This is a genomic window from Salinibacillus aidingensis (genome assembly GCF_055393355.1).
On the sequence record NZ_AP043759.1, the window covers coordinates 1831040 to 1946382 of the forward strand.

A 115343-nucleotide genomic window follows, 5' to 3' on the forward strand; every position below is an offset into this window, starting at 1 on the left:
GAATGCATTTTTCTGTTATTAGGCAGAAACATTAGACTTCCTTAAAATAATCCTTAAAGAATCCACCTATTTTCCCTGTATTATCGATAATAAAGTAGAATTCATCCGTTTCATTTTTTACATCGTATACCTTACCAGGTGTCAGTACACGATTAACGATATACTTTTTCGCATTTGCATGTACACACTCAATTTTTTTAATGGTATTGCCTTCTTCCCATGTTTTATGAATCATTTTTTCTGCTCCTTTATGTCTGGTTTTGTATATGAAATGTAAATAAACAGGAGGGTGTCTCGCCTGTGAGATCACCCTGTGGTATGTGCCTTTTACTCAAAGAGATACAATAGCTTCCCGTACCCTTTTTCCTCCATTTCATCTTTCGGAATGAATTTCATAGCTGCTGAATTCATGCAGTATCGGAGACCGCCTTGATCCATTGGCCCATCTTCAAAGACGTGTCCAAGATGGGAGTCGGCATAATTACTTCTGACTTCCACTCTTCTCATTCCGTGTGATGTATCAAGCTGTTCTTTGACCTGCTTATCATAAATGGGCTTTGTAAAGCTTGGCCATCCACAGCCTGCATCATATTTATCCTTCGAGGAAAATAATGGTTCACCAGATACAATATCTACATAAATTCCCTCTTCTTCATAATCCCAGTATTCATTTTGAAAGGGACGCTCTGTGCCATTTTCCTGTGTTACCTGATATTGAATGGGATTGAGTATCTTCTTGAGCTCTTCTTTATTCTTATGATTGCCCCATGTTTTTTCAATAAAATCCTGGCGTCCGGATCCTTTTTTATACATTTTATAATGAAGAGGATTCTTCTGGTAGTAATCCTGATGATAATCCTCAGCTGGATAAAACGTTGATGCAGGCAAAATATCCGTCACGATTGGCTTTGAAAACTTCCCGCTTTTATCCAGCTCAAGTTTGGAATGTTCTGCAATTTTCCTCTGTTCTTCATTATGGTAAAAAATAGCTGTTCGATAGGAATCCCCGCGATCATTAAATTGACCGCCTGGATCGGTTGGGTCAATTAATGTCCAGTAAATTTCAACAAGATCTTTATACGGAAAAATAGCTGGATCAAACGTGATTTGCACGGCCTCATAGTGCCCCGTGGTCTCACTGCATACTTCTTCGTACGTTGGATTTTCCTTATGCCCTCCCGTGTAACCGGAAATGACGGATTCAATTCCAGGACGGGCATCAAACGGCTCCACCATACACCAGAAGCAGCCACCAGCAAAGGTCGCTTTTTCCAGGTTATTTTGAGACATGTATACTTACCCCCTCTATTGCAATTGGTTACTTCTATTTTATACTGGAAAACGCTTCTTCACAACTCAGGGGATTTTTCAGATCACACAAAAACTTTTGGTTTTGAACGCCCATCCTCTGTTGATCTTCTTCTTTTTCGGCTTGGGGCAAAATGTGTTTTCTTAGTGTCTGATTGGTTTTCTTTTGAGTCTTCATTGGAACTGAGCAACTTCTCTAATTCATCCTCATCTTCTTCCCTTTGCTCAAAAGATGTTTCGGTATCCTTACCCTCCTGATCCGATTTATACTCATCTTCCTCACTGGTATGGTCTTCTTCAGCATCGGATTCATTCAGTGCTTTAAGCATTTTTAGCATGGCCGGCAAATTCTTAACCATGGGGCCATATTGCTGAACCATAGGCGCTGCCTGCTGAGCAACATTAATGGCCTGCTGAACATTCCCTAAAGCTTTTGATGCCTTTTCAATCCCTGAAGCAGCTCCGGTAAATTGACCAGGATTCTGCGTGCCCATTCCTGGACCAAAGCCTCCCATACCCGGGCCAGGTCCCATTCCTGGACCGAAGCCTTGATTTCCTTTAGGCGTACGACTAAACAGACGCTGAAAAAGTCCACCAATTCCCCTTTGCTGTCCGCCCGTTTGGCCAGGATTCACGGGCTGCTGAAAAAAACCTTGTGGTGGCTGCTGAGGTGGTCTCTGTGGTCCTGGAAAATCAAATGGATTCGGTCTTCCTGTATTTGGTGCCATCGCTCTTCCTCCTCTTCTAAGCAAACGTACTACTTTACTGTACGAAGAGAAGGCACAATCAGTGTAGGCTCTATATGGAAAACAACTGAGAAAATTAACCTAAATCAGGAATTTGCCAGTCTATGGGTGTTTCCCCTATAGATTTTAAGTACTGATTAGCTTTGGAAAAAGGCTTACTGCCAAAAAAACCGCGATAAGCCGATAAGGGACTGGGGTGCGGGGATTTAATAATACAGTGTTTATCCTGATCCAAATACTTGCTTTTTTCCTGGGCATTTCTTCCCCATAAAATAAATACGATAGGTCGCTCCCGCTTATTCAGTACATCAATTACTTTGTCCGTAAAATACTCCCAGCCTTTCCCCCGATGAGAATTAGCCTGATGGGCACGAACGGTCAGGACCGCATTTAATAAAAGAACTCCCTGCCTGGCCCAGTGAATTAAATTGCCATGATTCGGGATTGTACATCCTAAATCCTGATGCAATTCCTTGTAGATGTTTTTTAAAGAAGGAGGAATCTGTACGGATGGTTGTACCGAAAAACTGAAGCCATGTGCCTGATCAGGTCCATGATAAGGATCCTGTCCCAAAATTACTACCTTCGTATTTTGATAAGGGGTATAATGAAAGGCATTGAAAATATCGTGCATATCAGGATATACCGTTTCAGAGCTGTATTCCCTTTTCAAAAACTCCCGTAACTGCTGATAGTAATTTTTTTCAAATTCCTCGCTTAAATAGTCATTCCAGTCATTTTGTAATATCTGCTTCATTTCTCTCTCACCCTCATACCATTCTCGATTTCTATTTTACTCGTTTTCTCTTTTTAAGAAAACAACAGCCAGACACATAGCCGTGCCTGGCTGCCTATAAGTTTATAACCGTTATGAAGTTACTTCTGAATAAATAATAAACCCTACAAAACTTGTTAAAATTAATCCGAATAAAATGGCAGGTAGCACGTGAACTCCCCCTATACAGTTTCGTTTTACACTTTAAGTATAATTGAAGAAAGAGTAGAATTAAGGTATATCCTATGGCAAATTTATGAAAATTTTATCGAGGGGGGATCTATATGACCAGCACAACCATTGGATTTGTTGGAACCGGAGTCATGGGAAAAAGCATGGCTCGTAACCTTATGAAGGCAGGTTATTCACTCCAGCTCTATACACGTACGAAGGAAAAAGCACAGGAGCTTCTCAATGAAGGTGCGGCCTGGAAGAACTCAGTAGCTGAACTGGCAGAAACATCGGATGTGATCATCACCATCGTCGGTTATCCAAAAGATGTTGAGGAGATTTACTTTGGGGAAAACGGCATCCTGGAAAACGCCCGCGAAGGTACATACTTAATCGACATGACCACCTCAAAACCACAGCTCGCTCAAAAGATTGATGAACAGGCCAAAAAGAAAAGGCTTTATGCGTTAGACGCCCCTGTATCCGGTGGTGACATCGGAGCCCGTGATGGGAAGCTAGCTATTATGATTGGAGGAAATGAGTCAGCTTATGAGGAAATGCTTCCTGTTTTTAATGTTATGGGGGAAAACATCATCCTTCAGGGACCAGCAGGAGCAGGACAGCACACAAAGATGAGTAATCAAATAACCATTGCTTCCAACATGATTGGGGTTTGTGAAGCGATTATGTATGCTAAAAAAGCAGGTCTTAATCCTGAGAGAGTATTAGATTCTATTACCACTGGTGCAGCTGGGAGCTTTTCTTTAAGTAAATTAGGACCACGGATGATTCAGGGTGATTTTGAACCTGGCTTTTATGTGAAACATTTTATTAAAGATATGAAAATTGCCCTGGAATCCGCTAAAGATATGAACCTGATGACACCAGGTCTGGAGCTGTCTCTTTCTCTGTATACAGAGTTAGCGGAAAAAGGTGATGAGGATTCTGGTACTCAGGCATTGATTAAGCTTTTTTCATAATAATTTTTTCGGATTAAAAATTATAAGAAAGTTGAACATCAAATGAATGGTTCGTTTGGTGTTTATCAATCCATTCACTCGTGAATTTTAATTTGATAAAGTTCAGAAACCGTGATAAAATTTCCTTTTGCAAGAGATAACATGCATACAGCACCTTAAAAGTTTATATCTTGCAAATATAAATGGATAGGTGGTAATAAGAATGGAAAACAAGGAAAAATATCAGGTCTTACTGTACTACAAATTTGTACACATTGAGGACCCTGAAACCTATGCGGCTGAACATTTGGAGTTTTGTAAAGAGCTGGGACTGAAGGGTCGTATTTTAGTTGCGGAAGAAGGTCTGAATGGTACGGTTTCAGGTACGGTGGAACAAACAAACAAGTACATGGAAACGATGCACAACGACCCCCGTTTCGCAGATATGATGTTCAAAGTGGATGAAGTGGAGGGACACGCATTCAAGAAAATGCATGTACGTCATCGTCCAGAACTCGTGACTCTGCGTTTGGATGATGAATGGGATCCAAGTGAAGAAACAGCAGAGTTCCTGGATCCAAAGGAATTTTATGAAGAATTACAAAGAGACGATACCGTTGTCTTAGATACACGTAATGACTATGAATATGACCTCGGTCATTTCAGAGGAGCTATTAACCCGGACATTGAAACCTTCCGTGAGCTTCCTGAATGGATTAAGGAAAATAAAGATGAATTAAAAGATAAGCGTGTCCTCATGTACTGTACTGGTGGCATTCGCTGTGAAAAGGTCTCCGGCTGGCTGCAAAAAGAAGGAATTGAAGATGTTGCCCAGCTGCACGGAGGTATTGTCACTTACGGAAAGGATCCTGAAGTACAGGGAGAACTATGGGATGGGAAATGCTACGTCTTTGATGAACGTATTTCCGTTCCTGTAAATCAGAAAGAGCATGTAGTAGTAGGCAGAGATTATTTTGATGGGAAACCATGTGAGCGCTATGTAAACTGCGCTGACCCTGATTGTAACCGTCAGTTCCTCTGCTCTGAAGAAAACGAGTATAAATATATGCGCAGCTGTTCCCATGAATGCCGCGTTTCTCCAAGAAACCGTTATGTGGTTGAGCATCAAATGACAGAGGAAGACATTCAGGAACGTTTAAAGCGTATTGAAGAAGAAGATAAAGTGGCACAAGGTTAAACTTAAAAAATAACCCTTAATGATCTGACTTAATGATTTAAGTTCAGTATTTGAGGCTGGGACAAAGTTGTTTTCGTTAAAGGTAAACCCGAATTATAATAGGTGTAGGAACTACCGCTCCGGAAATTCATCCTATCATTCGGTTTATTACCAAGCGAATTCGTTATGTCCCAGCCTCTTTTTTATGTAAAGACGACGTTTTGACGGGTACAATATTTTTGCCGTTTTGTTCTTTATTAATGTCATGAACCTTTTTTCAGCGCAAAAAAAGATCGCCTCAGATGACGATCTTCCTAGAAAAATTGACTTTTAAATGTCCCGGTTAGTTCACACTATACAACGAAACCAGCTGATATTGGCAGACGGTCTGATTTTTCTCGAATGTAATTTTCTTCACGATGGCACTTCCAATTTGGTCTGAATCCTCGTGCCTCATAATGTCAATGGGGACATCGATAGGAAACAGTTTGTAGCCCGAAAAGGTAATTTCAAAGATGTTCTCTTTTACATTCATTCGTCTCTCCTTCTCATTTGTAACAAGCTTCCATTCAATTGTTAACGGTACAGACATGGGACCATCCCCTTCCAAAATATTATAAAACTTTTATCCTGGACTCATTCCTTATTAGTATTGAAGACTAAAACACGGTAAGTGATACCTTAGAGCCGCTGTGTGAAGGTTCTATGTGAAGCTTGGCCCTTATTTCTTCTTTTAATTTCTGTACGTGAGAAATGATACCTAACATCCGGTTGCCTTTTTGCAGATCACTTAAGCAATTTAACGCCTGCTCCAGTGAAAGTTCATCAAGGGTTCCAAATCCTTCATCAATAAAGAGGGTGTCAAGCTCCACACCACCGGAATGGGCCTGTACAACATCGGCCATTCCAAGAGCAAGGCTTAATGCTGCTTTAAATCCTTCTCCTCCGGATAAGGTTTTAACCGAACGATTTTGACCTGTGTAATGGTCAATCACCTCAATATCGAGACCGCTTTGGGCACCACGTTTAGCTACACGGTCACTTCTTCTTAACTGGTATCGGTGATCTGTCATCTGATCCAGGCGAATATTGGCCTGGAATAAGATTTCATCCAAAAAGGAGGATAATACATAACGTTCAAATGACAGGCGCAATTGGTTGTCTCCTCTTGAGAGTTTGGCCAATTCCCCAATATCAAAATACGTTTCCTCTAATTCCTGTTTTTCCTCAGCCAGCTGATGCAGTCGATCCGAGGTTGAAAGGTGCCGGTCCAGCTGCAGCTGCTGTTCCTGAATACGTTTCGTTTTGGCATCAATTTCTTCATTCATCTGCTTTAACGTGTTTTCCAGGGTTTCCAGGTCAGGACGTTCTTTTTCTTTCAGCTGAATGGAAAGCTGGTCGTAACGACTTTTTGTGATTGAAACTTTTTCTTCAAATGCTTTGATCTGTTCCTCTGCTTTTTCCATGTCTGCGTCAGCCATTTTCGCCTGTTCATAATGTTCAACCGTCACGAAATCTTTTTCTTTTAATTCATTCAGAAAGCTTTGTTCTGCTTCCTGATAAGTAGCTTGAGCCGTCTGTAATTGATTTTGTAAGGACTCGACTTTTACATCCAGTGTCTGTTTTTGCTCCTTCACTTTTTCAAAATCCTTTTGAAGCTCATTCCACTTATTCATCTGTTTCTCATATTCATTTTCTGTCTTAGAAAGTCGTTCCTGCACCACCTGGTAATCGTCATCAGGGTTTTCCAGTCCTGCTCTTACGCTTTCAAGCTGGGACTGAATTTTGACTCCCTGTTCTTTCAAATTTTGCAGGGTTTCATGCTTATGCTGCTGATCTTTTTTTGCTTTATTTAATTCTTCTTTTAACAGCCTTCGTTTTTCCTGCTTTTGCTTCAATTCTTTTAATTGCTTGTCCAATTCGTTGCGTTTTGTACTTATACCTGCTTTTTCATGCTTCCATTCCTTAATATGCTGATCGATTTCTTTCAAATCCACATTCACTCCGGATAAACCCTCAAGTTCCTGCTGTAAATGTTCTACTGTCTGGTTTTGTGAGGTTCCCTGAGATTTAATGTCTACATATTCTTTCTGGATTTGCTTATACTTTTGCTCTCTTTGTTGCAGCTGTTTTCGCTTGGAATTGATCATTTCATCAGTAACAGAGGTATGATTAAATTCTGCCTTTTGTGGGTGATGGACAGATCCACAAACCGGACAGGCCTCTCCATCTGTCAGATCTGAAGCAAGGAGAGCTGCCTTTTCGTTCCGCTGAGCATCTTCCAGCTGTTGTAACTCGTCTCGTAATTGTTCAACATAATGCTCGTCATTCTCGTATTCTTTCAAAACATTACGGTACTGAATGCGATATTTGTTTAACTGCTCATTTTCCTGATGCAGTTTATCCGCCTTCTTAAGAATCTGCTCAAATTCCTTAAGCTTGGCATTAAATTCATAGAACTGCTCTGTAAGCTGCTGAGATTGGGTAATGTCTTCATCGAATTTCTCAATCTCTTTTTCCAGTTGTTCAATTCTCTGATCGGTCTGGTCCAGCTTAGGCTTTTCTGTGTGATACGCATTAGCCAGTTCTTTCTTCTGTTTTTCCAGATCTGTAGCCTGTTTTACCTTCTCCAGCTGTTCCTTCATAGAACGAATGGATTCTTTTAACTTTTCCCGATGCGGTTCTTCTTCTTTCGTATTTTTATAATCCTTCTCTATCCGATCATAAGATTTATGAATTTGATGTTGTTCTTCTCTCTTTAAACTTAGATCCTTCTCAATTTTTTTCAGCTCATCCTGACGCACTTTTGCCTGCTGTTCGTAGGGCTTGATACTGGCTGCAGCTTTGGCCTGCTTTAATTTTTGCTTTTGATTGTCGATTTCTTCCTGCTTTGCTTTTAATTCATTAAGTTCCTCTTTACGCTGATCATGTTCCTCAAAAAGCGTTTGCAGCTCTTTTGCCTGATAATATTTATCCTGACTGTTTTGCTGTTGTTGTCGTTTTTCCTTCAGCTCTTTTTCCTGTTGATGAATCACTTTCTCTGTTTTTTCAATAAGGATAAGGAGATTCTGCTTTGCCTGTTTCGAATCAGGATTATCTATATTATATTCTTCAGGCCAGTTGATATATGAAATTTCCTGCTGCTCCTGATTTTCAATTTGCTCTAGCTGCTGCTGAATACTTTTACTTTCTTCTGCTAAGCGCTTCGTCATTTGTTCATAAAAATAGGTATGAAAGATTTTCTGCAAAATTTCTTCCCGTTCTTTACTATTCTCAGAAATCAGCCGACGGAATTCGCCCTGGGGAATCATCACCATTTTCCGGAACTGTTCATAATCCAGTTGAAGCATATCCTCTACAGCTTCATTGACCTCTTTTACCTTTCCGTAAAGCAAATGCTTTTCTCCATCAATGATCTGATAGATTTCCGCCTGTGGTGGCTGCTCCGTGAATCCTTCTCCACGAGCTTTACGTTTCAACTGTTTGGGAGTACGGACAATTTCAAACTCCTTTTGATGCAATTGAAAACGGAAGGAAACCTCCGTCTGCTGGTCCACACCGGCAAAGTGACTTCTCAATGTATCATGGTCACGATCATCTCCGCTTGCCCTTCCGTATAGAGCAAAACACATGGCATCAAAAACAGTGGTTTTCCCGGCCCCTGTAGGACCTGTGATTAGAAAGAGCTTTTCCTCCCCCATCTGAGAGAAGTCAATCACCTGTTCATCTTTGTATGGTCCAAATGCAGACATTTTCAGTGTTATTGCCCGCATATTACCGTCCCCTTTCTTCTTCTACAACTTTTTGTACAATATTTTCCATAATTTTTTTGCGATTTTCAGGCAGAGGCTCCCCTTTCATATTTTCATAGAAGGAGGAAAATAGCTCAATATGGGACATCTGCTGGCGTTCTTTTACCCGTTTCAATTCGTGTAAATTCTGCGTTCCTGTCATTTTACGCTCTAACTTAAGAATGTTAGGGTACCACTTTCGCAGCTTTCCAATGGGATCCATAATTTCTCCGTCATCCAGTAAGGTTATGTGGCAGTAATCCTCGCATACTTCTTCTGTATCAAGCAGTTCATTTAAATATCCTTCTATTCGAATTAAATCGCGCTGCATCCGGTAAGGCTTCTGTTCCAGTGTATCGATTCCCTTTTCGTCTAAATCCAGGACCGTAAAGGATTTTTTATGATTCACCTCCGAAAAGGAATACTTAAAAATAGAGCCGGAATAACGAATATGATCATACTTTACCTTTTGGGGCTGATGAAGGTGTCCCAGTGCTGTATAAGTAAACGGCTTAAACAATTCAGCTTCCACATACGGTGTACCCCCAATCATAGTTAACCGTTCTTCCGATTCTGAATCCATTCCTCCAGCCAGGAAAGCATGTCCGACGAAAATATGTCTTTCATTTTCCAAATCGTATTTGGATTGAATCTGTCCGACAATTTCCGCCATCGCTTCCTGATGGGAAGTAATATCATCTTTTTGAAGAATTTTTCTTACTTCCGCAGGCTCCATATAAGGGACTAAATGAAAATATACCGGTCCATGTTCATCCTCGACGATTACGGGCTCCAGATCCGGATTAAGTTTTGTCTGAATAAATAGCCTGTTTCTTCTGAGCAGCTGAGTTCCGAAGTCCATACGCTCTGCACTATCATGATTTCCGGTAATCGCTAAAATCGGGATGTTCATATCATAAACAATGGTTGTCAGCATACGACTGAGCAATTCCACCGCTTCTTTCGGAGGAATTGCCCGATCGTATAAATCGCCGGCAAGAATCATCACATCCGGTTTTATTTCTTTTAGCTCCTCTAAAAATTGCTGTAATACATGTTCCTGATCTTCTGTCATATATGTGTTATGCACAATTTTGCCTAAGTGCCAGTCAGCTGTGTGTACAATTCTCATTTTTACATACACTCCATCGCGTTTTTCTTGTCTCTTCATTTATTTTATCACGAATTGATTCCTGTGGTAATTTGAAAAAATGTGGTTACTTGAAGGTTTTCTATGAGGTATTAAAGGCGTTTTTTGGGAATCATGGCTAAAATTTGTTCTTTGTAAAAGCTGCGATAGTCTTTTCGCATGAAGCAATAGCCGAATATTTTTTCTTTGTTGGAACCATAAATTTTAATTGTACGTTTCGTTATTTCTCCTGATTGACTTTGATAAATGATCTCCACCCATTGATCTGCTTTTACCTTCTGATTGGCAAGCATGCTGTTCACCTCCTGTTCTTATTATACACGAACATTTGTTCTTTATCCACTTTTAATCGAATATTTGTTCGTGTATAATAAAAATGATCATTTCACATTGGTTATTGTTACCGCAGTTGAGATACACTTCGCTTTCCGCGGGCGATCCGCAAGCCTCCTCGCTCGTACCTCGCTGTGGGGTCTTGCATTGTCCGGTTTTCCCGCAGGAGTCTACGTGTATCTCAACTGCTAATAAAGATAGATTACTTTTAGTATCGAAAGAAAAAACATGAGGTGATGAGATTGTTAAAGGATCGGGGTAATAAGAAATGGACTTCTTTAATGCTGCCGGAGCATGTGGAGGAATTAAAGAAGCTATGGGAGGATTATGAGAAGGAGCCTATGCCTGTCCTGGATGAACAGGAATTAGAAGAAATGAATCAGATATGCGTAACAGCCTGTAAGCAGAAACAAAAGGTACAAGTGACCGTTTATCAGGATGGAAACAGGAAAACCAGGGAAGGAAGAATCACAAAACTAAATGAACAGCACCAGACTATTCAATTTGAGACGGTACAGGGGACAGAAAAGCTAGCCGTTCAAACGCTGTTACACATTGAACCTGCTGATGATCATCCGTAAACCCTCCCAAACAAAAATGGTATTGGTCACCCAATACCATTCCCTGAAACTTCCTATTCCATTTCCTCCACTATATAAGCCTCCCACATTTGGTCGAACACCTGAAGGGCTCCTGTAAAAGGCATATTCCATTCTAAATAGCGGCTGATTTCATCATAGGATTTCGATTGTTTCGGAAAATCATGGTCACGAAACATCCAATCAGCCAGCTGTCTTTCTTCTGCATGTTTGTCCATGCCTCTGAATTTCATCATAAAATGATAAAAAGAACGCACACCATTCTCTCCCTTAATTACGTAAATGTTTATGAAATTATTCTACAGCATGTTCCTGTTCTTTTGCAATTTTCCTTCGATACACAACACCTGACATCACAATCGCAATTTCATACAGAATAATTAACGGTGCTGCAACGAATAGCTGCAGAATAAAATCAGGCGGAGAGAGCATCGTACCCAGAATCACCAGAACTAAATAGGCATATTTCCTTACCTTTTTCAGCTTAGCGGGATCAATAATGCCAAGACTGGTTAAAAACATAGCTATTAACGGAACTTCAAAAAAGAAAGCAAAAGGTAACGTTGTTGTGAGAATGAACCGGAAATATTTCTCAGCGGTAAACATATTGTCAAACATACCTTCTCCCAAGCCCATTAAAAAGTTAAAGATCAGCTCCTGCACAACAAAATACCCAAATAGCAAACCGGCGATAAACAGGAGAAAGACCGCTGGTACATAAATTAACGTGACCTTTCTTTCCCTAGGCATTAAACCCGGCCGGACAAATAACCAGGCCTGGAAACAAAAGAAAGGAAGTGCAGCACCAATGGCAATAACACTGGCAATCATAATATGGATCCACATAATTTCCCACGGACTAAGGACCACTAATTCATATTTAAGATTACGGGTGAAAAAATCATAAATATCCTGGACAAAAACAAGTCCTGCAACAAAGAACAGAATGAAAAAGACAATCGTCCATATGATTCGCTTTCGCAATTCCTGTATATGTTCAGTGACTTCCATTTCCTCACTGGTATAGGTATCTTCTGTTTGTTCCTTTTCGTTTTCTGACATTGGACACACCTCCTGCCTCTCACGTATACGTGACAAAGCCATTCCTATATTAACAAGCAAAAAGTGTAAGGAAGATCCTTACACCTTCAGCCGAACCTATTAGTTTTTATCTTTCGTTTCAATGTTTTTCTTCTGCTGATCCGTATCATCCGACATCACGCCACTTGCTGCACGTTTAAATTCCTTTAAAGATGAGCCAACTGCTTTTCCGATTTCAGGGAGCTTAGATGGTCCAAAAATCACGAGCGCAACAACGAGAATTAAGATTAAACCAGGAATTCCAATTTGTCCCATTCACATTCACCTCAAAGTGATTCATGATTTTTTTGAGTCATTTGATGTTATGTCCTGTACTTCCTTCACTTCATCTGTTACATCTTCAGTCAGCTCACGGGTCGACTTCTTAAATTCCTTTAACGTCTGCCCTGTTGCCTTGCCAAGCTCCGGAAGCTTTTTCGGTCCGAAAATCACAAGTGCGATGATTAAAATTAAAATTAATCCGGGAATTCCAATTTGCATCATAACAATCACCTGCCTGTTTAATTTGTGGGTAATATATGTACAATTCTTTACTATTCTCTCCAGCAGAACATCCATTAAACAAAGATATCTGCAACTCTAGTTCTCATTTTCTCTCAAACCATCCGAATTTGCAAATACTTATTGGATTTTGTGACAAAAAATTCATGATTTTTTCCGGACATATGTACAGAAATAATAATCATAAGGATTCTTATCATCTCTTATCCCTTTTTCTTTATGTACGAGCTCCCATTCAGAGCGGCCAAAAGCAGGAAAAAAGGTATCTCCATCAAAGGATTCCTCAATTTCCGTAATATACATTTTATCAGCAAAAGAAAGAGCAACGTTAAACAGCTCATTCCCGCCAATAACGAAAATCTCTTCTTCAGGGAAACGCTCATTCCGTTCCATGACGGCATCCCATGAGTGAATGATTTTACACCCATCAGCCTTAAACGTACGATCTCTTGTCAGGATCACGTTTTCACGGCGTGGCAAGGGTCTTCCAATCGATTGATAGGTCTTCCTCCCCATAATAATGGTATGATCCAGGGTTGTTTCTTTAAAGAATTTGAGATCATTGGGCAACCGCCATGGCAAATCCCCATCTTTGCCAATGACCTGTTTCTGATCCATAGCTACTAATAAAGATATCATTCCGTTCACTTCCTTTAATCATCACGTCAGCTTTTGTGATCTGGCAGCGTTCATCAGGCTGAAGCAATTAAACAGCAACTGGTGCTTTAATCGCCGGATGAGGGTTATAATCATGTAATTCAATATCTTCTACACTAAGATTAAAAATGGACGTTATCTCCTCGTTTATTTTGATTGATGGCAAGGAACGAGGCTCACGACTAAGCTGGGTCTTTACCTGATCCAGATGATTTTGATAAATATGAGCATCCCCAATGGTATGGATAAACTCCCCTACTTCAAGATTACACTCATTAGCAATTAAATGTGTAAGCAGAGCATAGCTGGCGATATTAAAAGGTATACCTAAGAACATATCCCCGCTGCGCTGATAAAGCTGACAGGACAGCTTGCCATCTGCTACATAAAATTGAAACATCGTATGACATGGCGGCAAGGCCATTGTTGGGATATCTTCAGGATTCCAGGCTGAAACAATAAGTCTTCTGGAAGCCGGATTTGTTTTGATCTGATCAATCACATTTTTGATCTGATCAATCGTATCACCCTGAGAGGTTTTCCACTCTCTCCACTGTTTGCCGTAAACATTGCCTAAATCACCATATTTGCGTGCAAATTCGTCGCTATTTAAAATATTTTCTTTAAACCTTCTCATTTGTTCTTTGTATTGTTCATTAAAGGCTTCATCCGTCAGCGCACGGCGTCCAAAATCCGTCATATCAGGTCCATCATATTCTGTGCTTTCCACCCAGTTTTTAAACGCCCATTCATTCCAAATATTGTTATTATGCTGTAACAAAAATTTAATATTTGTATCACCTTTAAGAAACCATAGCAGTTCACTGACTATTAGTCTGAAAGGCACTTTTTTGGTTGTTAATAATGGAAATCCTTCCGCTAAATTAAAACGCATCTGTGTCCCGAAGATGCTGATCGTGCCTGTTCCGGTTCGGTCGCTCCGGGTTGTCCCATTTTCTAAGATGTTTCTGGTTAATTGAAGATACTGTTGCAAGAGTCGTCACCACTTTCCCTATTTTCATTACATTATTGTAACATGTTTTATGTGTGTACATAACCACTTTTCCGCCATCATATATTGGTTCTAGCTAAACGGAAAAGGTGGTGACAGCAATGCCAGGGATGAGTCAACATCCTGTTCTGTTTGGAACACTGGCAACCAGTTTTGCCATTTCACAACCCCTGTCATTTGTTCTGGATGTCAATATTCAGGAACAAAACAAAGTACTTTCTGAGAGTAAAACGCTGACATATGGAACTCACAATGAAGCTGTAAGTGTATTACAAAAGAAGCTCAAAAATATCAATATGTTTAAAGGAGAAGAAGATGGAAAGTTTGGAGTGATGACAGAACATTATGTGAAAAAGTTCCAGGCAAAGTACCAATTAAATGTTAATGGCCGTGCAAATAAAGAAACCATATATAAACTGATTCAGAAAGAGAGAGAGCATTATTTGGAGCCGCTCAAAAACTTAGAAGAAGAAACGATTGATGTGGGAATGTATAGTGAGGATGTAAAAAAGATCCAGTCAGCACTGCATTATTTCGGCTATTATCAAGGAAAAATAGATGGCATTTACGGTCCATTAACAAAAGAAGCGGCAAAGGCCTTTCAGGAGGATCACAAAATCCCTGTAAAAACCAAGCTTGATAAACAATTTGTTCAACAGCTTGAGCAAACGAAAACTCCTGATCAGGATGCCATCGTACACACCGTTCAGAAAACACCGGATACGAAAACGGTTAAAGTAAGTGTTTCTGGTGATGTCATTCAGATTGCTAAGTCCTATCTGGGCGCACCTTATCGATGGGGCGGCGAATCTCCAAGTGGATTTGACTGCAGCGGATACTTACAATTTGTTTTTTCCCAGGTTGGTGTTCAATTACCAAGAACCGTATCTGACATATGGAATGCAACAACACCTGTTCAAAAGCCAAGTGTAGGAGACCTGGTCTTTTATGAAACCTATAAACCAGGACCCTCCCACGCAGGTATCTATTTAGGTAATGGATCATTTATTCATGCGGGGAATAATGGAGTGGAAATCAGTAATATGAGCGGCTCCTACTGGCAGCAGCGTTATCTTGGGGCAAAAAGAGTTTCGCAATAAGCATTGAAATGGGGATGATGTTAGTCGTCCCCATTCCATTCTGCATAAAACCTGTTTAAAAATTGTTCCATATATTGATGACGGTCCGCAGCCATCTTTTTGGCGCTTTCGGTATTCATCAAATCCTTTAATTTTAACAATTTTTCATAAAAGTGATTAATCGTTGTTTTGTCATGACTTCGATAATCCTGCTTCTGGACAGTATCGACTGATTTAGGGTTGAACATTTTTGCTCCAGTAGCACCTCCGTAGGCAAAGGTACGTGCAATACCTATCGCCCCCAAAGCATCCAGACGATCGGCATCCTGTACAATCTTCCCTTCCAGCGTTTCCGGAACCATATGATTGCCTTTAAAGGATACATCTTTAAAGGCCAGCCAAATTTGATGTCTCACTTGTTCCGGTACACCCTCGTCCTTTAAAAATGTAAAGATTTCCTTGACTGCTGCTTCAATATCATTGACAAGCTTTTCATCAGGAATATCATGTACGTAGGCTGCCAGTTGACAAATGAAAGAGTCAGCTTTTTCCTTTTCGGCCAATTGTTTCGCTAACTTTACCACCCGCTTCATATGCCATTGATCATGTCCTGTGGTATCCCCGGCAAATTTATCGGTTATCCATCTTTCTGTATGCTCAAAAATCTTTTGCTTATCCATTATAGTCCTCCATCGAACAAATCCATTTGCCGGGGATTTAAACCCTCGTAATGGATATCCAGTAATTCTATGAATTGCTTAGCATTGTCTGCTGCATCCCCACCTGAATTATTGTTAAACAGAATCGTGATGTTCTTTGATTGCTTTTCGAGTTCTTTAATCCGTGCAGCCCATTCCTTCAATTCTGGTTCACTGTAACGATACAAAAACCGGACCGCTCGCCAGTTTTCCCTTCCATTTTTATTCCAGCCATGAACATTTCGCCCGTGGAAGCGAATTAAGGTTGTTTCGTTCGTTGATTCTAATATGGCTGGTACAGAGCCCTCCCCAGCCTGTGGCTCATCACATATCGTATGAATCCAATTTTCCTTCTTCATAAAATCAATCGTCTGTTGCTTAAATTGTGGTTTAAACCATGAACGGTTCCGAAACTCGATGGCTAACGGGTAATCCCGTAAATATTCCCGGATCACTCGTAAATACCGGATATTTTCTTTCCGCAAATCAAACCAGGGCGGAAATTGGAATAAAATCGCGTTCAATTTGTTTGCTTTCAATACAGGTTCGATCGAATCTATGTAAGCATCCATTAAATCCTTTAAATCTTTTAAAGTCAGCTGAGCCCTGTCATGGCGAGTTAACGTGTGAAAGGCTTTAATGACAAACGAAAAATCATCCGGTGTTTCCTCCACCCATTTCTTAAAGTTTTTTTGAGGCTGTATCGCATAAAAAGCTGTATCTACTTCAACTACTGGAAAATGTGAGGCATAGGCAAATAATTTTCCTGAAGAAATGCTTTGATTTTCATAAAGTGAGGGATGATCTCCCCATCCTGTCAAACCTATATGTATAGCCAAATCTTCTTCCTCCAAGCTAAGAATTCCCTATCAGCATTTTAACAAAAATGATCATCATTTACCGACCAGAACATTTTCTTTATCGACAATTTATCTGAAAAAATTTGCTTCTTTATGTTTGACTCTAAATTTAAAAGAGGATATAATACTTAATAACAGATAAGATGTGAGGTTCATGAAAGACGGGTAACTTCAGATGAGAAGTCGATGGATTTTGTGTCCTTCACTTCTGCTGGGTTGCCCTTTTTTAATTGCCTTCGCTTCTTATTTGTGAAATAAGCACATTTTTTGTGAAAGATTTTAGGAGGATTTTATTTATGCAAAACGGTACAGTAAAATGGTTCAACGCAGAAAAAGGTTATGGTTTTATTCAAGTTGAGGGAGCAGACGACGTATTCGTACATTACTCTGCAATCCAGGAAGAAGGCTTCAAAACATTAGACGAAGGTCAATCTGTTGAATTTGATGTTGTTGAAGGCGATCGTGGACCTCAAGCAGCTAATGTTGTTAAAAAATAAAACGCCATTCATAGATGCGGTAATCGCTTAATGCGGTTACCGCTTTTCAATTCTTCCTATTTGTTCCAGATACACAAAAATACTTGTCGAATCCACGATGTTCCGATATAGTAATCTTATAAGCGTGTTTACATAAAGGGGTAGCGAACATGGAAGGAAAATTATTACAAAGTCTCATTCAACTACAAAGTATATCTTCATTTTCACCATATGGTTCATCTAATCAACAAATGAACTTATTAAATCAGGCTTTTCAGTCGATATTAAATCAGCAGATATCGACAGTATCTAATTCTCCCCAGCCTCAGACATCAACGATTAGTTCCAATCAGTTGTTCTCCATTAAGAATAGTTATACCCCAACCATTCAATACCAATCCAGTACCGAGTCTCCTGGCGAAGTTGAACCTTATATCCAAAAGGCCTCAGAGATATTTGGTATAGACCCGGACTTAATCCGTTCAGTTATTGACACGGAATCAAACTTTAATATGAATGCTGTCAGTCACGCAGGTGCTGAAGGGCTAATGCAGCTTATGCCGGAGACTGCCCGTGGTCTTGGTGTACGTAATGCCTTCGATCCTGAACAAAATGTATTAGGCGGGACAAAATACCTGAAACAAATGCTGGACAGGTATAATGGGGATACTTCGTTAGCTTTAGCGGCCTACAATGCCGGCCCGGGGAACGTGGATAAATATAATGGAATTCCACCTTTTAAAGAAACTCAAAATTATGTGCAAAAAGTGATGGGAAAGTATATGGCTTAAAAGCCTTTTTAAAGATTATATGTGTTTTTCAGACGTTCAGAAAGAAAAAGTTCTGAGCGTTTTTTTATGTCTCTTGTATCTCCTTATCTATTTCACATTTCAAGTGTTGTCCAAAAATGAAAAATCATATATAATAAAGTATTCGCAGTTCGAAAAATCCTGCGTTATCAAAACTAAGGAGGACTTTATTATGTTTAATGAATGGCTTTGGCTGGGATTTGCTATTGTTAATTTCACGATGATCCTGCTAATTTACAAAATTTTTGGCAAGGCCGGCCTGTTTGTGTGGATTGGAATGTCCACGGTTGTGGCAAATATTCAAGTACTGAAAACGATTGAGATGTTTGGAATCACAGCCACTTTAGGAAACATCATTTACGGTACAGCGTTTCTAGCCACAGATATTTTAAATGAGAAATATGGCAAAAAGGATGCAAAAAAAGCAGTATGGCTTGGGTTTTTTACCTTAATTGCCATGACGATTATGATGCAAGTTGCCCTGCAGTTTCAACCGGCTGAAAGTGACACTGTTCACGGGGCACTGAAAACATTATTTGACTTAGTTCCACAAGTAGCGCTGGGCAGTTTAGCCGCGTACATTATCAGTCAGTATTTCGATGTATGGATTTTTTCAAGGCTTAAGAATAAATTCCCTGATGATAAATTTTTATGGCTAAGAAATAATGGCAGTACGATGATTAGTCAGCTTCTGGACAGTCTTGTTTTCTGTTCTATTGCATTTTTCGGAATGCCATGGGGAGTCTGGGCTGAAATCTTTATTTCCACGTACTTTATTAAATTCATTGTATCCTTCCTGGACACTCCGTTCTTTTATATAGCTAAAAAAATCAAACCACAGTAAAACAACAAAGAGGGGCTCCTTTCCTATATGGAACGAGTCCCTCTTTGTTTGTTTTTTGGGAATTATATCTTCCGTCTTAATCGTTCTCTTTCGTTAAAGCCTGTAATGTCCGCTCTTCCATGGGGATACGGATCGACATTAATGCGAGATGCAAAACAGGAAATATACATGCACTAATGTAGGCTTTGAAAAGCAGCGGGATGATCATAAATTCTAGACCTACCACAAGATAGTTGGGATGACGAACCCATTTATAAGGTCCCCTTTTTACTAATTGAATTCCAGGTAGTACAATGATTTTCGTATTCCAGTATTGCCCCAGGGATCGTATGCACCACATCCGTATGGCCTGCAGGAAAATAAATAAAACCAGCCACACCTGCTGAATGGTGGCTGAAAAATGATGGCTTATATAAGCTTCCAGGAGAATAGCCAGTAAAAAAGCGATGTGTGTTCTGACAATCCACACATACAAGTCCTCCTGAATGACTTTGGCTCCTTGTTCCTTCATCCGGCTCTCATTTCTCTTTGCGTAGATTAGCTCAATTACTCTCTGCAAAACAATGACTAACCATAACAGTACATACATCATAGGTCCTTCCACTCCAATAATGTAAGCTCCGAGCTGAATCCCGGGCCTAAAGCTGACAACAGGCTTTTTGTTCCTGCATCAGGGAAAGACTCCATGGCTTTTTTCAGGACAAAAATGACGGTTGGTGAACTCATATTTCCGTGAGATTTTAGGACTTGATAAGAGAATTTAAAGAAATCCCAGGAAACATTCAGCACATGTTCCATGGCTTCTAACACTCGTTGACCGCCTGGATGGGCAACAAAGAATGGAAATTCATCTTTTTCCAGATTGTATTTATGTAAGAATTCATTTATATGTTCAGACCAGAAGGATTCGACCAGTTTTGGGATGCTTTTTGAAAAAATAACATGGAAACCGCTATTTTGAATATTCCAACCCATTATAGTTAGACCATCTCTTTTAAATTTAGAACTGGAATGCATGATTCTTGGAGCAACATGTTTTATATTTTCCCTTAACTTGCTTTCGTCTCCCGTCATCAGCACACAGGAGACCCCATCCCCAAAAAGCGCAGATCCTACAAAATTACTCTTCCGATGGTCATCCTTCTGGAAAGACAGGCTGCAAAATTCAGCATTAATAAGAAGAACATTAGCATCGGGATGAGCCCGGAGATAATCCGCTGCTCTTGCCAATCCAGAAGCACCACCCGCGCAGCCTAATCCCCATATAGGAATCCTTGTTATATTCCGGGAGAAAGGCATATCATTAATCAGCTCTGCATCAATGGATGGTGTGGCAATCCCTGTGCTTGAAACAAAAATCATACAATCAATATCACTTTCATGGACAGGCTGTTTCAAAAAATGACGATGATGAAGACAATCCTCTATTGCCAGCTTTGCATAATCAATGGCTGCCTGGATATAGCAACGATTACGATCCTCAAATGAGTGTTCTTCCTTAAGCCATTCTACAGGTACAGCAAGCTGTCTTTCTTCAATCAATGCATGTTCAAATACGGGAAGCAATCGTTCAATCTGATGGGAGGAACGGGGAAAAATCGTTCGAATAAATTCCCGGGCATCTGATTGTTTAATTTGATATTTTGGAATCCCAACTCCAATAGAGGCTATTGTTGGCACGGGTACCATCCCTTTTTTTCTTAGCCATCCCCTGCCTTCATGTGAATTATGCACTTTAGCGCTTTAAAGCACGTGGGGACAGTCCCTAGAATCCGTAAATAGTCATCCCTCCATCGACAAACAAGGTCTGTCCGGTCATGTAGTCACTCGCTTCGGAGGCTAAAAAGACAGCTGTACCTGCAATTTCCTTTAGCTTCCCGATTCGTTTTAATGGTGTACGGTCCAGTATATCCTGGACATACTCTTCATCTTCCAATAGTTTTTCTGTCAATGCGGTTGGAAAATACCATGGGCCGATGGCATTGACACGGATGCCATATTTCCCCCATTCAATCGCTAAAGTTTTGCTCATTTGAATTAATGCCGCTTTCGTCATAGCATAGACAACCCCGGTTCTAAGCGCTACATGCCCCCCAACCGATGACATGTTTATAATCTTTCCATATCCTTGTCCCTTCATTTTTTTAGCAGCATATTGGGATAAGAAGAATGCACTCTTCATGTTTGTCTGGACAATCTGCTCCCATTCCTCTTCTGACACCTCCTCTGCTTCTGACCGAATATTCATTCCCGCATTGTTCACCCAGATATCAATCGGCTGATCCTTCATTATGGTTTCAACCTTGTCTATGATTTGCTTGTAGTCTTGAACATCACCTGCGATAGTATGTACTTTAAGGTTTTGCGCTTTTAACTCGTTATCCAAGCGGTCTAAATCCTCCTGTGTGCGGGAAACCAGAATCACTTGAGCTCCTGCTTCCGCATAGGCCGTTGATATTGCTTTACCAATCCCTTTTGTTGCCCCTGTAACAACCGCCGTCTTTCCATTTAGATCAAATGACGGTAAATACCTTTCCATAATCTGACCTCCTCTTCGTACTATTCTTCTATTATATCATTTTAAAACAAAGGGTTTTCTCCACTGCAGAATATGCAGACCCAACTGAACGTACGCCAATGGTATTGGAAAACTGGAGACTCTGGATTGGTATTGCTGCGGCACTTATTTTAATCGCCTACACCATACCATTTATCGACATTATTCAAAATGCACCTCCAGGATCACCAGGCTTTAAGTGGCCGATTGGAAATACGTAAACAATAATTCAGGCGCTGTCCATTTAGACAGCGCCTTTGTTTACCACTTATAAATCTCTTTATATTTGTCCTCTAAATATTCAACAAGATAATCTGCGTTCAGACCTTCTCCAGTGACATCCTGAAGAATTTCCAGAGGTTCTTTAAGCTTGCCGTATTGGTGAATCTTTTCGGTTAACCAGGACTTCACTTTATTTAATTCACCATTTTGAAGGGCTTCCTGTACATTAAAGTCTTTATTCATGGCGTGATAGAATTGAGCGCCATACATATAGCCTAATGCATATGATGGGAAGTATCCAAATGATCCTCCTGCCCAATGAACATCCTGAAGGACGCCTTCACGATCATTTTCCGGCCGGATTCCTAAATATTCTTCCATTTTATCATTCCATAATCTCGGCAGGTCCTTCACTTCTATCTCCTGATTAATTAAGCCTTTTTCCAGCTCATAGCGTACCATAATGTGAAGTGGATACGTCATTTCATCTGCTTCAATACGAATGAAGGATGGTTTCACCTCATTAACAGCACGGTAAAACTCTTCAGCTGGTAATTTTGCAATCGATTCAGGAGCATAATCTTTCAGTGTATCAAAATATCGATCCCAAAATGCCTTACTTCTGGCGACATAGGTTTCCCAGAACAGGGATTGGGACTCATGGATACCATTAGATGTACCTGTAGCCAGCGGAGTTCCTGTCAGACTCTCATCCAGGTTTTGTTCATAAAGAGCATGTCCCCCTTCATGAATCGTTCCAAATACAGCCATTCGGAAATCTTTTTCATCATAACGAGTCGTGACACGGGTATCATTGCGGTTTAATGGAATCATGAAAGGATGTACGGTTTCATCCAGACGACCTGCATCAAAGTCATAGCCCATTTCTTTTAAAATTTCCAAACTAAAAGCTTCCTGTTTTTCCTTAGTAAATGGAACTAATATTTTTGATGTGTCCGGTTTATGACCAGATTGCTGCACCTTCTCAATTAAAGGCGTTAAGGAATCCCGTAATGCCGGGAATACCTCATCAAGTACGTTCACAGTCATGCCCGGTTCAAACAGGTCCAGTAATGCGTCATACCTGTTGTCTTCGTAACCCCAGTATTCAGCAAACTTTATATTATACTCCACCAGCTGTTCCAGGTATGGGCGAAACATTTCAAAGTCATCCTTCTCTCTGGCCTCTTCCCATACAGATTCTGCTTCTGATTGAAGAATGACATATTTTTTAAATTCCTCATCCGGGATTTTGGCATTTCGTTCATATTCCTTTTCACACTCAAGAACAGACTTATGTACTATCTCATTTTGTGTATTTCCTTTGAGTTCGTCAATAAAATGCTTCATGGTATCCGAAGTAGACATTTGATGAACTTTATGTGAAAGCAGCCCTATGGTTTCGGAACGCTGCTTCACTCCTTTTTTGGGTGCTTTCGTCCGTAAATCCCAATACATGACATCAATGGCTTCATTATAAGCCTGAATTTGCTTTAAATAATCTAAAAATTGCTGTTCAGTTTCCGTATAATTGGTTGACAATTCATTCAGCTCCTTATGTAAAAATAATGATATAGTTCCATTATAATCCTTTTAGGAAAGATGCGCCGCTATTTCGATCAAAAATGCTGATTTTTTTGAGTCGTTCCTTATAACATCATGCTTGCTGTAAGCCTTAGAACTTAAAAACGAGCGAGGATAGCCTCACTCGTTTTCTTCCGCATTCACTTCCATAGATCCGTTATAGAATTCCTTAAATACATTTGCGAAAGCTTCAACGGTGTTTTGTAATTCTTCTTTGTTATTATCAATGCCGCCTACTTCAATTAAAATGGCCTTTTCTGAGACATCCTGGTTATATACACCATTACCATCGTATTTGTCCTTAAGGAAAATCCCTCTGCTTATACCAGGATATTTCTTTTTTAAACTTGAATTTAATTGTCTTGCAAACTTTAGATTTTGTTTATATTGTGCATGTTCTTTTCCAACAACGAAGTATAATTTGGCATAATCTTTTCCATTTATCGTTTCCGTAGTTACATCTTTTCCTGCGGCATCACGATGAACATCGATATAAAATTGAAGTTGATCCTGTGTAGAAGAGGCTGTCTCAATAATTTCCCGACTTAATTTATAGGAGTCATTCCATTGCCACCCTTTATTATTTAATGCTTTAGGAATATTGGTTTTATCATGCAAAGTCGGAATCCCCTGCTTTTCAAATTCCCTGGTTAACATGGAACCTACAAGTAATATATTTTCCTTAGAATCAACACTGGAAGAATCACTCGGCTTTATATTTTCTTCATCCATTAGTGGACGGAAAGCTTCCCAACTGTGACTATGATAAACAAATACCGATGCATTTTCAGGCTGGTCCTTTTGTTCCTCTTCAGGTTCTTCATCTACTGAATCATCATCCTTTAATAACTCATCAAAATCTGGTGGTGGTGATTCAACTGGTAATGTAGATTCATCTGTACCTTCTCCATCTACATAAACTTCAGATGTATAGGTTTCAAATCCAGGAAGACTTTTCTCAAGAATGGAAGATAGTTGATTAGGCTTAACTCCTGTTGTGATTTGGAACGCTAATGTAGAAAAGGATGGTACTTCAACACTGGTTTCCGCAGACACTTCCAGTTCCGGAATTTCTGTACTCATCCCTGTAAGTAAAATATTCGTTATCTCTTCAGAATTTGTTATTTGTTCAATCGAATCCAGATGAAAAACTTTATTTTGAAAAAAAGGTAACGAAAAAATACTAATCGTAAATAAAAATATAATCAGGATGAAATAAAACCTGCTAATAACGACTTTTGTTTGACCGTTATTTGGATTTTTTATGGGGCGATTTTTCTTTTTCCATTTCATAGCTTTACCACCTCTAGTAGTAAACCTATGAAACAGAATATCGTAATAGAATTGATTTTTTAAATAAAATGAAACTTCCATCAGTGGGGGTTTCTCCATCCCCCACTGATGGTTAGTTGAACTTATCAGGAATTTACTGGCCGTTTATCCCCCACTTAGTCTTGTTGGGCTTCCTCAAGACTTGTAGTGGGGGTGTTACGGCCAGTTAATGCTTGATAAACTTATTTTTGACGCTTGCCAAAATACTGATAGTAATCAGTTCGTATATAACCGTTATAAAGTTTACGTTTTTTTGTTGCCTTCCTCCCATAGACTTTTTCAAAATCCTGATAGGAAGTAATTATATAAACACTCCAGCTTGGGTGCTCATTCATAATATTACCCAAATCACGATAGATGTTCTCGACTTCTTTTCGTTCTCCAAGTCTCTCCCCATATGGAGGGTTTCCGATCATATAACCATTGGGAACAGTGGGATTTAAATCGCGCACCTGCATTTGCTTCCAGTTTATGAGATCCGCAAGACCTGCTTCCATTGCATTCGTTTTGGAAATCTCTATCATTCGATGATCAATGTCGTAGCCTGAAATGTCCAAAGGCTGATCATATTTTGCAACGTCTTCCGCTTCCGTTAAAGCTTCATCCCACAGCTTCCGGGGCACGATATCCCAATCCTCTGAAGCAAATTCACGATTAAATCCTGGTGCAATATTCTGTCCGATTAAAGCTGCTTCAATGGGGATGGTTCCAGAGCCCGTAAATGGATCAATGAACGGATCATTGGGACGCCAATTCGTCAGCTCAATTAAGGCTGCAGCTAACGTTTCTTTGAGAGGAGCTTCATTTTGCTCAACACGGTAACCTCTACGGTGAAGGCCCTCTCCGGATGTATCAATCGTAAGCGTTGCCTTGTCCTTCAGTAGAGCCACCTCCACTCTATACATGACCCCATTCTCAGGTAATCTTCCTGTCAGACCATGCTTTTTCGTCATGCGATCCACAATCGCTTTCTTTACGATTGATTGACAATCAGGAACCGAGTACAGTTGGGATTTGACGGATTTTCCTACAACAGGTAAAGCACCATTCTCAGGAACGTAGGCTTCCCATGGCAAGGCTTTTGTCTGTTCAAATAACTCGTCAAACGTCTTTGCTTCAAACTCGCCAACCAGCAATTTCACCCGATCAGCTGTACGTAACCACAAATTACTACGGGCAATACCTAATGCATCAGCCTTATAAATAACCCTTCCATTTTCAACCGTTACCTCATCAAAGCCAAGCTGTTTCACTTCCTTAGCTACCAGTGATTCTAAACCAGCCGCTGCAGTAGCTATTAATGTATATCTTCCGGACATTGTTATGCATTCCTTCCTTTATTACTGTGTGTATATGTATAATAAAAAGCCTTTTCTAAACGGTTCATGCTTAGAAAAGGCTCGCTCATAAAATACGTGGATTTGACAAAATGAATGTTCTGTAAGCCATGTTTTGTTCCTTCGTACTCCAACGGCTGTCAAGGCCTCGTACTCCGGTGGTAATCATCTATCTACAAGCATCCTGTGCTTGTCCCTCCCTTGGTTGAATTCCCTCTGGGAGAGTGCCCCTACCATTATTTGGGTTGCTCGCTTGTGGGGTTTACCCCCGTTCCACTTCAACTGTTTCCAGTTGAAATCGTCACTGTGGCACTTTAAAGGTAGTCATACCCTATTCAAGGAGAACGTAGGTATTTTCCCTGCCGTTAGCCTTTTCAGACTACCCTGACTTATGATTTCGTCAAGCACAAACACTACAAGCATCTCAGCTTGTGCGAGCATGGACTTTCCTCTGCAGACTAAAGTCGTACAGCGATTACCCGAACATTCATTTTTCATACCACTTATGTCATGGACTTAGAATTATAACATGATTCATATCGTTTGCAAATCGCAATTTTTACCAATTAATCAGCATACTTTTTTCCAAATACAGCTTTTTCTAAGTTAGACAGGCGTTTTAAAACATCGTAATTTACATTAGCGGTTGCAGGCTGTTGAGATTGTCGTACTCTAGTATTTCCATTTTGTCCACTCTTTAACCGCTGATTTTCCTCAGTAAGTCGTTCAATTTCACCTTGCAAAGCTTCATAATCCTGAATAACAATATCTAAAAATTGATCAACTTCCTCCTGATTGTAACCTCGAATTGCTGTTTTAAAGTCCTTTTCCAGGATTTCTTTCGTTGTTAATTGTACACGTTCTGCCATTTTATTCACCCCGCAACATACATTCATACATATTCTTTCAAATTCCTATCAAAATGTCAATTTTCAATTTAAGAATCGTATGTAAAATCACTTGAGTTTTCCTGAATTTCCCGTACGATTTCTTCTAAATCAAAGGATTGGATAAAGAAAATTGGAAAATGGCTGTCCTGCTTCTCTGCCTCGCGCAGAAAAAACTTTGGTGATCCTTCCTGCTCCTCATCATACAGCAACAAACAAGCATCACTTTTTTCCAGAAACCAGCGATCCTTCCTTTTAAATTGGTACGGTCCTTCGTATTCCTTTTTAACCAGTGACTGATAAAAATCTGCCTGTCCAACTACCGTTTGATAAAGGGATTGCTGTTCTTCCTTCCACACCTGCTCCTGATTCAAAAATGGAGTGATCACGGCAAGTTTAATTTCATAGTGTTCTTTTAATTCAAGAACAACCTCACCCGCCCAGAGCTCCGTTCCTGATTGTCCGGAAATCAGCACCCACTCGATGCCCTCATCTTCTACTAAAGGAATGAGTCGTTTCCTAATGGCTTCCTTTATAAAAAATATACGCTTGTCATTCATATTAAATATGTTTAATTCATTTGATTTATAACCAGTAATCATTAAATTCTTCATAATATCTCTCCATTTTTTTGGAGGGGGAAGCTCCCCCTCCCTATGCTATTTAGCAGCCATTGTAGGGTTTGTGATTCATGGATGCAGGTGATCCTGCATTGGGTCCTCCTAGTCCTCCTGGTCCCATATTGGCCGGTGAAACCATGTTTGGCGCCCCTGGCCCATGTTAGCCGGTGATACCATATTTGGTGAGCCCGGTCCCATGTTGACATTCTGTGACTGCACATTATTCATGACAGACTGTGTGTGTGGATAATAATGTTTATTTTTGACTAAATGATGATTCATAATCGTTGTATTAGTGGGATGAATGTGATTCACTTCATGGGGTATATAATTATCTTTCACACAATGCTTTGTAGGATAAACGACATTTTGTGCCGGGCTTACCCCCATGGGATGGCAGCCTTTATGATGATGACGATGATGCACACTATCCTCCCCTTTCCTGAACTCTACACTAACACTATATTACCTAAGGAAGAGACATGTACTAAGCCATGTACCTAAATCTGTACATTACACCAATTTTGTATGACTGCCTACGCCTCCTCATCTGATTTTTTATCCACAAATTATCTATAGATTATAATTCCTGTATCATAAAAAAAACCTCCTGTTTAAAACAAGAGGTAACACTTTATGAATTGGATTGTCCTTCTGCTAAATCTTCAGATGTAAAAGAAAATGGAAGGAGCTCCTCCACTGTCATAGATTTAACATCGCCTTTCATATTTGTAACAATAACCTCCATATCCGGCTCGAAAAATTCGCTCATCACTTGTCTGCATGAACCACATGGGGGTACTGGGCGATCTGAATCCGCAATAACAGCTAATTGAGAAAATTCGGTTTCTCCCTCTGAGATTGCTTTAAAAATGGCAACTCTTTCAGCACAGCATGAAACAGGGTAGGCGGCATTTTCAATATTACACCCTTTAAAAACCTTTCCATCCTTTGTTAATAGAGCTGCACCTACATTAAAATGGGAGTAAGGTACATAAGCCTGGTTCCATATTTCTTTTGCATAATTAATCAGCGTTTGTTTATCCATAATGTCCTTCCTCTCAGAATAGTCTGGAGATTCATTATAAATAAAGTTCATTCCATTGTAAAGCGCTTTCTGTATGGTGTGGGGTTAATCATTCAAAATCCGATTCATCACGTAATCAATGGAATTATATAATTCCATAAATCTTTTTCTGCGGACATCGATATAATAGCTGTGTAAGAGTAAAAGCTCCATATTGTCTTTCGTATTTTCCACCTGATTAGGCATTACATTTAAGCTGGCAATATGATTGGTGACCTCTTTTTCCCAATTATTAATCAGTTCAAAAATTGGGGCTGTTTCCTTCTTAATTCGCTCAAATTCTTCCCGATCTTTACGGTCAACTTTATTTCCCTCATTATATCGTTGTAAGCTTTTCTCCAAAAGCTCAGAATAAATTCCGTCTATAATCCTGTGTAAGTTATCCAGCATGTCTATACATCCTTTTTACTTACACTTTATCACTTTTCAATGTTTATTTCATCCATTGTGCAAATCTTGTAAGAAAAGGAAGTGAGTTGAAATCCTTGTTCATTTTGCTGTTTAGAACCCCTCCCTTTATTTCTTTGAATTTATCGTAAATCACCACAAGCTCCAATGGCAGAGACTTGATGTTTTTCTTTTGTTCAGCAAGGTATGTCGCTGCTTCAGCATTGATTTTATTACTTAATTGCTTCTCCATAGTCCGAAGCTTCTGTTCAGCTTGTTCCAACGCCCTATCCAGTTCTGCTCCACTGATTTTATTTTCCCTGCTTTCCTCATCCTTATAGGCTAAATTCATTTACAATCAGCCTCCTTTTTTATATTCAGTTATGTCTTACTTTCTGCCTTATCCTTTTATCTCCTTTACGTCCGACAAAGAAAGAAGAAATGTTACAAGGGATTCGTTTTGTTTCATGGCAAGTATAGAATTATCGACATGCTTCACACTATGACTAAGGAGGGTTTGTGATGGGTAAAAAAGATAATCAGAAAAATCGAAAGCCAGTAGAAGAAGAACCTGTGCGCAGAGGCTGGAAAGGTGATGGAAATAAAAAACTTGATGGACCCAATCGTCCGTCAACCTGATATGTAGTCGTAAATGGCTGATCATGGGTTTTTACCAATGGATCAGCCATTTCTAAATTTTCCAGCTATAATGGAGAGCTTTTCCAGTGCTTTTCTTTTTTTATAGAAAATATCACCAATTGGTACTGGTTCTGAATGAGCTTCGTGCCACCACTCTTCCTGAAATAATGCAGGATCATACCAGTCTATCCGTTTCCTGTTATCATGCTTTATATCTGGATATATGTCTTCCAGAGCTTCTGCGGGGATGTACCTTTCACCCAGAAATTGCTCATATTCTCCCCTGGTCCCATCAGGTTCAACCTCCTCAGCAAACTGAAGGAAATGTTCATATAAATCATTGTGAAATAGTATGGAGGCTAATTTTTTTCCCGTCTTAATTCTTTCATTGGTGCTGGTAAATTTTTTTATGGACAAGCCATATAATATACCAGAAGGAGCAGGAAACAAAACAGCGTTTAAGTGAACCTTATCCTGCAGTATATAAGGAACATTATAGAAAATTTTCCACTTGAAAAAGGGTTCCTCTATCACAGGTTTTTGAATCAGATTCTGTTCGTTAATTATTTGAGCATATAACAAACGTTTTTCATTTTTATGTAACCAAAAATGCATCCATTCGTCTATCATAAACGTAGATACATAAAAGTACCTTAATAAATGAAAGAGAGGTTGTTTATAACGGGTTGAATAATGGTAAATGAGTAATTGAGGGTATGCGTCCGAAAAAATGAACCAGTTCGCCCTTTCATAAGTCATAAATAAATGGCGTGACATCCTCGCTGACAGCAAATTTTTATACGTGTCCGTTTTGAGGTCTGTCATATTCCAGCCTGCATTTCGGGACACCATACTGGCCAGAAAGGACCACTGAATTTCACGGGAATTCAGGTAAAACTGAAGATAGGCCTTGGTCCGTTCCACATTATTGATGTTCTTTTTGTCTGTTTGCTCTTTAATGTCAGTGATGATTTCATGATAATTCACACAAATCTTCCCTTCTGATTTTATGTTTTTAATACCTTTTTTTCGTAAAATTTGATATGATACTGCAGTATAGGGGAGGATTTTATGCACTATCCGAATGGAAAAAAAAGAATGACGACAAATCAGTACAAAAACACGATGAATCAGCCAACAAACTTTGGAAAACGTGGAATGACCCTCGAAAATGATATCAATGAGACGAATAAATATTATTTGGAACGGAATCTAGCCGTTGTCCATAAAAAACCAACTCCTGTGCAAATCGTACAGGTGGATTATCCAAAAAGAAGTGCTGCAGTTATTCGTGAAGCCTATTTTAAGCAGGCATCAACAACTGACTACAATGGGCTTTATAAAGGAAAATATATTGATTTTGAAGCTAAAGAAACACGCAGTCGGACTTCTTTCCCTTTAGCTAATATTCACCAGCATCAGGTTGATCATATGAAGTCCGTAGCAGCGCACGATGGAATCTGTTTTCTAATTATTCGCTTGCAAAACCAGGAGGAATCCTTCCTTCTGCCCGCAGAACAATTTTTCCCCTATTGGGACCAGCAGTTTCAGGGTGGCAGAAAGTCGATTCCTATTAACGCTATAAAAGAACATGGTTTTAAGATTCCCTTTAGTTTACAAGCAAAAGTAGACTATCTAAAAGTCATTGATCAGGTCTATTTTTAGACGGGAGGAGATTTAAATATGGCAGATCAAAGCCAATCTCGAATGCAACGAAGACAGCAAAAGAAACAGAATAAACAAGGCAAGACCAAATGGAATTGGAAAAGAATCCTGATTATTTTTGCCATAATTGGTGGTGTCCTATTCGCGGGAGTGGCAGGAACTTTTGCCGTATGGGCAGCAGGTGCTCCTTCACTGGATGCAGCAAACTTATCGGATCCCCTTTCATCAAAAATTTATGATCGTGAAGGAAATCTGATTGCCGACTTAGGCTCCCAAAAACGGACAAAAATTGAATATGACGATATACCACAGGTACTGGAGGATGCCGTTATAGCAACGGAAGACGCCAGGTTCCGCAGTCATTTTGGTATTGATTTCCAACGAATTTTAGCCGCTGTCTGGGCTAATGTTACCGAGGGCTTCGGAGCTGAAGGGGCCAGTACCATTACCCAGCAGGTTGTGAAAAATGCTGTTCTTTCGCAGGATAAAAGGCTTAAAAGAAAGGTTCAGGAACAATGGCTTGCCATGAAGTTAGAAAGAAAGTATTCCAAGAATGATATTTTAACCATGTATTTAAATAAAATTCATTACGGAAACTCTACGTATGGTGTGGCCAAGGCAGCTGAAGTCTATTTTGGCAAGAAAGACTTAAGCAAATTAACCTTACCTGAAGCCGCTCTGTTAGCAGGTATTCCACAGCTGCCAAATGTATACGATCCGACAAAGAATCCTGAAAAAGCTCAGGAACGAAAAAATGTTGTCCTGGACTTAATGGTTCAGCACGGAAAAATATCCGAAAAGAAAGCTGAAAAAGCCAAGAAGGTTCATGTGAATGAACTTGTAGTAGAGGATTATGAATCAGACATCCCTTATGGAGACTTTTTAGAGAAGGTAGTAAAAGAAGTTAAGAATAAAATGGGGGATGAGGTTGATATTTATCAGGATGGTTTAAAAATTTATACAACATTAGATCCTAAAGCCCAAAAACAGGTGGAACTTCTGTTAAGTGATTCAGAGAATAATCCGCTGAGAGGATATTTTAACAATGAAGAGTTGCAGTCAGCTTTATCCGTGGTTGACACAAAAACTGGAGAAATCCTGGCTTTAGGTGGTCAATACAATGGAAAAGAAGGAATTGGAGCTGACTATAACTATGCCTTTCAAGATGGTTTCCAGCCTGGTTCTACTATGAAGCCTATTATGAGCTATGGACCACTTATCGAAAACAAGAAGCGATCCACATACTATCAATTTAATGATGCTGACCATGAATATTCGGATGGGACTGATATTTCGAACTGGGATAATAGCTATAGAGGATGGAATACCATGCGATACCATTTAGCTTATTCTCGGAATATACCTGCCTTGAAGGCATTACAGGAAGTTGGGACAGATAAAGCAGCAGAATTTGCTGAAAAATTAGGTTTGCCCGTGTCTAAATATAATGGTGTCTATGAATCAGATGCCATCGGCGGGCATATTGAACCGAATACGGTGCAAATGGCCGGTGCCTATGCTGCGTTTGGAAATCAAGGAATTTTTAATAAACCACACGCTGTAAAGAAAGTTGTCATGGGTGATAAAGAAGTTGATTTTTCAGAAGAACCAACAGTCGCCATGTCTAAATATACAGCCTATATGATAAGTGATATGTTAAAAGACGTTGTACAATATGGAACAGGTACAGATGCAAACGTCTCCGGATTGCCTCTGGCTGGTAAGACAGGTACCACCAACGGCAATCAGGATGCCTGGTTCAGTGGTTATACGACGAATTATTCCATTTCAGTTTGGACCGGATATCCTAAATCCAGTGATAGTCTGGAAGGAAATCAGGATGATATTCCTAAATTAATGTTTAAGAATATTATGCAGCACATTTCGCAAGGGGTAGAAACGAAGGATTTTGTAAAACCAGACTCTGTTGTTGAAGTTGGCGTTGAAAAAGGCACACGTCCTGCAAAATTACCTAGTGAATTTACTCCTGAAGACCAGATCATCAACGAGTTATTTGTAAAAGGCCAAGAACCTGAAAAAGTATCAGAGAAATATGACCAAATTGATCCAGTCAGCGAGTTAAAAGCGGAATACAATGAACAGGAAAAAGCTGTAGACCTTAGCTGGAATTATGATGGTGAAGCAGAAAATATTAAATTTGAAGTAAAAGCGGGCATCGAAAATTCAGATTTACAAGTCATCACAAACACGCAAAACAAGCAAGTTAAAGTGACAGACATTCGACCTGGATCTAAGGTTATTTTCGAAGTTACGGCTGTTCATACGGATGATTCCGAAAACCGCAGTGAGCCGCAACGAGTTGAACTGGAGATTCCTGAAGAGGAAGAAGATCCATTTGACGACATGTTGCCTGGTGAAGGAAATGGAAATGGTAATGGAAATGGAAATGGAAACGGAAATGGTAATGGCAACGGGAACGGCAATGGGAATGATGAAGGTAATGGCAATGAAGGTGATGATCAACAAGATGATGGTGATGGCGAAAACGGTAGCGACAATGGCAGCGAAGACGGAAATGAAGAAGGACCAACCGACCCGCCCCAAGATGGTGAAAGTCCGCCAGATGACGGTCAGACAGCCCAAATTGACGGATTAATGAGAAGAGCAGGTTAAGAACAACGCATGTTGCCTTCCCTGAAAAAAATTAATCATTCATCAAATGATGATTTCCATACCCAACAAGAAGAGCTGAATCCTCCAGGAAAACTGGAGAATTCAGCTCTTTCTTTTTTTCAGACCTTTATTTCGTGCAAATGAAAATCATCTGCTTATATCACGACTGATTACTATTGGTTATTTCCTTTTCCCTCTTCCTCATTCGCTTTTGTCCTTCCCTGCATACCTCTAATAAAGGGCAAATTTCACATTGAGGACTTTGTGCTTTACAGTGATATCTCCCAAAGAAAATCATACGATGATGTGTATCTCCCCATTCATCTTCAGGAATCTTACGCATAAGTGTTTTTTCAACTTCCAGAACAGAATCCTTCCAGCGACAGAATCCTAATCGTTTAGAAACCCGTTCAACATGTGTATCCACTGCAATGGCAGGCTTATTAAACGCAACTGATACAACAACGTTGGCTGTTTTTCTTCCTACACCGGGGAGGTTCACTAATTTTTCGTGTTCATCAGGAACCTGTCCATCGTACTGTTCAACTAATATCTCACACAACTTACGAATATTTTTTGATTTATTCCGGTATAAGCCAATTCTTTTTATATCATTTTGCAGTTCCTCTAGTGAAACAGCTAAATAATCTTCGGGTGTTTTATATTTTTGAAACAAATCCTTAGTCACTTTATTCACCAGTGCATCCGTACATTGCGCTGAAAGTACGACTGCGATGAGCAACTCAAATGGGTTGGAATGGGTAAGTTCACATTTGGCTTCAGGAAACATTTCCCCCATCTTATCCAGACAAAAACGAATCTGTTTTTTTGTCAGCATTAATTGACCACCTCTTCCTATTCACCATCTTCATCTAACCAATTATAATAAACGGAAGTATCCCGTTTTTTCTTCTTTTGAGTACCGCTTGTCTGATTGGAATTCTGACGGAAGGACTGACTCACCTTCCGTGCATCTTCAACCGTTTTAACCCCTTTTTTTCTCCACTCTATGAGGATTCGATCTACATAGCGGAAATTTAATTTTCCCATTAAAACCGCTTCACGAAGAGCCGCTTTAATGAGAGATGGGGCTAACTGATCATCATCCAGCCAATGATTGATCGTCTCAATTTCAATAGGGGATAGAGCCCGGCCAAATTCCTGTTCAAATAAATAAAATAGTTTTCCTTCATGTTCGGCCTGTTCTTCCTTTTCAACCTGATCATAAATCTTCTTCCAAATGGGCTCCAGCGAATACCATTCATAGATGACATGATCCTCCTGGTGCTGTTCAATCTTTATCAGACTCTTATTCATAAGTTTTTTAAGTACTCGGGCAAGCTCCTGTTCATTTATGGTCATATGTTCACTGATCGCCTGAATGGAAGGGAGACGATTTCCTTCTGACTGAAGTCGATAAATCTGTAAAATAACGACAAGCTCCCCTTCCGTCATTCCCAAAGATGTATAGTTCAGTAAAAGGGTCTTAGGGAATGTCATTTGATCAAAAATGACCTGATAATAAGCTGAATCGTTTTGCATGATTATCCCACCTTACAGTTATTATAGCATGTACTCTTGCTGAATCATGTATGAAAAGTTCTGTGGGAGAAAATATTAGACCCATTAGCTGTATAAAAGGCTCCCTGTTTTAAGGGAGCCTTTTTACTATAAATCATTTTTTACAGACATCATGGATACAAACGATTTAACAGACGTGGGAACGGAATCGTTTCACGTACATGCTCGATTCCTGCAATCCAGGCTACCGTACGCTCTAATCCCAAACCAAAGCCCGAGTGAGGAACACTTCCATATTTTCTTAACTCCAGATACCATTCATAAGCGGGACCTGTAAGTCCATGCTCCTTGTAACGCTGCTCCATTAAATCCAAATCATCTATACGCTCGGATCCACCGATAATTTCCCCATATCCTTCAGGAGCAATTAAATCTGCACATAATACGACATCAGGATTGTCTGGATCCGGCTGCATATAAAAGGCTTTCAGCTTGGTAGGATAATGAGTGATAAAGACTGGTTTATCAAAACTTTCGGCAATGGCTGTTTCGTGAGGTGCTCCGAAATCATCGCCCCATTCAACGTCATCAAATCCCTGTTCCTTCAAAAATTTCAACGCATCATCATATGTAATTCGCGGAAATGGGGCTTGAATATTTTCAAGCTTTGAAACATCTCGTTCAAGTGCCTGTAATTCAAGCTTACAGTTTTCCAATACGGATTGAACAATATGAGTGACATACTGTTCCTGCAGCTCCAGGCTTTCCTCATGCTTCATAAATGCCATTTCCGGCTCAATCATCCAGAATTCAATCAGATGTCTGCGTGTTTTTGATTTTTCGGCACGGAAGGTAGGACCAAAGGAAAATACCTTTCCAAGTGCCATGGCCGCAGCCTCCATATAAAGCTGTCCACTTTGGGATAAATAAGCATCCTCATCAAAGTATTTTGTATGGAACAATTCTGTTGTGCCTTCTGCAGACGCCCCTGTTAAGATAGGTGGATCCACTTTCACAAAGCCCTGCTGATTATAAAACTCATAAGTGGCCCGAATAATTTCATTCCTGACTTTCATAATCGCATGCTGTTTCTTGGACCGTAACCATAAATGGCGGTGATCCATCAGGAATTCTGTGCCATGATTTTTCGGTGTAATCGGATAATCTACGGCTTCATGGATAAGTTCAATACCACTCACTTGAATTTCATAGCCAAGTGGAGATCGGGAATCCTCAACAATTGTACCTGTTACATACAACGAAGACTCCTGTGTCAGCTGCTTCTTAGCTAAATCAAAAACCTCTTCTTCTACATCAGATTTAACTACAACTCCCTGAATAAAACCTGTCCCATCACGAAGCTGTAAAAAGGCAATTTTTCCACTGGAGCGCTTATTGGCAAGCCAGGCTCCAATCGTTACTTCTTCTCCTACATGTTTATATACTTGATTGATTGTCGTCTTCATGACGCTTCCTCCTATTTAAACGGTTTGATGTTTTTCGATAAAACGTTTGATACGTTTAGCTGCTTCTTCAAGCTGATCTAAAGAGGTTGCATAGGATAAACGAACATTTTCAGGTGCACCGAAACCGGATCCCGGAACTAATGCAACCTTCTCCTCTTCAAGAAGGGCTTCCACCCAGTCAAAAACTTCATCATAACCACAGGCTGCTGCGGCCTCTTTGACATTTGGAAACAGATAAAAGGCGCCTTTAGGTTTTACACAGCTGACACCTGGTAAATCGGTTACCCACTGATACAGTTTTTCCAATCTCTCTCCGAATGCTTCTTTCATCTTATTTACTTCCTCTTCAGAAGCGGAATAAGCTGCAAGTGCTCCATACTGCGAAATAGACGTAGGGTTGGAGGTGGAATGGGAAGCCAGGTTTGTCATCGCTTTGATGATCGTTTCATTCCCGGCTGCATATCCAATTCTCCAGCCTGTCATGGAATGGGACTTGGAAACCCCATTAATAATAACGGTTGATTCTTTAAGTTTATCCGACAGCTGCGCAATGGAAATGTGGTGATGCTCGCCATATATTAACTTTTCGTATATTTCATCTGAAACAATGGTTATATTATGTTTTAGGCACACATCTCCTATTGCCTGTAACTCTTCTCTGGAATATATGACACCTGTTGGATTACTTGGAGAATTAATAATAATTGCTTTGGTTCTATCGGTAATCGCTTGTTCCACCTGCTCCGGAGTTAATTTAAACTCATTGTCTTCCTGAGCTTCAACAAACACAGGTTTTCCCTGTGCGAGCTTTATCTGTTCAGGATAACTTACCCAATACGGTGTTGGAACGATCACCTCATCACCAGGATTAAGTAATACCTGAAACAAAGTGAATAACGCGTGTTTGGCCCCAATCGTTACAATCAATTCATTTTCACGATATTCAAGATTCTGATCACGTTTGAATTTTTTCTGAATCTGCTGCTTTAATTCCGGGAGACCTCCGGAAGGCGTATATTTTGTTTTTCCTTCATCCATGGCTTTTTTCGCCGCTTGTATAATATGTTCCGGCGTATTAAAATCCGGTTCACCAGCTGCTAAACCGATCACATCATGGCCTTCTTTTTTCAGTGCCTTTGCTTTTGCTGTGATCGCCAAAGTACTTGAAGGCGTTAAGCTTTGTACACGTTCTGCCAATTCCATTAAGTGGATTCCTCCTCTTATTTTTTACTTAGCTTCACTTGTTCGTACAAATCTCCATTTTCAAACAAGTACGTTTCAAATACGTATTGATTGTCATTGTTTTTATATGTGATTTCCCAGATTACATTTCCATTCTCAATACCTGGAGTGATACTTTGCATTGTACAGTCCTGGCACTGTTCCTTCCAGATTGAGGTTATTTTTTCTTTACTTATTCCGTCGTTTTCTTGCACATATGTAATTTCCTCATCTTTCTCAACAGGAACAAACGCCATTCCTTTTGTTTCGTCTTCTGAAAGTCCCACGGCAACATCATAGGCCTTTTCCCCATTATATCGCACTATACTCTCGATTTCTTCTAAAGGCGTTTCCTGTAGCGCCTGTTGTCTGGATTGTTCAAATGTCGCTTCTTTACCCTCCATTGCCGTACTATACACGTAGATAAAGGATCCGGCAACGATTAAGAAAAGGATGAAAAAAATAAGGGCAACGAGGCGAAACCACCTATGTCTCATAAATGGTGAAGATTGCTGTCTTTTCATCTTCCTGGTCCAACGCTAATCCAAACATTAAATCCTTTTCTTTTAGTGTACGATTTAAACAATCCACAATCTTGTAAAGGTTATCTGTTTTTGAAACACGTAATGTAGTGAGTGTCTCAGGGCCTGACTGGGTCATAGAGTACCTCCTTAACCATTCAGAAGCCATACATAGAAATTTTTGCACCGTATATCATCAAGCAATGAATCCCAAACTAATGGATGTCTGAAAGGTTACTTCGTTATATATTATAACAATAAATTTCAGTCGCTAAATAGTTAAATCAATAATTCCGATTAAAATTTTCCTAACCCATACCAAAATGCTGCTTGCACCTGCTCAAGTTTTCATCGAAAAGAAACAATGAGATCGTGTTAACGAAATCGTTAACACGATTTTTTTGGCTTAAGGCGCTTCCGCCTTTGTTTTAACGGACAAATTCGTAATCTGATGGGGTGAAGATAATTTGAACCGTACCTACCCTTTTCAAATGATAAACATCAATCCACAGCTCTGTCAGCCGTTCGACAAGTCCTGCATGCAGTTTTTTATCCTTCAGGTCATAAATAATCGCTATATGAGGATCAAGCTGGTCTAACAGCTCACCTGTCGGAAAGTTTTTTTCAGCATAATCGGGAATCTTGATAATCTCCGTCTGAATAGGCAAATCCTTTAAGATATCTTCAATCGCCTGATTTGCTTCTGACATAAAAACCATGGAGTTTTTGCCAAATGTGATATACAATGACATGTTTTGAGAATTGGGATTAACCTTTAAAACTTTAAACCTCAGACCTGTACTTGGCTCATAAGTCTCCCCATGCTCCCATTTAACAGTACTGATATCTTCCGTCTGAATATTAACACAGGGCTGATAATTCGAACTTGCAATCTTTTTTACATGGTACTTGTCAATAATAACATCTGCATTGCCGCACGCTGTTTCATTTTTATTGGTTAGTACTAAGTAATCAATTTGCCGTACTTCCAGCTCCTCCAACTGCCCGACAAGGTCCTCTTCGCTATCCTTAGATCCTGTATTAATAAGAATTCGTTTATCCCTGCCAGTTGTAATGAGAAGTGATTCCCCATCAGTAAGATGAAAAAAGGTAAACTTTACTTCATCTTCAGACAGGGTACGCTCAAGAGCCTCTGCAGGATAGGCTGATAATCCTGCTATTACAATTGCCAGACAAAAAATAACGACCCTTTTCCATATGTTCATTACATCTCACATCCCATCATCAGTATCCAAGAATAGAATGTGTAACTATTCCATAACTTATGAAAACCATTTTCGTGCCTGGTCTAATAAAGAGTGTGCATCATCATATAAAAGAGACGCCTGTGGAATGGACTCAATAAAGTATTTGCCATATTTTGCTTTCATTAAACGGCCATCACAGACAAACACAATACCTCTATCCTTACTTGAGCGAATTAAGCGGCCAAATCCCTGCTTAAAACGGATAACGGCATTTGGCAGGGCCAGCTGCATAAAAGGGTTTTTTCCTTCCTCTCTCAGGGCTTCTGCCTTTGCATGATAAACCGGATGACCAGGGGGTTCAAACGGCAGCCTGACAATCACTACAGAGGATAGGTCTTCACCGGGTATATCGATACCCTCCCAGAAGGAGCTTGTTCCAAGTAAGATGGCTCGATTAAAGGACTGAAAATTTTTCTGAAGCCTTGACCGACTTCCACTGGAAATTCCCTGACTGATAATCATAAAATCATCCTGATCAAAGAAGCCTTTAAGCATTTCATGAGTTTTTCGCAGCATTTGGTAGGACGTGAATAAAACAAGCATTCGTCCTTCTGTTATTTGGGCCAATTCGTAAATATTGTAGCTAATGGCAGATAAAAAGTCTTCTTCTTTATCTTTATTGATTTGTGGCAGATCATTAGGAACCAGTAATTGAACCTGATCCTCATAGGAAAAGGGAGAAGGAATTTTTTTTGTAAATACCTCGTCCTCTTCCAGACCATTTCTAGTCAAAATATAGCTAAAGGAATTACGGATTGTAAGTGTCGCACTAGTCAGCACAACACTCTTTTTTTGCTGATAAAATTGCTGTTTTAATAATGAACCCGTTTCAATCGGCTCACAATATAAGTAGACTGCATTTCGTGCTCCCTTTGCTTCAATTTCTATCCATTTAATCATCGACGTTTCTTCTTCATATAAAAACAGATGTAAATTCTGAATGAGGGCATCGACTTGTTCAATCTTTCTATTGATTTCTTCTTCATCTTCTTCCTGATTCATGGATTCATCCGTTTGAATGGATTCTTTGTTGTGATCAAGTCTTACGGACAGATCCTTCAGACTGAAGATAAATCTGGACGCTAAATCCCCCAGGAATACGACGGTATCCTCTTCCATGTCTTGTCGATTAAATAAAGTTTGTATACGACCAATGTCATTATAGGATGAACGATTCCCCTTTTGGTTCTGTACGAAATCGAACAGATAGCGAAACAAGTAATCAGCATGTTCCTTCGCTTCCGCTATTTCTTCCAGGGATTGGTTATCCGTCAGAATTTCCTCCAGCTCATTTAACAGATATTGAATGGAAACATAATCCACCTTCATCCCAAAATGCCTTGAAGCGGTCCGGTCCAAATGATGCCCTTCATCAACGATAGCATATTGATAGGAAGGCAGGAACTCATAGTCATGGACCATATCTGTACACAACAAAGCATGGTTGGTGATAATGAGATGCGCTTTCTGTGCCCGTCTTCTAATACGTTGATAATACGTACGGGAAAACCAGGGGGATTTCGGATCAAGTGTCCGTTCAGCCTCTGCATTTACCCGCCGCCAGAATATCCGGCCACTGGAAGGCAGATGCAATTCATCAACATCTCCAGAATCTGTTTCCGTTATCCAGACTAAAAGAAGGGCTTTCGTTAAAATCACATCATAATTATCATCCCAAGGGGGTTTTTCCAGTTCCTGTTCGAACTTTTTCAGGCTTAAATAATGACTTTTCCCTTTCACAATCACTGCATCAAAAGAAACAGGAAACAGGCTTTTAAGCAAAGGAATTTCCTGATCTAAAAGCTGCGACTGAAGCTGTGTTGTATAGGTACTGATCACAATCCGTTCATTATGCTGCAAGGCATAGTAAAGCCCCGGAAGCAGATAAGCCAAAGTTTTTCCTGTTCCGGTTTCGGCCTCAACGAACGCATGCTTCTCCCCCTGAAATGAATCAAAGAGAAACTCTGCCATCTCCCTTTGTCCTTCTCTTGTTTCGTACCCCTTCAATGCTTGTTGAAGGTTGCCATCCGATGCAAATACTTCCTCAATGAATTCTCCAAATGAGGTATCCCAGTCATGACTTTCCCGCACAGGTTTCTCCTGCTTTTTTATGCCCAGCCCCCGGTAAACCTCTATAGACGGATTCGTCTCCTCCAGTGTATATTTCTTATCGTCAATCCACTGGGTGAATAAGGCATGGAAATCACTATTTAATTTCGGTTCCAGATCCAACAGCTTTTCCACTGTTTCGACCGGAAGACGGCGGGCTTTATCCAGGAGGTTAAGGAGTATCTTTGCCGTTACATACGCATCTGAAAGAGCTCGATGAGGCTGCTGATGCTGGACATTTAAATCTTCTGCCAGCTGAGATAGCTTATATCCTGTAGCTCTTGGTGCAAATATACGGGCAAACTCCACGGTATCGATCACTTTTTCCCTAATCGGAGAAAAACCGGCATCCATTAATGCTTCGTTTAAAAAACCGAGATCAAACTGTACATGATGGGCAACAAAATATGCATCAGAACATAATTCTATAATATCTTCCGCAATTTCGGAAAACAGAGGCGCGGACTGAACCTGTTCATCCGTAATCCCCGTTAAATGAGATATAAATAATGGAATTTCCTGATCAGGTTTTACGTAGGTCCCAAATTGCTGTGTGATCATCCCATCTTCTACCACAACAATTCCTACTTCGATAATCTGGTCACCCTTTGTCGGGTTTTGCCCTGTCGTTTCTAAATCAACCACTGCAAATTTCTTCATGAAGTCACCTTCTTACTATGTATACCATCCAATTTAAGGGGTATTTTATAAAAATGGCCCCCACAACCGCGGGAGCTCCAGGGAATTGCTATGTGAACACCTACTTGATACTTGTTAAAGGTGGTTCTGCATGAATGATTTCGTCAATTTCATTATTTTCGTTCATAAGTGCAATCACTGGCTGATGTTCAGCAAGTTCACTTTCGGAAAGAACAGCATATGAAATAATTATAATGACATCATCTTCTTGAAACTGTCTGGCTGCAGCACCGTTTAAACACATGACACCACTTCCTCGTTCGCCGGAGATAACATAGGTCTCAATTCTGGCTCCATTATTGTTATTTACAATTTGCACTTTTTCATGTGGTAAGATGCCCACTTTATCTAAAATATCCTGATCAATCGTTACACTTCCAACATAATTCAGGTTGGCTTCAGTCACACGTGCACGATGGATCTTCGCATTCATCATGGTGCGAAACATGGTTTATTTCCCCCTAAACCCTTATTCATTTATTCGGTAAAACTAAGTTCGCCGTTTTCCTCAAAAATCAGGTTGTCAATTAAACGCGCCTTCTTAAAATAGACGGCCGTCGCAAGAATAACACGCTGATCAACGGTGTCCGTATGCTCTAACTTTGGATAGGTTAATAAATCAACGTAATCAATTTTACCATGAGTATGCGATTTTATGAACTGGGAAACTTCCTTTACAATCCTATCCTTTTGTCTGACTCCATTTTTTATTAAGTCCTGTCCCTTTTTCAGAGCCTTATAAATATTGATTGCCTGTCTGTGTTCTTCTTCTGACAAATAAACATTCCGGCTGCTTTTAGCAAGACCGCTTTCTTCTCTCACTGTAGGGATTCCGCGTAATTTTACCGGAAAATTAAAATCCTCCACCAAAGCGTCAACCACCGCAAACTGCTGAGCATCTTTGAGCCCAAAATACGCCCGGTCCGGAAGTATAATATGGAATAACTTTGCTAAAACCGTAACAACCCCATCAAAATGACCTTCACGGGATTGGCCGCATAAAACATTCACCCTGTTCTGCATCGTTAAACTTAGTGACATGGGAACGGGATACATTTCATCTACAGACGGGATAAAGACTACATCCGCATTTTCCTCCTGAGCGACTTGTTCATCATGTTCCTCATCACGGGGATAGCGTTCATAATCTTCATTTGGACCAAATTGCAGGGGATTTACAAATATACTGGTAACAAGAATATCATTTTCTTTTCTCGCAGCATTAAGCAATTTTCTGTGGCCTTCATGCAAATAACCCATTGTTGGGACAAAACCAATGGATTTGTTTTCCTTTTTTAAGTCCAAGGCAAGCTGCTGCATTTCTTTTACTTTACGTATCACTTTCATTTACCTTTTCCTCCATAAAGAGAAGGGATTTCCTCTTCATCCATATCATAAGCATACTCTTTTGATGGGAAAATATCCTCTTTAACTTCATTTACATATTGCTCAATCGATGAATGAATCAGGTCATTTACATTTCCATACGGTTTTACAAACTTAGGCAGACGATCTACCCCGTATTTTAAAATGTCATGGTAAACAAGCACCTGTCCGTCGCAGTGCTTGCCTGCTCCAATTCCAATAGTAGGAATAGAAACTGTTTCTGTAATAAGATTAGCCAGAGGTTCAGGTACGCATTCAAGAACCAATGCCATCGCCCCTGATTCTTCTACCCTTTTAGCATTTTCGATTAATTCCTCGGCATCCTTTTTATTTTTCCCCTGTATCCGGTATCCTCCAATAACATTTACTGTCTGAGGAGTCAGGCCTAAGTGTCCAACGACAGGAATACCTGCTTGGGTCAGCAAACGGATACTCTCTAAAACCTCTCCGGCCCCTTCAAGCTTTAATGCCTGTGCGCCTGTTTCCTGAAACAATCGCTTGGCATTTTTCATCGTATCTTCTCGGGAAATATGATACGACATAAACGGCATATCAACTACAGTAAACGTATCACCAGCACCACGTTTTACAGCCTTTCCATGATGAATCATATCGTCCAGCGTAACCGGAATTGTGGAGTCATAGCCAAGCACTACATTGGCTACAGAGTCACCCACTAAAATCGTGTCGACCCCGGATTCCTCCGATAACTTCGCCGATGGGTAGTCATAGGCTGTGATCATTGTAATTTTATCATTACTTTCCTTCATTTTTTGCAGCTTTGCCCGTGTTTTCATCTATTTTATCCCCCGTTTCCAATCAATTTCAGCTGAATAAAGTATTTCACGCTTTCCTGATTGATCCTCAACGATAAGTGCACCGTCTTCCTGTATTCCAACTAAAACAGCATCCCACTTAAGATTCCGCGTTTTTACTGTAACCGTCTCACCTATTCGATAGGCAGCCTTTTCCCAATAAGGTTTAACAGCAGAAAAGCCTTCTTCCATGAATTGATCATAGACAGTCTCTATTTCTTTCAAAACGTCCTGAATTAAGGCCTCTCTTTGAAACGACGAGCCGGTTTCTATTTTCACAGACGTTGCGATATCTTGTAAGGAAAGCGGAATATCCTCCTGAACCTGATTCACATTTATCCCCATACCGATGATGACATACTCAATCAGATCCTGTTCAGCCTGCATTTCTGTTAGAATACCGGCAAGCTTCCTATCATTTAGAAAAATGTCGTTTGGCCACTTAATCTTGGCTTCTGCCTGACAAACCTTTTCAAGCATTCGAGTAATAGATACAGCACTGGCTAAGGTTAACTGTGGGGCACGCTGAGGTTCAATATCAGGTCTTAAAATCAAACTCATCCAGATGCCCTTGCCTTTTTGCGAATCCCAGGGGCGATGAAGTCTTCCCCGTCCTTTTAATTGTTCATCAGCTACTACAACCGTCCCATGATCGGCCCCTTCTCTTGCCAACTGATGAGCAATCGTTTGAGTAGAATCTACCTGATTCTTATAGTACATCTCCTGACCCAGCCATTTTGTATGTAAATCCCATTGAATCGTATTAATGCTCATCTTGTCAGGAAAGGATACAATCCGATACCCCTTTCTGGAAACCCCTTCTATTTGATAGCCTTCCTGCTCCAATGCTTTCATGTGTTTCCAGATGGCAGCACGGGAAATATGAAGTTCCTCCGACAGTCGCTGACCTGATACAAAGGAGTCCTTTGCATTTGCCAGCAGGGTAATCAGTTTCTTTCTCGTCGATTCCATTGTTCCACCCATTCCATTATGGTTTGTTTTTCATTTTGCAATTCCCCATTTATGACCTGTTTTTCAATCTGATCCAGCCATTCACGCACCCAAGGTCCTGGATTGCGGTCAGGATACAGCCTTATAATCTCATGACCATTGATATTCAGATCATTCCGGTTTTTAATCGGCAATTGCTGATAGGCTCGTTCAACTTCTTTTACCGTTAGTTGGGAATTTCCAGTTAAAACGGTTACCAGATGTACAAATTCTTCAAACAGTTCCGGCTTTAAACGATATAAGGTTTCCGGTGTTAGTCCCTGAACTCTGTAAAGCTGATAACCATTGATCAAGTCATACGATCGATGTTTAATCGCTTTTGACAGCTTCCACCTTTTACACCAGTCATCGATGGATACATTTGGATAAAACAGATGCATACAGGCAATCGCCTCTGCTAAGCTGTATAAGGGAGATGGAATGTGATTCAGGCTCTTTTGAATAAGTGTATGATGCTGTTTAAAAACAGGTAAGGACTGCCAAATACCAGTCTCATAAAGAATGGTCAGTGCCTTTAGAATATACGGGGCCTTCCAGAGTTTTTCCATTTCTGCTGCAATGCGCTCAACCGCAATCTTTTCCAGTAAATGATGGTTCCGGACAATGGCGTCTTCAGCCTCTTTTCCTAAATGGAAGCCTAATTGACTTACAAAGCGCAGAGCTCTCATCATTCGGAGCGGATCCTCCTGAAAACGTTCATCGGCATTGCGAACCGTTTCAATCCTTTTTTCATTAATGTGCATCTGGCCTTCATATGGGTCAATAAGCGTGCCATCTTTATTCATGGCGATCGCGTTCATGGTAAAATCCCGTCTGGACAAATCCTCGTGAATATCCTTCACAAACTCAACGCTTTCAGGATGACGAAAATCTGTGTAATCACTTTCCGTACGAAAGGTCGTCACTTCATACGAAATATGATTATATCTGATCATGATCGTACCGTGCTCGATCCCAATTGGTATCGTCTTATCAAATATCTTCTGTACTTGTTCAGGGGTTGCATTTGATGCAATGTCCACATCATCTATGGTCCGGTTTAATAAACTATCGCGAACCGATCCTCCTACAAAAAAGGCATGAAACCCATGTTCTTCTAGCTTCTCTAATACAGGGATGGCTTCTTTAAATTCTGGTTTCATATCTATTCATCATCCTTCAGCTAAGAGAGATTCGTAGAGCTGTTCATATTGCTGTACAATACGTTCAGAGGCAAATTCACGATGTACCCGTTGCTTGGCTGCATTTGAAAACTGCTTCCACAAATCCTCATCTGATAAAAGTTTAACAGCTTTACTGCTAATGGTATCAATATCCTGAACAGAGCATACATACCCCGTTTCCTGATTCTGAATCACTTCCGGTATCCCGCCAATATTTGTTCCGATACATGGTACGCCACCTGCCATTGCCTCTAAAAGGACCAGTCCAAAGCTTTCCTTTTCTGAAAGCAGCAATTTAAGGTCGGCAATCGAAAATAATTCTGACACATTTTCCTGTTTCCCTAAAAACAGTACATTTTCTTCAATCCCTAATTCCCTTACTAATTCCCGAACAGCGATATATTCGGGTCCATCTCCCACTAATAAAAGTCTGGCCGGCATTTTGTCAACGATATTGGCGAACACACGAATGACATCCGGGACTCTTTTCACCTTACGAAAATTAGAAATATGGATAACTACTTTTTCATATTCCTTTATGCCAAGATTCTCCTTCAGTTCATGACTTTGATCCCTCTTGTAGTCCCGTTCATCGACAAAATTGTAAATGACATTCATATGCTTCCTGACACCAACCAAATCCTCTGTTTGCTTCTTTAAACTATTTGATACGGTTGTTACACAATCTGATTCCTCAATTCCATAACGTATGATATTTTTCAGGCTTAAGTCCACACCTAATACGGTAATATCAGTTCCATGAAGCGTCGTTACAATTTTTACATCACGCTTTGCCATTTGCTTTGCTAAAATAGCACAGACAGCATGAGGAACCGCGTAATGAACATGTAAAATATCAAGCTGCTCCTGGTCAATCACATCCGCCATCTTACTGGCCAATGCTAAATCGTAAGGTGGATGCTGAAAGACAGGATAATTACTTACTTCCACTTCATGAAAATAAATATTTGAATACAGCTTTGTTAAACGAAACGGCATATTAGAAGAAATAAAATGAATCTGATGCCCTTTTTCAGCCAGTAATTTACCCAGTTCTGTTGCGATTACTCCTGATCCTCCGACAGAAGGATAGCAGGTAATACCTATTCTTAATCCGATTTTCCTCACCCTAACTAACGCTGTCTTAACCTGTTTACTTTACGATTTCACGCCATTGAAAATCACCGCGTTCAATCCCGTGAATCATAACCTCTGCTGCTGCAAGATTGGTTGCTAAAGGGATTTTGTATACATCACAAAGCCGCAACAATGCACTTACATCCGGTTCATGAGGCTGAGCAGTTAAAGGATCTCTGAAGAAAATGACTATATCCATTTCGTTCTCAGCAATCATCGCTCCAATCTGCTGATCTCCCCCTAGCGGGCCAGACTGGAACCGGTGCACAGGTACACCAACCTTGTCTATTACCTGCTCCCCCGTCGTTCCCGTAGCATATAATTGATGTCCTGAAAATATAGACTTGTATGCTAATACAAAATTCACAAGCTCTTTCTTCTTTTTATCGTGGGCAATTAAGGCTATTTTCAAATTGATTCCCCTCTATTCCAATAAATTTTCTAGACCGTAGACAAAAGCATTTACCTTTTGGACCTGATCAACAGCGAGCTTAACACCGCTCATAAAGGACTGTCGATGATAAGAATCATGCTTAATCGTCAGCCCTTGGCCAGTACCTCCAAAAATAACTTCCTGATGAGCAATCAGACCAGGCAACCGGACACTATGTATTTTCATCCCGTCTTCATCGGCTCCGCGGGCTCCCGCTAACGTTTCCTTTTCTTCAGGATGCCCCTGCTTTTTGCTCTCTCTTACCTGCTCAATAAGCTTAGCGGTTTTTACAGCTGTCCCTGATGGAGCATCCAATTTCTGATCATGGTGTTTTTCAATGATTTCAACATCGGGAAAGTATTTTGCTGCCCATTTTGCGAATTGCATCATTAATACGGCACCAACAGCAAAGTTTGGAGCAATGACAGCTCCCAGTTCCTTTTGCTCGGTTAAGCGCTGAATATCGGTCAATTGTTCATCTGAAAAACCGCTTGTCCCAACAACCGGTCGTACGCCATTCTCAAGTGCCAAACGTGTATGAGTGTAGCCTGCTTCTGGTGAAGTCAAATCAATCAGGACATCTGCACCCGCTTCCTGAAAAGCAATTTCCGCATCTGTAAAGATAGGTGCATCTAAATTTGGAAGACCTTCTAGATCGCTAACATTCATTCCTTCATTTTTTCGGTCAATACATCCCACTAAATGATAATTTTCTGTTTGTTTTATTAAACGTAAGGCTTCACTTCCCATTTTGCCTCTTGGTCCTGCAACGATAATATTAATCATTCCTGTTCACCGTCCTGTTGGCTTATTTTAGTCCATCTGTTTTTATCCCTTGTCTCAAATTTTGTCATAGCTGTATGAAATGATTCGCCTAAATCAATATTTAATGAATTTGCAAAGCACGCCAGCACAAACAGTAAATCTCCCAGTTCTTCCTCAACCGTATTTTCTTTTTCTGTTTTCTTTTTTGGTTTTTCTCCATAATAATGGTTAATCTCTCTGGCTAGTTCTCCTGTCTCTTCTGTCAGTCTTGCCATTAAACTTAAAGGAGAAAAATAGCCTTCTTTAAATTGAGATATGTACTGGTCGACTCGTTTCTGCATTTCCTTCGTTGTATATTCGATATTTGACATGTAAATCCCTCTTTCAAATACTGGTCACATTAATGGTAGCTAAACTTGACAATTTTGACAAATCTTTTATTTGGCTTTATTGACATCGTTTGCTCGTTTCCACGCCTTTCTTTTAAAAAACACATATATAATATTTAACAAATTTGCTCTGCTATGGTGCACAATTTATAATGAGTACTGGTGGATATTAGAAGTCGAGGTGACAACATGATAAAAGGTATAAAGGCAAAAAATATTTTCTTCATTTTATTGGGTTCAGCTATTTTTTCATTCGGTATTGTCCATTTTAATATGCAAAATAATTTGGCTGAAGGGGGATTCACCGGGATTACCCTCCTGTTATACTACCTATTTAACTGGGATCCCGCTGTGATGAATATTGTGTTAAATATACCTGTTTTCATTGTAGGATGGAAGCTCCTGGGAAGATTAACCTTTATTTATACTCTGATAGGAACGATTGCTGTTTCCGTTTTTCTATGGATTTTTCAGACCTATACATTTTCCTTTTCCCTTGAAAATGATATGACGTTAGCTGCATTATTTGCCGGTATTTTTGTGGGTGTTGGCCTGGGAATCATTTTTCGGTATGGAGGCACTACAGGCGGTTCTGATATTATTGCCCGGCTGGCGAACAAATACATTGGGTGGAGCATTGGCAGAGCCATGTTTCTATTTGACGCATTTGTTATTATTTCATCGATTATTTTGTATTTGGAACCGGTCGAAGGAATGTACACTTTAGTAGCCGTTTATATTGGTGCACGAGTCATTGATTTTCTTCAGGAAGGCGCATATGCAGCAAGAGGAGCGACCATCATATCTGAAAACAGTCAGCAAATCGCTGATACAGTTTTAAAAGAGATGGATCGTGGGGTTACGATATTAGAAGGCCGGGGCAGTTACACCGGAGCCAAACGGGATGTTTTATATTGTGTTGTTGCCCGAAATGAAATTGTCCGGTTAAAAACGATTATTAATTCCATTGATCCTCACGCTTTTGTCGCCTTAAGTTCTGTTCATGATGTTATGGGTGAAGGGTTTACCCTTGATGAAGATAAAAATCCGATTGAATAACTCCAACCCTCATACTCGTAAGACAGTATAAAACCCTGGCACTTATAGTACCAGGGTTTTTTATTAATCATCATTCATACCAACAAAAACTAACACAAAACGCAGAAGCTCCAGCAATGCTGTAATCGCTGCTGCTACATAGGTAAGTGCAGCTGCGCTAAGTACTTTTTTTGTTTCTCCGTGTTCATTATTTCTAATAACACCTGTGGAAACCAACTGTTCCATCGCTCTTGAAGAAGCGTTATATTCAACAGGCAATGTTACCAGTTGGAATAGAACAACGGCTGACATAAAAATAATCCCAGCCAGAATTAGGCCTGAAGAGTACATAATTATACCAGCAAGAATGATGATATATGACATATTTGAGCCTAAATTAGCTACAGGCACTAAAGCATGTCTGAAACGCAGAAATGCATAGCTTTCGGCATCCTGAATTGCATGGCCTACTTCGTGAGCCGCAATAGCAGCTGCTGCCTGTGAATGTCCATGATAGTTATCAGTTGATAAACGAACGGTTTTCGATCTTGGATCATAGTGGTCCGACATTACGCCCCGAACCTCTTCTATTTGTACATCAAATAGTCCATTTTCATCAAGAATTCTTCGTGCAACCTGTGCACCTGTCATCATAGATGAATTTTGGATTTTCGCATGTTTCTTATACGTCCTTTTCACTTTGGATTGTGCCCACAAAGGTAGAATAAGAAGGATCGCAAAGTAAACAAGAAATCCACCCATGCTTGCCATTAGCAACTCTCCTCCATAGTTATCTATATTTCTTTATAATCATAATTATAGACAATGGCATTATAAATCGTCAACTTTTTTGATTTTCTTCTCTTTCTTTTCCCCTTTATATTTTCTCCATCCTACATATAATAATGTGATGATAATCACACCACCTACAGAGAAAATTAACCAGGCAAAGGAGGCATCATCATCTTTTTCGTTACTTACAGGCGTATCCAGCTGATGAAACGTTTCAAGCATAACATTTAATGCACGAAGCATATCTTCTTCATTCTCAATTTGATTTAAATTTACAAATTGTTCATCCAGTTTTGACCAAAGCTTGGTGTCCTCCCTGATTTTTATGGCAGGATAAACGATGCTGTAAAGATCCATAACCTGGGAAAATTCTGCCGGTAAACTTCGAGTTTCACTTTGGAGACCATTTGCAATCTGATTCGTCAATTCATTTTTCCATTTAGCTACCATTTGACTGTCAGGGTTTTTGGCACTTTCCATCATAAGGACAAATGCCAGAGCCTTGTCCACTTTTAATTCATGATTTTCTATACCAGACTGTAGATGCCTAATCGTATTTTCGGTAATATCAATAACATATTCCAGCTTCTCTTCCGACAAAGACAAATGGTTCGTTTCCAAAGCGGCGACAATCTGGTTTAACTTTTCTCCGGCTGCCTCATACTTTTTCGCATCGGTCAATTCATAAACCGTGTAAACCTCATCCAGCAGATCATAGGGCTGTCCTTCCTGATGATGGGCAAAAACAGGTATAGTCATGGCTGTTAATAAAATGACTGAAAAAATCAGTACCGATAGCTTGACTTTTTGATTTTTTACTACCATAAGACTTGTCCCCTCTCCTTACACACTACTAATAAAACGGTATGCAGGTCAGGGATTATGTAGAACCTTAACTTTCGCTAAATGTTTTTCTTACATTCATGAAATAAACCAGTCCAATCGAAAATATACTTAACCAGAATGTAAAGTATCCAATTTCATTCATATAATCCATCAGATCCCCATAAACTGGCATCATTTCAAATACGTAATCGATCACATCATTATGTAGCGTCCATACAGCAGCAACTACTAAGTGTCTCAGTCTTATTTTATAAAATGGTGTATACAGCACAGCCTGAACTGCCATAGCACCGTGAGAAATAATGAGCATGAAAGCAACCGGGCTTAAGGATCCATTCATAAGGAACGTCAGCCCATTCATGACAACGGCCCAAATCCCATACTTTACTAAAGTGACAAACGCCAGGGCTTCAATATATGGAGCATTCTTATCCAAAATAAAAAACAGCAAAACGATGACAAAAAATAAACTTGCTGTTGGGCTATCGGGGACAAAGATCAAAAATTTGGCAGGTGTGACCGACAGTTGACTGTCATACCATAAATATCCATACACGGTTCCTAAAAGGTTGATAACAAATAACAATAACAGGAATCGCTTATCCATAAACAACGCTTTATATATAGTCATAGATATAACCCCTTATACGTGAAAGGAAGCTGACCACATTAAGCCAGCTTCCTCTAATTACAATGATTATGTCGTTCTTATGATAAGTAGTACTTGCCAACCATTATTCAGAACCTAAACCAGCAATAAATTCAGATAATTGCTGCAGCTCTTTATCAGAACCTTTAAATTGGTCGGCTGGCATGGATCCTGTACCATTTACGGCAATGTCCTGAATTTCCTCAGGAGAAAGACCAGTTCCAATTAAAGGAGGTCCACTGGCTCCTTCTAAATTTTCACCGTGACAGGACATACAGCTTTGACTGGAGTACACCTGATAGCCTGCACTTTCCTTATCAATCTCGACATCTTCAACAATTTTGTTTTGCTCAGCACGAGCTTCCCAATTAACATGACTAGCTGCTTCCCATGTCAGGTAAAAAACAGCAGCAATAGACATTAGCATGAGACTAGTTGCAATCGGTCGTCTTGTTGGTCTGCGTTCAGGGCCCCGATCCAGAAATGGAGCAAGGAAAAGTGCACCAAATGCAAGTCCCGGGATAATTACTGTACCAACTACAACAAAGTCACCACTGGCAAACGGATACTTCAATAGCTGGTATAGAAATAAGAAATACCAGTCAGGCAACGGAATATATCCCGGAGTTGTAGGATCCGCCATGGTTTCAAGCGGAGCAGGTGCAGCAACTGTGAGACATAAAAATCCAACGAGGAATACAGCACCAGCAAGCCATTCCTTCAACAGGAAGTTTGGCCAAAACGGTTCCGTACGACCAGGATATTCAGAATAATCTTTTGGAATGTGGCGATCATCATTTTCACGAACACGAGAATCGCCTACAAATTTCATTCCCTTTCCTCTATGCACCGGAAATCCCTCCTTCTTCTTTCAATTGATTCTTACAATGGTCCAGAAATACCTTGTCGACGAATCATAATAAAGTGGATCGCCATTAGTACAAATAATGCAGCAGGAAGGAAGAAGACGTGAATAGCAAAGAACCTGGTTAGGGTTTGTGCCCCAACAATATCAGGGTCTCCTGCCAGTAATATCTTTAAGTCCTCTCCAATGAATGGTACACTTTCTGCTATTTGCAAAGTAACCTCGGTTGCGAATAACGCTTTGTTATCCCAAGGCAATAAATATCCAGTTAATCCAAGCGCTAACATAACAAAGAATAATAGAACTCCTACTATCCAGTTCAATTCACGTGGCTTTTTATATGCACCCTGGAAGAATACGCGTAAAGTATGTAGAAAGAGCATAACGATGACAACGCTGGCACCCCAGTGATGCATTCCGCGAACAATTTGTCCATGTGCAACTTCCTGTTGTAAATAAAAAACTGAATTCCAGGCATTCTCTATATCAGGTACGTAATACATGGTTAAAAACATTCCGGATAATATCTGTATCACTGTAACGAAGAATGTTAAACCACCAAAACAATACACAAATGCAGAGAAATGATGAGCAGGGTTTACATGCTCTGGAACTTCATGGTCCGCAATATCACGCCAAATAGGTGTTATGTCAACACGCTCATCGATCCAGTCATAAATCTTTTGCAGCATGTATTACGCCTCCTCTCTTGGTATGGCTTTACCCAGATAAAGAATTCCGTTTTGAATTTTGTGCTCATAAACACTTAAAGGTGCTGTTGGTGGAGTGTTCGGAACATTCACACCGTCTTTTGTGTACAGACCATCATGACATGGGCAATAAAAATGCTGAGGATAGTCGTCATTTGTGTTCCATCCTACAACACAGCCCAAATGGGTACAAGTTGGGTCAAAAGCTACTATACTGCCATCTTCCTTTTTGTAAACAAAGGCGGTTTTTTCCACAGTTGATTCATACCATGCATCAACCTGGTCAACTTTGAATGTGACTTTCTGTGGTTCAGTAGTAATATCCTCTACAGCGATATCTGCAGAAACAAATTCTCCTTCTGCTTCTGGCTGCAGAACAGGATCTATGGCAAATCGAACCATTGGAGCCAGCATTCCAGCAGCCATAAATCCACCAACACCTGTTAGTGTATAGTTTAAAAACTGCCGACGGGAAACTTGGTTTTTCTTGTCTTCGCTCATTTTTGTTTTTCCCCCCTCTTCTCATGTATTTCAACGATTAAGGTCGTAAAAATTATACATGTTTACTAGGACATTACAATGATAGCGCAATCTGGAAATCTGGTCAATCCTATTCATCATTTTGTACAATATTGTTCAAAAATAATTTTGAATATTATTAATTTCAGATTGCCTTTATTCTGACCAATAAGATTTAATCAGATCCGTAACCTGCTCCAATTGATCCAGCAGAAGTTTCTGGGTTTCTTCATTGTTCAGGTCACCCTCCTTCATTACTGGTACCCACAGCAAATGTCCCTCTAAACCTTTTTCGTATTTTTTCCACCTGGAATCAAACGTTAACCAGAAAACATACTTAAATGGCTGCTTGCTAATTTCCTCATAAAATAAATTTAACCGTTCAGTTTCCTGTTCCAGAGTTGAAGACTTAATATAAGTATAAGACGGAAGACGAAAAACTCGTCCCTTATATTCCTTTTCCAGTCGATCTGAAAATAATTCCATAACTTCATTCTGATACGTCAAAGATGCAAGCTCCTCATCTGAACGATCTAAAGAAAACGGAACCAAAGGGATGATTGCTGTATCAATATACTCCTTGGACTTTACATATTGCTGGATATCCTGCTTCTTCCATTTCATCCCACACACTCCTATATATTTATTTTCTACTACATTTTACTAAAACTATTCATAAAGATAAACTTTTTTATAAGAAAAACGGAGGCGACCGGCCACTAAAAAAAGACTACCCATAATAGGATAGTCCCTTCAAAAAAGTGTATTCACTGAATACAGGTTTCGTCTGAAAGCTGATGCAGCTGTTTAATCAGGTAATGAAATCTCTCTTTATCACCTTCATCGAGTGCCTGATCAATTTCTTCCTGTATTTTTTTTAATTGAAATTCATAAATCATATGATTCAACAATTTTTCTGCTTCCTGCTGGTCTTTTTCCGTAATGAAATAATCTTCTGGTAAATAAGGGTTTTCTTCCCGTACACCTGCATAACGAAAGCTTTGGTTTGCATTTTGAAAATTAAGCTGGATATAGATGGTTTCATGGTCATTTAACCGGATATCATGGAACGATTTTTCAGGATCGGATGTCATGACTTGTTCTTTATAAAAGCGAAACGGAGGATCATCAACACACTTCGTTGATATAACCACACCTTTAGGGCATAGTCTTGCCTCATCAACAAAATGAACATTTTTGAGAACCCGTTCGTGGTTCATCAGATAATTCAATATCCATACACTTTCTCTTCGTTTTAATTGAAAATTATTTAAAAACCAGTTAATAAATCTCTTTTTTTGAAGAACAGATACAGTCATGAACGAAAAACCCCTCCTTCCATTTCGGTCCGTCAGCTCTACTCGTTTAAACGGAGTAAAAATTCCTCCACATATGTGTCAGATGGTTCAATGGATAAGTATTTGTTGAGAACCTCCCTGGCTTCTTTCATCCTCCCTTCTTCTACTAACATATACCCATATTCCTTTAAGAAGTCTGCATCGTTTGTAAATGCATTATATGCTTCCTGGTAGTTGTTTAATGCTAAATCATACTCTTCTAATTCATAATATGCCTTAGCTAATTCCCATTGATACAACGGGTCCAGCTCTTCCTCGCGTTTTAAATTTTCTAATAAATCGGTGATATTGTCATGATCCTCCTGCTTCTTATAAAGTTCTACCAGTGCAACCACCGCTTCCTTATAGCCAGGGTCAATTGCAATAGCCTCCCGGAGATCCTTAAAAGCTTCATCAAGTTTACCTAATTGGTTCGCTATCTGACCTGAAAGGAAAAACAGCTCTTTATTCAATCCTTCTTCTGTTAGTCCTTTTTTTGCTGTTTCATAGGCCTTTTCGAGCATTCCTTCCTGTTCATAAGCTTTGGCCAACAGGGAATATACCGAATGATAATAGGGATCCGCTTCTAATAACTTTTCCCACATATTAATGGCAATGTCCATTCTTTCTGACCGATAAGCTGTAAAGCCATATCTGAATAGAAATTCCGGAGAATCGGTCCCATCAGACATTTGGAAATATTCCAGACCTTTTTCCCAATTTCCTGCAAGTGCTAATGCTTCGGCTAACCGGTGTAAGACATTTACGTCATTGAAAGTCGTATCTTCTTTCAGAGCTTTTTCATAATGGGGAATGGATTTATTATAATCACCACTGGCAAATAATAATTCCCCTAAAGCAAAATCAATGACAGGTTCGTTCGGCAGAATTTGCTTAGCTTCTAACAGCTTTTGCTCTGCTACTTCATAAAGCCCCTGGGACTGATATAAATCTGCGAGCTCCAGTAAAGAGGGAATATAATAGTCATCGTCCTGCTCAAATTGATTAAGAAGGTCAATCGCCTGGTCATCCTGTTCTTTATCCACATAAATCTCAGCTAAATAGAGTTTAAGCTCTCCCTCCTTTGGGTACTTATCCATTAACTGGCGGAAAAGCTTCTCTGCCTGTTCCAGATGCCCCCATTGATGATAAAGCAAACCCATATTAAACTTCTCATCATCATTTGCTTCCGCTTCATAAGATTGTAAAAGCTTTAAGCCTTCCTCTGTGTCTCCCTGTTCCACTTGTTGTCTTGCTTCTTCAATGATATGCATATCCTGAACCCTTCCTTTACAATCCTTTGTTCCAAAATTGTGCTTTTAATGTATGATCGCAGAATTCACCGAATCCTTTGTTATCATAGATGGTTTGATTTAATTTTACCACGTTCCCCCTAATAATCGAAATATAAGGAACCTGATCTTTTTGACAATAATGGTTCATTTGATTCGAGTTAACATACAAATTAAAATCTGTGTCATTATATATTTTTATTTCGCCTTTTTTGTTGGAAATTCCTGTTTTTGAGAGGGTTTCTGCTGATAAGGGAGTGTTGGAGATTACTTCGGAAAGGGTTTGAAATCCCGACTCAGTCAGTTCCTGCATTACCAAGTCTGATAGAGGGTGTTTTATGCAGCCGATTGGAATATTAACCAGAGCCTGCATTTGATTTAACCATCCCCACGGAATATGGGTTAAATCATGTATCTGATTAGCATAAACAAGAATAAACGGGACTTTCTGAATGCCAAAATATCGCACCATTTCCGGCGTTAAATACTTTATATTCATTTTCGGAACAACCAGATAGTCAATCGCAATTCCTGATAATTCTTCACAGTAATGATGAAACCTTTGCTTCCAGTCTGTTTTTCTCCCTAAGTCAAATGTGGAAATCAGTAGTGAAGCACCTTTGTATAAATATCTGCGAACATAGTGGTCCTGCAAAGACTTATCTGTTAATGGGAATTCTACATCAGCATAAATTTTACCTGGGCTCATTTTGAAAACATCTGCCTGAATTTTTCTCTGTGGAATCCAATCAAGATAATGAGCAGGGAGAAAAAGATCCTCCGTGAAAACAACCTTCTTTCTTTTCCACACATCTTCCTGTTGAATCAGAATGTTTTCAAAATAAAAAGCCTTCACATTTTGCCACCCTTTCTGTATTGATACAAAATATGAAGACTTTTTCAATTTTATACGACATTACACTACAATGGACGACTCAAAGATTGCAAATCCTTAAAAAAATCCGGGTAGGATATTCGGATACAGTCCGGATCTTCAATTTCAACGGGTTCACTCGTTATAAGTGAAGCAATCGCCTCCATCATTCCGATGCGATGATCTCCATAGGAGGATACTCTGCCACCTTTTAGGGGAGTACCACCCTGGATGACCATACCATCTTCACGTTCTTTAATGGAAGCTCCAAACTTCTTTAAGACCTGAACAATCGTTTTGATTCGGTCTGTTTCCTTAAAACGTAATTCACTGGCATCCTTAATCACAGTTTCTCCGTCCGCCTGTGTTGCCAATAATGCGAGCAGAGGGATTTCATCAATCACTCTTGGAATCATGTTCCCGGAAATCACCGTTTCCCCGAGGTTCCCTGACGTAACGTAAATGTTTCCTACCGGTTCATCACCGATATGCTTCGTTGTTTCAACCTGAATATTGGCGCCCATTTTTTTGACCACATCAAGAATTCCGGTTCTTGTTGGGTTTAGACCGACACCTTTAATCGTAATCTCGCTCTGATTAGCTAAAATAGCACCGGCTATAAAGAAACTTGCGGAAGATATATCCCCAGGTATGGATAATTCTGTTCCCTTGAGCTTCTGATTTCCAGTGACAGAAATAGCTGGTCCAGAATGGTCCATATTTCCGCCAAAGGCAGTAATCATTCGTTCCGTGTGGTCTCTGGTCGGCACAGGTTCGGTAACAGTTGTCGTTCCATTGGCAAATAAACCCGCAAGCAGGATCGCTGACTTAACCTGTGCACTATTTACAGGTAATGTATAATCAATGGGGATGAGCTGACCTCCTCTGACACTCATGGGCAATAACTTCCCATGACGACGACCATCTGATTGGGCTCCCATTTGGTGTAAAGGAACCGTTACTCGGTCCATGGGACGTTTGGAAAGAGATTGATCCCCTGTCAGGACAGTGTGAAAAGGCTGGCCTGCCAAAACGCCAAGCAAGAGCCGGGCTGTAGTTCCCGAATTCCCCAAATGGACAGGTTCAGCAGGTTCTGAAAAATACTCGGCTCCATTGCTTTCAATGGTAACCGTTTGTCCGACCAGGCTCACATCAACTCCCATCTCTTGGAACGCTTTTATTGTAGAAAGACAGTCTTCTCCTGATAAAAAATCATGAATAATCGTTGTACCACTGGCCAGCGCCCCAAATATAACCGCTCGATGGGACATTGATTTATCGCCTGGTACTTGAATATCCCCCTTTAAAGTACTATTTTTCAGATGAATGGTCTTCTGCATCTTACCACACCTTTTTTATCTTTATTCATTTAGAGAAACTTCGTAGCCATTGTTCTCCAGCACTTTCATAGCTGTCCACTGCTCTTCTTCTGTTTGCAGGGTCAGCCTTAATACTCCGGTCATATTTTCTCTGATTTCCAGGATATTAATGTTAATAATATTAACTTCATGTTCGGCCAGCTTTTTCATAACTTTATATAATTCTCCCGGCCGATCATATAAATCAACAAAAATATCATAAAAGTTTGGAAGTGCACCTTTTTTCTTTTTTGGTAGACCATCACGATACGTTTTGGCCGAGTCGAGGTATTGATGGACATCCTCATGTTTATTTGAAACAAGCAGTTCTTTAACATTTATCATCTCGTCAATCCACTCTGACAGGAATTCCACCATTTCCCGTTTGTTTTGAAAGAGGATGTCTTCCCACAGCGCAGGATTGCTTGAGGCAATTCTTGTAATATCTCTAAATCCCCCAGCGGCCAGTTTAGGGATAAAAGGATACTCATCCTGCCAATTTCTCGCCTGATGAACAAGTGAGGAAGCAATCAGATGCGGAAAGTGAGATACGATTCCTGTCATTTTGTCATGCTCTTTGTCCGTTAGTTCAACAAAAAGGCTTCTCGTGTGTTTTAATAAATCCTTGAGTAATCGCACTTGCTCATCAAGACCCGGCTTGGACGGTGTTAAAATGTAGTAGGCATTTTCAAATAAATGGCTCTTAGCTGCTTCAATCCCATGTTTATGAGAGCCTGCCATTGGATGTCCGCCAATGAATTTTATATTTGAAGAAGATAATGATTTCGCTGCTTCCATAACAGGTTTTTTCACGGAAGAAACATCTGTTACAATCTTCTCATTCTGAATATCCAGTTCATTGAGTTGCTTTATATATTCTATAGTAATCTGAATATGAGTACCCAAAATAATAATGTCTGCCTTATGTACACCTTCTTCAAAGGAGGCAGTTGCTTCATCAATAATGTTATATTTCAAGGCATATTCGATTGTATCTGGGTTGGAATCCATACCAACCATCCATGCTTTCGGAATATTTTTTTTAATATTTTTAGCCAGGGATGCTCCTATTAATCCCAGTCCCACTATAAAAACTCTGCTCATCTTATTCCTCAACTCTCCTTACTGCAGGCATTCAGACAATGCATTTGTAAATTCTTTCATATCTTTTTCCCTTCCAATAGTCACGCGGATACTCTGATCAATCCCCAATAATTCCCCGGCACGAACGATAAAGCCATGATCCAATAATTGATCAGAAACTTCCAATCCGGATTTAGGAAGATGAATAAGAAGAAAATTCGTTTCTGAAGGATCATAGGTCAGGTGATGCTGCTCGCAAAAGTGTTCTACTTCATGACGGACGTTTTGATTCAGCTGCCTGATTTCTTTAATATATGTCTGATCCTCAAGAGCATTAATAGCTGCAAACTGACCAATAGATGTGACATTAAAAGGACCTCGGATGGTATTTAAATGACGAATAATTTCCTCAGAACTAATCCCGTAGCCTACGCGAAAGCCTGCTAAACCATAAGCCTTCGAAAAGGTTCTTAATACAATTATATTCTTATAGTTTTCCAACAGGGATAAAGAATCCGGGTAATCTTCAGCTGAAACGTACTCATAATAAGCCTCATCAAGTACAACTAAAACATGCTCAGGGCAGCGGTCCAGAAAAGACTTCAGCTGTTTTTCGTTTATATAACAGCCAGTAGGATTATTCGGACTGCATAACCACACGATTCTTGTCTTGTCATCAATCGCTTCCAGCATCTGTTCAAGCTGGTGATGACCATCCTTTACAGGGATTTCCCGCACCTCAGCCCCTTCAACCGCAGCATGATGCTTATATTGGGGGAAGGTAGGATGAGCCATGACTGTATTAGCACCCCCTTCAAGATAGGTACGGCACAGCATCTGAACAATTTCATCTGAGCCTGCACCGAAAATGAGCTGGTCCATATCCACATTTAAATGAGCTGAGACACGCTCCCTCAGTTCTCTTGCATAACCATCAGGATAAAGGTGCAAATCTTCCCCGAAATCACTCAATTTTTCCAGAACTAACGGCGATGGACCATAAACATTTTCATTGGATGCCAGCTTAACAATTTTAGAAAGATGACGTTCTTTTTTAACTTCATTAATTGTCTTTCCCGGTTTGTATGGTGTTAATGATGGGATAATGTTTTTGGTCTTCATGATTGAAAGCCTCCTCTACTTAATTAAATCAGGACGTAATTTTTTGGCATCACCGTGATAAATATGCTGGATTTCTTTCTGATTTCGGTCGGTTTGGGCTGTAACCATCACCCTAATACACTTTTCCAGAGCTTCAGGAACAGGGATTTCGGTCGTACACATAACAGGAACGTAAGTCCAGCCATCGAGCATGCGCATCCCTTTAGCCGGAAATGCCGCATTTAAATCTGGTGTAACAGAAATTAATACAGAGACTATATCCTCAGGCTGTATTTGATTTTTTTCGGCCACGTCCTTTAACAAATCCCTTGTAGTCTTATGTATTGCTTCTGTTTCATTTGCTTTTACCGTTGCTGCTCCTCGTATTCCTCTGATCATTCCATCACCTCGTTCATAAAGCTTGTTAATTCTGTGAATAATCGATGTTCATCAATCGTGCATATTAGGGGTTTTCCCACTTCCTTTAATAAAACCATGCGAATTTGACCCTTTTGATTCTTTTTATCAAGTTTCATTCGATCCAGTAAGGGGGAGATTTGCAGATCTTTACAAATGTCTAAAGGATATTGCAGCTGTTCTAACCAGGTTTTAAAGTTCTGATAAGAAAAAGATAAGGATAAATAGCTCTGACTTACCCGAAGAGCAAATAACATACCTATAGCTACGGCCTCTCCATGAGTAATGGCGCCATACCCGGATTCTGCTTCAATCGCGTGGCCTAGTGTATGTCCAAAATTCAAATAGCTCCTGACTCCCTTTTCCTGTTCATCTTCCTCCACAATATGAGCTTTGATCTTAATTCCATTGTAAAGGGCTTCCTCTAAAACAATTGGATGGATGTTCTCCAGCGCTTGCACCTCATCCATCAGTTGGTTAAGCATCCTTTTATCCGCTATCAGGCCATGCTTGACTACCTCAGCAAACCCTGACCTTCTCTCAACAGCAGATAGAGTCCTTATCGTTGACAGATCGTAAACCACAGCCTTAGGTGCGTGGAACGATCCAATTAAATTTTTTCCTAGAGGATGGTTGATGCCTGTCTTCCCTCCCACACTGCTGTCATGAGCCAGAATCGTGGTCGGAACCTGGATATAGTCAATTCCCCGCATAAAGGTGGCAGCTGTGAAGCCAGCCAGGTCCCCAACAACTCCGCCACCTAATGCAACAATAAGCGAATGACGATCCAGACCGTTTTGAATGGCATACGTTTGCAGTTGTTCAAAAACATTCAATTGCTTAGACTTTTCCCCGGCCGCTATCGTATAGGAATAAAGCTGGTCTGTTTCCATTTGCAGTGCCTCTTCTGCGTCTTTTAAGTAGCCCAACTGCTCCACCTGACTATCCGTGATGATTAATATTTTGTCATAAGACTTGGGTAAATATTTTGACAGTTCAAAGCGCAAGTCCGGACCTATATAGACGTTATAGGCCCCTTGACTGGCGTTGATTTGTAATGTTTTCATCTAAAAACCCCTTATTTCTTCACGATAATCCTCAATAGCCTGTTTTAATTTCGGGAATTGGTCATGCGGAAACTGCTCCAGTAGGGTTCGTGCAACCTCCCAGGCCACTACATGCTCCATCACAACGGAAGCAGCAGGTACCGCGCATGAATCGGATCGTTCTATACTGGCTTTAAAAGGCTCTTTGGAGTCGATATCTACACTTTGCAGTGGTTTATAAAGGGTTGGTATAGGTTTCATGACTCCACGGACAACGATTGGCATTCCGGTTGTCATTCCACCTTCAAATCCTCCTAATCGATTGGTTCGGCGATAATATCCTCTTTCCTCACTCCAAAGAATTTCATCGTGAACTTCACTTCCATTTTTCCGGGCCGCTTCAAAGCCAATTCCAAATTCTACTCCTTTAAATGCATTTATGCTGGTCACCCCGCCAGCAATACGAGAATCTAACTTTCTGTCATAGTGAACATAGGAACCTACACCTGCAGGCATACCTTCTACGACCACCTCACAGACACCGCCTATAGAATCTCCATCTTTTTTGGCCTGATCAATTGCATTCTTCATCGACTCTTCAACATTGGGATCTAATGTCCGAACTGGCGATTCTTCTGAAACTTCCGCTTTCTTCTGAATAGATAAATCCACATCATCGGCACGTATTCCGGCGATTTCCTTTACGTAGCCGACCACATCGATGTCCAGTTCCTTTAAAATCTTTTTGGCCAGACTGCCGGCAGCTACCCTTGCTGCTGTTTCTCTGGCGGATGAACGCTCGAGAACATTCCTCATATCCCTATGACCGTATTTCAGCGCCCCATTCAGATCTGCATGTCCAGGACGGGGTCTCGTAATTTGTCTTTTAATTTTCTGTGTATCTTCTATGGGATCCTCTCCCATAATGTTTTCCCAGTGTTTAAAGTCGTCATTTTCCACGACAAACGTAATTGGGGATCCTAATGTATAGCCATGGCGTACACCACTTTTAATTTCAACCAGATCTTTTTCTATTTTCATCCGTCTGCCGCGGCCGTGTCCCTTTTGCCGTCTCAATAACGACTCACTAATATCACTTGATAAAAGAGGTAAATTTGCCGGAACTCCTTCAACGATTGTCGTTAATTGTTTTCCATGTGATTCTCCTGCCGTTAAATAACGCAAAATAAACCCTCCAATATTTATGTATACGTCTGTATTTTTATTACTATATCATACACAACCTGATTTGTGTTTGCATACTGCAGATATTTTTACAAAAATCAAAATTTATTATATATAAAAAACACTTGAAGCTTATTCAAGTGTTTGTTCTTTCGCGTTTTGTTTTTCATAAAAAAAGGTATCCACGGTTTGGAACTGATATTGTTTCGGATTAAAAATTTGTTCGGTGCTACCCACAAAAAGGATCCCATCATCAGCCAGGGAGTGACTGAATCCCTGATAGATTTCCTCTTTTGCTTCATCTGTAAAGTAAATAAGTACATTCCGGCATACAATTAAATCATATTCCCGTCCATAAGTATCCTTAAGCAAATTATGTTTTTTAAAGGTGATGGCCTTCTTAAGATTAGGGTCAATGGTATAAATGCCATTGTTTTCCTGAAAATACTTACGCTTCAAGTCTTCCGGGACCTCTTTCAGTGATTTACCTGGGTACACTCCATTTCGAGCCGCCTGCAGAGCATTTTCATCTATATCGGTCGCCACGATCTCAACATTAGATAATGAAATATGCTGATTCATAATCATGGCAATCGTGTATGGTTCTTCTCCGGTAGAACAAGCCGCACTCCATATTTTCAAATGCTTTTTCCTGGTTAACAGTTTAGGAATAATGGTTTGATCAAGGACATCCCATCGTTTTTTGTTGCGGAAAAACTCAGATACATTGATGGTAATACGATTTAAAAACTCGTGATAGTATTCCTTATTATTAATGAGAAGATTGTAATAATCATCAAACGACTGACAGCCCCGTTTTTCTCTCAGTGATATCAGACGACGTTTCATCTGCTTTTCTTTATATAAAGACAGGTTTATACCCGTCCTTTTATGGATACGTTCTGTAAATTGTTCATAATCCCCCATGGTCGTTCCCCTTCTATAAATCATTATAAATGAAAGAAGGCCAGTGAAGTACTGGCCTGTTCTATACTAGTAAATCCACTTTTGGTCATCTTTTGTAAAGGATAAGAGATCATTCTGGTTAAAGAACAAGTTGATTTCTCTTTCTGCACTTTCAGATGAATCTGATCCGTGAATCACATTTTTGCCCACAGTAAGTCCAAAATCTCCTCGAATAGTACCCGGAGCTGCTTCCTGCGGGTTCGTTTTCCCCATCATTTGGCGGGCCGTAGCAATTACATTTTCACCCTCCCATACCATGGCAAAAACAGGGCCTGAAGTTATGAAATCAACTAGTTCACCAAAAAACGGTTTATCCTTATGTTCACCGTAATGTTCTTCAGCAAGCTCATTGGATATTTGCATAAGCTTTGCAGCCGATAATTGAAATCCTTTCTTTTCAAATCTTGTTACAATTTCCCCTACAAGGTTTCTCTGCACTCCATCTGGTTTAATCATTAGAAATGTTTTTTCCATCTTTACACCTCTTTTTATAGTAGATTGTGAAAACGCTTCAAGCCTCTAAAAGTTTAACAAATTTTGTGTTTTTTGACAATTCTTTTAATAGCTTCTTTTGCCAATATATTTCGCGATGTCCATCAAAGCCTTCTTCGCCTTGGATTGTGGCAGAACTTCCAACTGTTTATAGGCTTTTTGTAAATAGAGTTCACTTACGCGAAATGACTTTTCAATAACATCAGATTGCTTGATTTCCTCTACTATGTCAGCAAGATCCTTACTTACCACAGCTTGTCCACGGGATTGTTCAAAGCTGCTGGCCAATCTTTGCTTAAAAGAAGTGTCTTCTAATTTATATAAAACGGGTAACGTAATATTCCCCTGAAACAAATCACTTCCAGCCGGCTTCCCCAGCTTTTCTGGTGTTGCGGTGAAGTCTAAAATATCATCAATGATTTGATACGACATTCCTATATAGTAGCCATACTTAGCCAAGGCTTTTTGATAGTCAGCCGGAGCGTCCGCAACAATGGCTCCCAAATGACAGCTGCTTGCTATAAGAAGTGCTGTTTTCCGTTTTATACGTCTTAAGTAATTTCTAAAGTTCTGATCCAGATTATATTGATCCTTTAATTGTTCAATTTCCCCTTGCGCAAGTTCAACAATGGTATTGGACAGGATCAGATGTGCTTTCGGGTTTTGAATAACAGACAGGATTTCAAGAGCCCTGGCAAACATATAGTCTCCAGTATACATGGAAACCCGGTTATCCCATTTAGCATTAATGGTTTCATGGCCTCTTCGTAATTCTGCATCATCAATCACATCATCATGCACCAAAGAAGCCATATGCATCAATTCGAATGAAGAAGCGACATGTTTAATTTTTTCCAGGTCGTAATGACCAAACTTTGCAGCCAGCAAAACAAAAACAGGTCGAATTCGTTTTCCGCCTGCTTTTAGTAATTGAGTAGATGCTGCCCGTAAAACAGGATGATCTGCTTTAACTGTATATAATAATTCCGACTCAATAATATCTAAATCATGATTTAAAAATTTATAAGATAAAGGTAGTTTCATATGTTTCACCTATATTTCAAATATCTGAATATGTGATCATTTTTCCGGCTTTGTTCCCAGATGCATGGCTGCAACTCCGCCAGTATAACTTTTTATCTGAACATCCGTCAAACCAGCTTCCAAAAACAACGCTTTAAGTGCCTTTCGATCCGGGAAGTCTTTTGCTGATTCATGCAGCCACGCATATTCATTATAACTTTTGGCAAAGATTTTTCCGAAAAGGGGCATTACAAATTTAAAATAGAGATAATATAATTGCCTGTATACGGGAATGGTTGGTTGCGAGGTTTCTAAACAGACCACTTTTCCTCCTGGTTTAATCACCCTGGTCATTTCTTTTAATACATGCAGATAGTCAGGGACATTCCGCAAGCCAAATCCGATGGTCACATAATCAAAGGAGTTGTCTTCAAACGGAAGATTCATTGCATCCCCATGCTTAAAAGAAATTTGAGGAAGGGGTTCCTGGTCCAATTTAGTTTGAGCGATGGAAAGCATGTTCTTGCTAAAATCGAGACCGGTCACCTGTCCACTCTTACCTACAACTTCTCCAAGTGCAAACGTCCAGTCTCCTGTTCCACAGCAAACATCTAATGCCTTCTCCCCTGGTTTTACTTCCATTCGTTTCATGACATCTTTTCGCCAGGCTTTATGCCTCTGAAAAGAAATGACAGAGTTCATCACGTCATATTTATCATAAATCTTTTCAAATACATGGTGAACTTTCTCTGCTTTTGAGCGCTGATCCATTTTCTTATCCTTCCTCCAATAAGATTCCCTGTTTCTGTGAAATTCTTTTCAGTTCATTCATTAAAAACATTCTCAATTCATTAAGGTGCAATGGTAACGATTGGATTAATGATTCTAACCTGATCATAATTCCCGGTATCATATTTTCCACCATCCGAATGACATCATCTTCGTTATTACTTTGACTGAGCAAGGTTATCACAGCCGACTTCTGTTCCTGAGCATATGTTTTCAACTCCAGGAATAACCGCTTCATAAGCAGCCAGTTTTTTATCACATCATGGTGTTCCGTCATTTTAAAGTATTCAGCCACATGGATCACGATGGCTGATTCGACTTCTTTCATCTCTTCTATCAGATGCTCAATGGAATGGATATCACTGTGATAAATCATCATTTTTCTTTCATTTATCGTTCGAATGGCACCAGCAATCACTTCGATTAAATCTATATATTCAACGCGGGATAAATTGTGGTAAAACTTTCCACTCAACAGGTCACCCACTAGAACATTCATCTGCTTTTGCTGATTTATCTGATCATGTTTATAGGAATGAATGGATACAAAATCATGAATGTCCAGTGCTGTCTGTACATACATAATCGCCTGAATTATTTGCTCTTTTTCCTTACGGGCGAGGTTATCGGAATAATCCAGAATAGTGTCCAAAAATAAAATCTTATCTTCAGAAAGAACAGGCTCCCTTTTTATGTCTCCAAATTTCTCATCAGCAAATTGGATGATATGATCTTTTATTTTCTGTATAAATTTGGGATCCAAATCAATCACCTTGACCCTTTCTCACAGAACCCACTTCAAAAACTTTTCATTGCTTGATTAAATATCCTGATTTTCTTCAGTATGTATTTCACCATGACTGGTTTGAACGATGGCTTTGCCCCGAACCTTAACAGCTGAAGTGTGTTCAGTAAACTGAGCAATCATTACTTCTCCTCTATCTAACTTCTCGGAATGATGAAAACGGGTATCTGTACCTCTTGTTAGTCCATTTACGTTTACACCATCTTCTAAAGCTTTTATAACAAAAAAATCCGAACCAGAAGAACTTGTACTCATCTTATGCAGTTCCTCCTCATAAACTTTTTAAGGTACGTTCATATTTTAACATTATCATTCCCTATAATCTATTGAAAAATGTTAAAAAGGAGCATAAAAAAAAGAGGGTTTGAAGACCCTCTTTTTTTACAGCCCTATGTATAGCTTATTTCACAGCATCCTTAAGGGCTTTACCAGGTTTGAATGCAGGAACTTTGCTGGCTGGAATTTCAATCTCATCACCAGTTTGTGGATTACGTCCTTTACGAGCCGCACGCTCGCGAACTTCAAAGTTACCAAACCCGATAAGCTGGACTTTATCTCCGTCAGTTAAGGAATCAGTAATGGATTCAAATACGGCATCTACAGCCTGAGCTGCATCCTTTTTAGAAAGATCGCTTTTTTCAGCAACTGCATTTACGAGTTCTGTTTTATTCATATCTTTCACCTCCTCCCAAATGCAAACAATCGAATGAGCGTAAAAGGAATTTTAAAATTCCAATCATCCCATTTGTTAACAATTTTCATACATTTTATACATGTAAGTCATTCAAAAATGATGACAAGCCTTATCATAACCGAATTTTCGAGGAATTTCAATAAAATTAGGCAAAATTCTTCTGTATTTGATGGATTTTCCTATCAAAATCCGGTATGTAAGATTACTTGCATCTTACCATAATTCGCCAGGGCCTTTCAATAGCAAAACCGCATTCTCATGCGATTTTCAACGATTCTTATGTATCTAGCAAAATATAAATCAAGGTTGTACTCTTTTTTTAAGAATAAAAATAAAAAAAGCGGCATTTTCTGCCGCTTTTTTTATAATATGATTGCTATTAAGCCACCGCTACCCTCATTGATAATCCGTTCGAGGGTTTCTTTAAGTTTGTATCTTGCATTTTCCGGCATTAAGGAAAGCTTAGCCTGAATCCCTTCTCTGACAATTGAGCTTAACGATCTGCCAAAAATATCAGACTTCCAGATTGATAAAGGGTCCTCTTCAAAGTCCTGCATTAAGTATCTGACAAGCTCTTCACTTTGCTTTTCAGTACCAATAATCGGCGCAAACTCAGACTCAACATCCACCTTCACCATATGAATAGAAGGTGCTACAGCTTTCAATCTGACGCCATACCTTGAACCTTGTCGAATAATTTCGGGTTCATCCAGGGCCATATCTTCAAGCGTTGGTGCTGCAATCCCATAGCCTGTTTGCTTCACCATATTTAAAGCTTCAGAGACCTGATCGTACTCGCGTTTTGCAGTAGCAAAATCCTGCATTAATTCTAACAAATGATCTTTACCTCTGATTTCAACGCCGACAATTTCTTTCAGTACATGGTCATACAATTCATCCGGTGCCTGGAGATCAATTTCTGCAATGCCGTCTCCCATCTCCATTCCCGCTAATTGGGCTTGATCTACAAAGTCATAATCATAGAAGTTTCCGACAACCCGGTCCACATCACGAAGACGTTTAATATCTTTTACAGTATCCTGAATAGCCTCTTCGTAGCGCTGTTTTAACCAATGTTCATCCTTTAACACCATTACCCAGCTAGGCAGGTTTACATTTACTTCTAATACCGGGAATTCGTAAAGTGCCTCACGTAAGACATTATAGACATCGTGTTCCCGCATATTTTCCACACTAACCGCTACTACAGGAATATCATAGTACTCCTTCAATTCTTCTCTAAGCAGCTCCGTCTCCTGTGAATGAGGGTTTTGACTGTTCAGAACCATAATAAACGGTTTGCCTACTTCCTTAAGTTCATTCACAATTTTTTCTTCGGCTTCTACATAATCATTACGGGGAATATCCCCTATAGTTCCATCCGTTGTCACAACCACTCCAATGGTCGAATGCTCCTGAATGACTTTTCTCGTTCCAATTTCAGCTGCTTCCGGAAATGGAATAGGCTCTTCGTACCAAGGTGTATTAATCATCCTTGGACCATTCTCGTCCTCAAAACCTTTGGCACCGTCAACCGTATATCCAACACAGTCAACGAGACGTACATTTACATCAAGGCCTTCATCCACATTAACAGTTACTGCCTGATTAGGAATGAATTTAGGTTCAGTTGTCATAATGGTCCGGCCGGCAGCGCTCTGTGGCAATTCATCCTGTGCTCTGGATTTTTCTCCTTCATCTTCTATATTGGGCAAAACAACTAGATCCATAAATTTTTTAATAAAGGTTGATTTACCCGTTCGTACAGCGCCTACAACACCCAGATAAATATCTCCGTTCGTTCGTTTCGATATGTCCTTAAAAATATCGACTCTTTCCAAGTGATCCCCTCCCGATACGTGAACTTCACTCCTGAAAAAATACAAAACACGAATACAATTCTTTAACACTAAGAGTCTATGATGTTGTCCTATCAAAATATGACTAAAACATTTAAGAAAACGAAGGATAAAGGTATGTAATATAAAGAAACATCATGTTCTCATTTCATCAAACGGATGGTTCTAACGCCTGAAAAACGGCTGCCCCCTGGCTGAATAATGGAAATACACGGTACACTATATTCTGATAAACAAAAAAAGATACCTCTAAAAGGTATCTTTTTACGATTTCTTCTGATTTTTTTCGTTCTCTGAATAAGTGTGAAAAACAGGCTCTCCATCCTGTAGTGTGTATGGCAGAGAATAGGCAGGTACAAATGGGTAGTGATCTGCTAATAGATATCTGATGTCATCTCCTGCCTGATAATTATGTTCTTTCTCCTTAATTACTTTGTAGAGATCTTTTCGATAATCAATGACAAGCTGCCCATCGGTGTCCATGTAAATAGGCAGATTCTGATTTGTATAAGGGCTTTGGACGACCGGACGCTGCTCAAGACCTAATTTTTTGATGTCTATCTTATAGACCCCTGCAGCGACTTCCTCGCCAAAAGGAGGGTAAATATGTTCATTGCGATAGATTTCCAGCTGAAAATTAATTTCCCGTAATTTTTCTGATTGGCGTAAGTCAACAATTTTTACTGTCGCCTCTGTTTCAGGACGGATGATGACATATTGATATAAACCACCCTGCTCATACGAATTTCCCGGTGTAGTGGTTAAATATCCACTCTGCTTCAGTTTTTTAAAATCAACAGGATATTTAATAAATATATCTGTATCCATGTCCCGATTCTTAATTGGTAATTGCCCGTTGTGGTCATTTTTATACTGACTCACAGCCTCCTGCACCATTTCCAGCTGCATATCATTTGGAATTTGATTCTTTTGTAATTCCTCTTCCGGGTACATACAGCCGGTAAGAAGAACGATAGCCATAAAACTCCAAACGGCCTGACTTATTTTCATATGAAATTCCCCCGTTTATCTTTACGCTGTTGGACCACTTAGAACAATATAAAAAATAATAACACTGCCGAAAATAAAACATATGTATGCCAAAAGGCCAACGATTCCACTGAAGAACCCCTTAAGTTTATTTCTGCTTAAATATATGAGTCCCATGGCAATCAGCAGCAATGCCATTCCCACGAAAGATATATACATATTCAACATGCTCTGGCTCATGTAAAACGCTCCTTAAGGACTTCAAATTCGTCCATATTATATCATATAGAAAATTAGAAGGATAGAAAAGCAGGCTTGTCCATCCATGTAACAGTATGACCGGATGATGTGATCCGATACTTTCTCAGAACAAATAAAACCCGAGGTGAAGGGGCTGGACACCTCGGTAAACTAAATATATCCCTTACCTTGCAGCTCTATAGGATTTCTTGCTGCGGTTTATTATATGCATTGTTCAAATGAACCGTATCATCAAGTGCCCAAGCAGTCTATTTCTTAAGCATCTGTTGAAGTGAGTTCATATCCATCGGTATATTCTGATTGGTAATCATTTCAACAATTTCGTCCTCTTTAGCCTTGGATACAGGTTTACCTGCCATTTTTGAAAGTCTGCGTACTAACTGCCTTACGTTTTTTTCATCAGAAAAATTGGCATTCTTGACCGAATCAGCAACCTTAAATATTTCATCGGAAGAAATGTTAGCATTGTTTTCAATTTGGTTAAAGGGATTGTTTTCAGATTGTTTTCCCACTGCCCTACCTCCTTGTAATACGTTTCACCATATTATATGCAAAGGCAGTGGGGGTGTGAGATGTTTTAATTAAAGCGTTTGATTCCGTAAATCATCAGGTAGCTCTTCCACCTCGTGGGTTTTTCCTCTGTTCATTAAACGGTCGACAATAACTTTTGGGGGTTCCTGGTTAAATAGAAGGTTATACAGTCCCTTTGTAATAGGCATCTCGATGTTTTCCTGTTCCGATAACTGGTAGGCTGCCTGCGTTGTACGTACGCCTTCTACTACCATGCCCATTTCTTCTAATACATCGTCCAATTTACGTCCCTGTCCCAGCAGATATCCTGCACGCCAATTTCGACTATGCGAGCTGGTACAAGTTACAATTAAATCTCCAACTCCTGTTAAACCTGCAAATGTTAATGGATTTGCTCCCATGGAAGCACCCAGTCTTGCGATTTCAGCCAGTCCTCTTGTGATAAGGGCAGCTTTTGCGTTATCACCATAATCCAGTCCATCTGAAATTCCTGCACCCAGAGCGATAATATTCTTTAATGCCCCCCCTAATTCAACACCGACAATGTCAGGATTGGTATACACACGGAATTTATCATTGATAAACAGATCCTGTGCTTTCTGTGCCAGGTCATGATCATGTGAGGACACTGTTACGGTTGTTGGATGTCTCGCTCCAACCTCCTCTGCATGACTTGGGCCAGACAAAACAACAACCTCTCCATAAAGCTCCCTGGGCACTTCTTCCTCAATCATTTCGGAAACACGTTTTAATGTATGAGGCTCAATTCCTTTGGCAGCATGAATAAGTGTTACTTTATGATCCAGATGATTTTTCAGTTGACCACACACATCACGAATAGCCTTTGTTGGGACAACAAGGACAATCGTTTCTGCATCGGCAATAGCCTCATTGAGATTATCATAAGCCTTTACCTCGTCAGGGAGTGTAATTTCTTTTAAATATTTTTCATTCTGCCGGGTTTCATTAATAGCCTTGGCCTGTTCAGCACGATGAGTCCACAATCTTACATCATGGTGGTTATCTCCCAAAACAAGTGCCAATGCTGATCCCCAGCTTCCTGCTCCCAGTACAGCAACCTTCCCCATTGACAAAGTCCTCCTTTATTTCCGTTGTCTTGCGTATATTTTAATGGGCGTACCTTCAAACCCAAATGCTTCCCGAATACGATTTTCCAAAAAGCGCTTAAACGTAAAGTGCATGAGTTCTGGATCATTCACAAATACCACAAAGGTTGGCGGTTTCACAGCAACCTGTGTCGCGTATAATATCTTGAGTTTTCTCCCTTTTATAGAAGGAGTGGGATTCAGTGCAAGGGAATCCATAATAACCTCATTCAGCAGGTTTGTTTGTACTCTTTTGGCATGATTTTCACTTGCCTGAATAATTCTAGGCAATAATGTATGCATTCGTTTTTTTGTTAACGCAGAAAGAAAAACAACAGGTGCGTAGTCCAGGAATTGAAAATCCTGTCTGACTTTATCTTCAAATTCTTTCATGGTTTTATCGTCTTTTTCAACAGTATCCCACTTATTTACGACAATAATAACGGCCTTACCCGCTTCATGTGCATAGCCTGCAATTCGTTTATCCTGCTCAATAATACCCGTATCTGCATCAAGGACAGCTAAGACCACATCTGAGCGTTCAATCGCTTTTAGGGCTCGTAACACACTGTACTTTTCAGTTTTTTCATAAACCTTTCCTCTTTTTCTCATCCCGGCAGTATCAATGATGACAAAATCCTGATTGTCTTTTTCAAAGCTTGTATCGATGGCGTCTCTGGTTGTTCCGGCAACTTCACTTACAATAACCCGCTCTTCACCTAAGATTGAATTTACTAACGAGGATTTCCCCACGTTAGGGCGGCCTATTAAACTGAAATGGATGGTATCCTCATCATCTTCTTCAATGTCCCTTTCAGGAAAGTGCTTCACAACTTCATCAAGTAAATCACCTAATCCTAACCCATGTGAACCTGAGATAGGGTAAGGCTCCCCAAATCCTAAGGAATAAAATTCATAAATCCGATCTCTCATCTCAGGATTATCCATTTTATTAACAGCCAGAACCACAGGCTTGCTCGATTTAAATAACATACGAGTCACTTCTTCGTCAGCCGCTGTAACTCCTTCTTTTCCATCAATCATAAAAATGATGACATCGGATTCCTCAATGGCAATTTCCGCCTGTGTCCTCATTTGAACCATTAGAGGCTCGTCCCCTATTTCGATTCCTCCTGTATCAATTAAATTAAAGGTTGTATTTAACCATTCGGCTTCCGCATAGATTCGGTCACGAGTAACCCCTGGTACATCTTCCACAATGGCAATTCTTTCTCCGACAAGCCGATTAAATATCGTTGATTTTCCTACATTCGGTTTTCCTACTATTGCAACAACAGATTTCCGCATTTCTGTTCATCCTTTATATTCACATTTGAGTATATTTCAATTGTGGCAGGTTTAGCCACAAACGTTTGAAAATACCCTTCTTACCTGAAAGAAGGGTAACTACAGCTTTTATATTTTAGCAAATGAAGGATTATTAAACAACTTTTTCCTTAACTTCTGCAGATTCTGTCACGTTTTAAATTTTAAGGAAACATTTTTGACAGTTTGTTCTATTTTTTCACTAAAACGTCTGATTTTAAACCATAAGGTTAATGTAATCATTATAAAGACGACATCTGTTAGGTAGGCCAGGTCTCCGATTGAAACTGTAAATCCATAGGACAGTCTTACAAAGGTAAAAAGAAGCTGTCCAGCTGAAGTACTTATCAAGGCAATAGCCAGTTGACTTTGCAGATCATCCACAAAAATATAAAATTCAAGAATACAGATTAAGGCCATTATAATTGAGCTTGAAAGAAATAACCATAATGGATTAAACAGCGCCCATAATTTCAGCCCACTGTAGGCAAAGCTTAAGCTAATGGCGATACTGACGCGAATAAACTTCCCCTTTGATTTTGCAAGTAGTATAAAACCAGTTATACAATTCATTATTAAAGGCACATGAATCTCCAGTCCGGAATATGAAATATATGTAGTGGATGTAATCATACAACCTAAAATGAAGCTTGAATAGCAGAACCGCCTTCTCGAATCAAAATCAAAAAAGTAAACAATAATCCACAGTACCCACGCGAGCCAGTAAAAAATCCAGGTTTCCATAAAAAAACACCTACCATTTTCAGTATAGGTGTTTTTTATCCTTCATAAACTTTATGTTCTTTGATTTATCCATTCCTTAGTTTTGCCAAATAGTGCATGGGGACTACCTTTTAAAAGATTAGGACTGGTTACACCGAGGGTCATCATCACAATTTTAATTTCATCATGAATGGAGTCAATTTTATTAACCAATCCCTCAACATCCTGATCGATAACGGTCCGAAGCATCGGCCCTGCCATTCCAAACATATTCGCTCCTGAAATCAAAGCTTTTGCACCATCCAGCCCATGGCGAATCCCGCCGGATGCAATTAAATGAACATTGGGAAAGGCAGCCTGTATTTCTCTTAAAGAAACCAGTGTAGGAATTCCCCAATGGTTAAGAGAATGGAGACGATCTGTTCTCCTATTATTTTCAATTTGGGAAAAGCTTGTCCCGCCTCTGCCGCCAGCATCAATATACTTAATTCCAATACTTTCCAGTTTTGCGGCCGTTTCCTTCGAGATTCCAAAGCCTACTTCTTTGATAATTACGGGTATGGAAATGTTTGAAACGATATCCTCAATATTCCGCAAACGTTCGGAAAAGTCCCGGTCTCCTTCAGGCATAATTAATTCCTGCATCACATTTAAATGAATCTGCAAAGCATTCGCCTCTACCATATCAATTGCCCGTTTCGCCTGTTCCAGCGTTGCTTCACTGCCAACATTAGCAATCACAATTCCATTTGGATGTTCACGCCTCACGACTTCATATGTGTTTTTTTCCTCTTCATCTTTTAGCGCAGACATTTGTGAACCCACAGCAATCGCAATATTTTTTTCGTGAGCAGCCATTGCGAGCTTTTGATTAATTTCAGCGGTTTTAAATCCGCCCCCACCTGTCATAGCATTGATAAAAAGAGGCGAACTTAGAGAAAGTTCGCCACAAGCTGTATTTAAAGAAAGTTCATTCCAATTTAATGGAGTAAGGCTCTGATGAATAATCTCCATTTCATCAAAGCTGTTAGGTTCAGTCTGTGTTTGTTTTACCACTTCATTGATGTGTGCAATCTTCCTTTGTGCTCTACTCATATTAACCACCGTTTTATTCTTTTAATTTACCCAGCTGGTCGCCAATCACATCGCCCAGTGAAAATGTACCCTGATCCTGCTCTTTTGTATACTGTTCAATTTCTTTTTTATTCTGATCATTTTCAACTTCACGTATACTCAGGGACATCTTTTTATTTTCTTCACTTACATCCAGTACTTTTACATTTACTTTTTGGCCTGCTTCCAGTACCTCACCAGGTGTTCCTATATGACGATCTGAAATCTGGGATATATGAACAAGACCTTCTACACCTGGCAGCACTTCAACAAAGGCACCAAAGTTTACCAGACGCTTGACAGTTCCTTCAACGACATCGCCTGCTTTAACCTTTGATTCAATGCCTTCCCATGGTCCCGGCAAAACATCCTTAACAGATAGAGAAATACGTTCATTATCCCGGTCAACGGACAGAACTTTGACCTTAACCGTTTCACCTTCAGATAACACATCAGAAGCTTTGTTTACATGTTCATGGGAGAGCTGTGATATGTGCACTAACCCATCGATACCGCCAATGTCTACGAAAGCACCGAAATCTGTAAGTCTTTGTACCGTACCTTCAAGAACATCTCCCGCACTAATTTTTTCCAGAACATCCATCTTTTCTTTTGCCTGTTTCTCTTCCTCAACTGCTTTATGGGAGAGAATAACCCGGTTTTTTTCTCTGTCTGTTTCAATTACTTTCAATGTAAGAGTTTTGCCTTTATAATCATCAAAGTTTTCCACATAGTGCGTTTCTACATGGGATGCGGGAATAAACCCTCTAAGTCCAACATCAGCTACAAGTCCGCCCTTTACAACTTCTTTAATTTCTGCTTCAAAAACTTCGCCGCTTGCCAATCTATTTTCAAGCTTTTCCCAGTTTTCTTCAGCATCTACTAAACGTTTTGATAAGATAATTTCCATTTCACTCTCATCTTCAGTAGTCTCTTCTTCTATTTTTTTTACTTTAAGGGAAACTTCATCCCCTTCAGATAGAACATCTGAAATTTTTTCCACATGAAGATTTGACAATTCACTAATAGGCAAAATACCTTCAGCTTTATAACCGATATCTACGAGTGCGTGCTTTTCCTCCACTTTTACAACTTTTCCTGTCACTACGTCTCCTTCATTAAGAGACTGTCCGTGATTTAATTCATCCATAACCAATAGACCTCCTTCAATACGACACAACTAAAAATGTCCTTTTTTCTAAGTTCTAATATTTTATCTGTTTTGTCAAGCTAATTGCTATTGTTTTTATGTATATCCCTTAATTTTTGAATCTCGTTCATAATCTGATCTACAACGACCTGGGCAGAAGCTTTTTCTGAACGCAATTGATCCATTGGCACCGGTTCCCCATACACAACCTTTAGTTGCCCGGATAGTTTATATTCACCGATAATAGCACAAGGGATAATCACAGCATCTGAACGTAGTGCGAAGAATCCTGCACCGGCCAGCCCTCTTTGAACTTCCCCGGTTTTACTTCGTGTCCCTTCCGGAAATAAGCCTAGTGTGTGGTTGTCTTTTAGTATATTAAGACCTTCACGCAAAGCCTGCCTGTCCTTCATACCTCTGCGGACCGGAAAAGCATTTAACCTGCGAAGTAATCCACCAAGCCATTTATTATTGAACAGTTCACCCTTTGCCATGAAATGGATCGTACGGGGGCTTGTCATTCCAACAACGGGCGGGTCCAGGTTGGATATATGATTTGAACAGATAATTACCGGTCCTTCGCTCGGAATGTTTTCTTTTCCTATTACCTTTATTCTGAAAATGGTTTTAAGAATAACCAGACAAAGGAATATTCCCAATCGATAAAGCATAGTAAATGTCCCCTCAACCTTATATTTTTGAAGATACTATTTCTAATATACGTTCTGCTACCTCATTTATTGTATAGGATGTAGTATCTATCTCTATGGCATCCTCCGCCTTTATAAGCGGAGAAACCTCCCTCTGTGAATCAATCTGGTCTCTTCTTTGTATCTCCTTCTTTAATTCCTCTAAGTTGGACGGATACCCTTTTTCTACATTTTCTTTGTGCCTTCGCTTTGCTCTTTCGTCAACGGAAGCAATTAAGAATACCTTCACTTCAGCATCAGGAATGACATGTGTTCCAATGTCACGTCCATCCATAACAACGCCTCTGCTTCTGGCTAATTGCTGCTGCCTTTGTACCATTTCCTCACGCACTTCCTTATGTTTGGAAACATCCGATACATGGTGTGTGACTTCCTGAGAGCGGATTTCATGGGTTACATCAGCATCATCCAGATACACAAGCTGCTGTTCACCGTTTTGTTTAAACTGAATGCTGGTATGATTTAATAATTCCACAATTTCTGTTTCGTTATCTACATTCAGCTGGTGCTGTATGGCTTTTAATGTTAGTGCTCTATACATCGCTCCAGTATCAATATATACATAGGATAGATGTTTTGCAACGATTTTTGCGACAGTGCTCTTTCCGGCTGCTGCCGGTCCATCAATCGCAATGGCAATATCTCTTTTCATATAGAATTCCTCCTTGCGCACGTCCAGCCTCAAAACACTCCTGGACCCTTTCATCCTAAAACAAACGCCTCTACAAAAAGAAATAGCAGGCAGGCCCTGCTAAATTCTTCTTAAAAATCATATCATACAGAGAATCATTGGTCTATGAGGTCAATCAGAATAATTTTTGAACCCCAATATATTTATATACAGGATTGATATATGTATTGATGTCAGTATGAATGACCAGCCATTGAGTAAGAATCAGTAAAAGAAAGAGAAAAATTAATGTCCACTTTAAGATTCGCTCAAACCGAATCATAGACATCCACCTTTTTCCCTTACTATCCCCGATTCCTTGTTGAATTATGCCGATTTCTGGTTATTCTCTTTTTATCAATCTGCTTTTGAAAACAAAACCGAATCATCTGTTCCCGGTCATGTGCGGAAATTTGATCAAACATTAGAGAAGTGACCGTTATATTTGACGTCTTTTTTATTTGACGCATGACTTTAGCGGAGGCATGCACGTATTGATATTCCTGGTTTTTAAAAGGTAAAACAACCCATACATCAAGCTGATCATTTTTGTTCAATTTGATATGATCAGGTGTACGTATAGCCAGTCCCCCGCCACTTACATCGATTGTCGTCGTTGTAAAAGGAGAAACATCTCTTCTTTGCGGATGAACAGAAACATCCAGTGCCACTAATACCCGGACATAATTTCGCCGCTGCACAGAGGTAAAGGATTCTTCTTCAGGAATGGATAGCGCTAATACAGGTATGGAATTAATCTTTTTGCGCTTCATCACTTTGGCAGGAAATGAGTAAACCACCTCATCTTTTCCGACAAATTGGACATTAAATGAACTGCCTTCAATAAAAAAGGAAGTTCGGCCTGTATCATCATTCACAGGATACTGAATCAGACATTCCTGATCATCCATCTCGATAATTTTACTGGAGTAGCTTTGTATGGACTGTCCACCTTCCTCTATATATGACAGGGACAATACTGTTCCAACTTTCATGGAGTTCCCCTCTTCCCTTTCGCATACTTACGGACGATTGCACCGTGATACATTCATTATGACAAATAATCTCAAAAATGAAAAGGAAAATGAGAAACCAATTGGTCATCCCATTTTCCTGTAAATTTAAGCAGAGGTATCAAATTTTACTTCGGTGGATTTCAATCGCTCTACTCTTTCCTCAAAGCCATCGGAGGCATTTATATATATACGGTATGTGTCTTCACCTAAAGTACCTAAGAATTCATAGACAAGAACCTCTTCTCCTAAGTCATTATCAATAACAGCCAGTGATTCCTCCTGTATTTCAACATTAGGATTGACTTCTTTTTTGGCCTCCTCTATTGTAATCTCAGGTTCACTCACGTCTCGTTCCTGATGGTTGACTAAAAAGTCTCTTGCTGACAAACCAACCACATCACCATTATCAAGAGCAACTTTTACCTGCACGGAATCCGGATATATTCGTACATCATCCTGATTATAAGCAAACGAATAGACCCCGACATTACTATATTCCGCACTATTATAGGCTTCCATATTCTCATAGCCCAGTTTTGTTAAAAATTGTTCTGCTTTTTTCATCCCGTCATGAAGACCAATGGATTTTTCTCCAATGTCCCGGTTTAAAATCATCGAAATAACATAACCGCCTTTTTCGGTAATATCCATATATCCGTGTTTATTGTCCTGCTCAAAGGACGCACTATAAACCTTTATATCTGAGCCATCACCTGAGGACGTAATTTTTAAATCTCCGTCTTTTAGCTGAAAAACGTCCCCGGCTATAGATTTTACTTCCTTTTTATTTATTTTTCCGCCTTCTAATTTGATTTCCTTATCATCATTCTTTGACACACCATTTAACTGCTCCTGAAAGCTGCTTTCTGAGAAGGTCTCTACATTTTTCTCAACGGTTTTAAAGCCGTCTATAATCGTATTGTCGGCAGGCTGATCATGATTAACCAGCGCTAATTGCACATCCATCCATCGTAAATTATTTTCCAATGCCAGATGCTGGACATTACGCAGCTCCCGCTTAATCTCACCGGACTGCTGATAAAGCTTTTCCAGCATTTTGGTTTCTTCATCGTTCAAGGGCTCTTTATCCAGCCCCCTCACAGCAGTACGATAAGAGAAATCCCCAATATTAGACAGAAACTCCTCTGTTTTATTAAAAGGTAATAAAGATAGAGGGAGCTGTCCTACCTCAGAATGGGCATCAGAGGTGATTCGCCATATTTCTGCCAGTTGGGGTGATACGCTCCTTGGGGAATTCATTGCTAATACCGTGCCGATTTTATCATGCAAGGAATCAATATGATAGGTTAAATCATGGAAGGATCGCTGGTAGTTATTTTCTGCCTGAATCAAAATAGCATTTTTCTCCTGGTGCTCCTGATATCCCCAGAATGCAGTTCCTACAACTGCAATGGACAGGACTGCGATAAATAGCCAGCGTAGCATCCTCTCACTCCTTTCTTATTTACAAAAGATATGTTTCCCGATCTTTTTAATTTGGGGTCTGGACCAAATCCAGTCTGACGTGGCTGTCGCAGGATTAAAATAATACAGGGCGTTCCCTGAAGGATCCATCCCGTTCAGAGCGTCAATAACAGCTTCCCTGGCCTTATCATTTGGTTCCAGCCAGATCTGTCCATCTGCAACAGCTGTAAAAGCTCTTGGCTCGAAAATAACTCCTGAAACGGTATTTGGGAATGTCGGACTTTCCACTCGATTCAGGATGACGGCAGCAACAGCTACCTGTCCTGTATACGGTTCTCCCCTGGCCTCGCCATAGACGGCATTCGCCATCAATTTAATATCATTTTGAGAGTATCCCGATGGTACATTTACAGAAGTTGGCTGTGGCTGTGTATTGTCATTTTGCTGATTCCCTTGATTTTGCTGCTGATTCTTCTGTTGCTGATTTCCCTGCTGTTGTTGCTGTTGATTTGACTTACCAGTTCCACCCTTCTTTTTGGTTTGCTGTTCCAAAGGTGTTCCGCCATAATACGTAAATTCCCGATCATTTCTCAGCTGCTCGTGTACCCACTGTTTATTATATTGACTTGCTTTTTCCAGCTTATTTTTGGTAGCCGAGCCTACTAACCCATCTACCTCTAATTCATAGTCAGATTGAAAGTTCCGGACAGCCCAATAGGTACCCCAACCAAATAAACCATCAATTTTCCCTTTGTAGAATCCTAAGTATTGTAATCTTGACTGAAGTTCAATTACATCATCTCCTGAAGATCCCTTTTGCAAAATACGGGGACTAAAGGCTTCGGATTTTTGTACATTATCAAAACTTGATAGAGGAATGATCATCATGAGTAAAAAAACAATGGAACATAAAAGAAGCTTTTTGCCATTCATCTTCATGCCTCCTGAGATTAAAGCATTTCTTTTTGTCCCATATATGTTTTGTTGAAAACGAACTTTTATACAAAAAAAAGAAGCAGCCCTGTTTTTCCAGGACTGCTTCTTACACTGTTTTTTTGTTTTTCTGAAAGTGCAGCACTTGTCGTTTTTCCGTATAATCATTAGCCCGTTTTACTCTCCGCATCGCAAACACCCATAAAAACACCATGAACGGAATCATTACATATATCCAATTGCTTTGAATCGTTTGTAATAAAAAATCGTAAATGCCGTGGAGAAAGGTGGGTATGAAAAGAGCTACAGTTATCATACGATAGGATTTGACCGGGTAAAATTTATTCCTGCCCATATAATACCCCATGATGGCACCGAATAAGGCATGGGAAGACACCGGGAAGACAGCCCGGCTTAAAGCATACTCAATGCCATTCGCGAGCAGGTATAAAAGATTTTCCAGACTGGCAAATCCCAGACTGATGGCTACACCGTAGACAATCCCATCATAATGATTGTCAAAATGAACATGCTCGTAAATCACATATAGAAAGATAAACCATTTGAAAAATTCCTCTAACATTCCAGTCAGAAAGAAGCTTTGAATAAATGGATGCTGTCCGACATCCTCGACAGAAAATCCATATTGAATAAACATAATAGGAAAAACAAGTAAAGCTCCGAATATAAAAGCTCTTAACACCATTGATAAAGGCTCGGAGTCAAAGCGGTCTTTTAAATAGAAAAAGGTTAATAGTGCGAAACCCGGCGCAATACTGGCGGATATTAAACCGACCATTTTGACTCCTCCCCCAATCTTCAATCTTATTTAATCCTATCATGAATTCAGGGGGTTGAAAATACTATATTTTTACAAATACTTAAAATTGCTCAGGTATATTTTTACACCCTGATGCCAGAAGAACAGCTAATTTAATTCGGGCTTTTTTACTATCATAATCCTTTCCAAGTATGACACCCTCTTTAACCAATTGATGTGCACTTCCTTCATAATCATAGGTTGTATATACAGCTCCCTCTTCTGAACTGGTGGTAATCACAACTTTGATACCTTCAGCAATGCTGCGTTTTATTTCAGGCATCATTAAAGGAGGCACCTGACCTCTTCCGACACCTTCGAGCACAATCCCTTCTGTGCCATTTTCTCTTGCCGCCTTAATAAACGTCCCATCACCATTTATATAACATTTAATAATATCGACTCTTGGGACAGAATGCTCCATGGAATACGTCTCCCGTTTCAGAGGCTTTTGGTATACATATACCTCATCATTGTCAATAATACCTAAATAACCAAAACCAAATGCATTAAAGCCCTGAATATTTGATGCATGCTCTTTTTTTACATACTTGGCAGCAAAAATCCGTTCGTTAAAAACAACGACTGTGCCGGCGTTTTGTAAATCACTGCTTTGAGCTGAATAAATGGCATGTCTTAAGTTAATATATACATCACTGCCTAATTCTCCCGGGGATCGCTGGGAGCCAGTCACCACAACAGGCCTCTCATCATTAATGGTTAAATCGAGAAAATAGGCTGTCTCTTCAAGCGTATCAGTGCCATGGGTAAGGACAACTCCATCAACATCTTCATCCTCAAAATAATAATAGATCCTGCTTCTGATATCCATATAATCCTCAAATGTTAAATGCATACTCGGCTTCTGCAGCATAGAATCAACTTCTACATGAATATCTGCCGGCAAATCACATAATCCAGCCAGCTCTTCACCGGTTAGTGCGCCTGAAGTTAATTTGCCTGATTCCTCATTAACCGCACTGGCTATCGTTCCACCTGTAGTGATTAAAATAACTTTGCTCATGATTTTCTCTCCTGTTATTTCATTTCTTTTTCTGCAATAGAGCGGGCAATTTGATCCCCATGGAAACGTCCATTTTCAATGAAAATTTCATTATTATTATAGCCTGCCGCAATGACTCCAGCTATATAGATATTTTCAACATTGCTTTCCATCGTCGTTTCATCAAAGTCAGGACGGCCTGTTTCATCATCCATAAGAACTCCCATCGAGGTTAAAAAGCTGTGATCAGGGTGATAGCCTGTCATGGCAAATACAAAGTCATTCTTTATCGCCTTCTCTTCCTGATTAACCGTATAGAAAACCTTATCCTCTGTAATCTCTGTTACCTTCCCATTAAAAATCATCGTAACGATTCCTTTTCGAACTAAAGAATCAAAAAGCGGCAATATCCACGGTTTAATGCTTTTTGAATATTCACTGCCCCGATAGATAACAGTTACTCTCGCACCCGCCTTCACTAATTCCAAAGCAGCGTCGACCGCGGAGTTCTTCCCGCCAATCACAACAACATCTGTATTAAAATACGGATGTGCTTCCTTAAAGTAGTGAGTGACCTTATCCAGATCCTCACCCTTTATACCCATATAATTAGGCTGATCGTAATAACCTGTAGCAGCCACCACATATTTGGCCTGATATTCCTCGTGCTTTCCACTTCTTTTCTGCGTTCGTACCGAAAATGACTGATCCATTCCGGTTACACTTTCCACTTTTTCAAAGGTGTTAATTCTGAGCTGCTCCCTTTCTGCTACCGTTCGATAATACGTTAGTGCTTCATTTCGAACTGGCTTTTGCTTTTCTGTGATAAAAGGGATCTCTCCAATTTCCAGACGATCACTTGAACTAAAAAAGGTCTGGTGTGTTGGAAAGCGATATAAAGACTGAACCACATTTCCTTTTTCAATGATTAATGGATCGATTCCTTGTTTTTTTAATGCTAATGCCGTAGCCAAACCACAGGGTCCAGCTCCAATAATGACGACTTTTTCTGTAATCATTCCTATTCCACCTTCTTTAACCACAAATAAAAACATCTCCTACCATATATATAATAGGAGATGCACATTTGTTAATCAAATTATTTTCATTATATCCAGCCACGAAAGCGTGCTGCTTCAGCCATTTTTCTAACACCAACCATGTAAGCGGCCAGTCTCATATCAATTTTTCGATTTACTGAGGTTTCATAAACATTATGGAATGATTTCACAAGTACCGTTTTGAGCTTTTCCTGAACTTCTTCTTCTGTCCAGTAATACCCCTGGTTATTCTGCACCCATTCAAAATAGCTTACTGTAACACCGCCAGATGAAGCTAACACATCGGGCACAAGAAGAATATCCCTGTCTGCCAGTATTTTCGTGCCTTCAAGGGATGTAGGGCCATTTGCTGCTTCAACAACAATTTTGGCTTTAATATTATGGGCATTTTTTGCTGTAATCTGATTCGCTATAGCTGCGGGTACGAGAATATCGCAATCCAGCTCAAGCATTTCCTCATTTGAAATGGTATTTTCAAAAAGATTTGTAACGGAACCAAAGCTGTCGCGCCGATCTAATAAGTAATCAATATCCAGACCATCCGGATCATAAAGAGCTCCCTGGGCATCAGATATAGCTACTACTTTAGCACCTGCATCGTTCATGAATTTTGATAAATAACCTCCAGCATTACCAAACCCCTGAATAATGACCCGGGCTCCGTTTAAGTCTATTCCTTTTAATTTAGCAGCTTCTTCAACACAAATGGTTACCCCTTTGGCCGTTGCTGTGTCTCTGCCATGAGATCCTCCGAGTACAAGGGGCTTTCCAGTAATAAAACCAGGGTTATTAAATTCATCTATTCTACTATATTCATCCATCATCCACGCCATAATCTGAGAATTGGTAAAAACATCAGGGGCAGGAATATCTTTAGTTGGTCCTACAACCTGACTAATCGCCCGTACATAGCCGCGGCTTAACCCTTCAAGTTCACGGAAGGACATTTCACGGGGATCACAGATAATTCCACCCTTTCCGCCACCGTAAGGCAAATCTACAATGCCTGCTTTTAAACTCATCCAAATCGATAGTGCCTTTACTTCCTTTTCATTGACCTCCGGATGGAAACGAACTCCGCCCTTCGTAGGTCCTACCGCATCATTGTGCTGGGCACGGTATCCTGTAAAAACTTTTATTTGACCGTTATCCATCCTTACGGGTATTCGTACAGTCATAATTCGAACGGGTTCACGCAATAACTCATAAGCTTCCTCTGGATAACCCAACTTATCCAGTGCTTTTTTAATAACTGTTTGAGTAGATTTTAGAGCATCTAGATTTTCGCTTTTTTCATTTGACGATTCTGCTGGTTTGTCGGCAACCATTCGCTTACCTCCTATGAATTATCAGTAACATCATCATACCATTACTTTCAGAAATTAGTATACACATTCATATTTAATATGCAACAGTTACTAGAACATTTTCAAGATTTAAATAGATATGAAACTGTAAGCGATTTCATTATAGTTGATATTCAGTAAGGTTTCAATGCTATTTAAATAGTTTTAAAACGATTTTCTGCTTTTCACCGATTGGTTACCCTTTTTGCTGAATAGATAAACCCGAAAAAACATTGAATTTCACATTATAAAAAATAATTTTGGATCACCTGTACGGCGTCATTTTCTACGACCAGTCGGCCATATTCCCTAAGACGTGCAGAAGTAACTGTGCTGGGTGAAGAGAATTCCGACATGACCGCTATAACATTTTCCTTATTCAGATACTGTAAATCTTCATCAAATAATTTCATATAGTAATGATGATTCCAATAAAAAACAGATGCTTTCTGTATACCTAAATGGGTTAGGTGGCTTGAAACCTGAATGACAGATTCAAAATCAGTAAAACAATACATAAACTCTTTATTTTGATCCAGAGTGACTTTCATTTCAATATATTCTTCATCAATGTATTCCATATCCTGTGTAACGACAATCAGCATACCTTGAGCATGTAACATATGAACGTTTACAAGCAGGTTTCCGTCAATTTCCATACCAATTTCATCACTGGCCTCAAACAGCATATCCTGAAACATCTGATGAGTCTTTGGAAAATCATACCACAGCTCATCCTTTGTAAAGCCTCTTTCCATTAGATCATCAAAGGTTAAAAATATTTTAAATCGGTTAGAATCCAGGCGCTCAATACGCATATAACCACCTCCAAATACTTAACTTTCGTATGCTAATTATAGCATGAACGTTCCCTTACGATTATTTTATGTATCCATTAACAGGAAAGTTTCATATTTCTGCACATTTCACGAAGGTGACTGAATAGTAATGCAGTGACATTCAGCTCTTGTCCCTAAACGCAGTGGTAAAGTTGATGTCCCATACCCCTCACTGACTAAAAAGTGCTGATGGCCCACTTTCTTCCATCCGCCCTTATTCCTTAAACCAAAGCCCAAAAAACGGATTTGTCCTCCATGGGTATGACCGCTCAAGACCAGATTTACCTGCTCTTTTTGTTCCTTGTTTAATAAATCATAGGATTCAGGTTCATGATTGGCAAGAATTGTGTAAGAGACATCAGGCTTCCAAATGTTCTCAAAGTACTTACTGGTTAAAACCTGGCGCAAATATAAAGAATGCAGTCCTGCTAATTGAATTCTGTCTCCGGAACTTAAGGTCCAGACAAATGATGAGTCGGCCAGGATTGTAACCTTATGCCTGGATAAGAGGGAGACAAGCTTGTAAGCATTCACCTCGATATCATTATTTCCCCAGACGAAAAAGATGGGGGCATTTAATTCCCTTAATTTTAAGATATTCTCTTCCACATAACGCAAGGGAACATTTTTTTCACATAAGTCCCCACCGATAATCGTTACATCTATTTGGTCGAGAGAATGAAGTACTGACTGGTTAATGAGTCTTTTATGAACATCTGATATAAAAAATATGTTCAAACGCTCTGAAGAAGAAGGAAAATTTTTATCGAAAATCGTTACCTTTTCTAAATGATTATTATGTGCAAGAATATACATATATAGCAATAAAGAAATACCGCCAATAATCACAAATATAATTAAATAAATCAGCATCCTTCAATTCCCTTCTGCAATGTTTAGTGAGGATATGGAAAGCCCCTGTCAATACACATCCTTGACAAGGGCTTCCTTATTTTGCCGCAACTTAGGTCAGCGGGATTTTTATATCCTGCTCCTCTAAAAATGATTACCACATCATGTATGTGATATACTTCAGACCGTCTTTACATCCAGCACTCGAAATCCGCTCTTTTCCAGCCGGGTTAAAAATCGGTCAACATCAACATTTTCATTATTCTCCAGCTTCAGGACAATTCTTCTGGCAAGTCTGTCTGTTTCATCAAAGGTTGCTAAGGAGATGATATTTCCATGATGATTTCTGATCAATTCGGACAATTTGGCTATACGACCTTCCGCTTCAATGGAGGCAAATGCAATGCGGACCCCCTGCTTTTTCATGCCAAAGGCACTTTCAAATTGTTCCAGTACATCAAATCGTGTAACAATTCCAAGGAAGTGCTTATTCTCATCGGTAACCGCCAATATGGGAAATCCTTTAAACGCTGTCAAGGTACTTTCAAAAACATCCTCTTCGGTAATATGTAAATCACCATGCTCTACAATATCTGCTGCTGTCACAGAATTCAGGAAAGCTTCTTTATCCGTATAATCATCAGAATAAAAATAACGCTGATAAATCATCTGCTTTGTGATCATTCCTCTGAATGTTTCATCCTCGATGACCGGGACTCCCTGTATATCTTTTGATAACAAGGTATCCAGAACCTTCTGCAAATCGTCCTGGGCATTTGCCACAACACAATGATGTTTAGGAATCATAATGCTCCTCACAAACATACTTGCCACCTCTCCATCTACTTTATCTATTTAACACGAAGAAATCACAAGCCGTCCAATACAGGAATCGGGAATTCTTCATGTAAATCATATTCGACTTAGGAAAAGAAATTCCCTTTACTTAAAAATAACATATTTTACTGAATGAAACATATGAAAAGAACTACAAAATGTCTTAAGGAAAGGAGACAGCACCATAAAAATATATGACTGTTTACATTCCGAAAACCTTTAATGATCAAAGAAGATCCGTTCTCCAGCAGGATGGTCATTATTCTGATCCGATATAATCGGCTGCTTAATGTCCTCCCAATAATAGTATACGGGTACCCCTAAAACAAGGAGTACAAATAAAACGAGAAAAATTCTGAGTACCCACACATTCCATCGGATAGATTTCCGTTTCTCCTTCGCTTCCGGACGTTTATCCTTTTCTTTCGTTTTCCTGGCTGATGACCTCTTTTTCTTATGTACAGTGCTGCGTGGTGGCAGCTCATTCACATCGATTTCCTTTGAGTTCTCGCCTTCATACGCTGATTCAGCTGGTTTCCTCAACGCCATAAAGGTCACCCCATTTAAATTTAATGAAAAGCGCCAGAATAAAATCCACAAAAAAATGAGCTGTGATTGTGATAGCCAGGTTTTCAGTGATTTCATATATATATCCTATTAAAAAGCTGATACTCAATATGGAGATTAATAATACAGGTTTACGCAGATAGCGAAAGTGGATCAATGCAAAAAGTACGCTTGCTATTAAATAGCCAAATTCATGCTGGATAACGCCCCTGAACAGCATTTCTTCGGATAGTGCGACAAATAGTGTAATAAAGAAGATTTGAACAATACTGCGATTTTTAAAGATTCTTTCGTTGATTCCCCCATCATCGTAATAGGATTCCGGTAATAGCTCCATAAGAATAAGATCAACCACAACAATCGCCAATGCTGGTAAAAGACCGAATAAAAAGAGGTTGACGGGATCCCATTTAAGCTGGTGGAACCAATTATAAAAAGAATCAAATAAAAAGAAGCTGCTAACGATCGCAATCACAACAAAGATTCCCTGGGAAAAATAGAGATTGAATAATAGCTCTTTATCCGTCATGCGCTTAATCAGTTCGGCCTGATTCATTTGTTTTTTCACTTTTATGCCTCCTGGTGAAATAGCTTCCTAAGTTCAACCTCCCACCCCTCAACCCTTTCTTCTATTTGATGCTGAATAGGTGGATTCCATTTTGAGAAGGAAAAATCACAATGATCACAGCAATGGTACACTGGCTGCTGATAGCTTTCCTGGAAGGGCCTGTATAGATCCTTTCTCCGGCATCCAGTACTTTTTATCCAATCAATAAATTGGTACAACTTCTTTATTTTAATGGCTGCACGTTCTCTTAATAGGCTAAGTGTCCGTTGACATGTATTCTCCAGCACATCAGCCTCCAGGTGGAATTGCTCACCTGTAATAATCTTTTGCTGCTCAAGCTGGTATTTTAAGAAATTCCACTGCGTTTCGGTTAACTCATATTTAGCAATCAATTCCTCTTTAATGTCTTTTAAGGGAAGAGAAGTACTGTTTATCTTGAGTAAATCACCAAATATTTGCTCCACCTGTCTTTCTGTTGGGAGTTCCTGTTCAATTAAGCGTAATGGAATTTGTTCATCTCCCTCTGTATAAAGAGCAAGACTTACGCTCTCCTTTCCATCCCGGCCTGCACGGCCAACCTCCTGTATAAAGGATTCCAATTGCGTAGGCAAATGAAAATGGATAACTAGTCGAATGTCCTGCTTATCAACTCCCATCCCAAAAGCACTCGTACAGCAAATAACATCAAGCTGGTGATTCATAAATTGCTGTTGAATGAGTAGTCGATCCTCTGAACTCATTCCTCCATGGTAGTAGGCAACACGTGAATCGGGTAATTCCTGGTTTAATGTTTCACTGACTTTTTCACACCAGTTACGGCTTGAAAAATAGATCATCGTGGGAACCGGATTTTGCTTTAAAACCTGAACGATACGCCCCACCTTTTCCTGCCAGTGAGTTACATGTTCAATGGCAAATGCAATGTTTGGACGGTCCATAGGATAGATCCGTTTTTTCAGGTCAGGAATATCCAGAAAATATTGAATATCCTCCTGTACCTGAGGTGTAGCTGTTGCACTTAATGCCAGCACCGCGGGATTCCCAAGCTCCTTTATGCGATCCTTCAACTTTAAATAGTCCGTTCGGAATTCATGTCCCCATTGAGAAATACAGTGGGCTTCATCCACCACAAACAGGGATACAGATAAGGATTTTAAACGATGAAAAAAGTACGGATTTTGAAGCATCTCCGGAGAACAGTAAATGAGTTTATAGTCATGTAAATGCCTCAGGATATAGTCTCTCTGGTTATGGTCCAATAAACTGTTGATAGCTGTTACACGTTTAAATCCTCTGGCCTTTAACTGCTTGACCTGATCTACCATAAGTGATACAAGAGGAGAAACAACAATCGTGATTCCCTCCAACGAAAAGGCCGGTAACTGATAACACAAGGATTTTCCTGTACCTGTTGGTAATATCCCAAGAACACTCTGCCCGTGGAAAATATCTTTTATAATATCTAATTGCCCTTCACGAAATCCCTCATACCCAAACTTATTTTTTAATATGGATAACAATTTCATTTGATCCGGTTTATTTCTATGCATAGGCATAATCCCTCGATTGATAAAGTTTAGCCATTACGATACGAATCATAAAGTAACTAATAGATTCCGGCAATTGTTCTTTTATTACCTTTAAGCGCTTTGTATTTAATTCGCTTATTTTATTACGTATGATTTGTTCCGCCTCTGCTGAAACAAATGAATCCACAGGATAAGATGGATCAACATGGATGATTTCAACAATATGATCCTGAATGGTATTTACTTTAAGATTTCTTCTCCTGGATATCTGTTCGATCGTGTATCCCTGTTTCAATAATTTCCTGGTTTTTCCAGCAGAAGCTGTTAGGGGCAACTGCATTAATTCATGTGGGATAAATTCGCTTAAAGTTGGAAATTCTGTCTGATTCTGATGAACTTTATTAAGAATAAAGTGGATGGATGATTGAAGATACAGTTCTGCATCTTCAATGGTAAGATTCCACTTTTCTGCAATTTGCTGCTTACTCAAACCAATTTTTCGGAAGCCTGTCAGCGTTGCTACAAATATATCGGCGTGAAATGGCTGATGAAGCTTTAGTAATTGGTGTAACTCCTCATGCAGGGAAGCAAAGTGTGCATCCAGTTGATTTTTCTTTTTCTGATAGAAAGTCTTAACCCAAGTTGCAACTTCCCTCTGGTCATTAACAGGGATAAAATGAGAATGATTTTTTAGTAGGTTGGAAGCAGTTTGAATCCATAATAAAAGTCTCAACCGGAAATGCGGAGCAATGTGATGAAGATTAAAACCATCAAACCACGCAAGTTCAGGTTCCTGGCTCTTACGGATGCTAAGATAAGATTTCCCCGTGCTGGTTAGACTAACGGTTTCCTCACCCTTCCATTCAATATACTCATCCTTATGCAGTTTCAGGAGGCTGTTCCGGAATTGATTTTTCGTTAATGATTTCAGGATACCGAAAATGGGAGAGAGACCATAAGCTTTAGCATCCTGAATCGTTTGTGCTGAACGCTTTCCTTTCAATAAATGATAGATGGAAGAAAAGCTTTTTTCATCATCAATCCGGTCAATACAGGCTAATAAAATCGTCTGATACAATGGCCCCTCTCCTTTCGGCGCGTTTCGTTAAAATTCCCTGCGATTCTCTAATATTTGCTACTATATATCATATCAGTTGAAATGTGAATTTAACAGTTTTAAAATTTAATATACCGAAGAGAAGCGAAAATGCTTTTTTGCTTAAGATTATTTTTAGGAATTGCTTAGTGGAGGACAGAAAAATGTCAAAATACACCATTGTTGATAAAGAAACCTGTATTGCCTGCGGTGCATGCGGAGCGGCGGCACCAGATATTTATGATTACGATGAAGAGGGACTGTCCTATTGTTTGTTAGATGATAATCAGGGAATAACAGAAGTCCCTGAGCACTTAATAGAAGATATGGAGGATGCTCTGGATGGCTGCCCTACCGAATCTATCCGGATAGCGGATCAGCCATTTCATGGTGATCCGGATAAATTTGAGTAGACAAACCCTCATCGGGTGATCCAATATAACAGAAGCACCCCCATTACGTGGATGAAACGTGACCACTCATGGGGGGTGTTTTTAATAACTTATTGTATATGTGCCATATGATTTTATCCCACGCAACCCGGCAATCTTATTGATGTTCCTGCCTTAATAATTTTATAAATTCAATATCCTCTTTGTTCCAGGATGTCCTCACTACAATTCTGTCTTTGGAATTGAGTTTATACGTATACTCCTCACAGGTTGTATTTTCAAAACAGGATACAGATTCTTCATTCATGGGCCCACCTAACATTGTTCTTATTCCCTCTATTTTCTGTCTTAAGAACAATGGATGAATCGTCAGTTTTTGTTGCGTGTCCTGTAAATACCGGGGGATAAATGTAAACTCGTTTACCGTTTGACTGTTCTTTTTGAATTGTAATTTAATTCCATACCCTTCAGTGGAGTATTTTAGACTTCGTTGATTTTCAGTATCCTCATACTCCAGCGGGGAGCCAATTTCCTTAATAACTTCATCATAGGTCATCCCGATCTGCAAGCCTGAAATAGAGCGGGGTGCCGATTTATCCATTTCCGGCAAAGGAGAGGATTCCGCATCTCTACTTGCGTCATTCTCCTCAGGGCTCATCATTTTTAACTCATGGGAAGGAGTGCCGGTGTCCTCTGAAGATGCGCTTTCCTCTGAGCTGTTCTCCATATCCTGTGCCATGTCCGCAGTCGGGTTCTGGTTCGTGATTACAGAAATCAGGATGACAGCAATAAGCATCACAGCAGCGGTAGTCATCGCCGGAATCGTCCATACTTTCCTGTTTCTTTGCTTGTTTTGCGTACGTTGGAGTTGCTGCTGTACTTTCTTAAATAACTCCTCTTCGTCCTGATGGTCCTGGATTTTGGGCATTTGATTTAACATTTTTTCGATCTCATGGTTGTTTTCATTATTCTTCATACTTTTTGCCCTCCTCCTCTTTGCTCATCTGCATTCTTAACCGCTTAATCGCTCTATGCTGGGTGGTTTTCACCTTACTTTCACTCCAATTAAGGACTTCAGCCGTTTCCTTAATAGATAAAGCCTGAATATATCTTAAAATAATGACCGTCTGCTGATCGATGTTACACCTTTTTAAACATTGATACATATGGCGAATATCCTCATTCTCCATGGCAATTTCTTCTGGGATTTTGCCTGTATCCTCCAGCCAGTCACTTTTTTCATCAACCGTAAAAGACCCAATTATTCGCTTTTGCTTCCGTTTCTGTTTTCTGAAATAGTCGATGGCGATGTGTCTGGCAATTGAGATTAACCAGGTTTTTTCTGAGCTTTCCCCTTTAAAATTGTGGTAGGATTTTAATACTTTTACATATACCTCCTGAACGAGAATCCTCAGCCAGACTGCGGTCTTTTACCATATAAAACAAAAATTGAAACACGTCCTGATGATATTTATGATATAAATCCTGAAAGACTTCTTTCATGTTAAAGCCTCCCGCTTCTATCCATATAGTCGTATAAACGTAAAAAAAGTTACAGTACGGAATCTAAAAACTTCCTCCATATTTTAACATAATTAAGAAAAATACATCCTTAAAATTAGCCAAAAGAAAACCTTTGTCTATACCAGACAAAGGTTTTCTTTTTCATATGAAACAAAATTTTTCAGCATAATCTTCAACAATCTGATTTTTTCACTCAAAAACAAACAATCTTTCCCACTGTTTTTACAAGTTTCCCGGAATCGTAAACATAAAGGTTGTTCCTTCATTGCGTTTACTGTGTACGTCAATTGACCCATTATGAGCGTCTACGATATTTTTTGCAATCGCTAACCCCAATCCAGTTCCAGTATTCCCCATCTTCTTCACCCTCGATTTGTCTCCTTTATAAAAGCGTTCAAATACAAAGGGTAAGTCTTCTTCCGGGATACCAGTTCCGGAATCCTCCACACTGAACTCGATTTGATCTTCAACTGCATGCACGTGTAATTGAACCTCTCCACCCGTGTCGCTGTGACGAATAGCATTATCAATAAGGTTCGTCAGCACTTGCTCCATACGATCAGGATCGATACGCACGATCATTGTTTCCAGGTTAAAGTCATGCTTCAAGTTAATATCTTTCTCCTGAGTCATTCCTTTAAACTTATTAACCACTTTATTTAAAAAGGATTCCAGTTCAATTTCCTGTATATTAAGCTGTATATGTCCAGCTTCCATTCTTGCCAGATCCAGCAGCTCATTTACGAGTCTGCCCATACGCAGGGATTCATCATGAATAATCTGAGCAAGCTCATTTTTCTCCTCTTTTGAGTCAGCCACTCCATCCACAATGGCTTCACTGTATCCCTGCAGCATTGAAATCGGTGTTCTTAGTTCATGGGAAACATTTGCAATAAAGTCTTTTCTTAGTTTATCAAGCTGTCTTTCTTCCGTCATATCCCTTATAACTGCAACAGCTCCCCGAATATAAAGCTGATCGTATAAAGGGGACATGATTACGACGAATGATCTTCCCTGCAGGTGAAATTCCTGTGTGACTTCTTCCTGCTCAGATGCAATTACCCGTTCCAACGTTGATTGCAGCTCCAAGGGTGTTGCTTCTTCACCAGCCTGCTTTCCATTTTCATAAGTCAATAATGATAGAAAGCGCTCAGCTGGAGGATTCGTAACGAGCATTTCCCCACTGCGATTAAAGGTAATGACACCATCCGCCATGGAAGAGAGAATACTGGACAGCTGTTCCTTTTCCTGATTTAACGCCTGAATGTGGTATTTTAATTGTCTGCCCATACGATTAAACGCAATGGCTAATTCTCCAATTTCATCTCTGGTTAAAATCGGTACTTTTGTATGAAATTCGCCTTTTGCCAATTCTAAAGCTGCCTTACGCATCTTTATTAGAGGCGCGGTAATTCTGGTTGATAAAAAGAACGCAAAAAATGTTGTTAAAACAATGGCAATACCTGCAGCTACAAAAATAAGTGTTGTTGTCTGGGAAGTGGTTTCTTTTACAATGTCCAGTGATTCATAAACAAATACTGCACCTTCCCTGTTCTCAAAAGGTTGTCCTACGATAAGAATTTCACGATCTGTTTCTGGTAAGGTTGTCTTTTGATAGGTTGAATCCTCATGGTTCAATACCTGCTTAAATTCCTCATTTGAATAAAACCAATTGATATCCAGGCTTTCCAGCTCCTGATCGTTACTTGATGAAATCCAATAGTCCCCTCGGCTGAATACTAAAACCACTCGTTTGGATGGATCGGTAATTTGCTCTATGGTTGAGGTCATCAGACTACGATTATCATTTCCATTTATAATGCTTATAACTTTTTCTGTATCCTGTTCCAGCTCTTCTCTTGCCTGCGTCTCATGAAAATTTTGAAAGAACTGCAGCAAAAAAATCGTCAGGGTAAGGAGCACAAAAGAGAAAAAAAGTAAAATGGTAAACCATAGTTTAACAACAACACTTCTCCAGAACATTACTCTTGCTCAACCTCGAATTTATACCCGACACCCCAGACAGTAACAATCATTTTTGCAGCATCCTTTGAAACTTTATTTAATTTCTCTCTTAGCCTTTTGACATGAGTATCAACTGTTCTCAAATCACCAAAAAACTCATAATTCCATACCTCTTTTAATAAATCTTCTCTGGCGAACACTTTGTCCGGTGATCTTGCCAGGAAAAAGAGCAGTTCATATTCTTTTGGTGTTAAACTGACTTCTTTATCATCGGCTGTAACCCTATGAGCATCCTTTTGAATTGTGAGATGCGGGAACACAAGCACATCACTGGTTTTAGTCTGAGTCTGCACAAAATTGGTTGTTGAGGAACGTCTAAGTAAAGCCTTTACTCGCAAAACAACTTCTCTTGGACTGAAAGGTTTTACGATATAATCATCTGCACCAACCTCAAGTCCGTGAACACGGTTCGCTTCTTCCCCTTTAGCCGTCAGCATAATAACAGGCGTACTTTTCTTTTCCCGAAGCTCTGTACAAACCTCTTCACCATCCATACCAGGCATCATGAGATCAAGTAATATTAAATCGTAGTCGTCTTCCAACGCTTTTTGAAGAGCTTCTTTTCCATCCTCTGCTTCCTCAATTTGAAAGTCTTCTCTTTCCAGGTACATCTTTAATAGCCGTCTGATTCTTTCTTCATCATCAACTACCAGAATTTTCGCATTCTGTTCCATTCTCAATATCCCCCCTTAACGTAGCTTAAAAATCCGTGAATTTAAGATGCATAAGAGTGCAATCCGGAAATAACAAGGTTTACAACAACCAGGTTAAACATAATAATGGCAAAACCAATGACGGCCAGCCACGCTGATTTCTCCCCATGCCATCCTCTTGATAACCGCAGATGCAGGAAGGCTGCATAGAAAAACCAGGTAATAAGAGCCCAGACTTCCTTAGGATCCCATCCCCAGAAACGGTCCCAGGCCTCCTGCGCCCATATGGACGCGAATATAAGACCGCCTAAAGTGAAGACTGGAAAGCCTATCGTTACAGCACGATAAGTAATCTCATCCAACAGCTCAGGATTTGACTTTTTAACACGTGGCTGAAGAGCTGCTGTAATTCTTTTTCGAAAAATAAGTCTTAACAGGCCGTATAATACCAGACCGCCAAGCAGTGACCAGATAAGAGAATTCAATTTACGCCCCGCTTCTGCTCCATTCATCCAGCCAGGTGCTTTAAACAAAGGTGACATTTTATCCTCAGTCAGCATTACCCCGTCATTAGGAGCGGCAATCGCCGGCATACTGTACACTACAGTTGTTTCTGTTTCTGAATGTTGAAATTCTATGCTGTAATCCATTGCACCGAAAGTAGTAGAGACAGCCACAAAAGCAATCACACTCAAAATCGAATACATAATAAACTCCAGCCAAAAAGTCTTCTTACTTCTTACGGTCTGGTCAACTTGTCGAATTAAATAAATTAATCCTGCACCAAAGCTTACAGCCAGAATGCCTTCACCAAGAGAAACGGTTGTCACATGGATATATAACCAATGAGATTTCAAGGACGGTACTAACGGTGAAATCTCCTGCGGGAATACACTCGCATAACCGATGACAACTACGGATACAGGTAAAATAAACAATCCTAATAAGTCAACCTTGTAAATGAAATACAAAATAATAAACGCAAAGACCAGCATCATGCCAAAGAACGTCATGTACTCAAACATATTGCTGACTGGAGCGTGATGGCTGGCAATCCACCGGGTTATAAAATAGCCAATCTGGGATATAAATCCAATGATGGTTAAGACAATCCCCACCGTTCCTGCCTTGGTCTGTTTATGCTCCTTATTTTTATCTCTTATGGTAAATGCAAAGAAAACGATAGCCACCATATAGATGATAAATGATGCAAATAAAAAGTTGCTGCTTATCGATACATAATCCATAATGATGATCCTCCTTAAATGCTACTGCTACTTCAATTCCTGCTGATCATCCGGAATGTTAAAATCTGTTCCTTCCAGGGACGATTCAATATCTTTTTTCAAGCCATACCAGTTTTTATTGGTATGTGCCGCTATCCATACCTCATTTTCCCTCGGATGGATCCAAACTCTGCGGTGGTACCAATACATGCCCTGGACAACGCCAATCATGAATATAATCGCTCCAACCGCGAAAAATGGAAGGGTGTGATCCCGTTTTACTGTCAATCCTGTCACATCCCTCATATCCACACCTGTAATACTAATCTTGTACTGATTATTATTATGAGGATTTAAATTTGCTCCTATGGTCAGGAAATTCACTTCATAATCTTCAATATCAGGACCATACACAAAGAAAATAAAAGCAGGTTTCTTAGGATATTTTGATTTGGTATCAGGCACTCCCTCTTCCATGAAAAATTCCGGGAAATAATCGTCCACAACAACCCGATATCCATTTCCAAGGTCATACTCTTTTTTAGGGTTGTTCATATCAAAGGTGAATTCCCCAATAGGTGATTCGTTTTCATCATCACTGAGATGCAGCTTAAATGACATAGATTGAAATTCGTTCAATTGATAACTTGCCTGATATAATGAAATGTCCTCTACTGTTAACGGTTCATTAACACGAATTTCCCCTTCATTAACTTTTGTTAACTCCGGATCCTGCCCTGGAATGGTATCTCCCTTCACTTTATAAATTTCAGCCTTCGTTTCATAATTACTTGGAATCATTTCTCCATTTTTTTTGATTGCTTCGGCATATCTTTCATCGTTTTCATCATATACATCCATTATAAAGTCGTTGTTTTTTATAAAGTACTGACCGTCTGTTTGCGGGATGAGCTTCGTTTCTCCTTCTCTTACCCAAACATAATCTTCAATATAAAAGAAGGACATCGAGCGTAGTATAGCAGCGATCAGTACGATAATTAACCCAATATGATTCACATATGGTCCCCATCTGGAGAACCGGCCTTTTTCTGCTAAAATATGTCCGTTCTCTTCAGATATCCTGTAACGTTTCTTTTTCAGACGGGAGACAACCTGATCGATGTCCGCCTGCTTTACGTTTTCCGTTTTTCCAAATAAACGCTGTCTGCGGATAAAATTACTGTGCCGTTTCGGTTTTTGTCGTTTTAAAGCACGATATAACGGAACAACACGATCAATACTGCAAATGACCAGAGATACTCCGATGGATGCAATTAAGAGTATATACCACCAGGAGGAATACAGGTTATGAAATCCCAGTTGATAATAAATTTGACCAAATAATCCGTATTCATCTCTGTAATGATCAGCTGCTTCAACATTTTGAGGTATGTACATTTCCTGGGGCAGAATCGTACCAATAATGGATGCAATCAGGGTTAATACGATTAACCAGACCCCTACTTTTACAGAAGAAAAGAAAATCCAGATTTTGTCGACCACCGTCTGGTTTCTGGTTTTGGATCTTCTTGCACTTCCTTCATAACGCATATTTAAAAGCTTACTTTTTTCATTTCCATCAATGTGCTGATTTCGTTCAATAGGTTTTCCACAAGCCTCACATAAAACAGTGCCTTCCGGGTTTACGTGCCCGCATTCGCATTTTATTTCATTCATCCGTACTCATCCTTTTTATTTCTCACTCTCTGGTACAATCTCATTTAAATACCCTTCAAGCCGGTCCAGTGTTAATGCTCCCAATACCTGTCTTTCAACTGTACCGTCCGGATTAATAAAGAATGATGCCGGGAGATCAAAGACACCATAAGCTTCCATTACTGTACCGTTTTTATCATGAACAATGGGAAATGTGAGATGATTCTTGTCAATCCAGTTTCTGATACGCAGTTTCGTTGCATCAAGACTTACAGCTACAATCTCTACACCTTTTTCTTTATATTCAGGATACAGTTTTTGCATATAAGGCATTTCCTCTTTACAAGGGTCGCAATAAGTGGCCCAGAAATTCACCATGACCCCTTTCCCTTTTAAATCCTCCGACAAATGAATTGCACCTTCTCCATTTACCTGCTCAAGCTCAAAAGGAGGTGCCTGGTCACCATCTGCTACCGCCTCTTTGTCCTTCATGAAGTTGGAAACCAATGCAAAAACGACAGCACCAAGTAAGATGGCTAACACAATACTTCTGAATATAAATCGCTTCTTTTTCTTATTGGACATACGCAGACCACTCCCTTTGGGTCATTATACGACGAAGTGAATTACCGTTTTGTAACAAATTATGAAAATTATTTAACATTTTTTTCTGCATAAGTTTTTAATTGCTTGATTTCATGAGGAGTAAGCTCCCGATAATCCCCCGGGTTCATTCCATGCAGGTTCAGAAAACCATACCTTTCCCTCTTGAGTTTTAAAACCGGGTAGCCTAAGGACTCCATCATCCTCCTGATCTGCCGGTTTTTCCCTTCATGTAATGTGATTTCTAATATGGCTCTGTTTTTCTTATGATCTACGGACAAAATCCGATGTTTAATGGCTTTCAGATTTTCACCCTTATCGTTTATTCCTGACTTCAGTGGTTTTAAATCCTCTGGTGCAGGAATTCCCTCTACTTTTGCAATATAAACTTTATCCAGCTGATATCTCGGGTGCATAAGCTGTTGGGCAAAATCACCATCATTCGTTAGAAGCAATATCCCTGAAGTATCGTAGTCAAGTCTTCCTATTGGAAAAATTCTTTCTTCTATTTCAGGAAGTAAGTCTGTGACCACTTTACGATTCCGGTCATCTTTCACACTTGAAATGACACCTCTGGGTTTATAAAGAAGAAGATAGATAGGTTCTTCCTTTTCAAGAGGGATATTGTTTACTTCGATTGTATCATCAGGCTTTACTTTTGTCCCCAATTCGGTTACTGTTTTTCCGTTAACTTTAACCTTACCTTCCGTAATTAACGCTTCTGCTTTTCGTCTGGATGTATATCCACTTTTAGCAATCGCTTTTTGAAGTCTTTCCAATTCCATAATGTCACCTGCCCTTGATGTTTAATCATTCGATATGTAAGAAAGCGTTAACCATTGTTAACGCTTTAGAATCCAAAGATATAAGTACATATCATAATCGATGCTATTATACCAATAAGGTCAGCTAAGAGTCCAACTTTAAGCGCATCCCCCATCTTTTTTATTCCAACAGCACCAAAATAGACAGTTAGAACATAAAGGGTCGTATCTGTACTTCCCTGCATAGTGGAAGCTAGCTTTCCAATAAAAGAATCAGGTCCAAATTCCTTTATTAAATCAGTGGTAACAGCCAGTGCAGCTGTTCCGGATATAGGACGAACAGCTGCAAGAGGAACAATATCGCTGGGTATTCCCAGTATTTGCAGCAAGGGGGAAATTAATGCAACAAAACCCTCCATCGCTCCTGACGCTCGAAAGATGGATATGGCAACAATCATTCCTAACAAAAAAGGAAGAAGGGATATAGCCATGCGCACCCCTTCTTTACCCCCTTCCACAAATGTTTCATAGGTTGGAACCTTCCTAATTGTCCCTGCAATCAGCACGATTAATATAATAAACGGGATAATCCATGTACTAATAGTCGTTATCACACTCATGACTTATTCCTCCGTACCCTTCGATAATAGAAAAAACGGTCCACACAAAGGGCGCCAATGGTTGAAATGCCCGTAGCAAGAATGGTTGTCCCTACAATTTCTGTTGGATTGGCAGAGTCGTATTGCATTCGAATAGCAATGACAGTTGTGGGAATTAAAGTAACACTTGAGGTATTTAAGGCCAGAAATGTAACCATTGACCGTGAAGCCTCAGTTGAATCGTTGTTTATCTTTTTCATTTCCTCCATCGCTTTGATTCCCAGGGGAGTTGCTGCATTTCCGAGACCGAACAGGTTTGCGGAAAAATTGGATAAAATATATCCCATAGCTGGATGTTCAGGCGGGATTTCCGGGAATATCCGTTTAAAAATGGGCTTAAATAAGTTGGCCAGTCCTCTTAACAGACCTGCATTTTCAGCAATTCGCATAATGCCCAGCCAAAAGACCAGTACACTTATTAATCCAATGGCAAGCATAACCGCTTCATCCGCGCTTTCAAAGATTGCCTCATTCACCTCGTCCATTGTTCCATTAAACATCGCATAAATAATTCCTGTAACAGCCAGGAAGACCCAGATTAAATTAACCATTTATAAAACCCCATTTAACTGATGAAATAAGTCTTTTACTTTATCAAACAGGCTTTCCTCTTTTGGCAGTACGGGCTCTTTAATAATATTTCTCTCTGCTAAAACCTGATCATTTAAGGTATATACTCTTTTTCCGATCACCTCATCATCTGACACTCGAAAATCTTCTTTTATATAAGTCTTACTTTCTATCTTTTCGGACTCTTTTTTGGATAACGGCAGAACGACAGGGTTTACGATTTCGGCTGACACGGTGCTCCCACCAGGAAGTGAAAGCTCAATCTGTCCCATATCACGAATCAGCTGTAAATCAAAGGAATTGAACCCCCATTCATACAGATGAGTATGATCATCCCAATCTTTCCGATCATTTAAAGTCACTACGATTAGCTTCATATCTTCTTTTTCGGCACTGGTAACCAGTGTTCTTCCCGCTTTCCTTGTATAACCGGTTTTTCCGCCAATACAGTAAGGATACCTTGTTAACAGCTTGTTCTTATTGTGCCATGGGAAGCGTTCATTTTCCCCCTTATACTTTTTCGTACCTGATATTTTTGAAAACGTCTTATTCTGCATGGCATACCTCATTAATAATGCCATGTCATATGCCGTGGAATGATGGCCATCAGCTTCCAGACCATGTGGGTTTGCAAAATGAGAGTCTGTCATCCCAATCCATTGCGCCTTCTGATTCATCAAATGGGCAAAGCCTGGTATACTGCCTCCTACGTGCTCAGCGATTGCTACGGCAGCGTCATTCCCTGACCTGAGCATTAATCCATAAACCAGGTCCTTCAGTTTAACTTTGTCACCCGCATCTAAATAGATCGAGGAGCCTTCTGTTCTCACCGCATTTTCACTCACTGTGACAGTTTCATTCAAATCACCATGTTCAATGGCTACAATCGCTGTCAGGATTTTCGTAATACTGGCTATACTTTTTTTCTGATGTGCATTCTTATCAAATAGAACTCTTCCGGACTCATACTCCATTAATACAGCATTTTCAGCCGAAACTCCAGGTGCAGCATGTGCAGTCGTTGGATACCAGGCAGTATATAGAAACGGAAGGATTATGATAATAATGAGCATTTTTTTGATGTTTTTCAAAACAAGTCCTCCATTTCATGGTGTTTGTACTAAAATATGAAGGAAAGGACGGGCTTATGACAAAAACAGAAGGGAGCATAAAAGTCAAATGCACAGACATGATTCTACTGCAGTTGAAGCCATAAAAAGTCATTAAAATATCCCTATCCATTTTTTGATAGGGATCAGTCTGAAGTATCCAATTCATGCTAAAGACCAGGTTAATTGCTTCGCCTGATTAAAACGGGTTTGGACGTCCTGCCAGTTTACAACCTTCCACCAGTTGTCTACATATTTCCCTTTATCCGTTTGGTACTGTAAATAATATGCATGCTCCCACACGTCTAATACGAGCAGCGGGATAACGTCCCAAAGGGCATACATATTGTGTTTTTCGATTGTCTGAATTGCAGCGCGACCAGAACGCAGCTCCCACACAAGCATGGCCCAACCTGTCCCCTGTACAGACTTTGCTGCATGGGTAAGAAGCTGTTTAAACCGTTTAAAGCTGCCAAAAACCTGATTGAGATGTGCAGCAAGCTCCCCTGTTGGCTTCCCGCCACCTTCAGGAGACATGTTATTCCAAAAAATGGTGTGAAGGAAGTGTCCGCTTCCATTGAACGACTGCTCTCTCATCCAATGCCTTAGCATTTGGCTATTTTGGGATTCACTCCATTTGTCGATCATTTGCTCCGCCTTATTTAAACCTTCTACATAACTCTTGTGGTGGACATCATGATGGAGCCGCATAATTTCTTCGGAGATTACCGGTTCAAGTGCATCATAATCATAAGGAAGAGGTGGAAGTCTATGTTCTCCTATCGGCACACGATTCGCATTTGGCTGCTCTCCTCGTACTGTTACGATGTCTTCCACCATTTCCTCACCACTCCTCTGAATGTGTTCCAGATCTTCCTGTGTCACAGACTGATGGTTTATTAAATACGTTTGTATATTGTTCCGCCAGTTTTTCATCCTGTTCTGTACAAATGATAGATCCACGTTTTTTCGATTATTTAATACTTTTTCTTCTACCTCATCTGCCCAATTTAACAAAGCATATAAATATTGTCTGGTTTGTGCATTCATCTTCATCACCTCGACATCATCATATGCCCAGGTCTTCCAAATGTGAAAAAGCTTCCCCGATTATGAGGAAGCTTTAGTCACGGTCTATGAAGTTTAAGGGGTGTATTCCAGCAGTTCCTTTATGACGTTTTCGACAGTATCCCATTGAACCTGCTCAAACAGAGAGGCAAACTGATCCCAGTCAGGAACATACAATCTTCTTTGCTGCTTGTATTCCGGATTTGTTAAAAGTAAGGCTAACGCTGCCACTTCTTTAAAATCGTAATTGTACGGATCTGATGAAATCACAGGTTCCTTTTCGAAAGGTGTAACCGTTGAAAAATTCCGATTAAAATATTCAGGGTACACAAGCTGAAATACCTGTTCAAAACTGCCCTCGTAATAAATAACCTGCGAACGAATAAATCCATCCTCGGGTGAAGCCGGAACACTTTTTTCCAACTGACGGCCAGTAAAATTTTTTATCTCCAACCCCCATCCTCCCATATATCGTATTTATTTATATCGTATCATATTTAATTTGAAAAGTCAGACAATTATCCACTCTTTAGAAGTCTGTATCTTCTTTAAATCTTTCAAAGAATAAATCAGCTTCCATTTCCATATTTTCATCTATTAAATCCTCAGGTAATGGCGGTAACTCTTCCAATGAGGTTAAACCAAAGAAGGAAAGAAACTGGGTCGTCGTCACAAATAAAACGGGCCGTCCACTCGTTTCCTTTCTCCCGGCCTCTTCAATAAGTTGACGTGATATCAATGTCTGAACAGGACCATCACTGTTTACCCCTCTAATTTCTTCAATTTCCGTTCGTGTAATCGGCTGGTTATAGGCAATAATAGCCAGCGTTTCCAAAGCAGCCTGGGAGAGGCGGGATGATGAAGGGGTTTCAACGAGCTTTTCAAAATAATGCGCATGCTCCGGTTTTGTCGTTAAATGAAAAAAATCAGCAGATTGCATAATCGTAATTCCCCGTTGTTCATGCTCATAATCATACTTTAGTTCGTCCACAATGACGTCTACTGCTGTCTGGTCTACTTCAAGAACCTTTGCCAGCTGCTTTTTACTAAGCCCCTCTTCACCTGAAGCAAATAATAATCCTTCTGTTGCTGCTTTTAACTTCTGTAATTCCATTGTGATCCTCCGTTTAATCCGTTAATTGATCTTCTGCATCCTGATAAATGATAATATCGGAAAAATTTGTTTCCTGTTCACAAATAATCATTCTACTTTTCATTAATTCGAGTAATGCAATAAATGATACAACAATATGGGAACGAACAGGTGAGGGAAATAATTCATCAAAGAATATTTTCCGATTTGCCTGTTGGATATAATTCAGCATTTGGTCCATTCGTTCCTGAATCGGAATATCCTGCCTCTCAACTGTTGTTTCCAGGGGTTCGTTCCATTTCTTTCTTTGGAACAGCTTCTGTAATGCACCAATCATGTCAAAAATGGTCACTTCTCCATGATTTTCAACGGGTTTATTTTCATTTTTATAAACGTCCAGATTAACAGGCGGTCGTGTGTAAATCTGATTCGTTTCCAATTCTCTGTCCTTAAGGTTTTGGGCTGCTTCCTTATATTTGCGGTATTCAATCAATCGCCTCATAAGGTCCTCTCTCGGATCCTCTTCTTCATACTCATCCTCTTCCAATTCCAGTTCCTGGTTGGGGATAAGCATCTTACTCTTGATTTCAATTAACGTTGCAGCCATCACCAGATACTCACTGGCTATATTCAGTTCCAGCTGTTGCATCGTATGGATGTAGCTCATATATTGTTCTGTAATTTGAGCAACCGGAATATCATATATATCAATTTCGTAGCGATTAATCAAGTGTAATAATAAATCCAGCGGTCCTTCAAATGTGTCTAATTTAACAAGATATTCTTCGCCCATCTTCATCAGAATTCCTTCCCTGAAAAAATTAATTCAATTCTTTACATCCGCCTATACAACATTAAATAAATGTACATAAGGTATTAACGTAAGAAACATGGTAAAAGGTAATGAGTTATCGATATTTCCTTTTATCATTGTAATCTAAAAAAGGAGGATTTACTATGGGTTCATATGGTTATGGCGGCGGTTTCGCGTTAATCGTAGTATTGTTCATTCTGTTAATTATTGTCGGTGCAAGCTGGGGTTATGGAGGATATTAATTAATCCCCAAAACCTGCGCTAAGCTTATCAAGGCTTAGCGCTTGGTTTTTTTTATATCCAGGAATATGTTTATTCCGTTTCTCATGATAAACTGAAAAAAATGGATTATTTAATTAGTTACCGTCACTATAATTAAAGGAGTTGCTGGTATGTATGATGATGCATATGTTACGTATCTGGCTCACTTTTTAGGAACCAGGGACTATTTCGAATGTCATGAGATATTGGAGGAAAGGTGGAAAAAGGAGACACCCTTGGACCGAAATTCTATTTGGGTTGCTTTTATCCAGTTGGCAGTTTCATTATACCATCAGCGGAGAGGGAATCATGTGGGAGCCTTACGCCTGATAAAAAAGGCAAAGCAAAAATTTCATCTTCATCATACGTTAATCGAAAACTTTGGACTATCCAAATCCGAAATGTTGAAAACCCTTGATACGCTTGAATCAAACATGCAGCAGAAGAAAGCCTATCAGAGTTTTTCATTACCCATTCAGGATAGGTGCCTTACTGAACAGGTCAGGCAAAAATGTTTCAAATGGAATTGCGCGTTTAATTCTAAAAGCGATTTAACCAATCATTATGTTGTACATAAGCACATTTTGCGGCACGACACTTAAACCTAGATGGACTGATCTCTCTGAATCACATCTTCACACTTTTTTACAAAGGATTCCGTACGATCATCCGCACAAACGATATAACGGTTCTCATATTGTGTGCGTACTGCATCAATCATCTTCTTTCCAATCCCCTGATGACGGTGGGATGGATTTACAGAGATATGCTGAATAACTGCCTTTTCTTCATTTTCAATTCGAATTCCAACAGCTCCCAGCAAGTCTTCTTCCTTCCATAGATATAAATGCCAATTTTCATTTGACTCATATTCCTTAATTGTCTGCTGCAGTTTCTTAACATCCTTTTCTTCCGGCATAAATGATAGTAAACCCATGGCTATTTTTTCAAATGTTTTTTTGTAACGTATTAACATAATAATCCCTCATTATTCGAAAGTCACTCTGATTTATACCCTTCAAACGCAAAACGTCTATGATTGAACTATACCTGTATGTTTGCATATAAAATTTGTATATAAATACATCTTTTCCAATTCTTTCTAATATTAATCCTTTATTTTCCATCCAAAGCCACTTGACCATAATGTTCTATAAATTTTATCCTTTTCCTTCTAAAATAGTGTATTTATCTAAACAATATAATACCAGTAAATAAATCCCCAAATAAGACCAAATCCTGCTAACAATAAAAATAATCGTCTATTTTTCTTTCGCATTATCGTAAATCCTCCAAAAGGATATCATTTCTCTATTATTATAATTCCTTTTATTGTTCATGCAAATGGTATTCATTCACTAATTTAATCTCTTGTCCTCAAACTTTTTATAAAAACCTCAACACAAACATAACCATCTGATTTTTTCCTCCCATGCCGAAAAGGAATTAAGTTTAGGATGGCAAGCCATAAATTAAACCAAATGGCTAATTGAATGACCGTATTTTCATAGGACATAAAAGATATGCCCCAGGCCACAACTCCATTCATAATGGGGCCGGCTATTGATATTAACACCTTTTCCCAGGCTTTGAAGTCATTTTCTTTTTCACTTAGGGACTGACCTCCCATAAATAACAGGGTGTGCAGATGAAGATGAATCCTCCCCACTCTTAAGGCTGCTCTTTCCCTGCCTGACCCAATAAAAAAATGGACGAGATCCGCCTTAAGAATATAGGCCATACCTGCATGGCCAAATTCGTGAAAAAGAATAGTAAGAGGAGCGATTAAAAGGAAAAAGATTAGTAAACTAATCATAGAAATCTCCTTAACGTCGGCAAATACAAACAGAATGCAGCTGGGGCCAAAGTGTTTTCATCAAAGAAAAATCCGGGTTGAGAAGGGGGCGTATACCCCCTCATCTGGAAACATCCTTTTCATTAGCAGTAATTTTGTCAGATCCCAGCCACATTTTATGATTTATCCGTTGATCTTAACTTCCTTCATAACATCTCCATTTTTCATGGCTTTCGCTGTTTCAAGACCGGAAGTCACTTGTCCAAACACTGTATGCACGCCATTTAAATGAGGCTGCTCTTCATGTACGATAAAAAATTGACAGGAGCCTGTATCCTTACCAGCATGAGCCATTGATAAGCTGCCAGGAACATGTTTATGAGGATTACCCTCTGTCTCACATTTGATGGTATATCCTGCATTACCAGTTCCATCTCCCCTTGGGCAGCCGCCCTGACTCACAAAACCCGGGATGACCCGATGGAATGTAAGACCATTATAAAAACCGTCATTAGCCAGTTTTTCAAAGTTGGTAACGGTGCCAGGAGCTTCATCCGGATATAATTCAAACTCAATTTTATCTCCATTTTCCATTAAAATATAGCCTTGTTTCGTCAAAAAATCATCTCCTTTTATATCAATCGTACTTATCATATCACAAAAGAAATCATCCATCAGTGAATTTGTTATGACTACAGGAACCTATCTCTTTGTTATTGCCGGTCGCCTTCGCTTTTCTTTGTCCAGCTACGGCTCCCAGGTCCAAGCGGTCATAAGCATAAGCTCCTACGTGGCGGAAAAGCATGCCACTCCGGATCTTCTGCTTATGCCGTCGGACCTAACCGGTCGCCTTCGCTTTTCTATTCATAAGACAGGTCGTTCTGGGTTAGGGATTGGTAGGATTCTCTTTTGACGACGAGCTGGCTTTGTCCATTTTCAACGAATACAACAGCTGGCTTCGGAAAGCGGTTATAGTTGTTTGACATGGAGTAACCATATGCTCCAGTTGAAAATATAGCTAGAATGTCACCTGCCTCTATTGAATCAGGCACCTTTTCATCCCAGATTAGCATGTCACCTGTTTCACAGCATTTTCCTGCAACGGAGACGGTCTTTGTGGGTGCTTCATGGAGTTTATTTGCAACGACAGCTTGATATTTGGCGTTATATAATGCAGGCCGGATGTTGTCTGTCATCCCCCCATTCACCGAAACATAGGTCCGTACTCCAGGGATTTCCTTAATAGATACAACGGAATAGAGGGTTATCCCTGCGTCACCAACAATCGCACGACCAGGCTCAATCCAGATTTCCGGAACAGGAAGCCCAAAATGTCCTGCCTGTTTTTTCACTTCCTGGACCAGCACTTCTGCATATTGAGCCAGCGGTTTCGGCTCATCCTCCTCAGTATATTTAATACCAAAGCCACCGCCTAAGTTTAAAACTTCAGGGATATAATGATGAGTTTGATACCAATGATTCATAGTCTGATAGAGTTTTTGGACAGCCATAACAAAACCGGTCGTTTCAAAAATCTGCGAACCGATGTGACAGTGAAGTCCCATCACATTTATATTTTCATTGGGAAGAAGCTGTAACAGCGCTTGTTCAGCCTGCCCATTCGATAAATCAAAGCCGAATTTGGAATCTTCCTGTCCTGTAAGAATATAATCATGCGTATGAGCCTCAATTCCAGGTGTGACTCTTAATAGAACATTGACGGCCTGTTGATATTCATTTACCAAATTTTCCAATAGACTGATTTCATAAAAATTATCTACAACAATACATCCGATTTTATGTTTAAGCGCCATGTCCAGTTCTTCTGCACTTTTATTATTTCCATGCAGATGGATTCTTTCCACTGGAAAATCTGCCTGCAGAGCTGTATACAGTTCACCTTGTGAAACAACATCCAGGCTTAACCCCTCCTGCTTTGCAACCTGAAGCATCGCAACAGAGGAAAAAGCCTTACTGGCATACGCCACCTGAAAGGGTACCTCAAGTTGCTTAAATGTATCCACAAATGCTTTAGCATTTTCTCTGATTTTATGAACATCATAAACATAAAGTGGTGTCCCATATGTCTGTGCAAGCTCCAGCATATCCATTCCGCCAAAATGTAAATGATTAGATTTATTAGTAGACATCACATTCACCCCTGTAAATTAAAAAAGAAGGAGACAGTGCCACTGCCTCCCAAGATAATAGTACCGATAAAGTATAGAAATACTTTATCATATCCTTCTTTTTGTTTCAATATTTAATTCCACGGTTGTCTATGGTCATTCTTTGGTCGTACGATACTTGGACGACGGTTCGTTAATGGTACCGACACTCTGAACAGAATCTGGCTCATTCCCTTAGCATCAAATGGAATAAACGGCCACATATAAGGAGTATTAAGGGAATTTCTGCTGACAAGGAACAGTATATAAAGCGTACCTCCAATGGCAAACCCCTTGATTCCAAACAGAGCTACAGAGATCATAAGCAAGAGCCTTGTCATCTTATTTGCGACACCCAGTTCATAGCTTGGCGTTGCAAAAGCCCCAATTGCACAAATTGAAACATAAAGAATTACCTCGGGCATAAACAAGCCTACATCAATAGCAATTTGTCCAATTAGAACAGCCGCAATTAGGCCCATCGCTGTGGACAGTGGTGTTGGTGTGTGAATTGCTGCCATCCGTAAAAACTCAATCCCTATATCAGCTAATATAAGCTGGATAACAACAGGGATGTTCCCTTCTTCTTTAGGACCTATAAACTCCAATCCTGAAGGCAGCAACGTTGGATCTAAAACGAATGAAAGCCAAAGTGGCAGCAAAAAGATCGACGCTAATATCCCTAAAAAGCGGATCCATCTTACAAATGAACCTGCTGCCGGTGATTCACGAAATTCTTCAGCATGCTGTACATGGTGAAAATAAGTTGTAGGTGTAATAATCATACTTGGTGACGTATCAACCATTACAATGACATGGCCTTCTAACAAATGTGAAGAAGCCACATCCGGGCGCTCAGTGTAACGGACCATTGGGAATGGATTAAACCCCTGATGCACTAAAAATTCCTCAATCGTTTTATCCGCCATTGAGATCCCATCAACTTCTATATTTTCAATTTCATTTTTTATTAAGTCCACAAGCCCCTGATCTGCTACATCTTTTAAGTACATAAAAACGACATCTGTTTTGGAGCGTTCACCAACCTTCGTTATTTCCACACGTAAACGTTCATCCCGAATCCTTCTGCGTGTAAGAGACGTATTTTCAATAATGTTCTCCGTATAACCATCTCTTGAGCCTCTTACCACTTTTTCTGTATCCGGCTCCTGAGGGGATCGTCCCGGATAAGAACGGACATCAACAATAAACGCATGCTTTTCACCATCAACAAAAATAGCGATAAGACCAGAGAGGAGTTCATCAACTGCTTCATCCATTGTTTTGACTTCTGTTACCTGCTGATGAACCAGTCGATTATGGATGACTTCATTAACCTTTGAATAATTAGATTCAAAATCATTGATTTCAACCAATTTCTTTATGATTTCAATAATATAAGCTGTATCGCACATTCCTGTCAGATAGTAGATATCAACATCCTTTTTTAACACCTTAATCTGTCTGAAACCGAGATCAAAGGATGTTCCGACACCTACACGATCCTTCATGTACTTTTCATTTTCGGTCAGCTTTTCGGATACAGCAATCTTCTGTGACTTTGACATAAGCCGTATCTACCCTTTCCATTATCCTTTTGGTTTAAAGAAAACTGCTACGAGAAATCCGAATAAAATGGCCGAGGCTATACCTGCTGAAGTTAATTGAAAAATTCCAATGGCCACTCCGATAAATCCATGATCCTCAGCCTGTTTCATCGCTCCATGTAACAGGGAGTGACCAAAGCTTGTAATAGGAACGGTAGCACCAGCTCCGGCAAATTTAATTAACTTATCATATAAACTGAACCCATCAAGAACTGCACCTGTGACAACAAATGAAGATAAGACATGAGCAGGTGTCAGCTTGGCTACATCAAGTAAAATTTGTCCAATCACGCATATTCCGCCTCCAACGAGAAAAGCCCATAAATAGTCCAATTAGCTCAACTCCTCTCTCGTCAGCACTACACCATGTGCTATTGATGGCATCGTTTCTTTCTGTTGGATCATTGTCGGACTGTGAAGGGAGCCTGTTGCTGCGATTAGCACACGATTCAAACGGCCCTTTCGCAATTCGGATACAATATGTCCATAGGTCACAACTGCTGAGCAGGCTGTCCCACTGCCACCTGCGAAAACAGGCTGATCACTGTTATAAATCATTAATCCACAATCGTTATGCACGTCATCAATATTAATTCCATCCTCTTTCATCATATCCTTAAGAATTGGACTTCCAATAGAGGACAAATCCCCAGTGACAATTAAGTCATAGTCATCCGGGGAACGACCCATATCAGCCAGATGGGTTTTAATGGTGTCATAAGCTGCCGGAACCATAGCGGAACCCATATCAAATGGATCACCCATCTGATAGTCCATTACCTTTCCTATTGTGGCCGCTTCTACTCTTATCGTTGATGGCTTTTGAGAAACTAATGCACTCCCCCCGCCAGTAATTGTCGTTGTAGCTGTAGCAGGTTTTTGCCCGCCATACTCTGTGGGATACCGGAATTGTCTCTCTGCTGTTGCATTGTGACTGCTGGTGGCAGCAATCGCATTGTTCACAAAACCGGCATCCACTAGTGCAGAAGCGACAGCCAGCGTTTCCATTGAGGTGGAACATGCCCCAAACATATTTAAAATCGGTATAGACAAGGTTCTTGCTGCATAATTTGACGTAACATTTTGGTTGAGCAAATCGCCACTTAACATTAAGTCGATCTGATCTGTTTGTAATCTGGCCTTTTGAATACAGGTTTGTATAGACTGCTGGAGGATTTTTCGTTCTGCCTTCTCCCAGTTATCCTCATGACAATGTAAATCATCAAAAGTGATATCAAAGGTT

131 protein-coding genes, 1 other RNA gene and 1 pseudogene (2 of these 133 running past the window's edge) are annotated in these 115343 nt (G+C 39.8%); 14 read left to right on the plus strand and 119 right to left on the minus strand.

All coding sequences use genetic code 11. The features are described from left to right. From ACZ5OK_RS09885 to ACZ5OK_RS09905, 5 genes are all read right to left on the minus strand, one after another. Window positions 1-32: the 5' portion of a hypothetical protein gene (locus tag ACZ5OK_RS09885; RefSeq protein WP_343836426.1), read on the minus strand. The gene continues 292 nt to the left of window position 1, outside the view; 32 of the gene's 324 nt are visible here — the first part of the coding sequence; it begins with the start codon at window positions 30-32; its stop codon lies off the left edge, out of view. Next, entirely contained in the window at window positions 32-235 is a 204-nt protein-coding gene (locus tag ACZ5OK_RS09890; RefSeq protein ID WP_343836428.1) for a DUF6501 family protein, read from the minus strand. The genes ACZ5OK_RS09885 and ACZ5OK_RS09890 overlap by 1 nt, the downstream gene beginning before the upstream one ends. 92 nt (window positions 236-327) lie before the next feature. Next, entirely contained in the window at window positions 328-1290 is a 963-nt protein-coding gene (msrB, locus tag ACZ5OK_RS09895; RefSeq protein WP_343836430.1) for a peptide-methionine (R)-S-oxide reductase MsrB, read from the minus strand. Between the two features lie 83 nt (window positions 1291-1373). Continuing rightward, the gene (gene vrrA, locus ACZ5OK_RS09900) at window positions 1374-2036 is read right to left on the minus strand and encodes a VrrA/YqfQ family protein (protein ID WP_343836433.1); all 663 of its coding nucleotides are present in this window, start codon (window positions 2034-2036) and stop codon (window positions 1374-1376) included. A 94-nt stretch (window positions 2037-2130) separates the two neighbouring features. Then, complete coding sequence (locus tag ACZ5OK_RS09905) at window positions 2131-2811, minus strand: uracil-DNA glycosylase (protein WP_343836435.1); 681 nt, start codon at window positions 2809-2811, stop codon at window positions 2131-2133. Between the two features lie 302 nt (window positions 2812-3113). Between ACZ5OK_RS09905 and ACZ5OK_RS09910 the strand changes: the two genes are divergently transcribed. Next, window positions 3114-3980 carry an NAD(P)-dependent oxidoreductase gene (locus tag ACZ5OK_RS09910; protein WP_343836437.1) on the plus strand — a complete coding sequence of 289 codons (867 nt, stop codon included), beginning with the start codon at window positions 3114-3116 and terminating at the stop codon, window positions 3978-3980. 202 nt (window positions 3981-4182) lie between these two features. Beyond that, on the plus strand, window positions 4183-5157 hold the full coding sequence (gene trhO / locus ACZ5OK_RS09915; protein ID WP_343836439.1) for an oxygen-dependent tRNA uridine(34) hydroxylase TrhO: 975 nt from the start codon (window positions 4183-4185) through the stop codon (window positions 5155-5157). A gap of 322 nt (window positions 5158-5479) precedes the next feature. On the opposite strand, the gene ACZ5OK_RS09920 is transcribed toward trhO, so the two are convergent. The 4 genes from ACZ5OK_RS09920 to ACZ5OK_RS09935 form a co-directional block, all read right to left on the minus strand. Further along, on the minus strand, window positions 5480-5728 hold the full coding sequence (locus ACZ5OK_RS09920; protein ID WP_343836441.1) for a DUF2584 family protein: 249 nt from the start codon (window positions 5726-5728) through the stop codon (window positions 5480-5482). A gap of 67 nt (window positions 5729-5795) precedes the next feature. Then, the gene (locus tag ACZ5OK_RS09925; RefSeq protein WP_343836443.1) at window positions 5796-8909 is read right to left on the minus strand and encodes an AAA family ATPase; all 3114 of its coding nucleotides are present in this window, start codon (window positions 8907-8909) and stop codon (window positions 5796-5798) included. 1 nt (window position 8910) lies between these two features. Further along, entirely contained in the window at window positions 8911-10059 is a 1149-nt protein-coding gene (locus ACZ5OK_RS09930; RefSeq protein ID WP_343836445.1) for an exonuclease SbcCD subunit D, read from the minus strand. Between the two features lie 110 nt (window positions 10060-10169). Then, on the minus strand, window positions 10170-10370 hold the full coding sequence (locus ACZ5OK_RS09935) for a hypothetical protein (RefSeq protein WP_343836448.1): 201 nt from the start codon (window positions 10368-10370) through the stop codon (window positions 10170-10172). Window positions 10371-10652: 282 nt separating this feature from the next. Between ACZ5OK_RS09935 and ACZ5OK_RS09940 the strand changes: the two genes are divergently transcribed. Then, window positions 10653-10991, plus strand: a complete 339-nt coding sequence (locus ACZ5OK_RS09940; protein WP_343836450.1) for a YolD-like family protein — start codon at window positions 10653-10655, stop codon at window positions 10989-10991. Window positions 10992-11044: 53 nt separating this feature from the next. Here the strand turns inward: ACZ5OK_RS09940 and ACZ5OK_RS09945 are convergent, their stop codons facing one another. From ACZ5OK_RS09945 to ACZ5OK_RS09970, 6 genes are all read right to left on the minus strand, one after another. Next, window positions 11045-11266 carry a YozE family protein gene (locus ACZ5OK_RS09945; protein WP_343836452.1) on the minus strand — a complete coding sequence of 74 codons (222 nt, stop codon included), beginning with the start codon at window positions 11264-11266 and terminating at the stop codon, window positions 11045-11047. A gap of 37 nt (window positions 11267-11303) precedes the next feature. Beyond that, window positions 11304-12071, minus strand: coding sequence for a twin-arginine translocase subunit TatC (gene tatC, locus ACZ5OK_RS09950; protein ID WP_343836454.1), 768 nt, complete (start codon window positions 12069-12071; stop codon window positions 11304-11306). Window positions 12072-12170: 99 nt separating this feature from the next. After that, entirely contained in the window at window positions 12171-12365 is a 195-nt protein-coding gene (locus ACZ5OK_RS09955; protein WP_343836458.1) for a twin-arginine translocase TatA/TatE family subunit, read from the minus strand. A 21-nt stretch (window positions 12366-12386) separates the two neighbouring features. After that, window positions 12387-12593, minus strand: coding sequence for a twin-arginine translocase TatA/TatE family subunit (gene tatA / locus ACZ5OK_RS09960; RefSeq protein WP_044157745.1), 207 nt, complete (start codon window positions 12591-12593; stop codon window positions 12387-12389). A gap of 162 nt (window positions 12594-12755) precedes the next feature. After that, window positions 12756-13250, minus strand: a complete 495-nt coding sequence (locus tag ACZ5OK_RS09965) for a dihydrofolate reductase (RefSeq protein ID WP_343836460.1) — start codon at window positions 13248-13250, stop codon at window positions 12756-12758. A gap of 67 nt (window positions 13251-13317) precedes the next feature. Then, window positions 13318-14262 (minus strand): thymidylate synthase, encoded by a 945-nt coding sequence (locus ACZ5OK_RS09970; protein WP_343836463.1) that lies wholly within the window; start codon window positions 14260-14262, stop codon window positions 13318-13320. Between the two features lie 119 nt (window positions 14263-14381). Here ACZ5OK_RS09970 and ACZ5OK_RS09975 point away from each other — a divergent pair, with 119 nt between their 5' ends. Continuing rightward, window positions 14382-15380: a C40 family peptidase gene (locus ACZ5OK_RS09975; RefSeq protein ID WP_464758076.1), complete on the plus strand. Its 999-nt coding sequence runs from the start codon at window positions 14382-14384 to the stop codon at window positions 15378-15380. A gap of 20 nt (window positions 15381-15400) precedes the next feature. Here the strand turns inward: ACZ5OK_RS09975 and ACZ5OK_RS09980 are convergent, their stop codons facing one another. Further along, window positions 15401-16039, minus strand: coding sequence for an HD domain-containing protein (locus ACZ5OK_RS09980; RefSeq protein ID WP_343836468.1), 639 nt, complete (start codon window positions 16037-16039; stop codon window positions 15401-15403). Further along, window positions 16039-16896: a DUF72 domain-containing protein gene (locus tag ACZ5OK_RS09985; protein WP_343836470.1), complete on the minus strand. Its 858-nt coding sequence runs from the start codon at window positions 16894-16896 to the stop codon at window positions 16039-16041. Before ACZ5OK_RS09985 ends, ACZ5OK_RS09980 begins: the two co-directional genes overlap by 1 nt. Window positions 16897-17213: 317 nt before the next feature. Between ACZ5OK_RS09985 and ACZ5OK_RS09990 the strand changes: the two genes are divergently transcribed. The 3 genes from ACZ5OK_RS09990 to ACZ5OK_RS10000 all read left to right on the plus strand — a co-directional run bounded on the left by ACZ5OK_RS09990 (window position 17214) and on the right by ACZ5OK_RS10000 (window position 19046). Next, window positions 17214-17414: a cold-shock protein gene (locus tag ACZ5OK_RS09990; RefSeq protein ID WP_044157752.1), complete on the plus strand. Its 201-nt coding sequence runs from the start codon at window positions 17214-17216 to the stop codon at window positions 17412-17414. A 149-nt stretch (window positions 17415-17563) separates the two neighbouring features. Next, window positions 17564-18184 (plus strand): lytic transglycosylase domain-containing protein, encoded by a 621-nt coding sequence (locus ACZ5OK_RS09995; RefSeq protein ID WP_343836474.1) that lies wholly within the window; start codon window positions 17564-17566, stop codon window positions 18182-18184. Window positions 18185-18374: 190 nt separating this feature from the next. Next, entirely contained in the window at window positions 18375-19046 is a 672-nt protein-coding gene (locus ACZ5OK_RS10000; protein WP_343836476.1) for a queuosine precursor transporter, read from the plus strand. Between the two features lie 76 nt (window positions 19047-19122). Here the strand turns inward: ACZ5OK_RS10000 and ACZ5OK_RS10005 are convergent, their stop codons facing one another. From ACZ5OK_RS10005 to ACZ5OK_RS10015, 3 genes are all read right to left on the minus strand, one after another. Next, window positions 19123-19638, minus strand: a complete 516-nt coding sequence (locus tag ACZ5OK_RS10005; RefSeq protein ID WP_343836478.1) for an isoprenylcysteine carboxyl methyltransferase family protein — start codon at window positions 19636-19638, stop codon at window positions 19123-19125. Continuing rightward, complete coding sequence (locus tag ACZ5OK_RS10010; protein ID WP_343836480.1) at window positions 19635-20726, minus strand: type III polyketide synthase; 1092 nt, start codon at window positions 20724-20726, stop codon at window positions 19635-19637. The genes ACZ5OK_RS10005 and ACZ5OK_RS10010 overlap by 4 nt, the downstream gene beginning before the upstream one ends. 85 nt (window positions 20727-20811) lie before the next feature. Then, the gene (locus tag ACZ5OK_RS10015; RefSeq protein WP_343836483.1) at window positions 20812-21585 is read right to left on the minus strand and encodes an SDR family NAD(P)-dependent oxidoreductase; all 774 of its coding nucleotides are present in this window, start codon (window positions 21583-21585) and stop codon (window positions 20812-20814) included. A 104-nt stretch (window positions 21586-21689) separates the two neighbouring features. On the opposite strand from ACZ5OK_RS10015, the gene ACZ5OK_RS10020 reads away from it, so the two are divergent. Next, window positions 21690-21824, plus strand: coding sequence for a hypothetical protein (locus tag ACZ5OK_RS10020; RefSeq protein ID WP_464758077.1), 135 nt, complete (start codon window positions 21690-21692; stop codon window positions 21822-21824). Between the two features lie 40 nt (window positions 21825-21864). On the opposite strand, the gene ACZ5OK_RS10025 is transcribed toward ACZ5OK_RS10020, so the two are convergent. The 11 genes from ACZ5OK_RS10025 to ACZ5OK_RS10075 all read right to left on the minus strand — a co-directional run bounded on the left by ACZ5OK_RS10025 (window position 21865) and on the right by ACZ5OK_RS10075 (window position 30685). Continuing rightward, window positions 21865-23367, minus strand: a complete 1503-nt coding sequence (locus tag ACZ5OK_RS10025) for a carboxypeptidase M32 (protein WP_343836488.1) — start codon at window positions 23365-23367, stop codon at window positions 21865-21867. Between the two features lie 162 nt (window positions 23368-23529). Beyond that, entirely contained in the window at window positions 23530-24702 is a 1173-nt protein-coding gene (gene spoIIP, locus ACZ5OK_RS10030; RefSeq protein WP_343836490.1) for a stage II sporulation protein P, read from the minus strand. 221 nt (window positions 24703-24923) lie between these two features. Beyond that, window positions 24924-26060 (minus strand): THUMP domain-containing class I SAM-dependent RNA methyltransferase, encoded by a 1137-nt coding sequence (locus ACZ5OK_RS10035; protein WP_343836491.1) that lies wholly within the window; start codon window positions 26058-26060, stop codon window positions 24924-24926. Between the two features lie 117 nt (window positions 26061-26177). Next, an RNA gene (gene rnpB, locus ACZ5OK_RS10040) (RNase P RNA component class B) lies at window positions 26178-26565 on the minus strand. A gap of 79 nt (window positions 26566-26644) precedes the next feature. After that, entirely contained in the window at window positions 26645-26947 is a 303-nt protein-coding gene (gene gpsB / locus ACZ5OK_RS10045; RefSeq protein WP_343836493.1) for a cell division regulator GpsB, read from the minus strand. A gap of 68 nt (window positions 26948-27015) precedes the next feature. After that, entirely contained in the window at window positions 27016-27579 is a 564-nt protein-coding gene (locus ACZ5OK_RS10050; protein WP_343836496.1) for an SLOG family protein, read from the minus strand. Window positions 27580-27687: 108 nt separating this feature from the next. Continuing rightward, window positions 27688-28011 carry a CotD family spore coat protein gene (locus tag ACZ5OK_RS10055; RefSeq protein WP_343836498.1) on the minus strand — a complete coding sequence of 108 codons (324 nt, stop codon included), beginning with the start codon at window positions 28009-28011 and terminating at the stop codon, window positions 27688-27690. Between the two features lie 208 nt (window positions 28012-28219). After that, window positions 28220-28633, minus strand: coding sequence for a cytidine deaminase (gene cdd, locus ACZ5OK_RS10060; RefSeq protein ID WP_425542164.1), 414 nt, complete (start codon window positions 28631-28633; stop codon window positions 28220-28222). 84 nt (window positions 28634-28717) lie between these two features. Beyond that, window positions 28718-29062 (minus strand): DUF1798 family protein, encoded by a 345-nt coding sequence (locus tag ACZ5OK_RS10065; RefSeq protein ID WP_343836502.1) that lies wholly within the window; start codon window positions 29060-29062, stop codon window positions 28718-28720. A 43-nt stretch (window positions 29063-29105) separates the two neighbouring features. Continuing rightward, window positions 29106-29411: a hypothetical protein gene (locus ACZ5OK_RS10070; protein ID WP_343836505.1), complete on the minus strand. Its 306-nt coding sequence runs from the start codon at window positions 29409-29411 to the stop codon at window positions 29106-29108. Window positions 29412-29740: 329 nt separating this feature from the next. Further along, on the minus strand, window positions 29741-30685 hold the full coding sequence (locus ACZ5OK_RS10075; protein ID WP_343836506.1) for a DUF2515 family protein: 945 nt from the start codon (window positions 30683-30685) through the stop codon (window positions 29741-29743). 84 nt (window positions 30686-30769) lie between these two features. Between ACZ5OK_RS10075 and recU the strand changes: the two genes are divergently transcribed. Together recU and ACZ5OK_RS10085 are read left to right on the plus strand one after the other, a co-directional pair. Next, window positions 30770-31363 (plus strand): Holliday junction resolvase RecU, encoded by a 594-nt coding sequence (gene recU / locus ACZ5OK_RS10080; protein WP_343836509.1) that lies wholly within the window; start codon window positions 30770-30772, stop codon window positions 31361-31363. Window positions 31364-31381: 18 nt separating this feature from the next. Next, entirely contained in the window at window positions 31382-33997 is a 2616-nt protein-coding gene (locus tag ACZ5OK_RS10085) for a transglycosylase domain-containing protein (RefSeq protein WP_343836511.1), read from the plus strand. A 160-nt stretch (window positions 33998-34157) separates the two neighbouring features. Here the strand turns inward: ACZ5OK_RS10085 and nth are convergent, their stop codons facing one another. From nth to ACZ5OK_RS10170, 17 genes are all read right to left on the minus strand, one after another. Next, window positions 34158-34835, minus strand: coding sequence for an endonuclease III (nth, locus tag ACZ5OK_RS10090; protein WP_343836513.1), 678 nt, complete (start codon window positions 34833-34835; stop codon window positions 34158-34160). Window positions 34836-34852: 17 nt separating this feature from the next. Next, on the minus strand, window positions 34853-35539 hold the full coding sequence (locus tag ACZ5OK_RS10095; protein ID WP_343836516.1) for a DnaD domain-containing protein: 687 nt from the start codon (window positions 35537-35539) through the stop codon (window positions 34853-34855). Window positions 35540-35688: 149 nt separating this feature from the next. Then, window positions 35689-36984: an asparagine--tRNA ligase gene (gene asnS, locus ACZ5OK_RS10100; RefSeq protein WP_343836518.1), complete on the minus strand. Its 1296-nt coding sequence runs from the start codon at window positions 36982-36984 to the stop codon at window positions 35689-35691. Between the two features lie 15 nt (window positions 36985-36999). Continuing rightward, entirely contained in the window at window positions 37000-38187 is a 1188-nt protein-coding gene (locus ACZ5OK_RS10105; protein WP_343836520.1) for a pyridoxal phosphate-dependent aminotransferase, read from the minus strand. 17 nt (window positions 38188-38204) lie between these two features. Next, window positions 38205-38702 (minus strand): cell wall elongation regulator TseB-like domain-containing protein, encoded by a 498-nt coding sequence (locus ACZ5OK_RS10110; RefSeq protein WP_343836522.1) that lies wholly within the window; start codon window positions 38700-38702, stop codon window positions 38205-38207. Continuing rightward, entirely contained in the window at window positions 38692-38865 is a 174-nt protein-coding gene (locus tag ACZ5OK_RS10115; protein ID WP_343836524.1) for a YpmA family protein, read from the minus strand. The genes ACZ5OK_RS10110 and ACZ5OK_RS10115 overlap by 11 nt, the downstream gene beginning before the upstream one ends. A gap of 289 nt (window positions 38866-39154) precedes the next feature. Next, on the minus strand, window positions 39155-39952 hold the full coding sequence (locus ACZ5OK_RS10120) for a ComEC/Rec2 family competence protein (RefSeq protein WP_343836526.1): 798 nt from the start codon (window positions 39950-39952) through the stop codon (window positions 39155-39157). Window positions 39953-40009: 57 nt separating this feature from the next. After that, a complete protein-coding gene (gene dinG, locus ACZ5OK_RS10125) occupies window positions 40010-42763 on the minus strand; it encodes an ATP-dependent DNA helicase DinG (protein ID WP_343836528.1) in 2754 nt (917 codons plus the stop codon). A 100-nt stretch (window positions 42764-42863) separates the two neighbouring features. Then, window positions 42864-43250 carry an aspartate 1-decarboxylase gene (gene panD, locus ACZ5OK_RS10130; RefSeq protein WP_343836530.1) on the minus strand — a complete coding sequence of 129 codons (387 nt, stop codon included), beginning with the start codon at window positions 43248-43250 and terminating at the stop codon, window positions 42864-42866. Between the two features lie 29 nt (window positions 43251-43279). Next, entirely contained in the window at window positions 43280-44149 is an 870-nt protein-coding gene (gene panC, locus ACZ5OK_RS10135; protein WP_343836532.1) for a pantoate--beta-alanine ligase, read from the minus strand. After that, window positions 44146-44985 carry a 3-methyl-2-oxobutanoate hydroxymethyltransferase gene (panB, locus tag ACZ5OK_RS10140; RefSeq protein WP_343836534.1) on the minus strand — a complete coding sequence of 280 codons (840 nt, stop codon included), beginning with the start codon at window positions 44983-44985 and terminating at the stop codon, window positions 44146-44148. Before panB ends, panC begins: the two co-directional genes overlap by 4 nt. After that, the gene (locus ACZ5OK_RS10145; protein ID WP_464758087.1) at window positions 44986-45987 is read right to left on the minus strand and encodes a biotin--[acetyl-CoA-carboxylase] ligase; all 1002 of its coding nucleotides are present in this window, start codon (window positions 45985-45987) and stop codon (window positions 44986-44988) included. Next, window positions 45951-47156, minus strand: a complete 1206-nt coding sequence (locus ACZ5OK_RS10150) for a CCA tRNA nucleotidyltransferase (protein ID WP_343836538.1) — start codon at window positions 47154-47156, stop codon at window positions 45951-45953. Before ACZ5OK_RS10150 ends, ACZ5OK_RS10145 begins: the two co-directional genes overlap by 37 nt. Before the next feature lie 9 nt (window positions 47157-47165). Further along, window positions 47166-48305 carry an N-acetyl-alpha-D-glucosaminyl L-malate synthase BshA gene (bshA, locus tag ACZ5OK_RS10155; RefSeq protein WP_425542165.1) on the minus strand — a complete coding sequence of 380 codons (1140 nt, stop codon included), beginning with the start codon at window positions 48303-48305 and terminating at the stop codon, window positions 47166-47168. Between the two features lie 25 nt (window positions 48306-48330). Further along, a complete protein-coding gene (gene mgsA / locus ACZ5OK_RS10160; protein WP_343836542.1) occupies window positions 48331-48726 on the minus strand; it encodes a methylglyoxal synthase in 396 nt (131 codons plus the stop codon). Window positions 48727-48738: 12 nt separating this feature from the next. After that, window positions 48739-49533, minus strand: coding sequence for a 4-hydroxy-tetrahydrodipicolinate reductase (dapB, locus tag ACZ5OK_RS10165; RefSeq protein WP_343836544.1), 795 nt, complete (start codon window positions 49531-49533; stop codon window positions 48739-48741). Beyond that, a complete protein-coding gene (locus ACZ5OK_RS10170; protein ID WP_343836547.1) occupies window positions 49530-49883 on the minus strand; it encodes a nucleotide pyrophosphohydrolase in 354 nt (117 codons plus the stop codon). Before ACZ5OK_RS10170 ends, dapB begins: the two co-directional genes overlap by 4 nt. 207 nt (window positions 49884-50090) lie before the next feature. Here ACZ5OK_RS10170 and ACZ5OK_RS10175 point away from each other — a divergent pair, with 207 nt between their 5' ends. Next, on the plus strand, window positions 50091-50960 hold the full coding sequence (locus ACZ5OK_RS10175; RefSeq protein ID WP_343836549.1) for a YitT family protein: 870 nt from the start codon (window positions 50091-50093) through the stop codon (window positions 50958-50960). Window positions 50961-51023: 63 nt separating this feature from the next. Here the strand turns inward: ACZ5OK_RS10175 and ACZ5OK_RS10180 are convergent, their stop codons facing one another. The 49 genes from ACZ5OK_RS10180 to ACZ5OK_RS10420 form a co-directional block, all read right to left on the minus strand. Beyond that, window positions 51024-51701, minus strand: a complete 678-nt coding sequence (locus tag ACZ5OK_RS10180; RefSeq protein WP_343837728.1) for a zinc metallopeptidase — start codon at window positions 51699-51701, stop codon at window positions 51024-51026. 69 nt (window positions 51702-51770) lie between these two features. After that, window positions 51771-52556: a sporulation protein YpjB gene (locus ACZ5OK_RS10185; RefSeq protein WP_343836551.1), complete on the minus strand. Its 786-nt coding sequence runs from the start codon at window positions 52554-52556 to the stop codon at window positions 51771-51773. Window positions 52557-52623: 67 nt separating this feature from the next. Further along, window positions 52624-53208: a lipoprotein heptaprenylglyceryl N-acetyltransferase LhaT gene (gene lhaT / locus ACZ5OK_RS10190; protein WP_343836554.1), complete on the minus strand. Its 585-nt coding sequence runs from the start codon at window positions 53206-53208 to the stop codon at window positions 52624-52626. A 103-nt stretch (window positions 53209-53311) separates the two neighbouring features. Next, window positions 53312-54076 (minus strand): menaquinol-cytochrome c reductase cytochrome b/c subunit, encoded by a 765-nt coding sequence (locus tag ACZ5OK_RS10195; protein ID WP_343836556.1) that lies wholly within the window; start codon window positions 54074-54076, stop codon window positions 53312-53314. 32 nt (window positions 54077-54108) lie between these two features. After that, window positions 54109-54783: a menaquinol-cytochrome c reductase cytochrome b subunit gene (gene qcrB / locus ACZ5OK_RS10200; protein ID WP_343836558.1), complete on the minus strand. Its 675-nt coding sequence runs from the start codon at window positions 54781-54783 to the stop codon at window positions 54109-54111. A 3-nt stretch (window positions 54784-54786) separates the two neighbouring features. Continuing rightward, on the minus strand, window positions 54787-55302 hold the full coding sequence (locus tag ACZ5OK_RS10205; protein WP_343836561.1) for a ubiquinol-cytochrome c reductase iron-sulfur subunit: 516 nt from the start codon (window positions 55300-55302) through the stop codon (window positions 54787-54789). Between the two features lie 174 nt (window positions 55303-55476). Next, a complete protein-coding gene (locus ACZ5OK_RS10210; RefSeq protein ID WP_343836563.1) occupies window positions 55477-55944 on the minus strand; it encodes a DUF2487 family protein in 468 nt (155 codons plus the stop codon). Window positions 55945-56087: 143 nt separating this feature from the next. Continuing rightward, window positions 56088-56639, minus strand: coding sequence for a ReoY family proteolytic degradation factor (locus tag ACZ5OK_RS10215; RefSeq protein ID WP_343836565.1), 552 nt, complete (start codon window positions 56637-56639; stop codon window positions 56088-56090). Window positions 56640-56677: 38 nt separating this feature from the next. Further along, window positions 56678-57931, minus strand: coding sequence for a tetratricopeptide repeat protein (locus ACZ5OK_RS10220; protein ID WP_343836567.1), 1254 nt, complete (start codon window positions 57929-57931; stop codon window positions 56678-56680). A 16-nt stretch (window positions 57932-57947) separates the two neighbouring features. Then, window positions 57948-58805, minus strand: a complete 858-nt coding sequence (locus ACZ5OK_RS10225) for a hypothetical protein (protein WP_343836570.1) — start codon at window positions 58803-58805, stop codon at window positions 57948-57950. A 65-nt stretch (window positions 58806-58870) separates the two neighbouring features. Then, entirely contained in the window at window positions 58871-60163 is a 1293-nt protein-coding gene (gene aroA, locus ACZ5OK_RS10230) for a 3-phosphoshikimate 1-carboxyvinyltransferase (protein WP_343836573.1), read from the minus strand. A 21-nt stretch (window positions 60164-60184) separates the two neighbouring features. Beyond that, entirely contained in the window at window positions 60185-61285 is a 1101-nt protein-coding gene (locus ACZ5OK_RS10235; protein ID WP_343836575.1) for a prephenate dehydrogenase, read from the minus strand. An 18-nt stretch (window positions 61286-61303) separates the two neighbouring features. Further along, window positions 61304-62386: a histidinol-phosphate transaminase gene (hisC, locus tag ACZ5OK_RS10240; RefSeq protein ID WP_343836578.1), complete on the minus strand. Its 1083-nt coding sequence runs from the start codon at window positions 62384-62386 to the stop codon at window positions 61304-61306. Window positions 62387-62401: 15 nt separating this feature from the next. After that, entirely contained in the window at window positions 62402-62764 is a 363-nt protein-coding gene (gene aroH, locus ACZ5OK_RS10245; RefSeq protein WP_343836580.1) for a chorismate mutase, read from the minus strand. Further along, window positions 62761-63849 carry a 3-dehydroquinate synthase gene (gene aroB, locus ACZ5OK_RS10250; protein WP_343836582.1) on the minus strand — a complete coding sequence of 363 codons (1089 nt, stop codon included), beginning with the start codon at window positions 63847-63849 and terminating at the stop codon, window positions 62761-62763. Before aroB ends, aroH begins: the two co-directional genes overlap by 4 nt. After that, on the minus strand, window positions 63850-65013 hold the full coding sequence (gene aroC / locus ACZ5OK_RS10255; protein ID WP_343836584.1) for a chorismate synthase: 1164 nt from the start codon (window positions 65011-65013) through the stop codon (window positions 63850-63852). Window positions 65014-65145: 132 nt separating this feature from the next. Further along, a complete protein-coding gene (locus ACZ5OK_RS10260; protein WP_343836586.1) occupies window positions 65146-65940 on the minus strand; it encodes a CheR family methyltransferase in 795 nt (264 codons plus the stop codon). Window positions 65941-66006: 66 nt separating this feature from the next. Continuing rightward, a complete protein-coding gene (gene ndk, locus ACZ5OK_RS10265; RefSeq protein ID WP_343836588.1) occupies window positions 66007-66453 on the minus strand; it encodes a nucleoside-diphosphate kinase in 447 nt (148 codons plus the stop codon). Between the two features lie 84 nt (window positions 66454-66537). After that, the gene (gene hepT, locus ACZ5OK_RS10270; RefSeq protein WP_343836590.1) at window positions 66538-67515 is read right to left on the minus strand and encodes a heptaprenyl diphosphate synthase component II; all 978 of its coding nucleotides are present in this window, start codon (window positions 67513-67515) and stop codon (window positions 66538-66540) included. A gap of 36 nt (window positions 67516-67551) precedes the next feature. Beyond that, the gene (locus ACZ5OK_RS10275; protein WP_343836592.1) at window positions 67552-68265 is read right to left on the minus strand and encodes a demethylmenaquinone methyltransferase; all 714 of its coding nucleotides are present in this window, start codon (window positions 68263-68265) and stop codon (window positions 67552-67554) included. Window positions 68266-68269: 4 nt separating this feature from the next. Next, a complete protein-coding gene (locus ACZ5OK_RS10280; protein ID WP_464758103.1) occupies window positions 68270-69046 on the minus strand; it encodes a heptaprenyl diphosphate synthase component 1 in 777 nt (258 codons plus the stop codon). A gap of 57 nt (window positions 69047-69103) precedes the next feature. After that, on the minus strand, window positions 69104-69343 hold the full coding sequence (gene mtrB / locus ACZ5OK_RS10285) for a trp RNA-binding attenuation protein MtrB (RefSeq protein WP_343836598.1): 240 nt from the start codon (window positions 69341-69343) through the stop codon (window positions 69104-69106). A gap of 145 nt (window positions 69344-69488) precedes the next feature. Beyond that, window positions 69489-69761, minus strand: coding sequence for an HU family DNA-binding protein (locus tag ACZ5OK_RS10290; RefSeq protein WP_177167322.1), 273 nt, complete (start codon window positions 69759-69761; stop codon window positions 69489-69491). Window positions 69762-70144: 383 nt separating this feature from the next. After that, complete coding sequence (spoIVA, locus tag ACZ5OK_RS10295; RefSeq protein WP_343836603.1) at window positions 70145-71623, minus strand: stage IV sporulation protein A; 1479 nt, start codon at window positions 71621-71623, stop codon at window positions 70145-70147. 282 nt (window positions 71624-71905) lie between these two features. Then, on the minus strand, window positions 71906-72652 hold the full coding sequence (locus ACZ5OK_RS10300; RefSeq protein ID WP_343836605.1) for a hypothetical protein: 747 nt from the start codon (window positions 72650-72652) through the stop codon (window positions 71906-71908). Window positions 72653-72673: 21 nt separating this feature from the next. Further along, window positions 72674-72871, minus strand: a complete 198-nt coding sequence (locus ACZ5OK_RS10305) for a DUF2768 domain-containing protein (protein ID WP_343836606.1) — start codon at window positions 72869-72871, stop codon at window positions 72674-72676. A gap of 269 nt (window positions 72872-73140) precedes the next feature. After that, a complete protein-coding gene (locus ACZ5OK_RS10310; RefSeq protein ID WP_343836609.1) occupies window positions 73141-73404 on the minus strand; it encodes a stage VI sporulation protein F in 264 nt (87 codons plus the stop codon). A gap of 69 nt (window positions 73405-73473) precedes the next feature. Beyond that, window positions 73474-74511 carry an NAD(P)H-dependent glycerol-3-phosphate dehydrogenase gene (locus ACZ5OK_RS10315; protein ID WP_343836611.1) on the minus strand — a complete coding sequence of 346 codons (1038 nt, stop codon included), beginning with the start codon at window positions 74509-74511 and terminating at the stop codon, window positions 73474-73476. 15 nt (window positions 74512-74526) lie between these two features. Further along, the gene (gene der, locus ACZ5OK_RS10320; RefSeq protein ID WP_343836613.1) at window positions 74527-75837 is read right to left on the minus strand and encodes a ribosome biogenesis GTPase Der; all 1311 of its coding nucleotides are present in this window, start codon (window positions 75835-75837) and stop codon (window positions 74527-74529) included. A 168-nt stretch (window positions 75838-76005) separates the two neighbouring features. Next, window positions 76006-76599, minus strand: a complete 594-nt coding sequence (locus ACZ5OK_RS10325; protein ID WP_343836616.1) for a YphA family membrane protein — start codon at window positions 76597-76599, stop codon at window positions 76006-76008. A gap of 51 nt (window positions 76600-76650) precedes the next feature. Continuing rightward, entirely contained in the window at window positions 76651-77673 is a 1023-nt protein-coding gene (gene fni / locus ACZ5OK_RS10330) for a type 2 isopentenyl-diphosphate Delta-isomerase (RefSeq protein WP_343836619.1), read from the minus strand. A 13-nt stretch (window positions 77674-77686) separates the two neighbouring features. Beyond that, entirely contained in the window at window positions 77687-78841 is a 1155-nt protein-coding gene (gene rpsA, locus ACZ5OK_RS10335; protein ID WP_343836622.1) for a 30S ribosomal protein S1, read from the minus strand. Between the two features lie 80 nt (window positions 78842-78921). After that, entirely contained in the window at window positions 78922-79512 is a 591-nt protein-coding gene (locus tag ACZ5OK_RS10340; protein ID WP_343836625.1) for a lysophospholipid acyltransferase family protein, read from the minus strand. 19 nt (window positions 79513-79531) lie between these two features. Beyond that, window positions 79532-80203, minus strand: a complete 672-nt coding sequence (gene cmk / locus ACZ5OK_RS10345; RefSeq protein WP_343836628.1) for a (d)CMP kinase — start codon at window positions 80201-80203, stop codon at window positions 79532-79534. 154 nt (window positions 80204-80357) lie between these two features. Continuing rightward, window positions 80358-80504, minus strand: a complete 147-nt coding sequence (locus ACZ5OK_RS10350; RefSeq protein WP_162038809.1) for a DUF5359 family protein — start codon at window positions 80502-80504, stop codon at window positions 80358-80360. Between the two features lie 22 nt (window positions 80505-80526). Continuing rightward, a complete protein-coding gene (locus tag ACZ5OK_RS10355) occupies window positions 80527-81216 on the minus strand; it encodes a flagellar brake protein (RefSeq protein ID WP_343836631.1) in 690 nt (229 codons plus the stop codon). Between the two features lie 126 nt (window positions 81217-81342). Beyond that, window positions 81343-82683, minus strand: coding sequence for a germination protein YpeB (gene ypeB / locus ACZ5OK_RS10360; protein WP_343836633.1), 1341 nt, complete (start codon window positions 82681-82683; stop codon window positions 81343-81345). Between the two features lie 15 nt (window positions 82684-82698). Then, window positions 82699-83601, minus strand: a complete 903-nt coding sequence (sleB, locus tag ACZ5OK_RS10365; RefSeq protein ID WP_425542166.1) for a spore cortex-lytic enzyme — start codon at window positions 83599-83601, stop codon at window positions 82699-82701. A gap of 103 nt (window positions 83602-83704) precedes the next feature. After that, on the minus strand, window positions 83705-84394 hold the full coding sequence (prsW, locus tag ACZ5OK_RS10370; RefSeq protein ID WP_343836637.1) for a glutamic-type intramembrane protease PrsW: 690 nt from the start codon (window positions 84392-84394) through the stop codon (window positions 83705-83707). Window positions 84395-84476: 82 nt separating this feature from the next. Next, a complete protein-coding gene (locus ACZ5OK_RS10375; protein WP_343836639.1) occupies window positions 84477-85439 on the minus strand; it encodes an asparaginase in 963 nt (320 codons plus the stop codon). 14 nt (window positions 85440-85453) lie between these two features. Then, complete coding sequence (locus tag ACZ5OK_RS10380) at window positions 85454-86437, minus strand: YpdA family putative bacillithiol disulfide reductase (protein ID WP_343836641.1); 984 nt, start codon at window positions 86435-86437, stop codon at window positions 85454-85456. Window positions 86438-86526: 89 nt separating this feature from the next. Further along, window positions 86527-87807, minus strand: a complete 1281-nt coding sequence (locus ACZ5OK_RS10385) for a Glu/Leu/Phe/Val family dehydrogenase (RefSeq protein WP_343836644.1) — start codon at window positions 87805-87807, stop codon at window positions 86527-86529. Window positions 87808-88070: 263 nt separating this feature from the next. Then, window positions 88071-88643 carry a genetic competence negative regulator gene (locus tag ACZ5OK_RS10390; RefSeq protein WP_343836645.1) on the minus strand — a complete coding sequence of 191 codons (573 nt, stop codon included), beginning with the start codon at window positions 88641-88643 and terminating at the stop codon, window positions 88071-88073. Between the two features lie 108 nt (window positions 88644-88751). Continuing rightward, a complete protein-coding gene (locus ACZ5OK_RS10395; RefSeq protein WP_343836646.1) occupies window positions 88752-89537 on the minus strand; it encodes a metallophosphoesterase in 786 nt (261 codons plus the stop codon). 159 nt (window positions 89538-89696) lie between these two features. After that, complete coding sequence (locus tag ACZ5OK_RS10400; protein WP_464758124.1) at window positions 89697-90323, minus strand: CBS domain-containing protein; 627 nt, start codon at window positions 90321-90323, stop codon at window positions 89697-89699. 249 nt (window positions 90324-90572) lie between these two features. Then, window positions 90573-90902 (minus strand): hypothetical protein, encoded by a 330-nt coding sequence (locus ACZ5OK_RS10405; RefSeq protein ID WP_343836651.1) that lies wholly within the window; start codon window positions 90900-90902, stop codon window positions 90573-90575. Next, window positions 90880-91488 carry a CPBP family intramembrane glutamic endopeptidase gene (locus ACZ5OK_RS10410; protein WP_343836653.1) on the minus strand — a complete coding sequence of 203 codons (609 nt, stop codon included), beginning with the start codon at window positions 91486-91488 and terminating at the stop codon, window positions 90880-90882. The genes ACZ5OK_RS10405 and ACZ5OK_RS10410 overlap by 23 nt, the downstream gene beginning before the upstream one ends. A gap of 2 nt (window positions 91489-91490) precedes the next feature. After that, window positions 91491-93038 carry a RecQ family ATP-dependent DNA helicase gene (locus ACZ5OK_RS10415; RefSeq protein WP_343836655.1) on the minus strand — a complete coding sequence of 516 codons (1548 nt, stop codon included), beginning with the start codon at window positions 93036-93038 and terminating at the stop codon, window positions 91491-91493. Further along, on the minus strand, window positions 93031-94095 hold the full coding sequence (locus tag ACZ5OK_RS10420) for a YpbB family protein (RefSeq protein ID WP_343836658.1): 1065 nt from the start codon (window positions 94093-94095) through the stop codon (window positions 93031-93033). The genes ACZ5OK_RS10415 and ACZ5OK_RS10420 overlap by 8 nt, the downstream gene beginning before the upstream one ends. Window positions 94096-94277: 182 nt before the next feature. Between ACZ5OK_RS10420 and ACZ5OK_RS10425 the strand changes: the two genes are divergently transcribed. Further along, the gene (locus ACZ5OK_RS10425) at window positions 94278-94526 is read left to right on the plus strand and encodes a ferredoxin (protein WP_044157866.1); all 249 of its coding nucleotides are present in this window, start codon (window positions 94278-94280) and stop codon (window positions 94524-94526) included. A 136-nt stretch (window positions 94527-94662) separates the two neighbouring features. Here ACZ5OK_RS10425 and ACZ5OK_RS10430 read toward each other — a convergent pair whose 3' ends face one another. The 15 genes and pseudogenes from ACZ5OK_RS10430 to ACZ5OK_RS10500 form a co-directional block, all read right to left on the minus strand. Continuing rightward, on the minus strand, window positions 94663-95481 hold the full coding sequence (locus ACZ5OK_RS10430) for a hypothetical protein (protein WP_343836661.1): 819 nt from the start codon (window positions 95479-95481) through the stop codon (window positions 94663-94665). Then, window positions 95471-96008 (minus strand): annotated as a pseudogene (gene sigX, locus ACZ5OK_RS10435) (RNA polymerase sigma factor SigX). Before sigX ends, ACZ5OK_RS10430 begins: the two are co-directional and overlap by 11 nt. A gap of 243 nt (window positions 96009-96251) precedes the next feature. Next, entirely contained in the window at window positions 96252-98012 is a 1761-nt protein-coding gene (locus ACZ5OK_RS10440) for an ATP-binding protein (protein WP_343836666.1), read from the minus strand. Beyond that, complete coding sequence (locus ACZ5OK_RS10445) at window positions 98012-98728, minus strand: response regulator transcription factor (RefSeq protein ID WP_343836669.1); 717 nt, start codon at window positions 98726-98728, stop codon at window positions 98012-98014. The genes ACZ5OK_RS10440 and ACZ5OK_RS10445 overlap by 1 nt, the downstream gene beginning before the upstream one ends. Window positions 98729-98769: 41 nt before the next feature. Continuing rightward, window positions 98770-99954 carry a c-type cytochrome biogenesis protein CcsB gene (gene ccsB, locus ACZ5OK_RS10450; protein WP_343836671.1) on the minus strand — a complete coding sequence of 395 codons (1185 nt, stop codon included), beginning with the start codon at window positions 99952-99954 and terminating at the stop codon, window positions 98770-98772. 27 nt (window positions 99955-99981) lie between these two features. Beyond that, the gene (gene resB / locus ACZ5OK_RS10455; RefSeq protein WP_343836674.1) at window positions 99982-101610 is read right to left on the minus strand and encodes a cytochrome c biogenesis protein ResB; all 1629 of its coding nucleotides are present in this window, start codon (window positions 101608-101610) and stop codon (window positions 99982-99984) included. A gap of 15 nt (window positions 101611-101625) precedes the next feature. Beyond that, window positions 101626-102174, minus strand: a complete 549-nt coding sequence (gene resA, locus ACZ5OK_RS10460) for a thiol-disulfide oxidoreductase ResA (RefSeq protein WP_343836677.1) — start codon at window positions 102172-102174, stop codon at window positions 101626-101628. 68 nt (window positions 102175-102242) lie between these two features. Next, window positions 102243-102977 carry a pseudouridine synthase gene (locus ACZ5OK_RS10465; protein WP_343836679.1) on the minus strand — a complete coding sequence of 245 codons (735 nt, stop codon included), beginning with the start codon at window positions 102975-102977 and terminating at the stop codon, window positions 102243-102245. Between the two features lie 65 nt (window positions 102978-103042). Continuing rightward, window positions 103043-103576, minus strand: a complete 534-nt coding sequence (locus ACZ5OK_RS10470; protein WP_343836682.1) for a spore maturation protein — start codon at window positions 103574-103576, stop codon at window positions 103043-103045. Next, window positions 103573-104166, minus strand: coding sequence for a nucleoside recognition domain-containing protein (locus ACZ5OK_RS10475; RefSeq protein WP_343836684.1), 594 nt, complete (start codon window positions 104164-104166; stop codon window positions 103573-103575). Before ACZ5OK_RS10475 ends, ACZ5OK_RS10470 begins: the two co-directional genes overlap by 4 nt. Continuing rightward, window positions 104167-105276, minus strand: a complete 1110-nt coding sequence (locus ACZ5OK_RS10480; RefSeq protein WP_343836686.1) for a D-alanyl-D-alanine carboxypeptidase family protein — start codon at window positions 105274-105276, stop codon at window positions 104167-104169. 183 nt (window positions 105277-105459) lie between these two features. After that, window positions 105460-106350 carry a superoxide dismutase gene (locus ACZ5OK_RS10485; protein WP_343836689.1) on the minus strand — a complete coding sequence of 297 codons (891 nt, stop codon included), beginning with the start codon at window positions 106348-106350 and terminating at the stop codon, window positions 105460-105462. Between the two features lie 87 nt (window positions 106351-106437). After that, window positions 106438-106815, minus strand: coding sequence for a hypothetical protein (locus tag ACZ5OK_RS10490; protein ID WP_343836691.1), 378 nt, complete (start codon window positions 106813-106815; stop codon window positions 106438-106440). 76 nt (window positions 106816-106891) lie between these two features. Next, window positions 106892-107476, minus strand: coding sequence for an SMC-Scp complex subunit ScpB (gene scpB, locus ACZ5OK_RS10495; RefSeq protein WP_044157880.1), 585 nt, complete (start codon window positions 107474-107476; stop codon window positions 106892-106894). Window positions 107477-107489: 13 nt separating this feature from the next. After that, the gene (locus ACZ5OK_RS10500) at window positions 107490-108248 is read right to left on the minus strand and encodes a segregation/condensation protein A (RefSeq protein ID WP_343837730.1); all 759 of its coding nucleotides are present in this window, start codon (window positions 108246-108248) and stop codon (window positions 107490-107492) included. Window positions 108249-108412: 164 nt separating this feature from the next. Here ACZ5OK_RS10500 and ACZ5OK_RS10505 point away from each other — a divergent pair, with 164 nt between their 5' ends. Then, the gene (locus tag ACZ5OK_RS10505) at window positions 108413-108511 is read left to right on the plus strand and encodes a YjcZ family sporulation protein (RefSeq protein WP_162038811.1); all 99 of its coding nucleotides are present in this window, start codon (window positions 108413-108415) and stop codon (window positions 108509-108511) included. 150 nt (window positions 108512-108661) lie between these two features. Beyond that, entirely contained in the window at window positions 108662-109132 is a 471-nt protein-coding gene (locus ACZ5OK_RS10510; protein ID WP_343836697.1) for a DUF309 domain-containing protein, read from the plus strand. A 2-nt stretch (window positions 109133-109134) separates the two neighbouring features. Here the strand turns inward: ACZ5OK_RS10510 and ACZ5OK_RS10515 are convergent, their stop codons facing one another. The 7 genes from ACZ5OK_RS10515 to spoVAD form a co-directional block, all read right to left on the minus strand. After that, on the minus strand, window positions 109135-109506 hold the full coding sequence (locus ACZ5OK_RS10515; RefSeq protein ID WP_343836699.1) for a GNAT family N-acetyltransferase: 372 nt from the start codon (window positions 109504-109506) through the stop codon (window positions 109135-109137). A 387-nt stretch (window positions 109507-109893) separates the two neighbouring features. Beyond that, window positions 109894-110346: a M50 family metallopeptidase gene (locus ACZ5OK_RS10520; RefSeq protein WP_343836701.1), complete on the minus strand. Its 453-nt coding sequence runs from the start codon at window positions 110344-110346 to the stop codon at window positions 109894-109896. A 162-nt stretch (window positions 110347-110508) separates the two neighbouring features. Then, a complete protein-coding gene (locus ACZ5OK_RS10525; RefSeq protein WP_343836703.1) occupies window positions 110509-110943 on the minus strand; it encodes a peptidylprolyl isomerase in 435 nt (144 codons plus the stop codon). 242 nt (window positions 110944-111185) lie between these two features. Then, window positions 111186-112475 carry a diaminopimelate decarboxylase gene (gene lysA / locus ACZ5OK_RS10530; RefSeq protein WP_425542167.1) on the minus strand — a complete coding sequence of 430 codons (1290 nt, stop codon included), beginning with the start codon at window positions 112473-112475 and terminating at the stop codon, window positions 111186-111188. A gap of 113 nt (window positions 112476-112588) precedes the next feature. Further along, window positions 112589-114061, minus strand: coding sequence for a spore germination protein (locus ACZ5OK_RS10535; protein WP_343836708.1), 1473 nt, complete (start codon window positions 114059-114061; stop codon window positions 112589-112591). Between the two features lie 21 nt (window positions 114062-114082). After that, on the minus strand, window positions 114083-114433 hold the full coding sequence (gene spoVAE, locus ACZ5OK_RS10540) for a stage V sporulation protein AE (protein ID WP_343836710.1): 351 nt from the start codon (window positions 114431-114433) through the stop codon (window positions 114083-114085). Next, window positions 114434-115343 carry the 3' portion of a stage V sporulation protein AD gene (spoVAD, locus tag ACZ5OK_RS10545; RefSeq protein WP_343836712.1) on the minus strand. 104 nt of this gene lie beyond the right edge of the window, so 910 of the gene's 1014 nt are visible here — the last part of the coding sequence; its start codon lies off the right edge, out of view; the stop codon is at window positions 114434-114436.

Excerpts from the sequence above, each read along its gene's own strand:
- rpsA (WP_343836622.1), bottom strand. The coding sequence starts at position 78,841 with ATGGATGAATTAAATCACGGACAGTCTCTTAATGAAGGAGACGTAGTG.
- ACZ5OK_RS10470 (WP_343836682.1), bottom strand. The coding sequence starts at position 103,576 with ATGAGTGTGATAACGACTATTAGTACATGGATTATCCCGTTTATTATA.
- ndk (WP_343836588.1), bottom strand. The coding sequence starts at position 66,453 with ATGGAAAAAACATTTCTAATGATTAAACCAGATGGAGTGCAGAGAAAC.
- ACZ5OK_RS10110 (WP_343836522.1), bottom strand. The coding sequence starts at position 38,702 with ATGAGACATAGGTGGTTTCGCCTCGTTGCCCTTATTTTTTTCATCCTT.
- ACZ5OK_RS10170 (WP_343836547.1), bottom strand. The coding sequence starts at position 49,883 with ATGTCAAATATCGAATATACAACGAAGGAAATGCAGAAACGAGTCGAC.
- mtrB (WP_343836598.1), bottom strand. The coding sequence starts at position 69,343 with ATGAGTACAAGTTCTTCTGGTTCGGATTTTTTTGTTATAAAAGCTTTA.
- ACZ5OK_RS10215 (WP_343836565.1), bottom strand. The coding sequence starts at position 56,639 with ATGACTGTATCTGTTCTTCAAAAAAAGAGATTTATTAACTGGTTTTTA.
- ACZ5OK_RS10430 (WP_343836661.1), bottom strand. The coding sequence starts at position 95,481 with ATGAAGAATAATGAAAACAACCATGAGATCGAAAAAATGTTAAATCAA.
- ACZ5OK_RS09920 (WP_343836441.1), bottom strand. The coding sequence starts at position 5,728 with ATGTCTGTACCGTTAACAATTGAATGGAAGCTTGTTACAAATGAGAAG.
- ACZ5OK_RS09995 (WP_343836474.1), top strand. The coding sequence starts at position 17,564 with ATGGAAGGAAAATTATTACAAAGTCTCATTCAACTACAAAGTATATCT.
- cdd (WP_425542164.1), bottom strand. The coding sequence starts at position 28,633 with ATGGATAAACAAACGCTGATTAATTATGCAAAAGAAATATGGAACCAG.
- der (WP_343836613.1), bottom strand. The coding sequence starts at position 75,837 with ATGCGGAAATCTGTTGTTGCAATAGTAGGAAAACCGAATGTAGGAAAA.
- dapB (WP_343836544.1), bottom strand. The coding sequence starts at position 49,533 with ATGATTAATATTATCGTTGCAGGACCAAGAGGCAAAATGGGAAGTGAA.
- ACZ5OK_RS10035 (WP_343836491.1), bottom strand. The coding sequence starts at position 26,060 with ATGTCCGGAAGATATACATTAATAGCTACTGCAGCGGCTGGTTTAGAA.
- ACZ5OK_RS09925 (WP_343836443.1), bottom strand. The coding sequence starts at position 8,909 with ATGCGGGCAATAACACTGAAAATGTCTGCATTTGGACCATACAAAGAT.
- qcrB (WP_343836558.1), bottom strand. The coding sequence starts at position 54,783 with ATGCTGCAAAAGATTTATGACTGGATCGATGAGCGTGTTGACATAACA.
- ACZ5OK_RS10390 (WP_343836645.1), bottom strand. The coding sequence starts at position 88,643 with ATGCGTATTGAGCGCCTGGATTCTAACCGATTTAAAATATTTTTAACC.
- ACZ5OK_RS10120 (WP_343836526.1), bottom strand. The coding sequence starts at position 39,952 with ATGAACATATGGAAAAGGGTCGTTATTTTTTGTCTGGCAATTGTAATA.
- ACZ5OK_RS10220 (WP_343836567.1), bottom strand. The coding sequence starts at position 57,931 with ATGCATATCATTGAAGAAGCAAGACAACAAGTGGAACAGGGAGACACA.
- prsW (WP_343836637.1), bottom strand. The coding sequence starts at position 84,394 with ATGGTCGGTTTAATATCCGCCAGTATTGCGCCGGGTTTCGCACTATTA.
- ACZ5OK_RS10380 (WP_343836641.1), bottom strand. The coding sequence starts at position 86,437 with ATGATTACAGAAAAAGTCGTCATTATTGGAGCTGGACCCTGTGGTTTG.
- ACZ5OK_RS09935 (WP_343836448.1), bottom strand. The coding sequence starts at position 10,370 with ATGCTTGCCAATCAGAAGGTAAAAGCAGATCAATGGGTGGAGATCATT.
- ccsB (WP_343836671.1), bottom strand. The coding sequence starts at position 99,954 with ATGGATTATGTATCGATAAGCAGCAACTTTTTATTTGCATCATTTATC.
- nth (WP_343836513.1), bottom strand. The coding sequence starts at position 34,835 with ATGCTGACAAAAAAACAGATTCGTTTTTGTCTGGATAAGATGGGGGAA.
- hisC (WP_343836578.1), bottom strand. The coding sequence starts at position 62,386 with ATGAAGACCAAAAACATTATCCCATCATTAACACCATACAAACCGGGA.
- aroB (WP_343836582.1), bottom strand. The coding sequence starts at position 63,849 with ATGAAAACATTACAAATCAACGCCAGTCAAGGGGCCTATAACGTCTAT.
- dinG (WP_343836528.1), bottom strand. The coding sequence starts at position 42,763 with ATGAAGAAATTTGCAGTGGTTGATTTAGAAACGACAGGGCAAAACCCG.
- hepT (WP_343836590.1), bottom strand. The coding sequence starts at position 67,515 with ATGAAACTACCTTTATCTTATAAATTTTTAAATCATGATTTAGATATT.
- ACZ5OK_RS10325 (WP_343836616.1), bottom strand. The coding sequence starts at position 76,599 with ATGGAAACCTGGATTTTTTACTGGCTCGCGTGGGTACTGTGGATTATT.
- ACZ5OK_RS10095 (WP_343836516.1), bottom strand. The coding sequence starts at position 35,539 with ATGCAAAACGATTCAGCTTATTATCAGGTCATTTTTGATCAAATGACA.
- ACZ5OK_RS10005 (WP_343836478.1), bottom strand. The coding sequence starts at position 19,638 with ATGATGTATGTACTGTTATGGTTAGTCATTGTTTTGCAGAGAGTAATT.
- ACZ5OK_RS10510 (WP_343836697.1), top strand. The coding sequence starts at position 108,662 with ATGTATGATGATGCATATGTTACGTATCTGGCTCACTTTTTAGGAACC.
- ACZ5OK_RS10185 (WP_343836551.1), bottom strand. The coding sequence starts at position 52,556 with ATGGTAGTAAAAAATCAAAAAGTCAAGCTATCGGTACTGATTTTTTCA.
- tatC (WP_343836454.1), bottom strand. The coding sequence starts at position 12,071 with ATGTCAGAAAACGAAAAGGAACAAACAGAAGATACCTATACCAGTGAG.
- ACZ5OK_RS10275 (WP_343836592.1), bottom strand. The coding sequence starts at position 68,265 with ATGGATCAGCGCTCAAAAGCAGAGAAAGTTCACCATGTATTTGAAAAG.
- lhaT (WP_343836554.1), bottom strand. The coding sequence starts at position 53,208 with ATGACTATATATAAAGCGTTGTTTATGGATAAGCGATTCCTGTTATTG.
- ACZ5OK_RS10350 (WP_162038809.1), bottom strand. The coding sequence starts at position 80,504 with ATGATTCGGTTTGAGCGAATCTTAAAGTGGACATTAATTTTTCTCTTT.
- ACZ5OK_RS10520 (WP_343836701.1), bottom strand. The coding sequence starts at position 110,346 with ATGATTAGTTTACTAATCTTTTTCCTTTTAATCGCTCCTCTTACTATT.
- ACZ5OK_RS10210 (WP_343836563.1), bottom strand. The coding sequence starts at position 55,944 with ATGAAATGGAAGAAGCAGGATATCCAGCAATATGTAAAGTCCAAGGAG.
- ACZ5OK_RS10260 (WP_343836586.1), bottom strand. The coding sequence starts at position 65,940 with ATGGGGGATTATGAACAATTTACAGAACGTATCCATAAAAGGACGGGT.
- ACZ5OK_RS10385 (WP_343836644.1), bottom strand. The coding sequence starts at position 87,807 with ATGGTTGCCGACAAACCAGCAGAATCGTCAAATGAAAAAAGCGAAAAT.
- sleB (WP_425542166.1), bottom strand. The coding sequence starts at position 83,601 with ATGAAGATGAATGGCAAAAAGCTTCTTTTATGTTCCATTGTTTTTTTA.
- recU (WP_343836509.1), top strand. The coding sequence starts at position 30,770 with ATGCACTATCCGAATGGAAAAAAAAGAATGACGACAAATCAGTACAAA.
- ACZ5OK_RS10300 (WP_343836605.1), bottom strand. The coding sequence starts at position 72,652 with ATGAAAATAAGTCAGGCCGTTTGGAGTTTTATGGCTATCGTTCTTCTT.
- ACZ5OK_RS10145 (WP_464758087.1), bottom strand. The coding sequence starts at position 45,987 with ATGGGTGGAACAATGGAATCGACGAGAAAGAAACTGATTACCCTGCTG.
- ACZ5OK_RS10150 (WP_343836538.1), bottom strand. The coding sequence starts at position 47,156 with ATGAAACCAGAATTTAAAGAAGCCATCCCTGTATTAGAGAAGCTAGAA.
- ACZ5OK_RS10445 (WP_343836669.1), bottom strand. The coding sequence starts at position 98,728 with ATGGAACAGAATGCGAAAATTCTGGTAGTTGATGATGAAGAAAGAATC.
- resA (WP_343836677.1), bottom strand. The coding sequence starts at position 102,174 with ATGTCCAATAAGAAAAAGAAGCGATTTATATTCAGAAGTATTGTGTTA.
- resB (WP_343836674.1), bottom strand. The coding sequence starts at position 101,610 with ATGAATGAAATAAAATGCGAATGCGGGCACGTAAACCCGGAAGGCACT.
- ACZ5OK_RS10315 (WP_343836611.1), bottom strand. The coding sequence starts at position 74,511 with ATGGGGAAGGTTGCTGTACTGGGAGCAGGAAGCTGGGGATCAGCATTG.
- panD (WP_343836530.1), bottom strand. The coding sequence starts at position 43,250 with ATGTTTCGCACCATGATGAATGCGAAGATCCATCGTGCACGTGTGACT.
- ACZ5OK_RS10500 (WP_343837730.1), bottom strand. The coding sequence starts at position 108,248 with ATGGGCGAAGAATATCTTGTTAAATTAGACACATTTGAAGGACCGCTG.
- ACZ5OK_RS09955 (WP_343836458.1), bottom strand. The coding sequence starts at position 12,365 with ATGGGACAAATTGGAATTCCTGGTTTAATCTTAATTCTCGTTGTTGCG.
- scpB (WP_044157880.1), bottom strand. The coding sequence starts at position 107,476 with ATGGAATTACAGAAGTTAAAAGCAGCAACAGAAGGATTATTATTTGCT.
- ACZ5OK_RS10535 (WP_343836708.1), bottom strand. The coding sequence starts at position 114,061 with ATGTCAAAGTCACAGAAGATTGCTGTATCCGAAAAGCTGACCGAAAAT.
- ACZ5OK_RS10115 (WP_343836524.1), bottom strand. The coding sequence starts at position 38,865 with ATGACCCAGTCAGGCCCTGAGACACTCACTACATTACGTGTTTCAAAA.
- ACZ5OK_RS10015 (WP_343836483.1), bottom strand. The coding sequence starts at position 21,585 with ATGGAAAGGTATTTACCGTCATTTGATCTAAATGGAAAGACGGCGGTT.
- aroH (WP_343836580.1), bottom strand. The coding sequence starts at position 62,764 with ATGATCAGAGGAATACGAGGAGCAGCAACGGTAAAAGCAAATGAAACA.
- asnS (WP_343836518.1), bottom strand. The coding sequence starts at position 36,984 with ATGAAGACGACAATCAATCAAGTATATAAACATGTAGGAGAAGAAGTA.
- ACZ5OK_RS10415 (WP_343836655.1), bottom strand. The coding sequence starts at position 93,038 with ATGCATAGAAATAAACCGGATCAAATGAAATTGTTATCCATATTAAAA.
- ACZ5OK_RS09905 (WP_343836435.1), bottom strand. The coding sequence starts at position 2,811 with ATGAAGCAGATATTACAAAATGACTGGAATGACTATTTAAGCGAGGAA.
- ACZ5OK_RS10180 (WP_343837728.1), bottom strand. The coding sequence starts at position 51,701 with ATGGGTGGATTTCTTGTTTACTTTGCGATCCTTCTTATTCTACCTTTG.
- ACZ5OK_RS10340 (WP_343836625.1), bottom strand. The coding sequence starts at position 79,512 with ATGCTTTATCGATTGGGAATATTCCTTTGTCTGGTTATTCTTAAAACC.
- ACZ5OK_RS10235 (WP_343836575.1), bottom strand. The coding sequence starts at position 61,285 with ATGAGCAGAGTTTTTATAGTGGGACTGGGATTAATAGGAGCATCCCTG.
- ACZ5OK_RS10440 (WP_343836666.1), bottom strand. The coding sequence starts at position 98,012 with ATGTTCTGGAGAAGTGTTGTTGTTAAACTATGGTTTACCATTTTACTT.
- ACZ5OK_RS10000 (WP_343836476.1), top strand. The coding sequence starts at position 18,375 with ATGTTTAATGAATGGCTTTGGCTGGGATTTGCTATTGTTAATTTCACG.
- fni (WP_343836619.1), bottom strand. The coding sequence starts at position 77,673 with ATGAGTAGAGCACAAAGGAAGATTGCACACATCAATGAAGTGGTAAAA.
- ACZ5OK_RS10405 (WP_343836651.1), bottom strand. The coding sequence starts at position 90,902 with ATGGCGTTGAGGAAACCAGCTGAATCAGCGTATGAAGGCGAGAACTCA.
- ACZ5OK_RS10485 (WP_343836689.1), bottom strand. The coding sequence starts at position 106,350 with ATGAAGATGAATGCACAAACCAGACAATATTTATATGCTTTGTTAAAT.
- ACZ5OK_RS09990 (WP_044157752.1), top strand. The coding sequence starts at position 17,214 with ATGCAAAACGGTACAGTAAAATGGTTCAACGCAGAAAAAGGTTATGGT.
- aroA (WP_343836573.1), bottom strand. The coding sequence starts at position 60,163 with ATGCAGAAGACCATTCATCTGAAAAATAGTACTTTAAAGGGGGATATT.
- ACZ5OK_RS10395 (WP_343836646.1), bottom strand. The coding sequence starts at position 89,537 with ATGCTGATTTATTTAATTATATTTGTGATTATTGGCGGTATTTCTTTA.
- trhO (WP_343836439.1), top strand. The coding sequence starts at position 4,183 with ATGGAAAACAAGGAAAAATATCAGGTCTTACTGTACTACAAATTTGTA.
- ACZ5OK_RS10290 (WP_177167322.1), bottom strand. The coding sequence starts at position 69,761 with ATGAATAAAACAGAACTCGTAAATGCAGTTGCTGAAAAAAGCGATCTT.
- ACZ5OK_RS10465 (WP_343836679.1), bottom strand. The coding sequence starts at position 102,977 with ATGGAATTGGAAAGACTTCAAAAAGCGATTGCTAAAAGTGGATATACA.
- ACZ5OK_RS10050 (WP_343836496.1), bottom strand. The coding sequence starts at position 27,579 with ATGAAGAATTTAATGATTACTGGTTATAAATCAAATGAATTAAACATA.
- cmk (WP_343836628.1), bottom strand. The coding sequence starts at position 80,203 with ATGAAAAGAGATATTGCCATTGCGATTGATGGACCGGCAGCAGCCGGA.
- gpsB (WP_343836493.1), bottom strand. The coding sequence starts at position 26,947 with ATGGCAGAACGTGTACAATTAACAACGAAAGAAATCCTGGAAAAGGAC.
- ypeB (WP_343836633.1), bottom strand. The coding sequence starts at position 82,683 with ATGCTACGCTGGCTATTTATCGCAGTCCTGTCCATTGCAGTTGTAGGA.
- ACZ5OK_RS10065 (WP_343836502.1), bottom strand. The coding sequence starts at position 29,062 with ATGCTGGATAACTTACACAGGATTATAGACGGAATTTATTCTGAGCTT.
- ACZ5OK_RS10505 (WP_162038811.1), top strand. The coding sequence starts at position 108,413 with ATGGGTTCATATGGTTATGGCGGCGGTTTCGCGTTAATCGTAGTATTG.
- ACZ5OK_RS10070 (WP_343836505.1), bottom strand. The coding sequence starts at position 29,411 with ATGAATTTAGCCTATAAGGATGAGGAAAGCAGGGAAAATAAAATCAGT.
- ACZ5OK_RS10305 (WP_343836606.1), bottom strand. The coding sequence starts at position 72,871 with ATGAGCCAGAGCATGTTGAATATGTATATATCTTTCGTGGGAATGGCA.
- ACZ5OK_RS10175 (WP_343836549.1), top strand. The coding sequence starts at position 50,091 with ATGATAAAAGGTATAAAGGCAAAAAATATTTTCTTCATTTTATTGGGT.
- tatA (WP_044157745.1), bottom strand. The coding sequence starts at position 12,593 with ATGATGCAAATTGGAATTCCCGGATTAATTTTAATTTTAATCATCGCA.
- ACZ5OK_RS09980 (WP_343836468.1), bottom strand. The coding sequence starts at position 16,039 with ATGGATAAGCAAAAGATTTTTGAGCATACAGAAAGATGGATAACCGAT.
- ACZ5OK_RS10105 (WP_343836520.1), bottom strand. The coding sequence starts at position 38,187 with ATGGAATTGGCAGAACGTGTACAAAGCTTAACGCCTTCAAGTACTTTG.
- spoIIP (WP_343836490.1), bottom strand. The coding sequence starts at position 24,702 with ATGAAATGGAAAAAGAAAAATCGCCCCATAAAAAATCCAAATAACGGT.
- ACZ5OK_RS09930 (WP_343836445.1), bottom strand. The coding sequence starts at position 10,059 with ATGAGAATTGTACACACAGCTGACTGGCACTTAGGCAAAATTGTGCAT.
- ACZ5OK_RS10375 (WP_343836639.1), bottom strand. The coding sequence starts at position 85,439 with ATGAGCAAAGTTATTTTAATCACTACAGGTGGAACGATAGCCAGTGCG.
- ACZ5OK_RS10085 (WP_343836511.1), top strand. The coding sequence starts at position 31,382 with ATGGCAGATCAAAGCCAATCTCGAATGCAACGAAGACAGCAAAAGAAA.
- ACZ5OK_RS10355 (WP_343836631.1), bottom strand. The coding sequence starts at position 81,216 with ATGAAAGTTGGAACAGTATTGTCCCTGTCATATATAGAGGAAGGTGGA.
- ACZ5OK_RS09890 (WP_343836428.1), bottom strand. The coding sequence starts at position 235 with ATGATTCATAAAACATGGGAAGAAGGCAATACCATTAAAAAAATTGAG.
- vrrA (WP_343836433.1), bottom strand. The coding sequence starts at position 2,036 with ATGGCACCAAATACAGGAAGACCGAATCCATTTGATTTTCCAGGACCA.
- msrB (WP_343836430.1), bottom strand. The coding sequence starts at position 1,290 with ATGTCTCAAAATAACCTGGAAAAAGCGACCTTTGCTGGTGGCTGCTTC.
- ACZ5OK_RS09910 (WP_343836437.1), top strand. The coding sequence starts at position 3,114 with ATGACCAGCACAACCATTGGATTTGTTGGAACCGGAGTCATGGGAAAA.
- ACZ5OK_RS09975 (WP_464758076.1), top strand. The coding sequence starts at position 14,382 with ATGCCAGGGATGAGTCAACATCCTGTTCTGTTTGGAACACTGGCAACC.
- ACZ5OK_RS10400 (WP_464758124.1), bottom strand. The coding sequence starts at position 90,323 with ATGATTCCTAAACATCATTGTGTTGTGGCAAATGCCCAGGACGATTTG.
- lysA (WP_425542167.1), bottom strand. The coding sequence starts at position 112,475 with ATGTCTACTAATAAATCTAATCATTTACATTTTGGCGGAATGGATATG.
- ACZ5OK_RS10425 (WP_044157866.1), top strand. The coding sequence starts at position 94,278 with ATGTCAAAATACACCATTGTTGATAAAGAAACCTGTATTGCCTGCGGT.
- ACZ5OK_RS10475 (WP_343836684.1), bottom strand. The coding sequence starts at position 104,166 with ATGGTTAATTTAATCTGGGTCTTCCTGGCTGTTACAGGAATTATTTAT.
- panB (WP_343836534.1), bottom strand. The coding sequence starts at position 44,985 with ATGAAAACACGGGCAAAGCTGCAAAAAATGAAGGAAAGTAATGATAAA.
- panC (WP_343836532.1), bottom strand. The coding sequence starts at position 44,149 with ATGAAAGTGATACGTAAAGTAAAAGAAATGCAGCAGCTTGCCTTGGAC.
- ACZ5OK_RS09965 (WP_343836460.1), bottom strand. The coding sequence starts at position 13,250 with ATGATATCTTTATTAGTAGCTATGGATCAGAAACAGGTCATTGGCAAA.
- ACZ5OK_RS10205 (WP_343836561.1), bottom strand. The coding sequence starts at position 55,302 with ATGAGCGAAGACAAGAAAAACCAAGTTTCCCGTCGGCAGTTTTTAAAC.
- ACZ5OK_RS10515 (WP_343836699.1), bottom strand. The coding sequence starts at position 109,506 with ATGTTAATACGTTACAAAAAAACATTTGAAAAAATAGCCATGGGTTTA.